Genomic DNA, 115,343 nt, shown 5'->3' with positions numbered 1-115,343 from the left:
TTGCCTTGCTGGATATCGATGGGCAAACGACTGTAATTAGGAAAAAGATGGCTCATTGATTTCACTCCTTGTCTTGGATCATTCGAAATTATGTATTAATATACATTTTTATCTAGATAATTGCAATGAATATTTAAAATAAAGCCATATAAATTCATAAAAAAAAGAAAGCAGTGACAATCACTGCTTTCTTTCAGTCAACCTTTGGCGGTCTGTTTATCATCATTTGGGGAAGAATTTCTTTCATTACAAACAGTGGATCACGCCACTTCTTCTGAAAATTGACTGTTATAAAGGTCTGCATAGAAACCGTTTTGCGCCATCAATTCCTCATGGTTTCCAGTTTCAACAATAGATCCGTGATTCATCACGATGATATTGTCAGCATCACGAATCGTAGAGAGACGGTGAGCAACCACAAAGCTGGTCCGATTTTCTAACAAACGCCCCATTGCTTTCTGGATCAAGATCTCAGTCCGCGTATCGACACTAGAAGTTGCTTCATCCAAAATCAAGACGTCCGGATCCGCTAAGAAGGCGCGGGCGATCGTGATCAGCTGACGTTGACCTTGGGAGATGTTGCTGGCTTCTTCATTCAAGACCGTATCATAGCCTTCTGGCAATTTGCGAACAAAATCATCCACATGGGCAGCCTTCGCCGCAGCAATCACTTGTTCTTTGGTCGCTTTTTCATTTCCATAATGAATGTTGTCATAGATGGAGCCGGTAAACAACCACGTATCTTGCAGCACCATCGAGATATTACTACGCAATTCATCACGAGTCAAGTCTCGGGTATCTCTGCCATCATAACGAATGCTACCGCCAGAAACATCATAAAAACGTTCCAAGAGATTGATCAGCGTGGTTTTCCCAGCGCCGGTTGGTCCTACGATAGCCACCATCTCACCAGCTTTGACATCCAAATTAAAATCGGTCATCAATAATTTGTCTGGGGCATAACCAAATTGAACATGATCGAAACGAACTTTGTATTCACTGTCTTCCACTGGTAAACCAGAAGGCTCATCATTCATTTCTTCTTCATCCAAGACTTCAAAGACCCGTTCGGCAGATGCAACGGTTGATTGGATGGTGTTTAGCAAGCTAGCGATTTGAGTGATCGGTTGAGAGAATTGATTGGTGTATTGCAAGAATGCTTGCACATCCCCTAACGTCATGTTCCCATTGGCCACCTTGATCCCACCAAGGACAGCCACGAAGACATAGCCTAAGTTTTTAATGAAGTTCATCAAGGGCATAATGATCGCTGAAATAAATTGGGCTTTCCAACCAGCAGAATACAGACGGTCATTTTCTTCTTCAAAAACGACTTGATCGGCAGCTTCATGGTTGAAGGTTTTGACTACTGTATGACCGCCGTAAGTTTCTTCGACTTGGTCATTGAGCAATCCTAAACTTTTTTGTTGGGCCGCAAAGAATTTTTGCGATTTTGGTGCGACGATCATCACGACGATCAAGCTTAAAGGAACCGTTGCTAAAGCAATCAAAGTCAGTTGCCAACTGATCGTCAGCATCATCCACAAAACCCCGATAAAGGTCACGACACTCGTAATAAATTGGGTCAAGTTTTGTTGCAGGGTACTTGCGATATTATCCATATCATTGATTGCCCGTGACATGATATCCCCATTTGAGTGAGTATCATAGTAAGAGATCGGCAAGCGGTTCATTTTTTCATCTAAGTCTCGACGCAGCTCATAAACCGTTCGTTGAGAGACACGGGTCATAATAAACTGTTGTAGAAAGTTGAAGACGGCTGAAATCACATACATGCCGATCGCGATCAAAATGATTTGACCAACTTTCTCAAAATCGATAGGAAATTCTGTCACCTGTTGGCCGGCTTGCATCTGCTGCGTACCGATCATGACCCCTTTAAAAATTTCAGTGGTCGCTTCCCCTAAAATTTTCGGTGTTTGGATTTGGAAGATCACGGCTGCGATCGCTAAAACGAAGACGGCAATGATAGCGAGGGAGCGTTTCGACATGTACCCGAAAAGCCGTTTGACCGTCCCCCAAAAGTTTTTTGGTTTTGGTCCTTTGGCACCGATGTTACGGCCCGGGCCGCCACCCATTGGTCCGCCACGGTGTTGTGTTGTTGTTTTCTTTTCACTCATGCAAGATCCTCCTCTCTCAATTGTGAAGAAACGATTTCTTGATAGGTTTCATTGTCTGCCATTAATGATTCATGGGTCCCTTTCCCTACGAGTTGTCCTTCATCTAATACTAAGATCGTATCGGCATCCATGACTGTGCTGACCCGTTGGGCAACCACGACCATGATGCTGTCTTGCATGTCGCGTTTCAGCGCTGCTCGTAAGTTTGCATCGGTTTTGAAGTCCAATGCGGAGAAGGAATCATCAAAGACATAGACATCTGCTTGTTTCACTAACGCACGAGCAATCGCTAAACGTTGACGTTGTCCACCAGAGAAGTTGCCGCCGCCTTGTTCTACACGGCTATCTAAGCCATCTGCCAGTTCGGAGACAAAATCTTTGGCTTGGGCGATCTCTAATGCTTGCCAGATTTCTTCGTCTGTCGCATCAGGTTTTCCGTATTTCATATTTTCACGAATGGTACCGGAAAACAGTACCGCTTTTTGCGGAACAAAGCCCACGACTTCTCGTAGATTGTGCTGGGTGATTTCTGCAATATTGACCCCATTGATTTTGATTGCACCAGACTCCACATCGTACAAACGAGGCAAGAGATTGACTAGTGTCGTTTTCCCTGAGCCCGTCCCACCGATGATGGCAACAAAATCACCAGATTTTGCTTGGAAGTCGATATCTTCCAACGCCAATTTCTCAGCGCCTTGGTAGCGATACGCCACATGGTCAAAAGTCAAGGTTGCTTGATCCCCTTGTAAGCTCAATGTCGCTGGTGTTTTTGGATCGAGAATTTCATCTTCTTCATTTAAGACTTCGTTGATCCGGTCAGCTGATGCTTGGGCTCTTGGCACCATCACGAAGATCATGGACAGCATCATAAAGCTGATCAAAATTTGCATCGCATAAGTCATAAACGCAATCAGGTTCCCGACTTCTAAGGTCATTTCGGCAATATAATGACCACCAAACCATGTGATGGCAATGTTCGTTCCACTCATGATCAACGTCATCAAAGGCATCATCAAGGCCACGATGGTATTTACTTTGATCGCGGTGTGGGTGTAATCTTTGTTGGCTTGATCAAAGCGATTCGCTTCATAATCCGTCTTGTCAAATGCCCGAATAACGCGGACCCCCGTCAAGCCTTCACGAAAGACTAAGTTCAAACGGTCAGTTTTCTTTTGCATACTTTTGAATAAAGGAACGGCAAAATACATAATACCGCCAACTAATACTAGCATGATAGGAATAACGACTAAAAAGATTCGTGTTAATTGGGCATCTTTTTGATAGGCCAAGAAGCTCGCCCCAATCAGTGTGATCGGTGCATTGATCATCATACGTAAAAACATTTGCGTCACCATTTGAATTTGGTTGACGTCGTTAGTGGTTCGTGTGATCAATGATGCGGTCCCAAATTTATCGAAAGAACGAGAAGAAAAATTCTCAACTTTTTGGTAAATGTCCGAACGTAGTTTTTGTCCTAATTTTTGTGATTCTCTTGTTGCGAAATACGTATTTCCTAAAGCGGCGATGATACTGATCAATGAAAAGCCGATCATGTAAAAGCCGGTTTTCCAAATGTAATCAATGTCCCCTGTCGCCACCCCATTGTTGATAATATTGGAAGTCAATGTCGGTAGATACAAATCAGAAACGACTTGGATCACCATAAACACCACTGCCATGATTATGGAAATGAGGGATACGCGTTTTATCAGCTTAATCATAGGTTTCCCCTCTTTCTTTTTTTGCGCCCTCTCTTAACCAGCGGACTTTACTGTTGAAATCAGCGATCGCTTCGGCAGGATCATAGTCTGGATCAAATGCTGATTGGCGATAGGCTTCGGCAATCGTCGAAAAGACGGTATGCATCAGCAGCTGGATCAGCATTTTCAACTCATGGTCGTCTTTGACTTTCAATAAATCTTTGTCGACCTCTGACAAAAAGATGGCTTGCTGCTTCTGCCGATCGGCTTTGTGTTCTTGATGCATCTTGTGCTGCATCTCTGGCACGACTTTATGGAAGGAACGATAATCCATACTCATAAATAAATTGCGGTAAAAGTTTGCGTTTTTGCCTTTGAAAACCTCGGCGATCATCCGTGAAAAGTACCATTCGAACCCCGCAAACAGATCCCCGTTTTCATGTTGGATCGATTTCAGCAGATCTCGCTGACTATTTTTTTTCAACGTATGGAAATAATAGTAATAAAGATCTTCTTTGTTTTCGAAGTATTGGTAAAAACTCCCGCGAGGAATCTCGGCATCTTTGATGATGTTGGCGATCGAGGCGTCTTTCAGCGGCAGTCTTGAGAATTCTTTTTTCGCCGCATTTAAGATGCGCTTTTGTTTTTCTGGCGGCAAGTGAAAAAATGTATCGGTCGGCATCACAAGCAACTCCTTTCTAATTTAAAATAAATCACAGCTCTCGATATGACACGATGTCATATGACACTGTGTCATTATACACCCCTCACCAGAGAATGCAAGAATTTAAATTTGACTTTTTTATGAAGGAATCAATTCTGGTCTTTTTATAAAAGGCGTTATTTGAAAAGAAATCACGAGTGAAATTTCTGAAAATAAAAAACCTTCGTTTCCCTGATGGAAAACGAAGGTTGCTATTTTTTCATTCTGCCGATTATAAATAACGATCATTTTTTCTTTCGGCGCCATAAAATCAAGAAAACGATCAGCAGCAGGATAACACCGGCGATCAGTAAGGTATAGCTTGGCGCTTCATTGGTTTTAGGTAATGTTTTTTCACCATCGGCAGTAGCGTTGGCCTCTTTCGAAGAAGTCGTTGTCGCTGTTTCTTGAGCAGTCGTCGATGTTGCCGTCGCTTCTTCAGTCGTACTCGTTTGCGTGCCTGTAGGCAGATACATGGAATCATTTGCCGCTTGAATGATATAAGAGATCCTTCCTGGGACAAAGGCACCTGGATCAACTTGCATCTCTTGTTCCATCTGATTCAAATTGGTCAAAATTGAAATCATCCATTCGTTGGAAACGGCTTGATTCAAATGTAAAAAGACTCCGTCTGCTGGATAGACGACCCTTAAATATTCCTGCAACTGATCCACGACAGGAATCAAGTCAGCAAAACTGGCGTAGCTATTCGCATCAAAAGCCAGTTGCGGCTCAATGGCTTCCCAGGATAACGTCTGATCGACAAACAAGGCACCGATGATTTTTGCCAAGTAAGCAATATCAAAGCCCATCGCATCACTAGAATAACGTAACGCTAGGCGATTGCCATTGGTCAATTCTTCATCTGTCAACTGGTCCAACTGTTCTTGGGTAAATGCGGTCACACTGCCTTCAGTGATCCCTTGGGTTAAGGCGCTACGAAGCGAACTAGGTTCATCGGCTAACGTGTTGATCTCATTGACGTTTTGCGTCCCTGTCTCTGCTTGGATCGAGGCAATAACGGCTTCGGAATCGACTGGCTCTTGATTCTCGTCAGCTGTAGTTTCTGAAGTAGCGGATTGATCCGTTTCTTGGTTTTCATCTGTACTTTCTTGGGCAGAATTTTGAATCTGCTCACTGTCTGTTTGCCCTTCTGATGAAAGCGTCTCGCTAACGGCAACCGGATTGTCACTTCCACTCGTAGCCGTTTCATCTGCATGAACCATCATTGGTGAAAATGCCAGCGTCATTAGTCCGAACCAAATTATTTTTTTCATCGTCATTGCCTCCTCGAATGGGATTTCTCCCTTTGTAACGAAACTGTAACATAAAGGCCTCGTTTCCGCAATCAATTTAGTAACTTCTTAAAAAAAACCTCCATCTTTATCAGATAGAGGTTTTACCATTATTTTATCGTTGCCACATGCATGACTGCTTGACCTGCGTTTGTTTCCGCGATCGGTAACAGTTCAACGTTGGCAGCTTGGTCCATATTGGTGATAATGACAAGCATCTCAGAAGCTTTGCCTTTAGCTGTCAACTGCGCCAAATCGACTTGGGCAACTTGGGTGGCTGGTGTCACGGCTTGGCCTTCCTCCACCAGGATTTCAAAAGGTGCTCCTTGCAATTCCACGGTGTCGACACCCATGTGTAGCAGAATCTCTAGCCCGCTGGCAGTCTTGATCCCCAATGCATGTTTCGTTGGGAAAATCGTCGTGATCGTTCCTGCTGCTGGTGCAAAGATCGCTCCATTGTCTGGCAAGACAAAATACCCGTCGCCCATCATTTTTTGCGAAAATACCGGATCACTTGACGCGCTGATCGATTTTGTCGTACCTGTTGCTACTGCGTATAAGGGTGTATCGATCGTTGTTGCTGATGAATTTGCTGCCGTTTCCTTTGCAGCCGTTTCACTCGTTTCTTTTGGTTGCGGTTGCACAGTGACGGTTGCAGCTGGTTTTGCCTCCTCTGCCTCAATCCCTTTGACTGCTTCTAAGCGATCTTTAGGAATCCCAAAGAAGTAGGTGGCAACGAAGCCGCCAGCATAGCCTGCTAACAAGCCGAAAATATAGCCCATCCAACGGCCGTTGGCAATCAATGGAATCAAAGCTAGCCCTGATGGTCCAATCGCCGTTGCGCCGATATTTGTCAAAGCGCCAATGACCGCACCACCGATCCCACCACCAATACAAGCAGTGATAAATGGTCGACCTAATGGCAATGTCACTCCGTAGATCAATGGTTCGCCGATACCTAAGATCCCAACTGGCAATGCACCTTTGATCATTTCAGAAAGCTCTTTGTCTTTACGTAGTCGTACCCATAAGGCGAAAGCTGCTCCGACTTGACCGGCACCAGCCATGGCTAAAATCGGTAATAATTGCGTGCTGCCTGTTGCTTCGATCATTTGGATGTGGATCGGGGTTAAAATTTGATGCAAACCAAACATGACCATTGGTAGGAAGGCCGCCCCTAAGACAAACCCAGAAAACGCACCGCCCACATTCAAGACCCAAGTGATTGAACCGACTAAGCTGTCAGAGATCAGACCTGCCAATGGCATGATCAAGAAAATCTCCGTCAAACCGATGATCAACAAACACAACGTCGGAGTCACGATAATATCGATCGCTTCAGGAATCACTCGATGCAGCACTGCCTCTAATTTCGCCAAAAGCCATACAGCGAAGATCACACCGATGATCCCTCCTTGGTTGGCAGCTAAAGCTTCGCCGGTGAACAAGTTTTGGATCGGGGCTTCTGGGTTCATACCGGTCAGCAAGATGATCGAACCGATCACTCCACCAAGGGTTGGATTGGCTTTAAAGACCTGCGCAGCATTGACCCCAGTAAAGATTGCTAAATAGGTGAACATCCCATTTCTTAGGACGTTTAAAATCATGACATAATAATTCCAAGTGTCTCCATCTAAATTTCCAGCAGTGATCATGTTGGTCAGAACGGAGGCGATCCCTGCAACGAGTCCTGCACCAACGAAGGCTGGAATCATTGGAACAAAGATATTTGAAATGTCTTTCAGCAGCGACTTCAATGGTGATGATTTTTGTTTGGCTTTTTGGGCTGCTTTCATCTCTGCCGTTTTTTCTGATAACGCCTCTTTGCCTGATTTTTGCTGCGGGATCTCTTGCCCTAAATCAACACCGGCTTTTGCCACCATTGCGTTGGCTACTTTGTTGACTTTCCCTGGTCCGATAATGACTTGCAGCTGCTCGTCATTGACGACACCCATCACGCCGGGAATCTCTTTTAACCCTTGTTGATCGACCTTGTCGTGGTCGCGGACGGTCATTCGTACGCGAGTCATACAGTGATTGACTGTTTCTACGTTGTCCATTCCGCCGGCTTCTTGAAAAATCTTCTCCGCTAACTCTTCTACCGTCAGTGTTTCTTTTGCCATTACTTTTCTCCTCCTAACGCCGTTTTGACAAACCCTTGTGCCGTGGCAAGTTTTGCTTGTGCTTCGTCTTTCGTGCTATCCGTCAACAGCATCACGATCGCCAATTTGACATTCTGATCTGCTTCTTCAAATGCTACAGCGGCTGTTTCATAATCAGCTTCAGTTGCCTGCATGATGATCCGTTTTGAGCGTTCCACCAATTTTTCGTTGGTCGCTTTCACGTCGACCATCAAATTATTGTAGACTTTACCGATCCCTACCATCGATAACGTCGAGATCATATTCAAAATCAATTTTTGGGCAGTTCCTGATTTCAAACGAGTCGAACCCGTCAGAAACTCTGGGCCACAATCGACTTCAATTGGAAAGCTGGCATGTTGAGAGATCTCCGCATCTTTGTTACAAGCGATCGTAGCCGTTGTGGCACCAAGCTCATTGGCGTAATCAAGAGCCCCAATCACGTAAGGCGTTCTACCACTGGCAGCGATCCCGATCACCATGTCATTTGGGTTCAACTTCAGATCGACAAGGTCTTGTTTCCCTAGCGTTAAGGAGTCTTCTGCTCCTTCGACAGCGACCGTCATCGCTTCTTCACCACCGGCGATCAGACCAACCACCATCTCAGGTGATACCCCAAAGGTTGGGACACATTCGGCCGCATCCAAGACGCCTAATCGACCACTTGTCCCAGCGCCAAGATAAATCAAGCGTCCGCCTTTTTTAAAAGCAGCGATAGTTTGTTCAATCACTTTTTCAATACTAGGAATTTCTTTTTCCACTGCATAGGCAACTTTTTGATCTTCTTGGTTCATTTTTTGGCACGCTTCTAAAATCGTCATTTCATCTAAATTGCTCGTTTCGCTATTGCGTCGTTCAGTCGTTAATTTGTCTAAATTGATTTTATTCATTGGAATCATCTCTTTCTAATTTAAATCGCATCCCTGCTTTGATTTGTTGGATCAAAGGCAGATCGGCTGGTATCACCTGAGCGGCGAGGTTGACTTTGGGGTCTGCAGGCAATGGTCGTTTGCACACTTGAATCTCTCCCATATAACGCAAGTACTCTTGGTTATCGATCGTCACAGCACCCATTGGCCGCTCTTGACTAAGTTCAGGTTTGACTTCTGGAATGGCATTGAAACGGGCATCGGTGCTACGCAAGACATCTCGAGCTTCATCGTAACGATTCTGGTGATCCCCTAGTACGTGTTCAAAGTAAGTAGAACCAAGATCTTTGACCCGCAAAACGATCCGCGCTTCTTGCAGATACGTCGCAAACTGCTGCGCACTTTTTGCAGAAACCATGCCATCGCCAATGTAAACAGCATCAACTGAGCCAGTAGCCAACAAGTCGATTGCTGCGGCAAAAGGCGACCAGTTGCGGTGTCTTTCCAGTGTGGGTAATCCTTGAAATAACGGTCCGCGTTTCTTGGCATCTCCTGGAACAAAGGCTTGGACGAAAAAGCCTTGTGCTTTCAACCAGCGGTTCTTCTCCTGAAACCAGTCAGCATCTAGTCCTGTTTCTGGCCGGGGGTAATAATTGTGCCAAGCTTCCAAACGAGTAAAATCGGCTCCATACGCCTGCAGCTCTCGAATGTCTTTTTCCGTTAATGTACTGGCATTCAAACTGATGGTCATTTCTTTTGAAAAAGCAGCGATTTGTTGATTGTCGATGGCATAGTCCATTCGTAAACCAGTGACACCGATCTCCCTTAGTTCCCCCAGATTGTCGATGGAAAAGCCCGCTTCTGCTAAGGCGTTTCCAGAAATATCTACCATTAAAGACAGCTGATGGTCTTTTGCGAAACCTCCCAAGTCCGTCAGACGCTGCCGATAGGTACTGCGATCGTCTTCTGGTATGTGCATGGAGGTGAAAATCCCTTTAAAGCCTGATGCCATCGCAGTCATCTGCTCAAGTTCTGCTGCCGTCAAGTCTTCGTTCATAAATACAGAAAAGCCGAACATCTCTTTGCCTCCTTGGTGAGTCACTATCGTGATACCGTTTTCTATAAAAGCATTATAACTGATTCTCTTCCTGTTCGCAACTATATTTCATAATTAAACCATCAATATAGAAATATCGTTTCATTTAATAAGAAAGCTTTACCGTTTAAACTTTCTTATGCCCTTCTTTCTGCACTTGTGGTACACTTTATTAGGAACGAAACTTGCTTTCGTCATTTTTACATAGTAGGAGGAATCACATCATCAATGATTACAATGGATGATATTATTCGCGAAGGCAATCCAACCTTGCGTGAAGTAGCAAAAGAAGTACCATTTCCTTTGAGCGAAGAAGATATCGCACTAGGAAAAGAAATGATGACCTTTTTAGAAAACAGCCAAGACCCAGTCAAGGCAGAAGAACTCGAATTAAGAGGTGGTGTTGGTCTAGCAGCTCCTCAATTAGATATTTCAAAACGAATCACAGCGGTCCTCGTCCCTAGCAGCGACCCAGAAAAAGCAGAACCTGATTTTAAAGATGTTCTTTACAATCCTAAAATTCTAAGTCATTCCGTGCAAGAAGCTTGTTTGGGTGAAGGCGAGGGCTGCCTGTCCGTGGACCGTGAAGTCCCTGGCTACGTGGTACGCCATGCCCGGATCACGATCAGCTATTACGACATCAACGGCAAAAAGAAAAAAGTTCGTTTAAAGAACTATCCTGCGATCGTCGTTCAGCATGAGATCGATCATTTGAACGGGGTCATGTTCTACGATCATATCAATCAACAAAATCCTTTTTCATTGAAAGAAGGCATTTTAGTCATCGACTAACTAAAAAGTCTCTACCGACATTTTGCGGCAGAGACTTTTTTTTCTTCTATATTATTGAGTATCCTCTGGATATCTTCCTTCACGGTTTTGGCGTTAATTGCCTTTTGCTAGGCTTTCTTGATGATCGGCTTTGATTTTTTCTAATAACGCCGGTTGTTCAAAAAGATCTAACGCGGTCAGCGCTAAAAGTTCAGCCGCGATAGCGATCGACTGCAAGCCTTTTTCACTCTTGGCAGCGGCTTTGAATTCTTTCGAATGACCCGCAATGTAGTCATCTGAAATCGAAACGGTGGGTTGGATCGTCGGGATCACTTGACTGACATTGCCGACATCAGAAGAACCAAGACTTGTTTTGGCTTCCGTATCGATCTCATCGGCAGGTACGCCCGCTTCTTGGGCATGGGCAAAGAAGATCTCATCAAAACTTGGTGTCACGATCACATCGTCGACGGAGTTTTGGAACAAACCGAATTCATAGGTCGCTCCCGTGGCTAAAGCGGCTCCTTTGATGATGTTTTCGACTTTCTCGTAGACATCGTTCAAGGTCGCTCGATTGGCTGCTCGTAAATAAAAACGACCGGCTGCATATTCTGGCACGACATTGGCTGCCACGCCACCATCGGTGATCACACCATGAATATTGACGTCTTTTGGTAAGTGCAGACGCAATCCATTGATCCCGTTAAAGACTTGCAGCAATGCTTCTAACGCGTTGATGCCTTTTTCTGGTGCAGCTGCCGCATGGGAAGCTCGACCATAGAACTTGATATCCACTGGATCATTGGCTAATGACGCTGTCGTTTTGCCATAGCGATGGGCTGGATGGACACAAAGAGCGGCATCGACATCATTGAAGAACCCTTCACGGACAAAACTGCCTTTAGCGGAACCATTTTCCCCACCTTCTTCTCCTGGTGTCCCATAGACTCGAATCTCCCCGCCTAGCTCATCGATGAAAGGTTGCAGGGCACTGGCTGCTAAGACGGAATAAGTCCCGAAGAGATTGTGCCCACAAGCATGACCGATCCCTGGTAACGCATCGTACTCAGCTAAAAAGGCAATCGTTGGGCCCGGTTTTCCACTGACATAGCGGGCATCAAAGCCGGTGCGATGTCCTGCGACATCCTTTTTAACAGCAAAGCCTTCTTTTTCTAATTGGGCGATCAGGGCATCGGCTGAGTAAAACTCATAGTTGCTGACTTCTGGGTGATTATGGATATCTAATGCCAAGGCTTGATAAGCGGCTAAACGCTCTTGGATAAATGGTTTAATCGTTGCTTTTGTAATAGTTGCTGTTGTCATAATCAAATCTCTCCTTTTTTATACATGTTTTTTCAATTTTATATCAAATTACGTGGTACTTATTTTGCCCCAAAGGTTTCCCAAGCAGGAACACTTGATCCTTTTGACGTTTCCTCGATGACTTTTTTCGTATCCTCTGTTTGGTAAGCAGCAACCACTTTTTGGTAAACTTCATTGTCTTCATCTTCTTTACGGGCGGCAATGATGTTGACGTAAGGACGGGCCGTTTCATCAACAGGCTCTAAAAAGATTGCATCTTCGGTAGGCACAAATCCTGCATCTACCGCCATGCCGCTATTGATAACAGAAACATCGACATCGGAAAGTGCCCGGGCTGTTTGCGCTGCATCAAGTTCCGAAATTTCTAAATTCAAACGGTTTTCAGTAATATCCGCGACCGTTGGTGTTTGTCCGGCTGCTTCATCCACTTTGATCAATCCAGCTGATTGTAACAAGAGCAATGCCCGACCACCATTGGTCACATCATTCGGGATCGCAACTTTAGCTCCTTCAGCCAAGTCGTTGACATCCGTCACTTTGTCGGAATAAATGCCTAATGGCGCGTTGACTGTATTGCCGATCGATACGAGATCGGTACCAAATTCTTTATTATAATTGTCCAAGAAAAATTGGTGTTGGAATGAATTGAGGTCAATGGAACCATCAGCTAATGCTGCGTTGGGTTGATTGTAATCAGAGAATTGGACATATTCTAAATTGATGCCTTCGTCTTTTAAACGATCTTTGACATCATCCCAGACATCGGTGTCCGCGCCAATCACCCCTAATTTCACAGTGACTTCTTCTTGATCAGTGGCTGCGGCACTGCCATTGTTTCCGCATCCGGTAATAAATAATAATGCTGCCCCTAAGACGATTGATTGTACGATTTTTTTCATTTTTTCTTCCTCCATAGACTTGCTTGTTTTTTTATTTGTACGTAAGTGGTGGTCAGTGTGATACTCGTTTAATGAGTAGGTTGCTGACAAATTGACTGATAAAAACGAATACTAAGATGATCAAGGTCGCCATGATCGTGACATCGGTCTGGAATCGGTTGTACCCGCGGGTGATGGCTAAGTTACCTAAACCGCCAGCGCCAACTGCTCCTGCCATGGCGGTCAATCCGATCACATTGATCACGGTCAATGCAGAGACCCGAATGATTCCCGCCACGCCTTCTGGCAAATAGACCCGAAAAATGATGCCGAAAGGACTGGTGCCCATCGCTTCGGCTGCTTCCACGACACCGGGGTCAACTTCTAGCAAGGCAATCTCGATCTGCCGAGCAAAGAAAGGAATGATCCCAGCAATCAGAGGAACCAATGCTGCTGTTTCGCCGATCGTCGTTCCCACAAGAAATCGGGTAAAGGTTCCTAGCAACGTCAATAAGATAATAAAAGGGATCGAGCGGACCACATTGATGACCTTATCGAGAAATTCAAAGAGTGGTCGATTTTCTAAAATTCCACTCGGTCGAGTCACTACCAGGACGATCCCTAACAAGATGCCTAAGATGCCCGCGATCAAGGAGGTCCAAAAAACCATATACAAGGTTTGGATCGTTGCTGCGACAAATTCATCTTGGATCGCAACAACATTGGGAAAATATCTTTCTAATAAGGCAGCCATCTAAAATCCTCCTTTAATCACATTGTTTAATGGTTCTGCATGATTTTCTTTTAAAATATTGGTGTACACTCCTTGAGACTTCAAATATTCTAAGGCATGTTTGCGCTGTTGGTACTCTCCGGATAAGCTAACGACCAAGCTGCCGATCGGCACTTCTTGCAAGATCTCCACGTTACCGTAAAGAATATTGGTGGTCACTTTGTAGCGACTGTACAATTGGGCGATCAGTGGTTCATTGGTTTGATCCCCCACGTAGGACAGCTCCACCAGCCATTCATTCGGTGCCAAGGAAGAAAACTTCGAACTGCCGAGGATCGTTTCTAAGGCTTGGTCGATGTGCGTCGCCGTTCGGATGAAATCTTTGGTCAATGGTTTTTCTGGTTGGCTAAAAATCTGAACGCTCGAACCTTGCTCAATAACTTCACCGTCTTCCATCACTGCCACTTTGTTGCAGATTTCTTTGACAACTTGCATTTCATGGGTAATGATCACGATGGTCAAACCGAGAGTCCGATTTAATTTTTTCAACAAAGCCAATATCTGTAAGGTCGTTTTCGGATCAAGGGCGCTAGTTGCCTCATCGCACAGCAAGATCTCTGGATCATTTGCCAAAGCTCTGGCAATGGCGACCCGCTGCTTTTGCCCTCCAGATAGTTGGCTAGGAAACGCTTGGGCTTTTTCTTCCAATCCAACAAGCGTCAGCAGCTCGGTTACTTTTTGATGACGTTCCTGTTTGGACCGTCCCCCATATTTCAAGGAAAAATCCACGTTATCAAAAACATTGCGGCTGTCCATCAAGTTGAAGTGCTGAAAGATCATTCCGATCGTTTTCCGTTTTTCTCGCAGGTCTTTCGCAGAAAGTGTGGTCAGCTCCGTGCCGTTGACGACGACGCTGCCGCTGCTTGGGCGCTGCAATAAGTTGATCACACGGACGAGTGTACTTTTCCCGGCGCCTGAGTAACCCACGATGCCGTACACGTCCCCTTTGTCGATCTCGATCGATACGTTTTTGACCGCTTGGATCGCGGGTTTCTTTGATTGATTGAATGTTACTGATATATCTTTTAATGAAATCATCGTCTTCCCCCTAGTTCTTGTCTTTTTCAATAAAAAAAGGCATCCTCAAACAAGTCACCTGTGACTTGTTTGAGGACGCCTTTTTGCGTGTTACCACCTCAGTTTAAGCTGTACTCGCATACAGCTCCTTTTCGAGTACGATCATACTCTAGCCAGATAACGGTCGCTACCGTCGTCGCCTTGCAAACTACTGCTCGGAACGAATCACTCCTTGGCCATTTTCTAAAAGTCGTTTGATGCTTCTTTTCAGCTACCGAAGCTCTCTGTTGAAAAAACGTGCTTTTGTACTTACCAATTCTTCGTGTGTGGTGCTATTTGATTTTTGTGTATAAAAAAAGTCCTTTTACCAGCGTTTGCTAGTAAAAGGACGAATACTCGTGTTACCACCTTTTGTTTAGAAGGTTTCCCTTCCCTCAACCCAACGTCTAGCCGTGCTAGAGATTGGTGCACTTTGTAACGGTAGTGCGCATCCGTGATTGCCTACTTATCGACAATCAATCCTCCAAGGCCATTTTTCATCGCTTCTGACTTGACTCTTTCCACCAACCAGAGTCTCTCTTTAAAGTATCCGCGGTTACTTTCCTTCTCAACAGATTCATTATTCTTGTTGAGTTGTACTTTACTGGAAAATGAACGTCTTGTCAACAAAAAATCACAATTTTTTCATCTAAGTGTTCCCCAAGACTGCCGATAGCGTCCTTGCCAGAATGGTTTACGCCTCAATTTTGATAGAGCATGCCTTTTTCTGCTAACTGTTGTTTGGCTTTTTCCAGAGCCGCAGGATCGGTATAACGCAGCGTATGCAAGTGCACCCCGTTGGTTAAATCAGAGAGCAAGCGGGCTTCTGCATGTTGGGTTTTGTTGATGAAATCAGTCACGTCTTGGTCTGTTTGAATCTGCAAATTGCCAGTGATCTCTCCATAGATTTCATGTTCAACGATGACATCGACCACTTCCACGCCACAAGCGACAAAAATCCGCAATTCTTCTTCGGTTTGTTCAGGCCGATGCTGCACCGCTAGCTTGCTGACATACCCCGCCTCATTCAACAGTGCTTGCAGTCGATAGCCGCGAGCAGTGGCCGCGATCGCTTCACCGGCTGCTCGCAGCAAGGCAATGTCCCCAACGATGATTTGGCGACTGACTCCTAGTGATTCTGCCAGTTTGCTGGCACTGATCGCTTTGTCCGCTTGCTTCAATGCCGCTAAAATCGTTTCTCGACGTGTTGCTCCATCCATACTCATTCCTCCAATTGATTCTCTTGATAGGTTTTTGAGTGTTTCATAATTGATTGAAACATGGCTAAAATCGTTTCCTCATAGGCTTGATTTGAAATCGCCTGCCGAATATTTTCCAGCACTTTCTCTTCACGATTTTCATCTAAAACCGGCAACTGACTACTTTTCTTCAATTGCACGATTTCATTAACTGTACTCATGCGTTTTTCTAAAAGATGCGTGAGCTGCCAATCAAGGTCATCGATTGCCGCTCGCTGAACAGCCAAAGGATCTTGCTGGTTGTTTTCTTCTTCCAAGTCGATCGTCTTGATGACCCGTGCCGGATTTCCCGCCAGCACAACATTGTCTGGGAATGATTTTGTGACCACACTGCCAGCCCCCACCACGACATTGTTACCTAAGCGCACCCCCGGCAAAATCGTGGCCGCGCCACCGATCCACGCGTTATCGCCAATCACGATCGGTGCCCCTAATTCTAAGCCGCTATTTCGTTTGACCGGATGCAATGGATGAGTCGCCGTAAACAACCGAACATTGGGTGCCAGCATACAGTTGTCACCAAAGGTAATTGGACAAACATCTAATAGCACACAGTCGTAGTTAGCATAGAAGTTTTTGCCGACAGAAATATTGTAGCCATAATCAAAGCGGACATTCGGTTCGATATAGATTCGACCAGTCACAGAGCCGAAAGTTTCTTTTAGTAACTGCTCTTTGATTTTTGTATCAGTTTCTTGGTTGATCAGGTTCATTTGTTCACGGGCATATTTCCGGTCTGCCACCAATTCTGGATCTGGGGAAAAGTACAATTCGCCAGCAATCATTTTCTCTTTTTCGGTACGTTGTGTCATATCATAAACTCCTTCATTCAATTTTCTGGAAAAACGTTTCGGCTGCTGCGGTCAACATGCCATATTCATTCGGGATCGCCAATGGTTCCTTATTGATGACCAACACCTGCTGGCTGTAATCGACTAGCCCTGCAAAAGGATAGACTTGCAGCGAAGTCCCCACGACCACCGTCAGGTCGGCTTGAGCAACGGCTTGAATGGCTCCCTCAATGGTTTCATCCGTAAATCCTTCCCCATAAAGCACGATCGCCGGCCGAATCTGACCGTCACATCCTGCATGGTGCCAATCCTGCAAATACGCTTGCCAAGGTACCGGATTACCGCATTTTCGGCAATAACAGTTGTACAAGGAGCCGTGAAAATCGATTCTTTGGTGACTCCCCGCTTTTTCATGCAGTCCATCGATGTTTTGTGAAACGACCCAAACTGTTTTTTTCGTTTGCAGCGCAGCCATTTTTTGATGAATGATGTTCGGCTGGGCCTGAGGATGGTAGAGGTGCTTGACGAACTGATAAAATGTTTCCGGTTCGTTTTCTAAACAGTCATGGCTTAACAAATACTCTGGCTGGGCCAGTCCTTGATAGACCCCTTTTAAGGAACGGTAATCAGGAATGCCCGATGGGGTTGAAACACCGGCACCCGTCAAAAAGGTCACGGATGATGCGGCGGTGACCGTTGCGATTGCTTGCTCAATAGATACCTTCATCGTTCTAACTTCCTTTATGGCTTTTCTCTTATTCTAACCGAAAAAGAACCGTTTTTGCGAAAAATCAGCCATTTTCTTTTTTAAAAGCAACTAATGCTTTTTCTTGCGGAATTGCTTATAATAAATGCAATAAATACAAGAAGAATGGGAAAACCAAATGAAAATTTTGATTATCGAAGACAACAATGAGATCAGCGAAATGTTGGCTACTATTTTAGCAGCTGACTATACCGTCCAGCAAGCCTATTCAGGCACGGAAGGTCTGCTGCTTTTTCAGCAAGATGCTTTCGACTTGATTTTGCTAGATCGAATGCTCCCCGGTAAAGATGGGACACAAGTCTTGCAAGAGATTCGCCAAACCTCCACGGTCCCCGTCATTATCTTGACTGCCTTAGATGAACCAGCCGATGTTTCCACCCTTTTGCTGGCGGGGGCCAATGATTACTTGACCAAACCCTTCAATGTCGAAGAATTAAAGGCACGTATCATTGTTCAATTGCGAACAAATAAACAACCCCCTCCAGTTGCCAGCAGCCACTCGTATAAAAACATTCAACTGTTGCCTCTCCTCGTTTCAGCTGCAACGAGGAGAGGCAACGGTTCAGTTAAAGAAAAAGGAGTTTGAGATTTTTTCCCTGCTCTTAGCGAACCCCAAAAAAGTTTATACCAAAGAAATGCTCTATGAAGCTGTTTGGCAAGAACCTTACTACGGTGAAGAAAACACGATCAATGTCCATATCAGCCATTTACGCAGCAAAATCAAAACACTCGATCCAGATGAAGCGTATATCGATACTGTCTGGGGCATCGGCGTCAAGCTAGCTTAAAAAGGAGGAACCTCATGCATATACTTCAGTTTTTCGCCGCTCTGATCGTTGTGTTATTGTTTGGCTATTGGTTTTTCTTACTATATGATCTAAAAAAGTACCACCAGCAATTAACAAGAATCAGCGAAATCGAAACAAATCAAGAGATCCATTTACAGACCCGCGTCCCCGCTTTAAAAGCGATCGCCTTGTTAAACAATCAGATACTTAGAAAAAATAAGCAGCAACACTATCAAATGCTGCAAGAAAACCAGCAGTTGGAACAAGCCATTCAAAATATCTCTCACGACTTACGCACACCTTTGACGGTCGCCAGCGGCTACACACAACTGCTGCAAGCCGATGCGACCCTCACCCCGCAACAACTACAGCTGCTGGATAAAGTCAGCAGCAACCTAGAAAAAGTCGAAAATCATCTGGAACAGTTGTTGACCTATCAGCGTCTCAAAGACAATCAGCTCGCTTTGACTTTGGAAGAATTCAATCTTTCTCGTTTATTGGAAGAAGAACTGCTCCAGCTTTATCCTTCTTTTGAGGAAAACCATTTATCACTGACGGTTGCGATCCAACCCAACATCATGATCATTTCAGATAAAAAAAGCTGGCAACGAATTTTCCAAAATGTCCTTGGTAACCTGCTGGAACATGGCAGTGAAACGGGGACGATCCGCTTGAATCAGCAAGGAGATCGCATCGTTTTCCAACAGGAAAATCAGCTGAGATCACCGATCCAGCACCCAGAAAAATTGACCCACCGCTTTTATACCGAAGACCTTTCACGGCATAAACAGCAAGCCGGACTTGGTCTGTATATCATCGCGGCATTGACTAATGCATTAGACGGCAAGATCCAATTGGATACAACCGAAGAGACGTTTCGTTTGACCCTTTTTTGGCAGCAGTCCGTTGAATCCCACTAACTCATGGCTATACACAAAAAACACCCAATCGCTCGACCTTCACTAGTCGATACGGTTGGGCGTTTTTCTGCTCTTACAATTCTTGTCTCTTAAACACCAGATGCGCAGCCAAGAGGCAAAGCAATAAACTGATCAGGCTCCCAAGAAAAATGGGTTGGACTGTTTCCCATGTTTGGAAAGTAGTCATGGTCACCATCTCTAAACCGCCTTGAAAGTCCAAGTATTCTAAAAACTTCCAGTTGGGTAAAGAGATTCGGGCAATCGCAAAGGCCATCGGAATAAAAATCGTCGCCAACACGCTGACCGCTGTATTTTTGGTCAAATACAAAACTAGCACTGCAAAAGAGGAAGTCGCTAATAAAATCAGTACAAAACTAACGAAATAATACAACAAGTTTTCTATCTGTGAAAGGTCATTATAACCAATCCCCCCAATAACCGTTCCCGCTACAAAGCTCACCAAACAAATCGCGACGATCTGTAAGACCAGCACCAATGTATAAACCAAGAATTTCCCAAAAAGATAAGCGGGTTTGGAGACACCAACGGTAATGATATTCTTCATGGTCCCTTTCGTGTACTCACTGCCTAAGACCTGCATCACCAATGGCAAGGAGTAATACAGCAACATGGAAGACAAACTGGTCTGGATCGCCAGAAAGCCAGTCATTTCCGTAAGGCTGCCTGCTGTTTGCGTACTATCCCCAAGAGTGACCCCTACACTACCATTGGAAACAACGGATAAAATCACCAACAATAAAATAATTCCTTCTGTGATCCAAAAACTTTTACTTCTTGATAAACGATACAAATCGGCTCGAATAAAATTCAACATCTTAATTTCCCCCTTTACTTGTTACTAACTCTTTGAAATACGACTCTAGATTTTCCCCTTCAAAAGAAATCCGGTCGATAGCGATCCCTTCATAAACCAGCTGACGGACCAGGTCACGAATCAACACATTCTCTTGATAAATATGAATTTTGTGGTCACTGACGACTTTATATTCGGAAATCAGCTGACTCTCTAGCAAGCGGCTAGCTGTGGCTACATCATCCACTTCTAATTGAATAAACCGTTTCGCCATCAGATCGAATTCGTGTTTGGTCATCTCTTTGATCAGACGCCCCTCACTAATGACCCCAAAACGTGTAGCCACTAGGTACAGCTCTTCTAAAATATGGCTGGAGATCAAAATCGTCATGCCACGTTCTTGATTCAATCGTAAAAGCAGCTCCCGAAATTCAACGATCGCTACAGGATCCAAGCCATTGATCGGCTCATCTAAAATTAGAAAATCCGGCTGATTCAATAAAGCAATCGCTAAGCCCAGTTTTTGTTTCATCCCTAAAGAAAAATCACGGTATTTCTTGTGGCCAACATTGGTCAATCCGACAAACGCCAATGCTTTACTGACCGCCTCAGGTTCCACCACCCCGCTGATTTTGCAATAATAGTTCAAATTTTGTTCAGCGGTCAATTGGTCGTAAGCGACTGGGGTCTCAATCACATTACCGACCCGTTTCAGCATCTGAGTGTACGCTTTGCCGCCTTCAACATCAAACAACTGCAGACTGCCACTAGTTGGTTGGATCAACTGAACGATCGCTTTTAATAGGGTCGTCTTCCCAGCACCATTTCTCCCCACCAATCCATAAATATCTCCCTTAGCGATCGTTAGATCGACATCATGTAGCGCCTGCTGTTTGCCGTAACGTTTGTTTAATCCTTTGATTTTAAGAACATTTTCCATTTTTACTTCCTCCTTGCTTGCTTCTGTGCTCATTCTAGCAAGCAGATCTAAATCAGCTATTAACTAATTATTAATTGATTCTTAACTCGTAGTTTTCTGCAAAAAACAGTTTATTTCTATTATACACAGCTGAAAATGAACCGATCTAGAAAAATCGTCTCTTTTCAGTAAACCCACCAATAGCAAATGTAGTAGATGATCTTTTCATTACTGCTCTTGCTCTTTGTTTTTTGCCTCACAAAGAAAGAGATTCCTTCATGACAAGGAACAAAAAACGTGGTAAACTAGTCACGAATCAAAGTGAGGTGAAATACATTGGTAGCAGCTATTATTTATTGGGCAATGATCATTATCAGTTTCGGTTGGTTGGCAGTCAGCTTATATTTCTCTATCTTCTATTTAGCACGTAAAGAAAATGGCAATTTATGGGCATTCGGCTTTTTAAATGTCATCACAGCAATCATTCAAGCCATCGTCCTTGTGGTTTACCGTACCTTCGGACAAGATTGGGGCGTTACACAATACTCAAGCCTCATCTATCTAGCACTTGGCTTATTGCTTGCTTTGACAGTCATCCAAGCTGTTTTAGGCCGTGAACCAAAAGCGAAAGTCGCTTAAGGGTTCCAATAGACACTCGTAAAAACGATCCGCTTTCTCTTTGATAAAAATAGGGAAATGGTCGTTTTTTTGTTAAAAAGAATTGACATTTGGGTGCTTTTCTTCTAAACTCTGAGAAGAATCAAATTAAATACGAGTACCCTTTAACATTTAGGTAGAGGTCGCGAGGTTCATTAATCCTGCTGAGTGAAGCAACACGTTTACAGCAGAGCTAGGGAACATCGCCGAAACAAGGTCGGTTTTGCTTGCATCGATTTTGTTGGGCCGCAAATGAACAATTTGCGGACTGTCTTAGCTTGTCTAAGTTGCGCTATGTTTTGTGAAAGGTTTGTCGACGATGACCTGTCAACAGCCGTTTTCCAATCATGGAGTACGGCTGTTTTTTTGCTTTTTCATCCTTACCTGCTTGTCCAACTCGTGAAAGGAAAGAGAAAAAATGAAAAAAAATAATTGGATCTGGGCAGTCTTCGCCCTCTGTCTAACCCTCATTCAGCTGCCCCTAACCGTGCAAGCGGATGACCAAACGCCTGCGGAACAATTCCGTGTCGGTATGGAGGCAGGCTATGCCCCATTTAACTGGACGCAAACGACGGACGCCAATGGTGCCGTGCCGATTTCTGGGGAAGAAGGCTCGGCGTTTGCCGGTGGTTACGATGTCCAGATCGCCAAACGAATCGCTGAAGGCTTAGGCAAAGAATTAGTGATCGTCAAAACCCAATGGGACGGTCTGCCGCCAGCTTTACAAGCGGGGACTATCGATGCTGTGATCGCTGGTATGTCACCAACTGCCGAACGTCGCGAGCAAATTGATTTTACCGATCCTTACTATGAATCAGATTTGGTGGTAGTGGTTCGTAAAGATGGCGAGTTCGCCGATGCCAAAAGCCTCGCTGATCTTTCGGGGGCAAAAATCACTGCCCAGCTGAATACTTTCCATTATACGGTCATAGATCAAATCCCTGAGGTCCAAAAAGAACAAGCCATGCGGGACTTCTCCTCCATGCGCGTTGCTTTAGCTTCGGGTATCATTGACGGCTACGTCAGCGAACGTCCAGAAGGCGTCACTGCCGTCGGGGCAAATCCTGATTTGAAGATGGTCGAGTTCGATGAAGGCGCCGGTTTTGAAACCAATCCAGAAGACGTCCAAGTAGCAGTCGGAATGCGCAAAGGCGATCCCGATGTTGAAAAAGTCAATGAGATTCTTGCAGGAATTTCTGAAGAAGAACGGGTTTCCCTGATGGATCAAGCAGTCTTAGATCAACCTGCAGATGCCAGCGGAGAAACGGCAGATCAAGGTCTGATCGCTGATTTTAAAAAAATCATTGATGATTACGGCATGCTCTTTTTACGAGGCGCTGGCTTGACCTTATTCATCGCGATCCTTTCAACGATCATCGGATTGATTATCGGTCTTTTAGTCGGTATCTTCCGGACATTGCCGCTTTCAGAAAATCCAGTAGGACGTTTCTTCCAACGCATCGTCAATGGTTTACTGACCATCTATATAGAAGTTTTCCGCGGCACCCCAATGATGGTTCAAGCAATGGTTATTTTCTACGGAACTGCTCTAGCCTTTGGTGTCTCCATGAATCGCACGCTGGCAGCCGTGCTGATCGTTTCTATCAATACGGGTGCCTACATGTCTGAAATCGTTCGTGGGGGGATTTTTGCTGTAGATGACGGCCAATTTGAAGCAGCTCAAGCCATCGGAATGACTCATTGGCAAACCATGATCAAAGTCGTGTTGCCGCAAGTAATGCGCAATATTTTACCAGCTACCGGAAATGAGATCATTATCAATATCAAAGATACTGCCGTCTTAAGTGTTATCAGTGTTGCAGACCTCTTCTTCCAAGGTACATCAGCCGCTGGAACGAACTTCCAATACTTCCAAACATTTGCGATCATCGGTGTGATCTACTTAGTCTTGACCATCAGTGCCACCCAGATCTTACGCTTTGTTGAACGCAAAATGGATGGTCCCAGTGCGTATGTCAAATTAGAAGACATCAACCCGAACGAATAAGGAGGAAGAACATGTCAGCAATCATTGAAATTGACCATTTAAAAAAGAGTTTTGGCGACAACGAAGTCTTAAAAGACATCAGTTTGTCTGTTAATAAAGGAGAAGTTGTCACGATCATCGGTTCTTCTGGTTCAGGAAAATCTACACTTCTTCGCTGCATCAACTTATTAGAAAAACCAACCAGTGGGCAAATCATCTACTTAGGTGAAAATGTGCTGGAAAAAGGCTATGACTTGCCGAAATACCGTACGCATCTAGGAATGGTTTTCCAATCCTTTAACCTATTCAACAATATGAATGTATTAGAAAACTGCGTGACGGGCCAAGTCACTGTTTTGAAACGTGATCGCAAAGAAGCAGAAGCGACTGCCAAAGAAAATCTGGAGCAAGTCGGTATGGCTCAATATGCCAATGCCAAGCCTTCCCAGCTTTCAGGTGGACAAAAACAACGGGTAGCCATTGCCCGTGCCTTATCGATGAATCCAGATGTCATGTTGTTTGATGAGCCGACTTCTGCGCTAGATCCAGAAATGGTCGGTGAAGTGTTGAAGACCATGAATACGTTAGCTCATACTGGCTTGACGATGGTGATCGTTACCCACGAAATGGGCTTTGCCAAAGAAGTGTCTGATCGGGTCATCTTTATGGATCAAGGTGTCATTGCCGAACAAGGGACGCCTGAAGATATCTTTATTCATCCAAAAGAGCAACGCACCAAAGAATTCCTTTCCCGTGTGTTGAATTAATTTTCTGTCTTGAAACACTTAGCGGTCTTCTTCCGAGCTTTTTCGTCCTTTTTCAGTAAGCTTGGAAGAATTCAATGCTAAGTGTTTTTTTATTGCAGGAGGAGTAATTGTCAGAATTTATCAAAAAATCACAAAAAACCATTGCTATTTGTTAGAAACTTTGTTATTTTTTTTAAAACTAAGGAATTATAGGAGCTTTCATTTATGGAAAAAAAGTTACAGTTTAAGGATTACATGTATGTTGGATCAATGCTTTTCGGTCTTTTCTTTGGTGCCGGAAATCTGATTTTCCCCGTTCACATGGGACAAGAAGCTGGCGCGAATGTCGGCTTAGCCAACCTTGGCTTTTTAGTTACAGGGATCGGCTTGCCATTTTTAGGGGTCATTGCTATTGGCGTTTCCCAAAGCAGCGGTGTTTTTGAATTAGCTTCTCGGATCAATCGCCGCTATGCAATGATATTTACGATTTTGCTTTATTTAGTGATTGGGCCATTCTTTGCTCTCCCTCGTTTGGCTACTACTTCTTATGAGATCGGGATCGCTCCCCATGTTTCATCAGACATGCAAACTTGGTTATTGGCGTTGTTCTCTGCCCTATTTTTTGGAGCTGCCTGGTGGTTTTCACGCAAACCTAGCAAAATCTTAGATTATGTAGGGAAGTTTCTAAATCCCTTGTTTTTGGTCTTACTAGGAGTTTTGCTCTTTTTTGCCTTTTGGCAACCACTAGGAACCATCAGCGATGCGCCGATCTATCCTAGCTATCAAAGCGATGCTTTCTTTACTGGTTTCACAAACGGCTACAATACTCTCGATGCGCTGGCATCTTTAGCCTTCGGGATCATCATCGTCTCAACGATTCGCAATATGGGGGTTGAGAAACCTGCGACGGTCGCAAAAGACACGATCCTTTCCGGCTCTGTCAGCATCGTGTTGATGGGGATCATCTATACCTTACTTTCTTATATGGGAACCAAAAGTTTAGGCCAGTTTCCCATCAGCGAAAACGGTGGGATCGCTTTGGCACAAATCGCCAACCATTACCTTGGCACTGTCGGCAGTCTGCTATTGGCATTGATCGTCATCTCTGCCTGCTTAAAAACCGCCATTGGTTTGATCACGGCCTTTTCCGAAACCTTTGCTGGATTGTTTCCAAAGCAAAGCTACGGATTCTTTATCGCTTTGACAAGTATCTTACCAGCGATCTTCGCTAATGTCGGCTTGACCAATATCATCGAGTTTTCTATTCCAGTCTTGATGTTTATCTATCCACTGGCGATCACTTTGATTTTGTTGGCGATCATCAGTCCATTATTTAACCATCGTGCCAGTGTCTATCGAATGACGACATACTTCACGTTGATCGCTGCAATCATCGACGGCTTAAATGCGAGTCCTGCAGTGATTACCAACAACGCTTTCGTGCAAGGAATCTTGTCTTTTGCGTCAGATTATCTGCCCTTTTTCCAAATCGGGATGGGGTGGGTCGTACCAGCTGCGATCGGATTTTTGATCGGTTTGCTATGGTCGTGGTTCAAAAAAGACCCTGTTTCAGCCTAAATTAGTTAAAAAGATGAAAATAACCTACCTTTTTTTAAAGGGTAGGCTATTTTTTTGATTAAAAAGACTGACAGTTTCGTAAAAAAAAGATACAATAGAGCCACAAAGGAGGATACCTATGTTTTATGAAGAACTTATGATGGACCCGCAAACATTAATTAAATTTAAAATATTCCGGCGTATGCTGACTCTGCAAAACCCTAGCCACCCAATCGCACAATTGGCAAAGGAAATGGAGTTAAGCTACCAACAAGCTTTTATAGAGTTGACTGAGATCGACCAAGATCTAACTGAGTTAACTCCGGATCATATGTCGATACTCGGTCGTGGCGGTAAATTACAGCCTCAGAATATCGCGGTAACGATCGATGAATACCGCTTCTATTTATTGAATAAAAGCGTTCCGTTCTTATATGTTCTTTACATGCTGAATGAAGACAATCCTACGATCACGGATTTTTGTGCAAAATACGATGTCAGTCGTTCAACGGTGTCTCGCAAATTTGAACATCTAAAAAAACATTTGAAGCAATTTCAGCTTCGCTTTACGTACACTGAATCAAACTTAGTGGGCGATGAGCGTCTTGTGCGGCTCTCCCTATTCAATATCATTTGGTTAGGTACTCGTGGAATAGAATGGCCATTTGCGATCGCTGAGAGTGAGACAGAAAAAATGGTGGATCGATTCACGGAGTATTTCCCAATGACTCATTCTTATCTTGGCCGATTAGAGTTGAAGTATTTCGCCGCCTTGATTCTTTTACGAATCAAAAAAGGGAATTTTGCCAAATACGACAAGCGGTACAATTTCCTGATGAAAAATAATCCATATTTCGATTTTGAGCGTTTGACACAAGTCGTTGATCCTGAAGTTTCAATGACAGACAAACAATTAAAAGGCGAATCAGGGTTTATTTATTTGATGGCGCAAATCTTCCCATTCTACTTGAGTCCTGAAGAAGAAGCTTTGCAACAAACCTTGCAATTCTTTTCAAGCAAACAAAACCCAGTTTATCCGTTAGTCGCAGACTTGTTAGCAGAGATGAAAGCAACCTTCTTTGCTTCACAACCTGGCCTGTTAGACGAGCCATTGGTCGTGGGTAATTTAATCAATGTGACTTTCGGCAACTACGTTTTCCGTCAGCCGTTTCCAAATATCTATCGCTTGCTGACACCCTCGATCAATCGCGGGTCTGCTGAAGAGCAGCTGCAGCAAAAAATCGATGAATTCTTAACGAACTATCGCGAAGAATCAGCGGTGGACTATATCAATGATGAAAACCAAGATCAGATGGCAACGATGTATACCCACGCCCTGCTGCCGTTTTATGATCAAATCCGTTATTCGAATCGTTTACGGGTAGGGGTTGCGTTAGAAGATAATTTCTTAGTCGTTCAAGGATTGAATCAATTCCTACATGACTTGACCTTCGTAGCAGCAGAACCTTATGATCTAAACCAGCAAGAAAATTATGATGTCATCGTTAGTTCCAATCAGTTGATGAAAAAACTCAAACCAGAAAAAATGAGTTATATTTGGGATTATGCGGCAGACGATCGGCAATACATTGATTTGTATCGTACGTTGAAAAACCGTTTTGATGAAAAGAACCTTTCTCTGTAACCAAACCGTTACGGTTTCTTAAGAACTTCCGAAAAGATTTGTCACAGAATATTCATATTTATCTCGTATACTCTATGTATACCAACAAACAACCCTAACTAACACTTTTTCATTTTTAACTCCTTCCCGTCGGCCACCCACCGACGGGTCTTTTTTTACTTATTTTCGCAGCCAGCAAACTTAAACACTTTCCAATCTTTTCTCCACAAAAAATTCATATTTGGACAGTATAGTATACATAACCCAACAAACAACCCTAACTAACACTTTTCATTTTTACTCCTTGCCTGTCAGCTACCCACTGACAGGCTCCTTTTTTTCTTACGGGGTTTGCCGTATACTAAAGGCAGGAGGTGGCCTATGACAACAGCCATTACGACAGTTGACCAATACATTGCAGCAGCTCCAGCAGAACGACAAGCGATTTTAAGAAAGGTCCGTCAAACCATCAAAGCCGTTTTACCTGAAGCGGTTGAAAAGATCAGTTATCAAATGCCTACTTATCATCAGGGAGAAAATATCGTACATTTTGCCTGCGCCAAACAGCATCTAGGCTTTTATCCCACGCCTTCTGCGATCACGGCCTTCCAAGAGGACTTACAACCATACAAGACCAGTAAAGGGGCGGTCCAGTTTTCTTTTGCACAGCCGATCCCTTACGAACTGATCGCTGTGATGACCGCTTGGCGACTCGCAGAAGTCAAAAACAAGCACGCGTAACTAGCAATTAAAAAACCGCTATGTCTAATGACGCAGCGGTTTTTTTGCTATGCACAGGCTTGTTTACAAGCCGGGTTTTGTATTCAAGGTGCTAACTTTCAGCACATGATGCAGGGGAATAATCCGCAGCTGCTGACGGTCGCTTTGTAATTTCAAGACAACTTGTTCTTTTGCTACCGTTTTGCCGACGATCCAGCCGGTAACGGTTTCAAAACCACCCAACTTCTCTGTTTTTACTTGCAGCACGACCAGATGCTTGGCAGCGGCTGCCTCTTGCAGCGTTCGCCGGATTTCTTTGACTTTCTCAGACTGATTCTTCTTGTCAGCATCATCACTGAAAAAGGTATCCAGCAACGTTGTGGATGTCATCACAATGAGTTTGCCCAATTGTTTGATGGGCGATGGTTTCTTTTCCATTGGACATTCCTTTCTGCGCGTTGCAGCAGTTTCTAAAACCACACATACGTTCGCATTTCCATGGTTCTATTTTAGCAAATTTTTGATAAAATACAAGCGAACACGCCTTATTTTTCAGAAGAAATAACCTCTAGCCAATAAGGAATCCCCTCTTGCAGCAGTTGATAGGTCTCTTCGAAATCTCCTGTATAATAAGGATCTGGTACTTCCTCAGCCTCTTTGCCAGGAACAACACTCAAATACGAACGGATCTTTGCGGTCGTATCGGCAGGTGCTAGCGCTTGAAGTGTTTCAACATTGTTCGCATCCATGCCGATGATCCAATCAAATGTGGCAAAATCCGCTTCAGTGATCTGCCTTGAAATAAGACCGTCACTAGAGATCCCTGCTTGACGCAGTCTTTTTTTGGTTCCGGGATGAGCAGAATGTCCGACTTCCCATGAGCTGGTCGCTGCCGAATCGATCTGCCAATCCAACTTGTGTTTTGCTATTTCTGCTTTATAAATAGCTTCTGCCATGGGGGAACGGCAAATATTACCTAAACAAACAAATAAAACTTTCGTCATCGCTTACTGCTCCTCTTTTTCATAGATTTGGTGGCCAAAAAATTCCACATCCTTCGCCAAACGAAACAATTGCGTCGCAATCTCTAATGGGGTCTCTGGAAAGTCGTTGTGAATCCAATTTTCCAAAATGCCTCCGCAGCCGTAGGAAAAGAATCGGCTATAAAATAGAATGTCTTGTTTCGTCAATTGCTGCTCTTGATCGACCTCCAAGAACAAGCGCTGAAAAAGCGGTTCTGTGATCTGTAAAAAACCGTTCATTAAGATCTCGCGGTCATAAGCCAGTGATTTGCGGTAAAAGGCCGGCGCTTGTTTCATTGCTTTCAGCATGCGCAAGGCGGCTTCTTCCCAGTTATCAAGGGAGACATCTTCTGTCGTCAAAAAAATCAGGGCATCTTGCCGATAGATCCATTGGATCAAAGCTTTTTTATCAGGAAAATGGTAGTAAAACGTCTGCCGATTGACTTGCGCCTTTTCGGCGATCTCCTGTACGCTGATTTTATTCACTTCTTTGGTCTCACAAAGGGTGATCAATGTCTGGCCAATCACAGCCTTCGTTTGTTTCCCATCCATCATAGGGCACCTCTTTTTCTTCTCTTTCTATCATACCAAATTTTCTAGCAAAAAAAAATCCTATCAAATGGTCCTTTTTCACAGACCTTATCCGAACACTTCGTCAGGGCAATAGATCCCTGTGTGCTTTTTGCATATGGCTGATTTCTGCAAAAAACGCCTGCCTTCATTTGAGGCAGACGCTGCTTTCGATAGTTAAACGGCAAGATGCTCACTGTGCCATTTTGGTTTGAAATTGTTCTCTGCGAATCACGCTGATTTTTTCAGTAAAATTGGCCCAATCGATGGGTCTAGGTGGTGCTAGCCATAAAATATGGTCGATCCCCAACGCACCATAAAATGGCAGGTTTGAAAGAATCAGGTGCGTATGATCATCTGGGTAACTCTGGAATTGTACATTCAAATCGAGAATTTTTTCAATATTCTTTTTGATCATCTGGTTGTAGGAATCACCAAATGAAAAATCAACACAGACATATAAAGGAACCAAAATCTCTTTTAAGGGAATCGTAGAAACTAATAAAATAAGGTATCTAAAAAACAAAAACTCTTTATTGTTCCATAAGATCGGTCGATTACGACTTTCTTCCAGATAGTTGCGGCAAAAGGCAGCATATTCAGGATACGTCTCAAGAAAATACGTGACATCCATGTATTGGTACTCATAGCGAGAACTAAAAGAAAACGACAGGAGCTGGTAATGAATCGTAGTCGTTTCGGCATGAAGCAGTGCCAACGTGTCCGTGGCTAGCGAAAACTGCTGTTGGACCGCCTGAATAAACTGCTCGTTTAATTGTTGGATATAGGTTTGTTCTTGGTCGATGTAGCTATTATTGTCGATCAGCCAACCCTCAACGATCAAAAAGCGCAAAATATCTCGTGCTTCACGTTCTAGGACTTCTTGATCGTTGATCGTCAAGATCTCCTGCAACCAACGCTTCAAATCTTCAATGATCACTAAATGTTTTGGCAAGACTAAATCGTTTTCCACACTGTTTTGTATGAAATGTCCTTTAGACATCCGCGCCAAAACAATACCTAGATAATGTTTCTTGCGAATCCGCATGCGGGCAGACTGTTCTGGATTCAGCCAAGTACTTTCATTGAATCGATCAAAGGTTTTTTCTTTGTCCAAGATACATTTTGGGAAAGGGGAATGGTTCAAATAATATTCCTTCATAAAAAAGAGAAAAATAAACTCCCGAATCTCACTTTCTTCACCCACCAGCTGAAACTCTTTCGTCACTTCAATGTCGTATTCTTTCAAGATCAGTTTAAACTGTTTAAATTCTTTATAGACGGGATTATGACTTAGATAGTGATTGGTAGCAAATTCGTATAAAGAAGACAATTGCTCAAAAAAGCATTCTTTCAACATAGAAAATTTTAACGCTTGATCTAGATAATAGGTCAGTAGTGTGTCTGAAGTTGCCAGCCCGGAGGCATTCAGTTTAATGACCGTCCCATCGGTCACGATCTCAAATTCCTCATTCAATCCTAGTTCATAAAAATCAAGATTCAATTCTTGAACGGTTTTATTGATCAGAAATTCCGACATGGTCAATTGGTCCATCAATGTTTCCTTCGTTTCAGAAAGAGCGACTGCGTTTTCCAAATATTGCAGCATCATCAATTTTCGTTTGTCCGCCTTATTCAAAAATGTCACAAACATGCGTTTTCAAGCCTCCGTTATTTTTTTGGCCATAAAGAACGTTTCCTGAAAATAGATAGCATAAGCTGGCAAGATACGAAGGTTTGTCATCCCCGTCACCATCCGTATTATTTCCCGGCAGTGCTAAATCGACAGCCAAACGATCCGACGCAAAAACATCTTCTAACATGACTCGTTGTGCTAAGTGCTTCTGTTTTTCCAAAAAACTGCTCTCTGGAAATGCGGATTGTTCCTGTTCTTTTTTCGGAACAGGCTCCGGTTCAGGAGCCGGTGATTCTTTGGATTCTTCCTTTTCTGCAGGCGGTTCATCTGCTTTCTCCGTAATTTCTTCTGGCGGATCCTTTGGGACGATTTCTTCTGAGGGGTCTAGCGGATTATAGATAGTCGCAAAAACAACTTGTTCTGTGACAAGATCGATCATTCCAATAATCATGCAGGCACCAATGACAAAACCAAATCTGCGTTTCATTTCTTCACCCTCCTTATCAACAGAGCTTCTTTTTGATGCTCTTTCTACGGCGCTGAACGTTTCAACAGTTTGTGAACGCCAAGCAGACATCCACTAATTATAAATAAAATAACAAATAAAAGAAACCAATTTTTTTTAGATTGTTGTCTCCATAACATTTCTTGTTTTTTAGCCATCACTCTCGCGCCTTGTGACGTACTGCCCATGGTCGCTGTGTTTTGCGACTGTCCGGCAGTTGCTTGCTCAACAGGAATCGCTGTCAGCACGTAGCGTTCTTCTGTTCGAGTAGGTGTGGGACAAGTAATCAATGTCAACTTTGGTGTCTGGTCATCTGTTAGAACCGACAAGTCGGATTCATCTACGACTTTTTTATCGATAATAATATACTGCTGGCGTTCCTCGAGGTAGGTTACGGACACTTCCATCCCCACCTGTGCTTCTAGCAATTGACCAAATAACAAACTTTGTCTACCGAGATGATGCCCTAAAACGACAAAATTGTTATTTTTTAACAAACGTTCCGGAAACATCACGACACCGCCTTTCAGCAGCTGCTGATTGGTTATCCCCACCAATAGTGGCTGCTGGAACTCGATCGCTTCAATTGCAACAAAGCCGTACCCGGTGATCGTTGCCGACTGCGGAGCCAATACATCCCCTAGAGCCGGCATTTGAATCGTTTCTTCTTCTGAAATCGTTGTCGGCAGCTGGGTCGCTATCGTCAATTCGCTTGTGCGTAATTGCCAACTGACGATGCTTTCTTTTAAAAAAGGAAGTGCCAACAAGAGGATACCTGCGATGATCAAGCCATCGATCAAGTATTTCTCAAGGTGCTCACGCTTCATCCGTTTCATTTTTTTTCTTTCGTCGGTACCATAAAAGCAGCAGTAAGGCGAGCAGCAGCAACAGACCGCCGATCAAGAAGTAAAGCCACGTGTAATCTGTTTCGATCGTCACATCTTTCTTATTAAGATCACGAGCGACATCTCCCGTCACTGTGAATTCTTTTTCGAAGCTCCATTTATAGAGATAGCTTTCTTCCTCGCCTTCTTCATTCTCCACTTTGTATTGTCCTTCATCGCTTTTCCCACCGTAGGCCACGGAAGTCAACACATAGGTCCCTGCTTCTAAACGTTGTCCTTCCAAGGAAATTGGGTACGAAAAGTTTGAATTAGGTGCCATTTGCATTCGTGAGGTATCTGAAGCATACAAGACGTCACTATCACCTTTCTTCCTCACTTCATTGATCAACCGCAAGGAATTTAAGTAAGCTGCTTCAGGATTTTGCAACGTAACATTGATGGTATTGCGGGCGTTGACTTGTCCCGGTCCAACATCCAGCAGTTTTAGATCCGGCGTGACTTCTGTTGTATTTTGACGGAGTAAAATCGCAACGACATAGGCATACTCATTCTTGATGGCTAACCCTTGGTCTTCTTCACTGTCAGCAGTATCGGTTTCCGCTGTCGTTTCTTTCAAGGTCAAACCACCGGCAATAACCCCTTCAAACGGTTCTGAGGGCATACTGATCTTTAATGGCAAGGTGATTTGGGATTGTTTCGGGATCGTGATCTCTTCCTCCACTTCAATCAAATCAGCCATATCATAAGGCAAGGTTTCGTCCGCTTCGATGTCGTTTTCGCCATATTCCACGACCCCGTTTAGATTCGTGGTAGCTGAAGCGATCACTGGCGCGATGACGACCTCTTGATCGGTGTCATTGCGCAATTGGACTTCTACAGTTTGAACCGCTCCCGGCTCCATTTTCAAGTCAAAATAAGTCTTTTCTTTATCGATTTGATTCTCTGGAATCACTGGATTGACGGCAAAGTTAAATTCAGAAGCGGTTCCTATGGTTGGTACAAAAAAGAAAATACTTGCGAATAGGAGCGCCAAAAGCTGTTTGATTTTTTTCATGATGGATGTCCCTTCTTTCTATGTATTCTCCTTGAACCTCGAAAGGGTTCAAGGAGAAAGCTGGTACTTATGGGTTGGTTGGTGTGTCTGTTAGTAACCAAGTAAACGTGGTGTTGTATTGGCTGGCATATTTCGTCGTTGAGCCTGGAACTTCCAACTCAATGCTATCCATGGCTGCAGCTAAACTATCGCCCCAGCTCATTAAATAGGTCCCTGCCCCTTCGCCATCTTGGGCACTCATCACTAAGGATTGGGCACCGTTTGGATTCAATGTGATCGTTGCGCTCACATTTGATGGTTTTGGTGACAATGAAGGAGTTACTACAGTTCCCTTCGTCAAACGAATTTGCGCAGCAGTCAATTCTTGATTTTCCGCTGTTTTGAACTGACCATTTTGACGAACATTCAATGTCCAACCGCTCTCTGTTCCCCGATTGTCTGTCACTTGGACAAAATTCGGTCCTTCTTGATTATCACCAACTGAATCCACATATTTTTGAGTTTCCGCATGGTAGATCTCTGTTTTTGAGGTGATTTTTTGTGTGCCAAAGTAAAGGCTTGAAGCAAAATCAATCGATAGCGGTCCGTTCGTTCCTGGATTTGGTCCATCTGGGTCCGTTGGATCCACTGGTTTGATCGGATTTTCTGGATCTGGATCTGTTGGGCTGATTGGATTGGTTGGATCCGTATTTGGTTCAAAGGTGATTTGTCCATTTGAGTTGTAATCTGCACTGTCCGCTGCTTGTGCCAGCACTGGTGCGGCTAGGCTTAAGCCTAACACTGAGAGAAATGCTAATGTTTTTTTCATGTCTATACTCCTTATCCTTCCGCTCCTGGTGTATCTGATAATACCCAAGTCAATGTGGTTGTGTAGCTAACGGCATCTTTTGGGGTGCTGCCTGGTACAGAAAGTGCGACTGCTTTGGTAATATCGGCTTGTACTTCTTGATCATCTTTGTCTATTTCAGTGATCGACTCAACGCTTCCCCAAGCATTGACCCATGTCCCAGCACCTGTTTGATTTGCTGCAGTCATCACCAATGATTCAGCACCTGCTGCATCCAACGTGATTGTCGCTTCTGCCACTGGAGCAGTGACGCCAATCGCATTTGATTTAACGGCAGGGCTTGTTAGAGTGATGACAGAACCAGTCAATTCTTGATTCAACGTCGATTCATTTTTAAATTGTCCATTTTGCTTCACAGACAACCGCCAACCGGCATTACTACCACGATTATCAGTTACTTGGACATAATTGGCAGTTTTTAATGCAGAAGCTGTGCCATCGTCATTCAAGTACCCTTGTGCTCGTGCATAATAAACTTCGTTTTTATTGGAGATTTTATTGACACCAAAATCTAAGCTAGAGGCATAATCGATCGATAACGGGCCATTTGTTCCAGGGTTTGGTCCATCGGGATCGGTTGGATCCACAGGATTGACCGGGTTTTCTGGATCTGGATTTTCTGGATTGACTGGGTTCGTCGGATCGGTATTTGGAATAAAATCAACCGCCCCATTTGATGTGTAAGAAGCCGCTTCGGCTGCTGAAAACTCGGTTGCTGCACTCGCTGCTGCCAATACGGCAAGACTTAAAAAGACCCATGCTGTTTTTTTCATTTCTATTTGACACTCCTTTATCTTTTTTACTGAAAATCAGTGATTCTAATTGCTGTCAGGGACATTCTTTAAATTCCAAGTCAATGTCGTCCGATACTCTTTGGCTAATTTTACGGAACTGCCTGGCACGTTTAATTTTACTGCTGTTGACCCTTCCGTTGCATCGTTCCCAAACTTGTAGATCCAAGTGCCCATTCCTTTTCCGACAGGTGCGTTGACCAAGGTGATTTCACTATCGGGTACAAAGGTATGACTTGCAGTAACTGTTGGTGCATACTGCATATCGGTGACTGAAGTTGCTGCGCCAGAGGCGATCGACAATGAAGCGCCAACTAGCTCTTCGTCATCAGCCGTTTTGAATTGTCCGTTTTGCACAACACTCAATGACCAACCTTCTTGCGTTCCTCGTTTATCTGTTACTTGCACATAGTTTGGTCCAGCAGCGCCAGCTGTGAACTCTTGCAGCTGTGCGTAATAATCTTTTGTTTCAGAAGTGATCAGTTGGTTGCCAAATTGAAAACTTGAAGCAAAATCGATCGATAATGGTCCAGCTGTTCCAGGGTTTGGTCCATCTGGATCGGTTGGATCGACGGGATCCACTGGTTTTTCTGGATCGGTCGGATCAACTGGATTGGTTGGATTCGGGTCCGCTTCAAAAGTGATTGCTCCATTTGAGGTGTATTCAGCGGCATTAACGGTTGTTGGTAACAGAGCAGTGCTCATCAATAGAATGCCTGCCGTCAAGAAAAGTTTTTTCATTTTTTGTTCTCCTTTTGATTAAAATGATTCCTGCTGCCAACAAAACGACGAGACCACTGCTTTGATAGCTATTAAAGTGATCCGACCCTGTTGCAGGCAGAATGTTGTTGCCTGTTTGATTTACTTGTTTATTCCCTGGCTGTTCTTTTACGGGCTCTTCTGGCTCCTCAACTGGTTCTTCATAGACACCGAAAAAGGAAGTAATGCCATTGCTGTCATAGGCACCTGCTTCGGCTGCTGAAACGAGCTGAGGAAACATTAATAGACAGCCCGCAATAATACCGATCATGATTTTTTTCATTTATTTTCCTGCCTTTATGGGTTGCCAGGTGCCGAAACCAGCTGCCAGCTCAAGGTTCCTTGATAGTCCCCGACTTTTTGCTGTTCGACTGGAACGGTAAGCTTGATTCCTTCATTCTGACTTTCGCCCCAGTGCTGATTCACGACGTATGTGCCATTTTCTGTCAATTCCGTTTCCTCGATGATCATTTCCCCACTGGTTATGATCTGTTCTTGACCGTTTGTCACAAAGCGGAAGACATCGGTTAATTGATCTGTCCCATCCGTTAATGGCTGTTGCTCTTTGACCGTCAAGCGCCATGGACTCCGTTCGGACCCTCTCGTATCTTTCACCGCTAGCTCGCCTGTGATCGTTGGCCAATAATCTTGTGTTTCTGTGGCAACTTTCTGCTGCCCAAAATCAAAGTCTGTTGGCACACTGCTTAAAATAAGCTCGCCGGCAACTGCGACATTGACGACTTTTTCTGCCCGTTGACTGCCTGTTTCATAATGGTAAGCCGTTGATACATTTTTCAACAGCTCATCTTCCGTTGCTTGCTGGATCGCGGCAAAAGCTTGCGGATCGACAGTCGGTGGTACATTTGCCCGATTATCTGCAAAAATCGTGGTTGCTTGGGTATAGTCTGCCAAAGCGGCTTCATCTGTCAGCGCCGTTGCTTCTGGTAAGGTCAAACGGACATCTTTTGCATAGACGGCAAATTGCCGATCAGCAGAAATGACACTTTCATTTTTGACCACCACCAGATTCACGGTAGTTTCTGCCTGATTCTGATCGTTTTCCCCTACTGAAAAAGTGATCGCTTGTTTGCGGTAGACCGCTGTTTCTAACGGTTCTTGAATCGCAGCTAAGACCTCATCTGTCAGCGTATCCTTAAAGAAAGGACGCCCGCTGGCTTCGAGATAAGTCACGGCTTGTTCTTTGCTCAGCGATTGTGCCTCTTGTTCTGTAATGATCACATTGCGGGCTTGGACTTCCGCCTTATTTGAGTAGCGGACACTGATATCGTAACTATACTCCCCATCAGGACTCGTCCAATCAACTGGTTCTGAATCTGGTTGTTCTGTCAACTGCTGATCCGTGCTATCCAGCTTGCTGGATTTGATTTGACCGGCATAGACCCATGAACCGGACGTTTGGGTTTCTGGTGTAAACGTCAATGTTGGCAATTCCGTTACCGTGTAGGGAATCAATAAACGCCCTTTTTGCACCTGTGTCCCCGCCTGCTCAGTTCCCCATGCTTGCAAGGTCAGCGGCGTATTGTTCTCTTTGACTGCCGTTACATTGTGACTAATGGCGCCAATCCCGTTAGCGACTCCCGGTGTTTCGACTTCGTAGTTAATGATCGAACCTGGTATCGCAATACCGTACCCGTTGGCTGCATTGGTCACATCGTTGTCCCCGATGAAGGTTTTCCCAGTCGCTTTTTCGATCCCGCTGAAGTTGATTGGCGTGATCGCTGCAGCATTAGCAGCAGTTGGATTTATAGTCAGTACTTGATAGGCACTAACCGCTCCAAACCACGTCCCTTGACTGTTGACTCGAGAACCTGCATCATTGGTCGTCGTTTTCAGCCACGTTAAATGATCTTTGTCCGTATCTGGTGTTGCGAAATCTGAAAGATTGATTCGCCCCGTTCCCGGCGGTGACTCAATCGTCCCTTTGTCTTCCACCGTTAACTTCGCGCCTGAAATCAAATTCGTTGCAGAAGAAATACCGATACCGGCATCCTTGGAAAGATGGATGTCACCGAACTGATGATAGGTCGTTGCGTGATTCGCAGCAGTGGCTGAACGGCCATTTTTGATGTCTCCCCCATTGGCCATTAGCTTGATGCCGTTTGTCACATTCAATTCGGTAAAGTTGACGATTCCCAGACCCGTCACAGCGATTGGATCAGTTTGATAAGAAGCTGTCCCATCGACATTTTCACCAAAGCTCATCTTCACTTGATTGCTGCTGTTGGCTACGATCGTGTTCGTAAAGTTGTCTGACGCATTTCCGCCTGAAATCCCATTGATACTTTTGGCTCCTTGAACCCGCATCTCGACATCTCTTAAAATTCGATTTGAAGAAATGTTTGAATAATTTGTTGTATACAAGTTACCGATACTTGATCCTTCAGCTTGTATATTAATATTGATTTTACCGCTTCTTGTGTTGGCGGCCGTTGAACCACCATCGCCATAGATCGTTGCACCATTCAGTGCATCTGACCCCGGCTTTGTGTATATGTTCAATGTAATCGTATTGGTACTATCAGTCCCAACGATGTTGGTACTGTTAAACGGATTTCCACCTGAGATATTCGTTCCTGAAGGAAGCTTAAATTCCCCTTCATAATCCCTTAGGTCGATTGTTAATTGTGCATCCCCTAGCAGCGAACCTGCATTCGTGATTCCCCCAGAAAAAGCACTTGGACCTGTCCGAGGTGTTCCAGAAAAATCTCCGCCGTAAATTCGATTATCAGAATTTCCATTGATCGTGTGTCCCGAAAAATATCCATATGATGCACCCATTGAGGCATTGATGATACCATCATGAACAGTGACTGAAACGTCCCCTGTAATTTTGGCATCCCCCCAACCGCCGCCACTAAGAAACCAGTCGACTTGACCGTAATTTACTTCAGCATGTGAATTACCGAATACACGTTTACCGGTATATCCTGCACCTTCCAAAGTATCAACGATCCCGCCATTCAAGATGTTTGCCGTGTTTCCCTCGATGATTCCTGAAAAACCACCACCATAGGTCCAACGAGCGACTACATTGTTTAAGACTGTTTTTGTATCCCCATAAATATAAAGGTTGGTTGCTTGCACACCATTGGTACCGCCTCCGCCTACGATATCAAACGTTCCGACACCATTTGCTCGTGAATTCAAGCTATTTGAATAGGCGATACCATCTTTATAAGATCGTCCCCCATAACTGTAGACGAATCCAGGTCCGCCGACCGTGCGAGAATCATTTAATACGCCGACTTCGACAGTTGTGCTGCCGTCAATAAAGCCACCATACCCAGCTGCCCGCGTATACGATAAGTTGTCTCCTCCATAGCTGACACAGCCTTCTAGGATTTTCGTCGTAATATCACCGTATACTTTAAAGCGAGCAGTGGTTTCAGCGTAAGCCCGGCGATCAGTTGGTGTCATCGCGTCATACACACTATCGGATCCAGTTTGCAGACTGGTAACACTTACGTCCATTCCTGCTCCGCCATCGACACGATTGAACGACCCTTGATTGTAGTCACCTGCTTTAATCGTATTTTCAATACTCCCAGTAATCGTTCCATTGGTTCGATTGGCACCAATAAAATAGGCTGCTCCTGTAGAATAGGCGCTAGTGTCTACTTGGTTCGTAATCGCTGTTTGCTCTCGTGTCTGTCCAATATTTCCTTCTCTGGAACCACCATAATAATTCAATCCTGTACCGGTCCAACCACCCACTCCTGTGAGAGTATTGTGGACTGTTCCACCAATGTTCCCGTATTGAACACCGCCATAATAGGTTCCTAAACGGAAATTGGTGTTCGTTGTTTGAAAGACTGTTGCGACATTACCGGTAACATTGGCTGTATTTGAAGTAGTGGTTCCGACACCGCCCCCATAATAATTGGTCAGTGTGCCATTTAGTCGATTGATCGTGACACTGGTATTCCCATCAATCGTACCGATATTGGCACCTCCTGCAATCGTACTGATGCCGCCCACCGTATTATTTACGACAACCGCTGTATTCCCAGTCAATGTACCACCGCTTTGATTCCCACCATAGATGTTCCAAGTTCCAGAGCCTGTCGCATTTACAGTGATCGTCGGATTTCCAGTAAGGTCGCCATTGTTGCTTCCTCCATAAATAGAAAGGCCATTGCCGGTGGAACCACCGTTCAAGGAAAGACTATGCCCATTCATGTACATTCTCGTCCCCGTATAGTTGAGGTTTCGAATCACTACATCAGAACCGAAGTAGATGTCCGTACCAAAAGGAACGGTTCGACTACCCGAAGTCAACGTTGTTGCATCTGCGATGGGATCATCACTATGCCCTGTGATGATTAAGCGGCTTATTTTTCCTTGTAGTGCATAAAAAGTCATATTTGTATTATCCACTGTATCTGAAATCGTTTTTGAAGTCAGATTTGTTGGCAAAGACGGTAAAGCTGAGCCAGAGCCAACATACAAAGCAAATTCTTGGCCATTGCCGTTTTGATACATATCGAACAACGCTTGACGAATCCCTTCAGCACTATTGGTGTATTCTGCATATGCTGAATCATCTCCAGCTGGACTTGGTACAGCGATCACTTTCGTTTTATCGGCTTCTGCAATGATCTCTTTAATCGATTGTTCTGCCAACGAGATGTCCGCCGCTCTTGCCTTAACAGTCGGTTTAAAAACAGCAGTCAAGGTTTGATTCTCCGTGAGAATCAATTCGGTCAGCGCTTGACTTGTATAGACCGTACCGTCTAACGCCCATCCTTCAAAATTCCTATCATCTTCAAAAGCCGGCAGTTCACTTTCTTTTAATGCTTCCCCTTTATTTTTGCTGATCTGGATGCGAGTTTTTCCGGTAGCAAATACATGCTCCTTGTCTGTCAGAAAGGTCACCTGTACTTCTTCTACAGCTTCCGATGAAACTTCTGTTTCAGCTGAAGCTGTGTCAGTGGCTCCTGTAGACGAATCTGTCGAAGCAGGTTCGCTAGATGCTTGCACGTCAGTTTCGTTCGTCTCTTCCAGACTGTCGATCGATGAAACGACAGGGTCAGAAGAAGACATACTTTGTTCTTCACTTGTTTTTGTAACACTTTCGGCTTGTGCCACTACCATTGCATATGAAAAACACGGACCTGATGTTAGTAGAAAAACAAGTAAAGTTGTTAAAAACCGTTTCACTTTATCCCTCCTATCTTAAAAAAATAAACGTATCGCGCAGTGCACGCCCTGTGTTACAACTCTTAGTTTAGCGAGTTGACGAAAGAGAATTATAATTCTTTTTTTCTTCCATTCAAAATTATGATTATAATTGTTTTTTCATAATTCCAATTTTTGTAACTTCCACATCTTACAGCTATTAACTACTCATCAATTAAAAAAAAGCTCAAATTATCAAGATGAATTACCGACTCTTTTCAAAAAAATGCTTTTCTCTTTCATAAATCATACAAAAAACGAGGGATAAATCAACACCATAAATTAAATTAAGATGAGAAAAATAAATAGAAAGTTAAAATATTTGACAAAAACTAATGTTCCAAAGGTCTTTTATATAAGCCAAAAATAGTAAGTTAAAAGAACGCTTCCCGTCTTCTCTCCGTAGTTAATGATAATGTTATAATCAAAAAATGAATAAAAAACGTTATTTAAAAATTTCAGCACACATAAAATAACAAAATAAAAAATATTATTTTTTTTATAAATCACTGATTTCGATAAAAAAAGGAGTGTTATCGTTTGAAATAACGCAAAAAAAGCCTCAAACAGCGTACCTTGTTTGAGGCTTTTTCAACTATTTTTCCTTTAATGGATCAATTAAATAAATGATCCACCATCCACAAAAGTGGTATAAATATGCTCGTCCGCCACTGGTTCCCCTTGGATCGATTGTACGATTTTCTCAGCTGCAACCATCCCCCATCGATGTTTCGAATAGGAGATCGTCGCTAAGCGCGGCTGCACAAAAGCGCCTAATTCCGTGTTATCAAACCCGATGATGCGGATCTCTTTTCCGATGCGATAGTCGGTCTCGCGGACATATTTGTAGACACCGATCGCCATTTCATCATTGAAGGCAAAGATATCAATGGGAAACTGGGGATCATTTGCTAAGAGCTGTTTTGCCGCTCGATAACCAGAAGGTTCCGTGAAGTCACCAGGAATGACTTCATAAGGAATACCAAAGCGCGTCAATTCTTTCGTACTGGCTTCCAAGCGCTCCCGACTGTCGTAGCCTTTTTCTGGCCCTGCTAAGAGGAAGACTTTTTGGCTTTGTCCAGCGATCAAGCGATCGATCGCCAGCGCCGCCCCTCCTTTATTGTCTAACAAGACTTGATGGATATTTTCATGAGACAAGACACGGTCTAACACGACGATTTGATGTCCTCGTTGGGCGTATTGCTCGATTTCCTTTGCTGGAAACGTCCAATCCAAAATGATGGCACCGTCCACCATCCGCTCAGGAATAAACAAGTGTGATTTCTTGCCGCTGCAGACGATCATTTCATAGCCGAAAAGTTCCAACCCTTTCTTGATGCCATCTAGCAATTCCCCATAAAAACTTCCGGCATAATCGGCGAGATAAACACCGATGATGTTGGTTTGTCTGCGTTTCAGTGTGCGAGCAGCCATGTTCGGAACATAGTTCAATTCGTTTGCGATCGCTTGAATCCGCGCACGGGTTTCCTCGGTCACTTTTGGACTGCCATTCAATGCATACGAAACGGTGGATATGGAGACACCCGCTTTTTGGGCAATATCTTTGATTCCTACCATGGCTTCTCCTTTCTTAACGATAAATATCGATCGTATTGGTTTGGTTTTCGCTTAATTTGGCGCAAAGCGCTGCTTTCTTCAGGACAAACGCACCTTGGCGGTAGCGATTTTCCGCAAACTCAGTGGACATTTCTTCGCCGTTGATCAATATTTTCGGCGTACTTGACGAATGATAGACGATTTCGACCGGCCGATCATAGAGTCGATACGTCAGTGTCAATCCTGCTAATTCCGCTGGCAAGACGGGATCAAGTTCAACGTGATCAACAAAGGTCCGAATGCCTAACACATTGCTGATCAACTGATTCATATAGATCCCCGGTCCACTAGAATAGATGCGCCAGCCGCCTTTGACGCCGACTGTTGCCTCCTTAAGTTTACCAAAATTTTCTTGGGCTTCAACCCTTGTTTTGAAATCGCCATCAGAACTACTGAAATACGCATTTGCTTGACGGATTTCCGCATTTTCGACCCGTTGAGCGATTTGGATCGGATTAATGACCCCAAGTGCTTGCCAAGTCTCTTCTTCTCGACCTAATTTCGCCATGGCCTCTGTAAAGCGGATGTGGGCGTGAACGTACTGTAAACCGATTTCTCGTCCAAAATTGGCTGCTTGTTCTGCCCGCTTGAAGTTGGTGCTGACACCACCCGCATAAGTCGCTGGACGATTCATCAAGCGCACCCCATCTGGAAATTGCAAATGCTCCTTGATGATCGCCACATGATGATCGGCTTGTTCGGGAGATAACAGCTCGCCGATCATGCTTTGCTGCATCGGCAGCAAGCGGTATTGGATACCGGTTTTCTTGTCAGTCGGATGGACCATCAGTTCCACGTGCTCGCTATCTTCCATATAGACAAATCCTGGCAAAGTCCCATCAGCTAACATGTATTTTTCAAAGTCATGTTTGATTCCCGCAGACAGTTCCGTTAAATGTTTGGCATACTCTGGGTCAACTGACTGCAACTGGTTGGCTAATTTTTTCAATACTTCATAGGTCAAGGCAACGGTCCAGCTGCTGGCCATTTGTTTCTTCAACTTACTGTTATTTGGCTGCAAGGTGTCATCCCAATCGCCATCACCATAACAAGACAGGTACGTTCCTTCCAAAAAGTTCGCTTCGATATACGCCACTTCTTTTTTCAAATGATCAAACAAAGAAGCATTGGTTCTGGTTTTCAAGAAGGTTGTGCGATCCGTATAAGGCAGTTCTTTTTCCAAAATCGCAAAATCTTTGGTTTTTTCGAGATAGTCACTAACGACTTTCATTGGCCAAACGATCACATCTCCGTGGCTCTCATCGGCTTTTTGTTTCTCATAGCGATCAAACATAAACCATTGTGGCCAGTTGCCGTCATCTGCAAATTGATTTTCAAACAAATGCTCGATGATGGACGCCACCATCTCAGGACGATTGAGGGCTAAGAAATACTCAGTCGGTCCTTGGGAAACGTCTCGAGTCCCCCAAGCAGCACCACCGTACTGTTCAAGGCCATGAGGAGACAAGTAATGAACAAGCATATTGTGGGTGTACCAACGTGCCAAGTGATTGAAGGATGCGACATCTGCCTGCGAATGTTTCAATTCAAACTGATTCAACAAATCATCGACAAAGGCCGTATAGGCAGTGTCTTCTTGCTGGCGATCTAACGTTTCGGAAACAAAGGGTTCACCAGTCAGTGTGCCTTGGATCACGAAGGAAACCGTCGCCTGTTCTGCAAAGGTCAATACGGTCGTGCTATCGTCGGCTGCCACATTGAAAATCGTTTCATCGGTTAGTTCAAAAGGTTGTGCTGCATGGAGATAATACGTCAATTCTGGATAAGTTTCCGCAATCGGTGAATCCGCTGTTCCTTTGATGGTGAGCAATTGCTGGTCTTGCGTAATGGTAACAGTCGGTACCGCTTCATTGATCCCCATCACAAATTGATTAGTGATGGCCCAGGTGTAAGCACGACCTTGTTCACTAGTGATGGTGGTTGCAATCGTGCGTCCATTTGCTTTCGTGAAGGTCGTTACTTGAATGACATCATCCGCTGTTTTGTAGTACCACGTCGCCGAATTTAAGCCCATTTCAAAGGCAGATGGCATCGTTAAAATCCGCCATTGATCGCCGTCTTTCAGATAGATCCGCTGACCGGAACGTTTGAAAAGATTCAATGAGTTGCGGCTATTACTCAACAATTTGTTCATGTTCGTATTGCCTAATACGATTTGGGAGTTAAACATCCCCGTCATGTAAACAGTCGTGCTCAAAATGGGTTGATCGACGATCAACTCTTGTCCGCTCATCAAAATATGCCCATGGGAGCGTTCCATCTGCCCTTCCTTTTCCTTCAACACGACATGGTGATAATCAGGGGTAAAAAAGGAATAAAGCTGTTGGTCAACGATTTCCACTGCTTCTTGCTGAGGAAATCGCTCGTTGATTTCTTCTGTGGTAAATGTCAGCCCTGTGAGCGGTCGACCGAAGTTTTTTCGAGCCTGCGCCGTTGCCTGCAACGAGTCAAAGGACAAGGCTTGATACGTTTCTTTCAACGTTTCAAGTGCAAACTGCGGTTCATTGACTGCCGTCGCTTGATTGGCTTTGACCGCTGCGTAAAAAACGATTTCCGTAGGTGTCTCACTTATTGTCAACCATTGCGTTTGCAGTGCCGTATAGGCAAATTCGTATTGATACACTTCATTGGCTAATGTCTCTTGGCTGAGTGCAGCTGGTTGATTCGTTTCTTTGTAGCTGCGACCGAAAAATTGATAGCCATCCGTCGAGAAGCCTTTTAAGGCTTGGAAGCTGCCCTGTTCCACCAATGGAAATTGACCATTTTGTGGTTGATTTTGGCGAGAAGATAGCACGATTCGATCCTTATCATGGCTAACATGATGGTCGATATATTGCGAAACATAGGCTTCATTGGATTGAACAGCCCCTTTGGCTGCGTTACCAAGATCTTGTCCGTAAACCAATTCCGCTTCCCCAGAACCACTCAATTGAACTCGCCAGAACCAGCAATCTTGTGCCAATTGGAAATCTACTTGGTAACTGATAGACTGGTACGTTCCAGTCCAAGTCAGCTGTTTGTCTGAGTAAGCAAAGGCACTGTCAGCATTTGAGCCGATCAAGGGAATGAAGTGCCATTCCCCCGCTTCACGCAGTCGTAGATAGATTTGATTCAAACTGCCATCTAGCGCATTCCCATTCAATTGATTGATCATCACATCGTGACTTTGGATCTCATATAAATCACCGTTTGGTAAAAACGTCACGGTCGTATTTGCATTATTCATCACTATTTTTTTCGTCATAGAAACCTTCCTATCTTACCTAACTAATTGCAGGGTTGTTTGTTGGGTGTCTCGGCTGTTCCCACCAATCATGATGTGGAATTTCCCAGGATCACTGCTTGCTTGTTGGTTGCTGTGGACATAGCGCAGCAGTTCTTCCGTGATCTCAAATTGAACGGTTGTTGATTCGCCAGCTTCTAGCCAAATTTTCTTAAAGCCTTTCAGTTCTTTCACTGGGCGAACCACTTCACCGACTAAATCGCGAATGTAGCATTGGACCGTTTCCCAGACCGCTGCTGTTCCTTGGTTCGTAACAGTGATGGATGCCGTGACTGTTTGATCTTTGGTCATGGTCGGCTGATCCAACGTCACCGTAGAATACGCAACTGGGCTATAGCTCAAGCCGAAGCCAAATGGATATTTGGCATAATTGGAGACATCCAAATATTTTGAGACATATTTTTCATCCGGTGCACTTTCATATGGACGACCGGTATTGTCAACGTTGTAATACACAGGGACTTGTCCAACGGTTTCCGGGAATGACATACTCAAGCGGCCGCTTGGATTGTATTCTCCCCACAAGATTTGAGCAAGTGCGTTTCCGCCTTCGGTTCCAGGGAACCAAGCCTCGACGATCGCTTTGGCTGCATCAACCCCTTGCAAGTCAAGAGGACGACCGTTATAAAGGGTTACGATCAATTGCTCGTTGTATTCTTTCAAGGTTTCAACCAAGGACAATTGGGCTTGCGGCAATCGAATGTCGCTGCGACTGGCAGCTTCACCGCTCATCCATTCTTGCTCTCCTAGCGCTAAGACAACTTTATCCGCTTCTTTCACTAATTCGATCGCTTCTTGGATCGCTGCTTCAGACGGTGCAAAATAATCAAAGGGCTCTTGACCGATCAACAGATCCGCACCCAAGGATTGAGCCCCCGCCACTAATGTCACCACTTCTTCTTGTTTCCCTTGCCAAGACCAAGCACCTAATAGATCACGGGAGTGAGCACCCGGGCCCACGATCGCCACTTTTTCGGTTTTCTGCAACGGCAGGACACCTTCATTTTTCAACAACACCATTGATTTCTTTGCGATATCGCTGGCGATCTCTCGGTGTTCTTGAGACAGAACAGTGGCTGCTTCAGCGGCTTCATCAGCACCGCGGTATGGATTTTCAAATAGACCTAGTTCATTTTTCAAGGTCAAGATTCTTAGCACGGCTTCATCGACTAAGGCTTCCTCAACGGTGCCTTCTGCGATCAGCTCTTTCAAGTTATCAGTGTAGCAAGTCGTCATCATCTCGATATCGACCCCAGCTTTGATGGCTAGTTCAGCGGCATGTTTTTCATCCTCCGCTGCGCCATGAGCGATCACTTCTTTGATTGCAGCCCAGTCAGAGATCACAACGCCTTCAAACCCGAATTCTTCTCGCAAAACATCACGGAAAAGCCAGCGATTGGCCGTTGCTGGAATGCCGTCTACCGTATTAAAGGAGGTCATCACCAGCTTGGCACCGGCATCAAGGGCTGCTTTATAGCCTGGTAAATAACTTTCTCGCAGTTGGCGTTCTGACATATTGACCGTGTTGTAATCGCGACCGCCGATAGCCGCACCGTAAGCCGCAAAATGTTTGACACACGCAGCCACGCGGTTGAAATCCGTTCGCAAATCATCCCCTTGATAGCCTTTGACAAAGGCTTCAGCAAAGCGACTGTTCAAGTAAGGATCTTCCCCCGTCGATTCCATGACACGGCCCCAGCGCGGGTCTCTTACTAAGTCCACCATCGGTGAAAAGGTCACATGCAAGCCAGAAACAGCTGCTTCTTTGGCAGATACTTCCGCCATTTTCTCCGCTGCTGCCAAATCCCATGAACTACCTAATCCTAATGGAATCGGAAAAATCGTCCGAAAGCCGTGAATGATGTCCGCCATCAATATCGTTGGGATATTCAAGCGGTTATTTTCGATATACTCTTTTTGGACGCGGATCGCTTCTTTTGCACCAGAAACACCTAGCGTTGTTCCCGCATTGTTGATGTTCTCTTGTGTCAGTCCTAAGTCGCCCATTGGGCCGGTTTTCTCTTCTGCTTTATCTGAATAAAAAGCCGCTGCCAGTTGCAGCAACTGATCGATTTTTTCATCTAAGGTCATTTCTGAAAGTAGTTCGGTTAATTTCTGCTGTTCCATTTTTATTCATCCTTTGCTTTCTTCAAATTGGACTTCTGCTTCTAAAGGGAAATGATCGGAGGGAAAACGACGATCACAAGAATCCGTTAGACAGGCGGTTTTGACCACCGTGAAGCCTTTCGTATAGATATAATCAATTTCTTCTAGTTCTTGCCATGGTAACGTATAAATAAAATTTTGATAGGAGCCTTTGGGTCCGTGATGAGGCTTTTGCCCATGTTCTTTGGCATTTTGAAAATGCTGCTCTAAGTACCGATGCACCCGCTCCGTTGGCTCCGCATTCAAGTCGCCCATTAGTAATACAGGGTAGCGTTCGATCTGATCTGCCAGCTGCTCAAAGATCACTTTCATCCCTTCAAAACGAGCCATTTCTGAAATATTATCTAAATGGGTCGTGATGACAAGAAACGGCGGATTCTTTTTTTCCTGTAAGACTGCCCAAACACATAAGCGTGAATAGGCAGCTTCTGGATGAATACTGGGTTCAGTCGGTGTCAATGACAACCAAAACGAACCTGAAGCTAATAACTCGAAAGTCTCTTTTTGATAATACAGTCCGATGCCTTCGCCCAAGCCATCACCGTCACGTTCAGCCGTGACGGAAGCATACTGCGCTAGCTTTGCTAAATCTGCAAATTGACTAGGTCGGGCTTCTTGGATCGCCAGAACATCCCAGTCGTAGTAATCGATCAAGGAACAGACCGCCTCCGATCGATAGTGCCATTGCCATTCTTGGTCATAGTCGGTATCGACTCGTAGATTGTAGGTTGCTACTTTCATCTTCATTCATTTCCTTTGAGTAATTTTTTGATTTGCTGCATTTCACGACGGATTTGTTTCGCTTCGCCGCCGCCATGCCCTTTATTTAAGTAAATACGCAATTCTTTCGGTCCAGGAATCTTTTTATAGGAAACGAAGAAATCTTCCATGGGACAGATCGGATCAGCACTGCCGACCGATGTATAAACAGGACCAGTTATCTGATGAGCAAAATACTTCAAATCAAAATAACTCATGACTTGATAGATCGTTTCCCGCATTTCTGGAAATTGTTCGATATACTCTTGAATCACATGGTAACTTCCTGTTTTTTGTTCGATCCGATGGACAAGATTGGAGTGGCTTGGCACATCGGCAAACGTCGCAAAAATCGGGACGTTCGTTAATGCGTTGACCAATAAGGCGATGCCGCCTCCTTGCGAGCCGCCTCTTAAAATAATCCGCTGCGGATCGATTTCCGGTATCTGTTGAAGGACTTCTAGTGTGCGCAAACTATCTGCGACCAATCGCTTCATATAAAAATCTTCTTTTTTCAAGATGCCGCGTCCAAAAGGTGCTTCATGCTGCGTGGTTTCATAGGGAACCTGATCTTGCGTGCGTCCCCCTTGTCCGCGATTGTCGATGACAAGACAGCCGCAGCCGATCAGTAACCAATGAGCGAATTGGAACGGTTCTTGCACATGATTCATATAGCCTAAAAAATCAATCACGATTGGACAATCTGCCGCTTGTTCTGGCAGCAGCAGATGCCCATAGATCGTTTCATTACCAAGACTTTGAAAAGAAATCGTAAAACAATCGATCCCTTTTAGCAAAGGTGTTTGTTTGGTTCTTTCAAAGGCTAGCGGAAGGGCGTCAAGTTCTTGTTGGACCGAAGCCCAAAAACAGGATCGATCAGTTGCGGTCGATTCAGTCATTTGTCTCTTCTCCCTTCGCTAATACTTTATTGAAAAACAACACTTGTACAAAGGCTGATCCTGAAATGCCTAAACAAACAAATAAGAATAGGTTTACTTTGCTGCACAATACAAAAACAATGATTGGGATCACCAGTAAAATGATCGCATTCGCCGTACTGCTAAGAACCGCATATGCCGTTTCTTTCGCTGTTTCTTGCAATGATTGCGCAAACAAACTGTACAAGAGAACGAACACGACGAGATACAGCGCAGCCAAGCTGACGAGGATCACGGCTAAAACGCCAAAGTAAGGTGTAAGCATCATCAAGGAATAGATCAAACCGGCAAAGACTGCGACATACGCAATAACAAGACCTTCTAAGAAGAGACCACGTTTGAGGTTGCTTAAGAATGCTTGCTTGTATCGTTGCCAAATCGGGACATCTCGTTCCTTGTACAATTGATCGATCGTCCGATACAGCGCGATCAATGCTGGCCCTGCGAGAATCAGCGTCATTGCTGGAATCATAAAGAGAAAACTAACAATGATCATATCTGCTAGAAAAGCAAAGACCCGATAGTACCATCCTTCATAAGAAAATAGTCGATTCATTATGATCCTCCAATCAAAACTTGCTGATTTGTGCTGCGGGTGCTGCGTAAACCTGTTTCTTGCCTTCTTGTGATTTTGGGTCGTTTCTCAACGTACGGTTTTCTGGGTTGCAGGTCTCACTGCGTGAGCCAGTCGCAGTGATTCTTTGTACGGACACTACGCTCCCTGCAGTCGCCTAGTACTTTTCATCATCTGCTCGTCTCCGCTTTCGCTTCGCCTACAGTTGCACTAAGTAAAACACACTAAGTGCAGCTTGCATGTCTCACTACGCGAGCCAATCGCAGTGCTTCTTTGTATGGTCACTACGCTCCCTGCGGTCGCCTAGTACTTTGAAACATCAGATTTTGCGCAAAGTGCGCGCAAAACCTGTGTTTCAAAGCAAAGGAGAGGAAAGGTCTTTTTTTTGGCTTCCTTTCCTCTCCTATGGGGGTTATTCTAGTCGTTCGCGGTTTTCGGCCATTTTTTCAGTTTTAATGTCTTTGATTGCGTCCCAGTTGTTTGAATCTAAGAAGCTTTCAAAGTCGGTTAGTGTGCTGTCAAATGTTCCTTCATCTTTTGAACGAATCAATGAGATGATCGTGCTGTTGATTTTGGTTTTGATGGCTGTGTTTGAACGTGCTTCTGCAGTTCCGGCATCTGGATCCGTATTTTCGATCACAAAGTGTGGATACAATTTGCCTTCGCCCCATTCTTGCATTTGAGTCAACGCATTTTCAGTTTTGACTTTCAGTGCATTGACACGGTCATTGTTAAAGTAGTTGAAGCGGCTGATACCATATTTTTTGTTGTAGCCTTCGTTGTCGGTTTGTTCCATTTCTTTGATTTCTGGCAAGTAATCGATTTTGCCTTCATCGTTGTATTCATACGTCACGCCTTCAACACCGAATTTTGTCAAAATTTGTCCTGGTTCATCGATCAAGTACGTGAAGAGTTGGGTTACTTTTGCTGGATCCGCCGCATCTTTTGTGATGTAGTTGATCAACCAGCCAGAGATTCCTGTTTGGTTCAAGGTTGCTTCACGACCAGAAGTGCTGGCAGGTCCGTCGATTGCGATGTACCGCGTGTCAGAGTTTTTCATGAATCCAGTGAAGTTCCCACCTTGTCCGCTCGTTCCTGCGACTAAGATCGTTGCATAGTCCCCTTGTTTTACTTTTTCATCATAGGTTGGACCGTCATCGGTAAAGCTGTCATCACTGATGTTGCCGTCACGATACACTTGATTAAAGGTTTTCAACCATGAGATATATTCTTCATCTAAGTTACGATCGTAGAAAGCACCATCTTCATCTTCTAACGGAACACCTAAGAAGTCTTGCAATTTATCTAAGAATGGTCCTGCTGTTTCGCCGATCGTTGTGAAGCCCATTGGTGTCAAATCAGGGAATTTCTCGCTGATTTCTTTCATGACTTTCACATAGTTTTCTGGAGTCGAAACATCTGGTTTGCCCAATGCTTCATAGACATCTTCACGGATCACAAAGTTATCGTTGACGGGAATATTGCCGCTTTCGTAGTCCGCTGCTGTGTTGGAATAGTTTGGATAGCCATAAGTTTTGCCATCATCTAAAGCAAACCATTTGAAGGTATCTTCGGTCACGACATTCATCAAATACGGATCGTATTGTTCCGCTAAATCGTTTAATGAGTATGCCCAGCTATCAGCTTTTGTGGCTGCTTGACTGGTTTTATCCATCAACGTCACGATATCAGGCATATCACCACTTGAAATCAAAGCATTTAATTTCGAATCATCACCTGAAATAAATTCAATATCAATGTTCAAATCTTTTTTGATTTGGGCTGTCGTCACATCTTCACCAAATGGCAAAGCTGTCCAGTCTGAATTGATGTACCATGTGATCTTGGTTGGTTCTTCTTTGGTATCGAGTTTCCATGCTGGTGTCTTTTCATCTAACTCATACCGATCTTTGATAGAAAAATCCGAACTGCTGGCATTGTCTGAGCTGCCGCCACATGCTGCTAAGCTAAGTAATGCTGATGCTGCCAATAAACCGCCTACTACTTTTTTCATGTCTATCCCTCTTTCTATTCTTTTACTGCACCGGCCATCATACCGCCGATAAAGTGTTTTTGAAGCAATGGATATATAATTAAAATTGGCACTGTCGTGATGACGATCGTAGCCAACTGAACCCCACGGGTCGTTGCTTGGACGATAAAGTCGGTACTACCGCTTTCAGTCATCGTACTCAAGTTGGATTGGACGATGATTTCATAAATCTTCATTTGCAGCGGATAAAGATACTCTTTTGTGATATACAGTTTTGTTGTCATAAAATCGTTCCATTGGCCAACCCCGTTGAACAAGATGATGGTTGCCAATGCCGGTTTCGTTAATGGTAAGAAGATTTTATAAAAGATTTGGAATTCACTTGCACCGTCGATCTTCGCCGATTCTTCGAGTGAAGGCGGAATCTCACGGAAAAAGTTCATTAAAATCACGACATCATAATAGCTGAACAAAGCTGGAATAATGTAGACCCAGAAAGAATCCAGTAATCCTAGCGAGCGAATCAGCAAGTACGTTGGAATCATCCCACCACTGAAGTACATGGTGATGACCCCCATCGTTGTATAAATGTTGCGGCCAACCAAGCGTGATTTACTCAATCCGTAAGCCACGATCGCACAAAACAAGGTATGGGTTGCAGCCCCAAGAACCGTTTTTAACACTGAGATCAAGAAGGCACGGGGGATACTTGCGTCGGAAAAAACTTTCCGATAGTTTTCCCAGGTAAAGCCTTTGGGCCATAACACGAGGCCGTTGCCCGCTAATCCAGAACTAGAAGACACGGAGGAAACCAAGATATTCCAAATCGGTACAATGATCATTAACGAGAATAAAATCAAGATCACGGTATTGAAGAAGTAAAACCACGTGTTTTCTTTTGCTTTTCTTTTGATCATGTTTTTTCCTCCTATAAGATAACTGAATTGCCGTTGTTCAACTTGCGGGTCACTCGATCCGTGATCACCAATAAGATGACGGAAATGACCGCGATCCCCAAGCCGACAGCAGTTGCATAAGAGAAATCACCTTGCGTCAACCCCATTTTATAAACAAAGGAGTTGATAACTTCTGAACGGTTTTGGTTCTGTGAATTCATCAAAACTAATGTTTGATCTAGGTTTGACCCTAAGATACCGCTCACATTCAGAATCAAGTTTAAGGAGATGATCGGTGTCAGTAATGGCAATGTGATCGAACGAATCTGTCTTAGCTTGCTGGCACCATCGATTCGTGCGGCTTCATAAAACGTTGGATCGATCCGCGACATACCTGCCAAGTAAAGAATCGTTCCCCAGCCGACTTCTTTCCATAGATCAGAAAGGACCGCGATCCACCAATATTTGCTTGGATCCAATAGATGATTGACCCCTTTGTCCATCAATCCTACGGACATCAACACTTGGTTGATAAAGCCGTTCGTTGACAGCCAAGAGATCATCATCCCACCTAGCACGATCCATGAGAAAAAATGGGGAATGTATGAAACCGTTTGAATAAATTTCTTCAAGCGGCCATCTTGCATTTCAAAAATCATAATGGCTAACACAATCGGGATCGCAAAACCTAATCCTAATTTCAATAAGCTGATGGCTAACGTATTTCTAACTGCTTCCCAGAAAAAACTGTCATTCATAATGATACGGAAATTCTCTAACCCAACCCATGGTGCTGATGAAATCGTGTCAATCACCGTATAGTTTTTGAAAGCGATTATAATTCCGTAGATCGGAATATAATTAAATACGATCATAAATGCCACGCCGGGAAAAACCATCCAGTGAAGCTGCCGTTGACTATAAAACTTTTGCAGTTTACTCATACACAAAATCTCCTTCTTTCTATCCTCGCAACACTACGTATATCTCCACACTTCGGTGAAACGTTTCTACAAAAAGATTATATCCGCTGCCATTCGAAAATGCAAGCCTTTCCAATTATTTTTTTCAGGTTTTCTTTTTTCACAAATTTCGTTGAGTTCCTCACAAACATAAAAGCTATTATATCAACATTTTTATAAGAAATAATTTCTCCAAACACTTCCGTTTAATCAAATTTCACAAATAATGTATTTTTCAACATCTATTGATTCTCAGAAATTATTAAAAAATAAAAAGAAACGTTTCACCAAAAGCACAAAAAAGCAGCAATCATCGTTGATTGCTGCTTCGTTCTATTCACTTCTTTGGGGATAGCCAAAATGGTCATACGCTAACGGTGTTGCGATCCGCCCACGCGAGGTGCGTTTCAAAAATCCTTTTTGGATCAAAAACGGTTCGTACATATCTTCCACTGTTTCGGTTTCTTCCCCGATATTGACAGCGATCGTACTTAATCCCACCGGGCCGCCTTGATACAATTCGATCATCGTGCGGATCAATTTCTGATCGATATAATCCAAGCCAGCATGATCGACTGCCAAAAGCGCCAATGCCTGGTCAGCAACGGTGCGATCGATCAATCCATCTGCTTGCACTTGCGCATAATCGCGAACTCGTTTAAGCAAACGGTTGGCGATCCGTGGAGTGCCTCGAGATCGGCGGGCGATTTCGATCGCCCCTTCTTCCACGATATCCGTTTCAAAAATCGACGCAGTCCGCTGCACGATCTCTTTTAAATCATGGTCTTCATAATATTGCATATGAGAAATGATTCCGAAGCGATCCCGTAGTGGCGCCGAGAGCATCCCCGCCCGCGTCGTTGCGCCGACTAAGGTAAATGGCGGAAGCGGAAAATGAACCGGATGAGCCGTTGTTCCTTGCCCCACCATGATATCCACATAAAAATCTTCCATTGCCGAATAAAGCATTTCTTCGGCGACACGAGGCAAGCGATGGATCTCATCGATAAACAGAACATCCCCCGGCTGCAGCTCATTCAAGATTGCAATCAAGTCCCCCGGTTTTTCGACCGCAGGACCGCTGGTCGTCTTGATTTGCACCTGCATCTCGTTGGCGATCACCATTGCCATCGTCGTTTTCCCTAAGCCTGGCGGACCATATAAGAGGACATGATCCAACGCTTCTTCTCGATTTTTCGCCGCTTGGATATAAATCGAAAGCTCCTGCTTGACTTTGTCTTGTCCGATATATTGGGCAAGGGTTTGCGGACGCAAGGATTTTTCGATGATCTCTTCTTGTTCAGTACTTTCTGGCGAAACAATTCGTTCATCCATCGTCTACTTGCTCCTTACTTTTTCATCATCAATCGGAGAGCTTCCCGCAAGTACTCATCCGTCGATTTTGTCGTATTCGCCGCTAATTGTTTTTCGGCTTTCTTGACTTCTTTTTCGCTATAACCCAATGCTTTCAAGGCTTCCATCGCTTCATCTAAAGCAGTCGTTGCCACGCTTAGAGGAACGATCGCTTCTTCTCCAACCAGTTCAGCCACTTTGCCTTTCAAGTCTAGGATCATTTGCTGCGCCGTCTTTTTACCGACACCTGGGAACTTAGTCAAATAGTTGACGTCCCCATTTTCGACTGCCGTGATCAACCCTGTATGGTCTTCATTGGCCATGATTGCTAACGCACTCTTTGGTCCAATACCTGAGACACTGATCAATTTTAAAAACAACTGCTTGCCTTCGATCGTGGCAAAGCCGTAGAGACTATGAGCATCTTCACGAATCACTTGGTGCAGATAGATTTTTACTTCTTGGTTTAACTTGCCGCTAAATGAATACGGATTGCCAAAAGCGATCTGATAGCCGATGCCATGGGTCTCAACGACGATATACGCCGGAAAGATATCCGTTACTTTCCCTATGATATATTCGTACATGTGCTTTCCTTTCTGTACATATGTTCCCTTTATTGTAGCACAGACGAGAGGGCAAAAAAAGGACTGTGAACGAAGGAAAAGGTTTAGCAGGAAACAAACGGAGGAAAAACCGTTGTTTCAGTCGCATTTTTTCAAACGAGACATGCTGCTGCGTCTTTTTTTTCGCACACAGTTCCTAATACTTACTCAACGAGTGATTTGAATTCGCCATAGCCTTTTTCATCCATTTCTGCTAAAGGGATGAACTTCAATGCTGCCGAGTTGATACAATAGCGCAAACCGCCTTTGTCTTGAGGACCGTCTGAAAAAACATGTCCTAAATGAGAGTCAGCTTCTTTGCTGCGGACTTCTACCCGATGCATACCGTGAGAAAAATCGGCTTTTTCTTGAATATCTTGGCGACTGATCGGCTTCGAAAAGGAAGGCCAGCCACAACCGGCGTCATATTTATCAGTAGAAGCAAACAATGGTTCTCCGTTGACGATATCAACATAGATCCCTTTTTCATAAAAATCATCATACTCGCCAGTAAAGGGGCGTTCGGTTGCATTTTCTTGGGTCACCGCATATTCGATCGATGACAATTTTTCTTTTAATTCTTTTTTATCTGTCATTTTTTCACCTGCTTTTCCTCTAGACTCATCCTGTATGCTCTATCATGCCTTTTTTCTTAGCGAATGTAAAATGACTTGCTCAAATTGTTTAAGGGTTTTGCAGCTTTTGCCAACGAGTCGTTGGTTCCGCAAAATGGTAAAACTGCGGTTGGTCTTTTGTATAGATTTCTTCGGTTAAGACAGCTTCTGGCATGTTACCAAATAATCCAGCCGCAAAAAAATAGGTGTGTGCTTCTTTGAGGTAAAAGAACAGACTCGAGCCACATTGACTGCAAAATCCTCGTTGTGCCCACTTAGAAGAATCATAACGTCGCAGCCACTTCGCTCCTTGAAGAGCCATCTGGTTCTCAGAACATGGTGCAAGAGCAAACATCGGTCCGCCGTGAAATTTCTGGCAGAGACTACAATGACAAACCGTGATTTCTTTCGAAACTCCAGTCAAGTCAATCGTGACTTTGCCGCAAAGACAACTACCAGAAACATCCATCCTTATTCCTCCTCCATAAACTCTTGCAACAACTGATAGACCGTAGTGACAGGAAACCCTACAATTGTATAAAAATCGCCGTTTATCGATGAGACAAATACTTTGGCCGCCCCTTGGATCCCATAGGCGCCCGCTTTGTCTTGGTACTCATCTAAGGCAAGATACTTGTCGATCTCTTGATCGGTCAAGGAACGAAACACAACTTCCGCCGAAACCACTGCTTGGCGCAGCTGTTCGCCTTTTTGCAAAACGACGGCGGTATGCACCCAATGGGCACGTCCGCTCATTTTTCGCAACATCGAACGAGCATCTTCACGGTCGGCTGGCTTTCCTAAGATTTCTTCATCCACCACGACCGTGGTATCGCTCGCGATCACCAGATCTTCAGGATATGCTTGCGTAATAGCCGCCGCTTTTTCTGCTGCCATCCGTTGGACATAAGGGATCGCCGCTTCGTTTGGTCGGACCGACTCGTCGATATCCGCTGGTATGACCGCAAATTCCGGGACTAACTCCGCTAATAATTCTTTGCGTCGCGGCGACTGTGAAGCCAAAATAATCATTCCATGCCACTCCTTGCTCGATGAGGATCTTGAATCCGTTTGAACATCCGCTCCATGTCGCTGTTGGTGAAATGGATCAGCACCGGGCGACCATGGGGACAGTTGAAGGGATTCTCGCATTTCGCTAAATCTTGCAACAAGATCCGGGCTTGTGCTTCATTCAAATAATGATTGGCTTTGATGGATCGTTTGCAGCTCATCATGATCGCGGTTGCTTCACGAAACTTTTTGACACTGACACTTCCTGTCGTCAATAACATATCGATCATTTCGCGGATGATGGCTTCTTCTTCACCGCTAGGGTACCACGTCGGGTGCGCTCGGACGATGAAACTATTGGTCCCAAAAGATTCCAGATGGATCCCGACTTCTGCCAGCTTTTCACTTTGTTCCTGCAATTGCAGCGCATCGCTGTTGGGATAATCCAAAACGATCGGCACTAACAATTCTTGCAGGTCATTGGTCACTTCGCCGATTTTTTCGCGGTAATACTCATATTTGATTCGTTCCTGTGCCGCATGCTGGTCGACGATATATAGCCCCGCCTCACTTTGGGCAAACAAATAGGTCCCATGCATCTGCCCAAAATAATCCAATTGGGGAAAACGCTCCTTCGCTGGTTCTTCTTCCAGTAACCGTTCGACCGTTTTCAGGTAGTTGCGGTCATCCCCATGCATTTCAGGGTGCAGAGTCGCTTGATTTTGCAGATCTTGCGCCGTAAGCTCTGGCGTCTCTTCCGAGAGAAAGGCTGGCGCTTCTGGCAGCGGCGCTTTTGTTTCCGTCTGGTCTTCCACAAATGGTTTTCGGACAGGCTTATTTGGCAGCGTCTCTTCCAAACTGCGAAAGGTTTCCTCGGTTTCTTCCAACAGGTTTTCGCTAGATTCCTGTGGCATTTCTGGAAGTTTTCCACCTTCCTCCACAGGTTTTTCCACAGAGTTATCCACAGTCTGTTGATAAGTACTGCCCTGAACCTCAAATTTCCCGGTTTCGCGATTATAAGACAACTCAGAAGTCGAATTTCCTGCTGACTCCAGTTCCAAGCCAAGCTGCTGGGCTTTTGGCTGATCGGCAACTTTTTTCTTAAACCGCAGATTGTCAGCCGCGTTAGGAATCAAATTGATTTCCCGCAGCGCCTCATTGATGGCTTTACTGATTAGCTTGGTCAGTTCTTCTTCTTTTGACAAGCGAACTTCTTGCTTAGTCGGATGAACGTTGACATCGACTAATAAGGGGTCCATTTTGATTTCAAGGACAGCTAATGGAAAACGACCGACCATCAATTTTGATCCGTAACCAGCAACGATCGCTTTATTCAAAGCGAAGTTGCGAATATAACGACCATTGATGATCGTGGATAAATAGTTGCGGCTGGCTCGGGTAACTTCTGGCAGTGACACAAAGCCAGTGACTTTAAAGTCGAGATCCTCAGTATCGATTGCAATCATTTTTTTGGCCGTTTCCACTCCGTAGATCCCGGCGATGGTTTGTTTTAACTGCCCACTTCCAGTGGTGCTCAGCATCTTATTGCCTTCATGAACGAGGCGAAAAGCCACTTCTGGATGGCTCAGGGCGATCCGATTGACGATATCGCCGATGTTCGCAAGTTCCGTTTGCAGCGTCTTGACATATTTCAAACGTGCCGGTGTATTGTAAAAGAGGTTTTCGACAGTGATCTTGGTTCCTTGTCGCAAGTTGGCAGGCAGATGCTCTTCAACAGCGCCGCCTTTTAAGCGCACAAAGGAGCCTTGTTGGGCACCTTTGACTGCCGTTTCAATCGAGAGGATCGAAACCGAAGCGATACTAGGCAAAGCTTCCCCGCGAAACCCGAGGGTACGTATTCGAAACAAGTCATCTCGATTGTGGATTTTACTGGTGGCGTGGCGTTTAAAGGCAGTCAAGACATCCTCTTCTGCAATTCCTTCGCCATTATCGATGACTTGGATTTTACGCAAGCCTGCTTCTTCAATAAAAATATCGATTTGGGTACTGCCGGCATCCACGGCATTTTCAACTAATTCTTTGACGACAGAAGCCGGTCGCTCAACAACTTCTCCTGCCGCGATTTGGTTCGCCAGACGTTCGGATAGCTCTTGGATCTTTCCCATCTGCTGACCTTCTTTCTAAATTCGTTTTTGCAGCTCGTACAATGTATTCAGAGCATCCATCGGGGTCATTTCCAACAGATTCAATTTCTTCAATTGATCGATGACGCCGATTTCTTCCGTAGATACTTCACTAAACAACGACAACTGCTGACTTTCTTCGACGACTGGTTTTGGCTGTACCGTCGGTTCATGTTCTTCCAGCGCTTTCAGGATCGTCGCTGCGCGCTGTAAGAGTGCACTTGGCAGTCCAGCGATTTTGGCTACATGGATCCCATAGCTTTTATCTGCGGGTCCTTCCATCATCTTATGCAAAAAGACAACTTCGCCTTCTTTTTCAACGGCACCGACATGGACATTGCGTAAGTGTGCCAATTCCTCATCTAAAACCGTCAGCTCATGATAATGGGTGGAGAAAAGTGTTTTGGCATGAACTTCTTTGTGGATATATTCAATGATGGCTTGTGCCAATGCCATCCCATCATAGGTCGCAGTCCCACGCCCTAACTCATCAAACAAAATCAAGCTGTTAGGCGTTGCATGACGCAGCGCTTGGTTGGCTTCCATCATCTCCACCATAAACGTGCTTTGACCGGCGATCAGGTCATCGCTGGCACCGATGCGAGTAAAGATCCGATCAAAAATCGGCATCTCTGCAGATTGTGCGGGTACGAAACAGCCGATCTGCGCCATAATGACTAGCAAGGCAAACTGCCGCATGTACGTACTTTTCCCAGACATATTTGGGCCTGTGATCAACAGGATCTCTGTTTCTTCATCCATCACGATACTATTTGGAATGTACTCTTGGTGACCAAGGACTTTTTCCACTACAGGATGACGGCCATCGATGATCGATACCGCTCGTTTTTTCGCTACTGTCGGCCGCACGTATTGGTAGCGTTCCGAAACCGTGGCGAAACTTTGTAAGACATCGACCGCACTGACAGCTTTGGCTAACTTTTGTAGACGTGTGATACTCTTTTTCACTTCTTCACGAACATCAAGAAAGAGGCGATATTCCAAATCCACCGATTTTTCTTCGGCTTCTAAAATCAAAGTCTCCAGTTTTTTCAACTCGGGTGAAATAAAGCGTTCCGCATTGGCTAAGGTTTGCTTGCGCTCGTAGCGAGAGGTATCTAAATTCACTAGATTGGCTTTCGTGATCTCAATGTAATAGCCAAAGACGCGGTTGAACCCAACTTTCAGGTTTTTGACCCCCGTCGCTTGACGTTCGTTGGCTTCTAATTCCGCCAACCATTGCTTGCCGTTACGCATCGCCGTACGGTATTCATCTAATTGTTGATGGAACCCGTCTTTGATGATGTTGCCTTCTGTGATCTGCAACGGGGCATCTTCATCGATCGCCGCTTCGATCAGTGCAACCAAATCATCTAAGGGCGTTAATTCCAGCAGCAAGTCATTCCACTCGCCACGGTTGATTCCCTGCAGCAATTGCGCGATCAAAGGCACTTGCTCCAAAGAAGATTTCAACTGCAGCAAATCGCGGCCATTGACATTTCCGAAGGCGACCCGTCCGACTAGGCGTTCCATGTCATAGACTTTCGTCAACGCTTCTTGCAGATCTGCTCGCTCAAAGAAACTGTCCAGTAACGATTGGACCATTTCTTGGCGGGCAGTGATTTTCTTTGGCTGGATCAAGGGACGATCCAACCATTGCTTTAACAAACGTCCCCCCATTGCGGTCTTTGTCTCGTCCAGCAACCACAAAAGAGTCCCTTGTTTTTTTCCGGTTCGAATCGACTGCGTCAATTCTAAGTTGAATTTGGAATAATGATCCATTTTCAAGGCATGATCCGGCTGATATTCCACGGCTTGCTGAATGTGGGCTAAACTGCGTTTTTGGGTAATCGCCAAATAACTTAGCAATTTCCCTGTGACTACTTTTTCTAACCCTTGGGAGAGAGGTTCCGTTAAAAATTGAAATTCGGCATTTTCTTCCAACGTTTCTTGCTTAGAAAACACGACATTCAAGCGATTGGTCAGCATCGTTTGCAATGATTCAGGAATCTCGCTGCACAAAACGACTTCTTTCGTTTGCAGAGCGGCGGCCTCATTGACGACGGCTTCTTCATCTTCCAATTGCGCTGCTTTTAATTCACCGGTACTTAGATCGACATAGGCAAAGCCAAAACGCTCCCCTTGCTGCAAAACAGCTGTTAAAAAGTTGTTTTCTTTGGCGGATAGGCCTTTACTGTCCATCACCGTTCCCGGCGTGATCAGTTGAACGACTTCGCGTTTGACCATTCCTTTGGTGGTTTTTGGGTCTTCCACTTGCTCACAAATCGCTACTTTGTAGCCTTGCTCGATCAAGGTGTCGATGTAATTGCTGGCGGCGTGGTAAGGCACCCCACACATAGGGATCGGTTCCTCCGCATTTTTGTTGCGGCTGGTTAACGTCAGTTCTAAAATTTGTGCTGCCTTGACAGCATCCTCATTAAATAATTCATAGAAATCCCCTAAACGATAGAATAAAAAAGCATCTTGGTACTGAGCCTTGATGCTTAAATACTGTTCCATCATCGGGGTATTTTTAGTTTTTTGAGGCATTGGTTTCATCCTCCTCGATGGCTTTATTCATTTTCTTTTGGATCTCCGTCGTGACATATTGCAGCAATTCATCTGCTTGCAGTAACGCTTGGCGATAAGCAACCACTAAGGGGTGCTGCTCGTATTCGTTTGTCAATGACGCATAACGCTGCTCCGCAGCTTTTTTTGCTTCGGGTTTCTCATAATGCTCAAATTGAACGATTTCTTTTTGCGCTTGCTTCAGCGCTTCTTCCAACTCCAGTAGCCCTTGGTTTTGCAAGGCTCGTACTTGAATTTCTTGAAATTCTTGAACGATCGGATGATTAGACAAAAGCTTTTGCAAAGCAGCCAACTCTTGGGCAACGTTTGATTCTTTGGTTAATTGCTCTTCCATGCTTCTCCTATTCTGTAAACGGGCGATCTTCACTGATTTGGATCGGACGGATCGATTTTGCTTTACCAGTGGCTTCATCAATCTCAAGCAAGCAAGCCGACAAAATACTGCGGCCTTTTTCAATCACTTCAAACCGTTGCGGCAACGCCGTCAAAAATTTTTCAATGACTGGTTCGCGTTTCATTCCCAAAATCCCATCATAAGGACCAGTCATGCCGACATCTGACAAATAAGCCGTTCCTTGGGGCAAAATCCGCGCATCGTTGGTCTGTACGTGGGTATGCGTGCCGACGACTGCCGAAACTCGGCCATCCAAATACCAGCCCATCGCTTGTTTTTCGCTAGTAGTCTCCCCATGAAAATCCACAAAGATAAACGGTGTACGTTTGCGGGCAATCGCAACCAATTCATCCATTTTGCGAAACGGATCATCAAGGTCTACCATGAACGAGCGAGCTTGCATGTTGATCACCGCCAACTCAATGGTGTTGACTTTCACAAACACCATGCCGACCCCCGGTGTTCCCTCTGGAAAATTGGCTGGACGAATCATTTTCTTCGCATCGCCAATAAATTCAAAAATGTCACGGTTGTCCCATGTATGATTGCCTAATGTCACGACATCGACACCATCTTGCAAAAATTTCTTATAAATTTTACCCGTGATCCCACGACCCGCCGCCGCATTCTCGCCGTTCGCGATCGTCACCTGTGGTCGATACGCCTTCTTTAATTTGGGAAGGTACTCCGTGATTGTTTCTCTTCCTAATGAACCAACTACATCTCCAATGAATAATACCCGCACACATTTTTCCTCTTCTCTTTTAGCTTCTTTTCTATTATAAGGGTTTTGGTCCAGAAAAAAAAGGTTCTTTCACTTGCTGTTCTTCCTTGCAGCAAAACAAAAAAACACGCTAGACTTTTTCGCTTTAGTCTAGCGTGTTGCCGCGTTCTCTAGGAAACGGTAGTGTCTTCTTTCCCGACATGTTCCACGATCGCCACGATCAAATCACGGGCTTTTTCCATCGCTTCCACGGTAATAAATTCATACTGGCCATGGAAGTTTTCACCGCCGACAAATAAGTTCGGTGTTGGAATGCCTTTATAGGTGATTTTCGAGCCATCGGTCCCGCCACGAAACGGCGCTTCGATCGGTGTCACACCAATCGCTTGCATCCCTGCTCGGGCAGCTTCGATACTGCGGGGATCTTTCTTGATCAAATCCCCCATATTGTAATATTGGTCATACAGCGTATAGGTGATGCGTTCTTGCCCATAGGCTGTGTTCAATTCGTCAATGATCCCCACGATGTTAGCTTTTCGCTGTTCAAAAAGCATATGATCGTGATCACGAATGATATAAGAAACTTCTGCTCGACCAATATGTCCCGTCAAATTGTGCAGTAGGTAAAAACCTTCATACCCGCGGGTGCGTTCAGGAACTTCCTCTGCTGGTAAGGCATCGTCGATTTGATGCGCGATTTTCAAGGCGTTGACCAAACGACCGTAAGCAGTTCCAGGATGCACACTCGTACCATCAATCGTTATATCAATACGAGCAGCATTAAAGGTTTCATATTCCATATGCCCCACACGACCACTGTCCATCGTGTAAGCAAATGCCACTGGAAAATCCGCCGCATCAAAGCGATCAGCGCCAGTCCCGATCTCTTCGTCAGGCCCAAAAGCGACCCAGACATCGCCACGTTTATGCGCATCCATCGTTTGTAAGATCCGCAGCGCGTCAATGATCTCTGCGATACCAGCTTTATCATCTGCACCCAGCAGGGTCGTTCCATCCGTTGTGATCAGCGTTTCGCCGACATAGTCTTTGAGATTAGGAAATTCAGCAGTTGTCATATAAATGGCTTTTTCTTTATTTAAACAAACATCCTTGCCATCGTAATTTTCATGGATCTGCGGCTGAATATTTTCAGCTTCGAAATCTGCCGTGTCTACATGGGCAATAAAGCCAATCGCCGTTTTTTCAGGATTACCAGGTAGACGTCCGATCACAAAACTATTCTTTTCATAGTAAGCAACATCCGCTACCCCCATCTCGATCAACTGATCTTTCAATAAAAGAGCCAACTCAACTTGTCCCGGTGTCGTTGGGATGGTCTGACTCGTCGCATCTGAGCGAGTATTCATTTTTGCATAGGTCAAAAAATCCTTTAAGATTGCTTTCAATTCTGCACGTCCTTTTTCTTCAATTCTTCTACTATCTTTATAACGACAAGGGACGATTGTCCGTTTCGTGGATCACTTGTCGAAAATCAGCAAAGCCAGCTGCTAACCCCCGCAACAAGATTTCTGCCGTTCCCATATTGGTAGCTAAAGGAATCTCGTACACGTCTGACAAGCGAATCAATGCCGTTACATCTGGTTCATGGGGTTGTGCGGCTAAAGGATCGCGCAAAAAGATCACCATGTCCAAGTCATCTTGCGAAATCATGGCGCCAATTTGCTGATCTCCTCCCAGCGGCCCTGATTTGTAGCGGTGGACAGGCAACTGGGTTGCTTCTTCGATCCTCTTCCCCGTAGTTCCTGTTGCGAAAAGTTCATGCTGCGCTAAAATTTCTCGATAGGCAGTCACTAATTTTACCATTACATCTTTTTTTCGATCATGAGCAATCAATGCGATTTTCATTTGCTGCATTCCCCCTTTTTTCTATTGTACCAATTTATTTTCTTTGCGACCGAGAAAAAACAAAAAAACATAGCACAGATGCCGTAAACCGACTGTGCTATGTCTAAAGGATTCCTTTTTAAATCAGTTGTAATTCTTTCAAGGCTAACCAGATGCCATCTTCATCATTGCTAGCGGTCACCATATCTGCGACTTGTTGGATCTCAGGGACCGCATTGCCCATTGCCACACCGACACCTGCGGCAGTCAGCATTTCACGATCATTTTGGCCATCACCAAAACAGATCACATCTTCTTGCGCTATCCCTAATTGTTCCGCGACGCACAGGATCGTTGCTGCTTTGGAGCCTTCTTTTGGAACGACATCCACACTGTTTTCATGCCAACGCACAAAACGCAGTTTGCTGTATTTCTCGTCAAAGAAATGCTCATACTCTTTTCCGTAAAAAGCCAATGCTTGATAGACTTCTTTTTCTTCGGGAAAATCCATGTCCAACTCAGGAAGTTGGGCACCAAAAGAATGCATCGCTGCTTCCATTTTAGCAATATCCAAAGAAGACGCTCGTTTCGCTGTATCCATCCCGACAAATGCCGTGTCGATCCCAAGCTCTTGGGCTTCTGCCACGAAAGCAGCCAATTGCGTTTCATCGAGTAAGTTTTTATACACCTGCTGATGCGAAAGAAAAGCAGCTGCGCCATTACATAAAATGTAATTATCAAAGGACAACGAACGAATAATATCTTGAGCGTGGAAACGACTGCGTCCAGTGGCAACGGTCACGAAATGGCCAGCATCTCGTAAAAGATCAAGGGCTTTTAGCGTACTGTCTAGTGGCTGTTTGTTCGAGTCAAGCAAGGTTCCATCAATATCAAAGGCAAAGAATTTCCGATTCATAAAAGGTTAAGGCTCGCTTTCTATTAAGAAGTAACTAAGATTTTGGTCTTGGTTGCGGTCATTTTTACAAAAAACAGCAAGAAAAACCGTACATACTTATTCTTAACATAAATAGGCGCTGATTTCAACGCTCCGTTAAGGGATGATGGCTTCTTCCTGGAGAAATGTTAGAGAAAAGAAAAAAAAAGAAGCATCGCTGCTTCTTTTGGTAGGTTTTAATTAGTCGACATAGGTCGATTTTGAGTTGTTCAACCATGCATAGCCCAGCCCCATGACCAAGCCACCGCCGATATAGTTACCGATAAAGGCAAAAACTAAATTATGGATCACACTGCCGACAGTCATACCTGCCAAGTGTCCGCCTGAAGCCCAGAAAGCTAAGGTAAACGCTGGGAAGTTAGCAATAACGTGTTCGAATCCTAAGAAAGCAAAGATGAAGATGATGAAAATGATTGCTGCAACTTTTCCGGCATCGTCTTTCATCCGCATGCTTACTAGCACAGCTGTGTTTACAACGATATTGGCGAACATCGCTTCTACTAAAATTTGGATGGTCGATTTTTCTAATTTCGCAGTGATCGAGGTCAGCATAAAGTTGTCTGCGGTCAGCCCTTGAAAAGGACCTGTCAGTGCAACGATTGAGCCGAAAATCACCCCGCCGATCAAGTTGAACAAGACACACGTAAGCAAAATTTTCAATGCCAAAGGAATACTTAGACGTTTACGGTAAACCCCAACAGTCATATACAACATATTTGATGTTCCTAATTCTGCGTTCATATAAAGAATCATGACTAAAGACCAGCTAAACATAAATGCATATAGAATTTTCCCTAACCCGTGAACCATCGATTCACCTTTCATAGCGATCGCAAAAGCAATAGCTGTTCCGAGGGTCAAGAATAAACAAGCCATCATCGCACGTACAGCGTAACGCAAATAACTACTCTTGATCAGATCGATTTTCTTTTCTATGGAAGAATCGATCTTCTCAAATAATGGGGATACTGGATTCATTTTTTCTACTCCTTTTATGAATAATTTCACTTCGTTATCATTTGCACAATACTTTCATATTCTAATGACGAAAAGCTGTTTTGTAAAGAGATATTTGAAAATATAAGTAATTAATGAAAAATTTCAAGATTTGTTTTCATCAAATCCAAAGCCAGCTCCATCTTGACTTTTGCCCCTAGTTTGTCGTATACTATTCCTTGTGTAAAATAATGCAGCAGGAAAATAACAGCTCGTCACCAGTTCGTTGCCCCTCGGGTGCAATTGCGTAACCGCGGCTGCAAAGGTGAAGATTGAAGAACGAACTGCACGAATGTGAGTTTTTCAACGGATTATTTTACTCCAAACTATTTTATTGGAGGAACTAAATTATGTCTCGTTATACAGGACCATCATGGAAAATTTCTCGTCGTTTAGGAATTTCTTTATCAGAAACTGGAAAAGAATTGGCACGTCGCCCTTACGCTCCAGGACAACACGGACCAAACAGCCGTGGCAAAAAATCAGAATACGGCATGCAATTAACTGAAAAACAAAAATTGCGTCATATGTATGGCATGAACGAACGTCAATTCCGTACATTGTTTATCAAAGCAAGCAAAATCAAAGAAGGTAAACACGGTGTTAACTTCATGATCTTGCTAGAACAACGTTTAGATAACGTTGTTTACCGTCTAGGTTTAGCAACTACTCGTCGTCAAGCACGTCAATTAGTAAACCACGGTCACGTTTTAGTTGATGGCAAACGCGTTGATATCCCTTCATACCACGTTGAAGTTGGACAAGTCATCAGCGTTCGTGAAAAATCACAAAACATCTCAACAATCAAAGAAGCAGTTGAAGCAACAGCTGGCCGCGCGTCATTTGTAAGCTTTGATAGCGAAAAATTAGAAGGTTCATTAACTCGTTTACCTGAGCGTGATGAATTGTCTGCAGAAGTTGACGAAGCACTAGTCGTTGAATTCTACAACCAAAAACTTTAAGATTTCAACCGACACGATTCCTTTTTGGAATCGTGTTTTTTTGTGGAATCAACGGATTTACTGATTCTCTTAAGAAGACCCTTGAAAAAATACCAAAAAAACCGACAATGATACATCGCTGTATTCATTTGCCGGTTTTGTTCCTATTATTAGATAAAGTTCGCAACAGATTCGCCTTCTTCTTGCTTTTGGCGATAATTAAACATGAGTAGCTCTGTTTGGCGTCGTTTGAAAATGATCTTTCGTAAGTTTCGTGGCACGAATTTACGAATGTCTTCTTCATTGTACCCCACTTGGAGCTTGTTCTCATCTAAGATAATTGGCCGTTTCAATAAGTTCGGGTATTGTTCGATCAATGAAAGCAGCTCTTCTAGCTTCAACTCTTCTAAATCGATGTCTAACTTTTGGTACACTTTCGAACGAGTAGATATAATGTCTTCCGTTCCATTTTTTGTTAAAGAAAGAATCTCCATTAGTTCATCACTATTTAATGGATCGCTAAAAATGTTTCTCTCTTTAAATGGCAGTTCATTTTCGGTCAACCATGCACGGGCTTTACGACATGACGTACAGCTGGGTGTTGTATATAGTGATATCATTTGTTTATTCTTCCTTTCTCTTTGATGTACTTCGATTTTTTGCGTGGTGCTCAACCTTCGATTTGATCGATCGTTTCCTGTTTGACGATATCGGCGATTCGAATATTGATCTCTTTGACTTTCAAAGAAGTCAAGCGGCTAATTTCTTCTAAGACCACTTCTTGGACTTGCGCAAAGAGTTTGGGGATATCTTTGCCGTAAGCCACGATTACTTCCAAATCAACTGCAACCTCTTCTTTGCCAACTTCCACATCGATGCCAGAAGCGACTTGCGGCTGTTCTTCAAGGTTTTCGGTCATATCTGAAAGAAATCTGCCATTTACACTAATCAAGCCATCAATTGACTGCAAAGCGACACCAACAATTGTTTCAATGACTTTCTCTTCAAAGGACAGTGGACTTGCTTGCGCTGCTTCATTAGACACATTCGTTGTTTGCTGATCGTCAGTCATTTTTCACACTCCTTGGTTAAATAAGAAAGGATACTAGAGACATCGCAAAGTCGCATACACGACCTTGTCTAAAGTGGATATTCCTCTTGGGATTTTTTTTCCCTACCTTTCTAGCATAAATTCTTTTTGTTTTTTTTACAAAGAAAAACACTTGTTTTCGGAATAAATTTATCGTGCAAGATAAAATGAATGCGCTAAAAAAATCTCAAAGCATAATTTTCCTGAAATGATTCGTTTTTCTTGACAAAAAAAAGAAAGCAGCTACACTGCTCTCTTTTATTCTTTGTTATTTTGACAAGGCATCTAATGGATCAATCAGTTGATGCCGGGCTAAACTAGGTGAAAGACTAACTTCAAAATGCAAGTGAGGACCTGTACTGTTCCCCGTACTTCCCATGGAAGCAATCACTTCGCCTTGTTCGACCGTTTGACCGACTTCCACTAAATTGCGATGATTGTGCGCATACAATGTCGTCAGCCCATCTTTGTGCTCGATAGCAACATAATTCCCCCATGAAGAATGATACTCTGAGCGGATCACCGTTCCTGAAAGACTAGCCATGATCGGCGTTCCTTGCGGGGCGGCGAAGTCCACTCCACGATGAAACCCATTGCCTCGTGGACCAAAGACAGAAGAGACAACTGGATTGCTGACAGGATAGATCATCTGTTCGCTGCCTGTCGGTAATTCTGGTTTCTCTTTGTCATAACTCGTCAGAGCATATGCTTCGATCAGCGCATTTAGCTTCTCATTGTATTGTGTATCTGATGCATAACGCCCGGTCAGATATTCCGTGGCATCTTCATAAGACTCCGTTTCTGATTTCCAAACACCTTTATAAAAATTCGGATTGTGGTCCAATCCTTCTTTCAACAATTTCGCATAATCTTTCAAAGAAGATTCGATACTGTCATATTGGCGAAACGTGGCATGAACTGTGTATAAATTACCGGAACCATCGTCTTCTTGCGTTTGGAAGGAAATCCCATTCCCTTCATAAAGTCCCTTAATACCAAATAGGTTATAAAAAGGCTCCTGGCTCAGACGACTTCTTCCGCTACCAGACTCTAAAATCGCTTGTGCAATCATGACCGATGCGTAAAGATCTTCTTCTTGTCCAACTTTACGAGCATCTTCTCCAATCTCCATAATAAAGTCCCACGTTTCTTTGACTGGCGTGACTTCAAATTTTGCTGGCTCATCTTCTTGCGGCGGCGTTACCGTCAACTCTGGTACGTTCGGTACTTCTTTGATGTCAGGCGAAGGCTGGCTTGGTGTTGATTCTGGCTCTGGATTTGGTGTTGTCTCTGGTTCTGGGTTTGGTGCTGGTTCTTCTGGTTCTGGCGCCGGCTCAGGTGTTGGTTCTGGCTCTGGATTCGGCTCTGGATCAGGATTTGGTGCCGGTTCTTCTGGTGTTGGTTCTGGCGTCGGGGTTGGTTCCGGTTCTGGCAATGGTTCTGGTGTTGGCTGTTCAGGAACAGGTGTTGACTCTCCTGGAACTACTTCGCCGTTTTCTCCTGGTACCGTTGCGGCATCTTCAGGGACCAAGCCCATTGTTGGCCCGTTCACTCCCGGAACCGTTGACTCAGCTGTATTTTGACCAGCAGTAGACTCGCTCGTTAAAACAGCCGCAGCCGCTGATACTGGCAGCAATGTTGAAAATTGACTGGTAATAATGGCAATTGCCATCCATTTCTTTATTTTCATTCGTGAACTTTCCTCCTTTATTCCTCCCTCTATCATACAAAAAATGCAAGAAACTTTGTAATCAATTTTTGCATTCCTATATGAAAAAGGAGAAATACTTGATTTTTCTAACGAATGAATGATCCAAGCCATTCATTTGCTCTCTAGTAAAAATACGCAAAAACAGCTCAATACCATCTTTTCAAATGTCCAAAACAAAAACAGCAGCGAGCGTCCTCCCTGCTGTTTTGATCTATCTTGACTCTATATCGATATATTCCCGATCATTTGACACTTCTTTGTAGGCGGGACGCATGATTTTTTGTGCGTTGACCAGCTCTTCGATCCGATGGGCGGACCAGCCGACGATCCGCGCGATAGCAAACATTGGTGTATACAGTTCTTCTGGCAGATCCAACATGTTATAAACAAACCCGCTGAAAAAGTCGATATTGGCACTGACTCCTTTGTAGATTTTGCGCTTTTCATTGATGACTTGAGGAGCAATACGTTCGACCATCGTATACAATTGATATTCTTGCCAAGCTTCTGATCCTTTTTCTTGGGCCAATTTTGCCACATAATTTTTAAAAATCGCCGCACGGGGATCGTTGTCGCTGTATACCGCGTGGCCCATGCCATAAATCAATCCTTTACGGTCAAACGCTTCTTTATCTAAGACTGCTTCCAAATAGCTGCGGATCGCCTGTTCATCGGTAATATCAGCAACGTTGCGCTTCAAATCTCCCATCATTTCTGTCACTTTGATATTAGCACCACCGTGTTTAGGCCCTTTCAAAGAACCTAGCGCTGCAGCAATCGTTGAATAGGTATCCGTCCCACTGGAGGTAACGACTCGTGTCGTAAAGGTCGAATTATTCCCGCCGCCATGTTCCATATGCAAAACCAGTGCCATATCCAATGTTTGGGCTTCTTGGAAGCTATATTCTTTCGTTGGACGCAGCATAGTCAAAATCGTTTCAGCTGTACTCAACTCTTCGGTCGGGCGGTGGATATACATACTCTCCCCTTGATTGTAATGATTGTAGGCATGATAGCCGTAGATTGCCAAGAGCGGAAAGACACTGATCAGCATCAGACTTTGTTCCAATACATTTTCAATGCTGATGTCATCTGCTTGTGGATCGTAACTTGCCAGTGTCAAGATACTGCGAGATAAACTATTCATGATATCAGAAGAAGGTGCTTTCATAATGACGTCACGAACAAAATTGGTCGGCAAAGTACGTTTTTCTGCTAATAGGTAATGAAATGCCGCAAGTTCTGTTTTGTTTGGCAGTTCGCCGAAAAGTAATAAATATGCAATTTCTTCAAAGCCAAAACGTTTTTCATTGACGAACCCTGCTACTAACTCATTGATGTCAATTCCGCGATAACGCAGCTCGCCACAAGCTTCAACTGGCTTGCCGGCAATGATTTTTTCTGGATAAATGGTGGAGATCGTCGTAAGACCTGCTAAGACCCCCGTGCCATTTAAATCCCTCAGTCCACGCTTTACATCATATTCTGAATAAAGATTCATATCTATCAAATTGTATTTCTGACATTGCGATGCAAGATAGGACAATTTCTCTTTCTTTTCTAATCTTTCCACGGTGATGTTACCTCCAATCTTTCTACAAACTATCGACTAAAATGTTATTTAACCGTATACAAACATCGTTAAAATAGTCATCCTATAAAATCGTTGCTTTTTAACAAACTTTCACACATTATAGCACGATGTTTAGAAAATGAAATATTTTTCATAAATTTAATTGATTTTTTAAATTATCAACGTATAATTATTCCTAATAAGTACGATTATCTTCGTAAAAAGGAGGATTCTTATGAAGTGGCAAACTCAACTCACCGTCAATGACACGCAATACACGTATATTGACTTAGCGAAAATCACCCAAGACTTAGGGGCTGATTTATCTCGCTTGCCCTACTCCATTCGAGTTTTATTGGAAAGTGTTGCTCGTCATCAGGACGAGGAAATTACAGAGGATTATTTACCATTTTTAGCGAATTGGCAGGCAGAAAGCCCTACCGGTGTCGTGCCATTCAAACCAGAGCGGGTCGTCTTGCAAGACTTTACTGGGGTGCCTGCAGTTGTTGATCTGGCTGCCATGCGGGATGCGATGGTCGCTTTAGGCGGTGCCGCAGAAGACATCAATCCTGAGATCCCCGTCACACTCGTCGTCGACCACTCTGTGCAAGTCGATCAAGCCGGTACGCCTGGGGCGATCGCTTTTAATACGGAGCGGGAATTTGAACGCAACGCAGAACGCTATCAATTCTTGAAATGGGCACAAGGTTCTTTCGACAATTTCGAAGTCGTTCCGCCTGAAACAGGGATCATTCATCAAGTCAACATCGAATCATTGTCTGATGTGATCTTGCAAAAAACACACGAAGACCAACGTCTGCTGTTTCCTGATACATTGCAAGGAACCGATTCTCACACCACGATGATCAACGGTTTGGGGGTCCTCGGTTGGGGGGTTGGCGGTATTGAAGCGGAAGCTGCGATTCTTGGCGAACCTTCTTTCTTTCCTACACCTGAAGTCATCGGGGTGAAATTTATCAACGAGATGCCTGCAGGTACCACAGCAACCGATTTAGCACTAAAAGTAACCGAAGTGCTGCGGATCGAAAAAGTGGTTGGAAAATTTGTCGAATACTTTGGCCCGGGCTATGGTCATTTGAGCTTAGCCGATCGGGCGACATTAGCGAACATGGCCCCTGAATATGGTGCCACTTGCGGTTTTTGTCCGATCGATCAAGAGACCTTGAACTACTTGGCAACGACCGGGCGCTCCAGCGAGCTGATCGAACTCGTTACCGCTTACGCCAAAGCCAACCATTTCTTTTATGATGAAACGACCGTGCCGACCTATACTAAGGCGATCACCATTGATCTAGCAGAAGTTCAGCCGGCATTAGCGGGCCCCAAACGCCCGCAAGATCGGATTTTGCTTCCAGCAGTCCGTCAGGATTTTGAACAATCAGTCACAGCAGCCGTTGGTCCCAAGGGCTTTGGACTTTCGGAGGATGAATGGCAAAAAGAAACCAGCGTTACTTGGCCAGATGCTGCAGCAGACAAATTAGAGACCGGCGATATCGTTTTGGCGGCGATCACTAGCTGTACGAATACTAGCAATCCTTTCGTCATGCTCTCTGCAGGCTTATTGGCCAAAAAAGCCATTGAAAAAGGTTTGACCGTCCCTCGTACGGTCAAAACCTCCCTTGCACCTGGCTCCCAGATCGTGACCACCTATTTGCAAAACAGTGGTTTGCTGCCGTATTTAGAGCAACTCGGCTTTTATTTAGTGGGCTACGGTTGTACCACCTGTATCGGAAATTCCGGTCCTTTAGAAGCGCCGGTCGCTGAAGCAATTGAGGCGGAAAATCTACTGGTGGCGTCGGTTCTGTCAGGCAATCGGAATTTTGAAGGAAGAATCCATCCGCAGATCAAAGCCAATTATTTGGCTTCGCCGCCGTTAGTTGTTGCCTATGCGATCGCTGGCAGCACTCGCAAAGATCTTACAAAAGAACCATTAGCTATCGTCAATGACGAGCCGGTGTATTTGTCTGATATTTGGCCTAGCAATGAAGAAGTCAATACTTACGTTCAAGAATACGTCGGACCAGAAGCATTTCGCGCTGCCTATGAGCATCTTTTTGATGCCAATGAACGCTGGAATGCGATCGAAACCACCACGAGCGCATGTTATGAATGGGAGGAACAATCTACTTACATTGCTCATCCACCCTACTTTGAAACATTGACCAAAGAATTGCCTAAACCAGATGTCTTAGCCGATCTGAAAGTCTTGGCAAAATTGGGTGATTCCGTCACCACTGACCATATTTCTCCTGCCGGCAGCATCAGTATGGATTCAGCAGCTGGAAAATTTTTACAAGAAAAAGAAGTTCCATATCGTGAATTCAATTCCTTTGGTTCGCGGCGCGGCAATCATCAGATTATGATGCGGGGGACTTTCGGCAACATCCGTCTGCAAAACCAGCTGGTTCCTGGCAGTACTGGCAGTGTCACGCATTATTTTCCAACTGGGGAAACCTTGTCGATATTTGACGCCGCTATGAATTACCAAAAAGCCGGCCAAAGCTGTATCATTTTAGCTGGTAAAGATTATGGCATGGGTTCTTCTCGCGACTGGGCCGCCAAAGGGACACAATTGTTAGGCGTTAAAGTCGTCTTAGCAGAAAGCTTCGAACGGATCCATCGCAGCAACTTGGTCATGATGGGGATCATTCCTCTTGAATATCTGGCTGGTGAAAGTGCCACCTCTTTTTCTTTAGATGGCAGCGAAACATTCTCGATCGCTTTGCCAGAAGAGCCAGCGGTCAAGCAGCTGGTCGAAGTCACTGCGCAACGGACCGACGGAGGGACTGTCTCCTTTATGACCCGTCTACGCTTTGATGCCCCGGCAGATATTCGCTATTGGAAGCATCAAGGAATTTTGCCAATGGTCATTCGAAAAAAAGCGGAATTAGGAGGAGCTGCCCATGTCTAACCAAACAACCCATGAAGCAACGACGATCACCATTCCTTACATTGCAGGAGATGGCATCGGTGCCGAGATTTGGCAGGCTGCGCAACCTGTGATTGATGCAGCTGTGAATAAAGCTTATGACAATCAGCGCCACATCGAGTGGCTGGAAGTTTTCGCTGGAGAAGCCGCCTTTGAACAGACAGGGGAATGGCTGCCGCAAGCAACCATCGATACGATCAAGGCCCAGCAATACGCCTTGAAAGGACCGTTGACTACCCCGATTGGCGAGGGCTTTCGCTCCTTGAATGTCACCTTACGGCAGACGCTGGATCTTTATGCCTGTGTCAGACCTGTTCGCTATTTTACAGGGGTCCCTTCGCCTTTAAAACAGCCAGAAAAAACCGATATGGTGATCTTTCGCGAAAATACTGAAGATGTTTATGCTGGCATCGAATTTGCCAAAGACGACGACGCAACACAGCGTTTGATCCAGACACTGCAAGCAGACTTTGCCGTCAAGGCGATTCGTTTTCCTAAAACTTCCGCTATTGGCATCAAGCCGATCTCTTTAGAAGGCAGTCAGCGCTTGATCGCTGCTGCCATTGAGTATGCGATTACTCAAAAGCGGCCCACGGTGACACTGGTGCATAAAGGCAATATCATGAAATTTACAGAAGGCGGCTTTAAAAACTGGGGCTATCAGCTTGCAGAAACCACGTACGCCGACCAGTGTTTTACAATGAATCAATACAACAAAATCAAAGCAGAAAATGGTTCAAAGGCAGCCGAAGCCGCCCTTGCCTCGGCCAAAGCGGCTGGAAAGATCGTTGTTAACGATGTGATCGCCGACAACTTTTTACAGCAGATCCTTTTGTATCCAGAAAAATTCGATGTCATTGCCACTTGTAATTTGAACGGCGACTACATTTCTGATGCACTCGCTGCACAAGTTGGCGGCATCGGGATCGCCCCCGGCGCCAATATCAACTACGATACTGGGGCAGCCATCTTTGAAGCTACCCACGGAACGGCACCGGATATCGCAGGACTTGGCAAAGCCAATCCCTGTTCACTGCTGCTATCGGCGTGCATGCTATTAGAACATTTGAACTGGCCGGAAGCTGCTGCAATACTGACGCAAGCCATTGAACAAGCCTTGCAAAATCAACACGTCACTGCCGACTTCGCACAGTTGATGCCCGAAGCGGTCTGTTTAACGACACAAGCGTTTGGTGAACACCTCCTTCAGCTGATCCATTCGTAAACTCAAGCTGTGATTGAGTCGGCATTTGCCTGCTCAACCGCAGCTTGATTGCGTTTCCACCTTCTGAGAAACTATACTTAGAGCATGAAAGGGGGAATTCATTTATGAGTGAATTCAACATGAGAAAAATTGGTCAGCAGATCGCTACCAAACGCAAAGAAAAAAATCTGACCCAAAGCAACTTGGCAGACCAATTACTTGTCAGCTATCAGGCGGTCAGTAATTGGGAGCGGGGCAACTCACTGCCGGACATAGAAAAATTGCCGCAGCTAGCGGCGATTTTAGGCCTATCGATCGATGAGCTGTTAGGGAAGCCAGCAGCTGCGATTCAACATTATCAAGCAGGAACCGCGCAGCCAAAAGAAATCGCCGAACTAGCTCCGCTGATCAAACCGCAAGAACTATCGGCACTGATTCAAGAAGAACCGTTTCAAGAATCTTCTTTAGACCTAGACTTATTGCCTAGACTAGCTCCTCATTTGAATAGTGCTGACTTGCAGCACTTGCTTAATGGCGCCGAAAATATCCCAGAAGATGTCATGGAAGAACTCTTGCCGTTTTTGAAAAAGCCCCAAATAGAAGAGCTCCTTAAAGGCAACCACTATTCCATGGCTTTTTGGGAAGAGGCGGCGCCCTTTTTAACCCCCAACTTTTTGGCGGGAGAAATCAAAGGTTGGCTTGAAACCCCTGACTTTCGCTTTTCTGAGATTGAAGAACTGCTTCCCTTTTTACCTGCACCGTATCTGGATGAACTCCTGCAGACGGCCCTGGAACAGCCAAACGTTACCGCATCAGAACGCTTGTCTTATGATGAAATCGAAGAACTGCTGCCGTTTCTGACAGAAGCAACGATCTGCCGTCTCGTTCAAGCACTGCCCTTCTCAACAGATGAATTGGAAGAAATCGCCCCTTTCCTCTCCTCAAAGAACTTACTTGTCCTATTAAAAAAAGGACACTAAAAAAACAAGATTCTTCTTTACTTTTGGTAAACCACCGTTTATAATTTCGTTAACCAAATAAATCTTTTTTAGGTTAACGAAATTATTACTAGAGAGAAGGATTCGATGAAATTATCATTACGTGAACAAATCCATGCCGCATTATTTGCGATCATTATTGCTGGTCTTTCCCAATTGACGATTCCGTTAGGTTTGATCCCATTGACAGGACAAACCTTTGCGATTGGACTGGCGGTGACTTTCCTCGGCACGCGAACAGGAACGATGGCGATCATCATCTACTTGCTGTTAGGATTGATCGGTCTGCCCGTTTTCGCTGGTTTTTCCAGCGGTATCGGTGTTTTGTTAGGACCAACCGGAGGCTATTTAGTCGGCTTCCTCTTTAACGGATTGCTTACTGGATTGGTCGTAGAAAAAACGGCGTTTCGCTACACAGGAGCAGTGATAGGCAATATTGTCGGTGCGCTGGCAACTTTGTTGTTTGGTACATTATGGCTGAAATGGAGCACTGGCATGGCATGGCCGGCGGCTTTTAACGGTGGTTTTGTTTTGTTTATTATCCCCGGGATCATCAAAGCCGTTGCCGCAGCTTATCTAGGCATCTTTTTAAGAAACCGCTTGGCGCAACGACTGGCTTTGCGTTAATAAAAAACACTCGCGTCATATGCAGCGATTCCCATCAGTTAGCTTTTTCGTCTAACTTTTGGAAATCGCCACATCACGCGAGTGTTCTTTTTTAGTTGTCGATCTCTTCAATCAACAACTGCGGCCAAACTTTCTGCCACTGCTTCACCGCTTGGCGTTGTCGGTAAACCGCAAGGTACTGGTCATTTTGGGCGAAATGCGGTGTTGGACGCACCCGAAAACTGCAAACATCCTGCCAACCGAAAGGCGCCATCAATTCAATCTCGCCTTGTTTCATTCGTGCCGCCACCGCTGTACAACGCTCTGGAAACTTCGTTAAAGCATCGAAGGTACTTGTATAAGTGGGTTCCTCGGCAAAGTTGTGCTGGTGCATCAATGCTTGATTTCGAACCTCCCAAGGAAATTCGGGAAACGAACGGCGCAGTTGCGCTTCGATCGCTGCTGTTTCTTCTACGCTTACAGTCGGATCATAAAACACGACATCAATATCGGTTATCGGCACCTCCGCTATTTTTCCGCTAAGAAAACCCCATAAATAATTCCGCAGGTACCCGGCACACAGCCAGCAATCCGGCAGCTGTAACGCTTCAATGATCGTAAGCAGTTGTCGACATTCACGATTTTTTGCAAACAAGTTCTGGATCGCTTGTTCCTTCATTGGCGTCCTCCTCTAATGGGCTCAGGCTAGTTATTTCAAGGTCCAACCACCGTCGATGGGCACGATCGCCCCCTGCAAGTAACTAGCTTGCGGGCTGGCAAGAAAAAGGGTCAGCGCTGCAACTTCTTCTGGTTGCGCCCAACGCTTGACCGGCGTCTCCTCTGCCACCCATTGCGCCATTTTTCCGTCACCAGCAAAATCAGCCGCATTCATCGGCGTTTGAATCGCACCTGGCGCGATGCCCTTCACCGAGATCCCTTGATCTGCAACATCCAATGCCAACTGTTTGGTAAACCCGACGATCGCGTGTTTTGCGGTTGTATAAGCGATCCCACCTCCACCTGCGACCATTCCAGCGATCGACGCCATATTAATGATCGTTCCGCCACCATTGGCTTGCATCAGCGGCAAAATTTCTTTCGTTAAATAAAACATGCTGGAGACATTGGTTTGAAATATCTCCTCCCACTCCATTGATGTCGTCTCAGCGATCGTATGATAGCCATCTAGTTTCCCGGCTGTATTCAACAAGATCGTCATGCCACCAAAGTGTGTAACACAAGCTTGGACCGCTGCAAGACAATTTTCTTCCACCGCTAAATCGCAACACGTGCCGAAAAAGCGGGGCTGGGCTAAAAGCGTATCAGGAAACGATTGGCAGTCAACCCCAAATACTTGAGCGCCTTCTGCAAGAAACGCCTCTGCTTGCGCTCTGCCGATGCCTGAAGCAGCTCCTGTGACAAACACAATCGTTTTGTCATCGATCCACGATGCTGTCATTCCACGATTTTCCAATCTTCCGCAAGAATGTCGCAAACAGTCGGTGCGAAACTCGAGAATCCCTCATCTGCTGTTTTGATCAAAAAGTAAGGGGTGACTGGGGCATTGTCGTACACTTCGCCTTCAACGAATGTCACATAAAGTTCAAAACCGCCCCAACCTTCACGGATGATTTTTTTGCCGGCTTTTAATTCTGGTAAGATTTCTTCAAATGTCATAATTTTTCTCCTTTGTGTTTTTCTTCTAATGGTTTAAATTGCTTGGAAATTCAATTACGAAAACAAGCAGGACTCGGTTGCTGCGCTAATACGGCAGTAGTGTGATCGCTTGCGCCAATTCTTCTAAAAGATGCGTCGTTTTATAGTCCTCAAATGCCTCATGATGGTTTCGCAGCAGCGTCCGAACTTTCGTTGGCGAATATGCTTCTGCTAAGTGATTTTCCATAACGAACCGGCGGGTCAACTGCCATTCATAATAGTAGCCGAAGGGGCGGCAATAGTAGCTGGTTCCCGCAAGTTCTTTTTTCTCAAAGCGTCGATGGGTATGCCCAAAGACAACTGCCCGAACATTGGCGTAGCGGTCGATCACTGCGCCAAAATCGGGCGACCCTAAAAACGCATTTAGGTGGTTCCAGCGGGCATACTTGCCGGTCTGACGAACAATAAACGCTTCTTGGGGCACAAAATGGGTAGAAAGAAGAATTTCTTGGTCTTGCGGCAAACGGGCCAATGTTTCCGCTAAACGCTCATTGATGGCTTGGCTGATTTCCTTATCCGATCCCTTTCGCTGAATCATGCGGTCATACCAAAACAAATTTTTCAGCCGCAAGATCTCAGATTCACTGGTCAGATCAGAATATTGGTAGTCATACCAGCCATTGATTCCCAACAGCAGTGTTTTTTCTGATAAGCGATACGTCTGAAAATTAAGAAAGGCGGGATCATCGAAAGCCTCGATCTCTTGTTCCGTCAAGTCCACCATTTCATGATTGCCCCAGTGAAAGGTCGTTGGCACCTGTCGACTTTGAAAAAATGCGACCACGTCTAATAGCCGTTGCTTTTTATTCGCCACATCTCCTGCCAGATGCAGATGGGTCACCTGATTTTGCTGCAAATAATCAGCGATCAGCTGCAGATGGGGGTCGAATAATTGGTTGATATCGACGTGCAAGTCGCTAATAACCGCCAGCGTGCCCATATCAGTGGCCTGCCGTCTGCTGTTCGATCCGTAACAATTGGACATCATTAGCTAAGATCCCGCTATTTCCCACCAATTGCAACCGTTGATAGGTCGGTTCCACCTGCATCCGAGTCTGTTCTTCTAAATACACCTGAGCCCCTTGCTTCAACCAAATCGTGCCTAAGGGTGTCGTTAAAGGGGTGTCGTAGATCGCCAATCCTTCTTCTGGATAGCTCTGTGGCACGATGATCAGGCGAAAATGGATGTCCAAACGGCAGGTGATCTCCGTTGCAGGAAACGGACCGACGCCGTCTTCAAAATCCAAATAGAGACGATCATCTGGCTGTACATAAGAGGTTATTTTTTCAATTGCTGCTGGCTCAATGTTCAGTTCCATGACGAGAGCCCTCCTTTACATAATACGTTTTTTCCATTCCTCCAGCGTGATGCCGCGCGTGACTTCATCGATGATTTCTTCACCCGATTTGCGGGCAGCTGGGATCGTTGCTTCCAATTTCATCCCAATTTTCTCCATGACCCGTCCAGACTTGGGATTTCGAGCATCATGTCGAGCAAAAATCCGAATCAATTCGAGTGTTTCAAAACCAAAATGCAGCAGTGTCATTGCCGCTTCTGGCATGATCCCTTGCCCCCAGTAATCGCGACTTAATGTATAACCAAGCTCAGCGATCTCTTTTTCAGATTCCACCCGTAAATCGATGGTCCCGATCATTTTGCCTGAGTCTTTTTCTTCGATCGCATATTTCCCTAAAGGTGCAGCAACAAAATACTCGGCAATGCGCAGTTTTGTTTCGTCAACCGACCCATGTCTAGCAAAGACGAAGGTCGTCGTTTCTTCATCATTTGCATAGGCAAACATGTCTGCTGCATCCGCCAAGGAAACGGGGCGCAAGAGCAGCCTCGGTGTCTCCAACCGCTGATTTTCTGCTAATAATAGCAAATGTCGTTCTTTTGTTGTCATAGGATCCCTACTTTCTATCAGAACTCTCTCACGATCGCACCCCTCTTTTGCTATTTGTTGGATATGCTATAATAAGCATAAGTAAACGCTTTGAGGAGGATACTTCAATGTCAGACGAATTAGAAAAACGCCTTGATACAGGAATGTATGGGACGCCTCGCGTCAACCCAGATGAACAGCGCAAGTATTTAGGCACGTTTCGTGAACGGTGTTATCTTAGTATGACAGTAACAGAAATGAAGAAGAAGGACAACCAGAAAACGCTCTTGAACGCCTTACCAGATTATCAAGGTGCGCTCGTGCTGCTCAACGGAAAATTGCCAGAATCGATCCAGACCGATTACATCACTTTACTGACCAAACAACAGATGGAATTTCGGATCGTCTCCGATGCCCAAGATGCCGGTCCAGACAGTATCGGCTTGCTGATTGCCGGGAAAGAAGCCGTCAATCAAGACGTCATCGATATCGAAAAAAAATACCCTGCAGCTGCCGCTCCATCAGATAAAGAGCACGAACAACCAGAGAAAACGTCATTTTGGAAACGTCTTTTCCATTAAAAGGAGGAACTATCATGGAACAATCAACACCGCCCTACCTTTCATTAAAGAAAGAACTGCTTGATGCTTTGGATTTGCATATCGATTTGTTGAAAACGGCCCCTACGATCGAATCGAGCCATCTGGATGGCGTATTGTTCATGATGCGCAGCTTGGGTTTTATGCTGGATCGCGCTCCGAAAGTACTCCTACTGGAGGATCAGAATGAAATGAACTTTATGATGTTTCAATATTATAGCCTCCTGTCGGAACTGAAGTACAATCTCGTTTTAAACTTTCCCTATGCCTCGATTCAAGGTGTACCGTTATTGACCTTGATCCAACGTTTTCCTACCACGTATGAAAAAGAAATGAAACAATGGTGGGAAGCCCGAACGGGTCTCAAGGTGGAAGAAACAAAACAAACGATTGAGATCGCTGCTTTTGAATCCTAATAAAAAAGACTGCACACTTTCGAAGGGAATCACCTTCCAGAGTGTGCAGTTCTTTGCTCTCTAAGCTTCCATCAGCTTTCGAAGACTTCAGGGAACAACAGGCGTAAAACAGACATAGTTAAGCGTCGGCCTTTCCCGCTGTATGGATAAACGTGCATATGCATCGCTGGGTTGAAATTGGCTTCAATGATTCCATAAGCCCCCGGTTCATTGGCTGGCTTGGTTTTATCTGGAATAATCAGATCGATTCCACTGATAGACGCTTGTAATGCGGCGACCGCATCGACTGCTACTTGTTTGTAGTCATCGTTGAAGTCATCCGTTACATCGATAGAATCACCGCCAGTACTGATATTCGAGTTTTCTCGCAGATAAACGATCTGCCCCTCTTCGGGTACTGAATCCACTTGATACCCTTGCTCTTTTAACATCAGTTGTTCCAGTTCCCCTAATTGAATCAACTCTAACGGAGTCCGATGATGGGTGCCGCGCAATGGATCGAGATTTTTCTCTGCGACGAGTTCCGTGATCGTACGCTTGCCGTCACCCACGACATTGGCTGGGATACGTAATAAAATCGCATCGACTCGCCCATCGATCACGAAGAACCGATATTCCGTCCCTGATAAAAAGGTCTCAACGAGGATCGAATCATCTTCCGCAAAGGCAATGGCGACCGCCGCTTGATAATCCTCTAAAGAGGCGCCTTCTTTGAAAATCGAGATACCGATCCCATAGTTGGTGGTTTTCGGTTTTACCACAAACCCGCTGTGGGCGATTTGCGGATAAAACGCGATTGCTTCTTCTGCCGAAGCGAATTCAGCGCCACCTGGTACATGAAAGCCATTTTCGGCTAAGATTTTTTTGGTGACCGTTTTATTCGCCATGATCAATGGGACGATGTACTGATCCTTACTGGTCATATTGGCATTTTTAATATATTCGATGTGGTCTTTCACGGCTAATTTCAAGAACTGATCCGTTTCATCCAGTACCGTCACTTCGATACCTTTTTGGATCGCATCGAACAAGAGAATCTGGGTCGACAATTCCATTGCTCGAAAACCAGCCAATTGATACGGTTTTTCCCAAGCAGCTTGATGATACGATTGTCCCAGCAATGTTGCTGTCTGCGCTTGGCTGGTTGCTTGACTCGCTGAGAAAAGACGTCCAGCGAAGGTTCTTTCTGGTTCAGCCAGCATCTCAGAAAGCTGATCCAAAAATGGCGGATGCGGCAGCTCAAGGGCTTGGGCAAAGTCCATCATTTCAGCAATCAGTGCTTGCGCTTCTTGCTGATAAGTCAATGGTGCAAGTGGGTGTTCTAATGCGACCTGATCATTTTTCTGATTGCCCTCTTCGATCCACGCATCCGCATCGCTGCCTTCTTCTTTTGTACTTAAAAACAATAAGAAGAAATGCAAGAACGCGACTTGCTCTTTGGAAATGCCATAGCGGGCAAAGGGATCGATATCGATATTTCTTAACTCAATATAACGGATACCAGCTGAGGCTAGATCTGCGACCCGTTTTCCCCCACGTAAACGCACTGGCGCATAAAATTCTTTTTCTTCTGAAAGCTTTCCTGTCTCCACTAAGTTGGCAATATCTGCAAGATAGGTCTCTAACGAAGCATAAGATACCTTGACGTCTTCGTGATTCGTGTAGCCATAACGGCTATTGCGAATACTGCGGACTGGTTCTTGCGGTCCGTTTTCTATCGTAAAATAATTGGCTTCTGAAGCAGGGGTCGCCCCAAAGAAATACGTCAAAAACCAGCGATAATGCAAATAATTGCGAGTTACTTTCAAATAAAGCGCCGTTTTAAAGGCTTGATAGCTTTCATTCGTTTCAGACAAAGCATACAGCTGCTGTAAAAAGTCTTCCGCAAATTCGAAATTGAAATGAATCCCACTGACCATTTGCTTGCGGCGACCATAAGTTTTGGCTAAATAGCGGCGGTAGAGCACATCTTCAAATTGGTCTAATTTAGCAATGACGATGTCTTCTTCTTTTTCTGGTAAAGCCGGTGGCATACTCAATGGCCAGAGCATTTCTTCTGCTGACATCGAACGATACGCCACATCATGAATAGCCCCTAAAAAACGGAACAATTCATCCACTGAATCCGCGACCGGCGTGATCAGTTCCAGTTGATTTTCCGCAAAATCTGTTTGGATATACGGATGGAAGCGCCGATTGCCCAGCGCTTTAGGATGATCGGTTCCCGCGAACGTCCCATCGAGCCGCACCCGTTGCGCTTCACGCTCAATCCCATAGCGTCCTTTCAATAAATAGGGAAAAAGCTCTTTATGTGATAACAATGTTTTTATTTTCATTCGACTGCCCTCTATGTTCTTCTACTATTTTTTTCTTATATTCTGTTTCTTTCCATCTATTATAGTGAAAAATGGTGAAAAATGCAGAAATTTGCTCTTCACTTGTAATATCTCTTACTAAAATTACCAAGAATTTATAAAATACTTGAATAAATTTGATATTTACCTTCAAAATAAAGTATACTGCTTATAGAACAGTAAATTATTATGTCCATATTACTCTTTTTGAAAGGAAGAATAGTGAATGAAGCCACTTAATCTTACCAAACGCGAACGTCAAATCATGAATATCTTCTGGAATTCAGACAAACCTCTTTCTGCAAATGACATTGCTGTCCAACAGCAAGATCTAAGCAAGAATACCATTCAAGCAGTCGTACGTAAACTAAAAAACCACGACTTATTGAAAGTAGCAGATATCGGCTACAGCGGTACTGTTTTGACTCGGTTATATTCTCCGAATGTGACCCAAGAAGACTTCTTAGCAGCAGAATTGTCTGATCAATCTTTATTGAATTTGATTACGAACTTTATCGAAACCAATAAAGATATCGATACGTTGAACAACTTGGAAAAAATGATCACTGAGCGCCAAGGGGAACTTAAGAAATAATCTTTCCCCCTCGTTCAACTCGTTGTATTCTGCCTGATACTTCCCAAAGTTTTTAGACAGTGCAGAAGAAAACGAATCGTTCAAACTGCTTTTCCTGATTTTTGGCAAAGTCGTGCATCGCTGTACCCACATTTGCCACGCCAAGTGTTCTCAGCTTTCCGTCACAAGTCAAGCTCATGGAAAGAGACGACGACCCGTTTTCTCTTCCCTTTGATCTCACAAAAGCAACAATAAAGGAGAGCCATGTGCAGGTATTTGACCTGACACAGGGCTCTTCTTTTTTTATTCTTTGATCAAGCCTTTGAATAAGCCGACGACAAATTCATTTGGATCAAATGGTTCTAAATCGTTGATGCCTTCTCCAAGTCCCACTAATTTGACTGGCAGCCGCAGCTCGTTACGGATCGCCAAGACGATCCCTCCTTTAGCTGTACCATCAAGTTTGGTTAAGACGAGGCCAGAAACATCCGTCGTCTCTTTAAACTGTTTTGCTTGATTCATGGCATTTTGCCCCGTTGTTGCATCCAACACGAGCAAGACTTCATGAGGGGCCGTTGGGTCCACTCGCTGAATGATCCGTTTGATTTTTTCTAATTCGTTCATCAAATTGACTTTGTTTTGCAAACGGCCAGCTGTATCTACTAATAAAACGTCAGCATTTTCTCGTTTTGCGCGCTCCATCGCATCAAACACAACCGCTGCTGGATCGCCTCCTGCATTGCCACGAACGACTTCAACCCCAGCCCGTTCACCCCAGACCACTAATTGATCGATGGCACCGGCACGGAAAGTATCCGCTGCAGCCAATAAGACTTTCTTGCCTTCGGCTTTGAATTGATGGGCTAATTTCCCGATGCTGGTGGTTTTTCCAACACCGTTCACGCCAACAAATAAAATGACAGTCAACCCCGGTTGCATGTTCAACTCGTTGACTTCACCGACACCCGCTTCCCCATATAGGTCAACCAGTTTTTCGATGATGACATTTTGGACATCTGCCGTTTTCTTCACATTACGCAATTTGACTTCTTGTCTCAATGAATCCGCGATCTTCATCGCCGCATCAAAGCCGACGTCTGCGCCGATCAGCGTTTCTTCCACTTCTTCGAAGAAGTCTTCGTCCACCGTACGGAAGTTGGCAAACAATTCGTTCATCCGTTGCCCAAAGGTTTTCCGTGATTTCGTCAATCCTTTGGTGTATTTGTCCTGCACACTTTCCGTCTCTGGCGCTGCTTGAAGGATTGGTTCAGAAGCTGGTACTTCCTCTGATGGTGTATCCTTAGCCACTTCTTCTGGAATACTTGGTGCCTCTTCTCCTTTATTCGCTGTCGTTGCTTCTTGCTGTGGGGACACTTCCGCAGTTTCTTGCTCTGCCTCCAAATCACTGGAGTCGGCGGCTTCTGCAGGTGCCACTGGTTCTGAAGCGCCTTGTTCAGCAGGAGTTTGTGCTGGCTGGCTTTCTTCTGAACGCTGTGCCTCTGGTGAGTCAGCATCGACTATCGGTTTGTCGATTTCTTGCTCTGCTTCTTTGGTTTCTCCAATCAGCGCTTTTTTGATTTTGTCAAAAAATCCCATCTTACGCACCTCCTTTTAAGACATATTCTTCAATCACTGCTGCCACACCGTCTTCTTGGTTTGAAAGGGTGACAACGTCAGCCGCTTCTTTAATGATTGGCACGGCATTGGCCATCGCTACGCCAATCCCTGCATAGCGAATCATCGGCAAGTCATTTTCTTCATCACCGATCGCCATCACTTCTTCTTGCTTGATCCCTAAATCTTGCGCCAATAGGCTGATACCATAGGCTTTGGTGATTCCTTTAGGCATAAATTCCAACAGGTTATTCCGGCTTTTGATGATTTCATATTTCTCGCGGATCTCTGAGGAAATCTCAGGGATCTTAGGATCCAAAACTTCCTGATGGTAGGCGATCACCGCTTTATTATAGAGCATCGATTCATCCAGATCAGCTACGGCAAAAGGACGACAATCCAATAAAGGATTCAAGGAGCCATAAATCGATGGATGCGCTGCTGAAGTCGGCAAACTCAAGACGATCTCTTCTGATACCACGTCTAGAGGCAAATTTAAGTCTTCCGCCACTGAAACCAATTCATGGATATCTGCCAGCTGCATCGCTGCTTTTTCAATGATCTCGCCAGTCTCATTTTTTTGAACCAAACCGCCGTTAAAGGTGATGCTATAGTCGCCGGGTTCTTTCAGCGATAATTCTTCTAAATAGGGACGGATCGCCCGTAATGGACGTCCCGTACAAATGACGATTTTTACGCCTTGTGCTTTGGCACGAGCAAGTACCTCTTTGTTGCGAGGAGTCACTTCTTTTTTGTCATTCAATAACGTTCCGTCTAAATCGATCGCAATCAGTTTAATCATACCATTCCTCCTCTATGCTTGATCTGCTGCAAAACTACCGCCTTCACGCACTTCTTCTAAGCGCACGGACACGGTCTTCGACACTCCAGATTCTTGCATGGTCACACCATACAACACATCTGCTGCCTCCATCGTTCCTTTACGGTGAGTTACGACGATAAACTGTGTATCATTTTGGAAAGCACTCAAGTAATGACCGAAACGAGAGACATTGGCTTCATCCAATGCTGCTTCCACTTCGTCAAGCACACAAAACGGTACTGGACGAACTTGAATAATGGAAAACAATAACGCAATCGCAGTCAGTGCCCGTTCGCCCCCTGATAGCAAGCTGAGGTTTTGCAATTTCTTGCCCGGTGGTTGGGCTTCGATCTCAATCCCAGTGTTCAATAAATCTTTCGGATCTGTTAAGACTAATTCCGCATGACCGCCGCCAAACATATTAGGAAATACTTGTTTGAATTGCAGACGAATCGCATCGAAGACTTCGCCGAAACGGGTTTTGACTTCTTCATCCATTTCAGACATCGTATCAAACAGCTGTGCTTTAGCCGACAGCAGATCGTCTCGCTGACTCGTCAAGAACAAATGCCGTTGATTGACTTGCTCATATTGTTCGATCGCATTTAAATTGACTGGACCAATTTGTTCGATCGCTTGTTTTAGTTCCTGAATGTCGACTTTGGCTTGATCTGCATCCTCGATTTCAGAAAAATCTTGCGCTGCCTTTTCAAAGGTAAGATTGTATTCTTCTTGTAAATACAACAAGCGATTGTCCATCACCAATTCTGCGCGATTTTTTTCGATCTCAACTTCAGTTTTTTCTGACAGCTTTTCTTTTTGCGTTAAGTTTTCAGCACTCAGGGCTTCGTCTAATGCGCCGATTTCTTGTTGAACCACTTGCCGTTGTTCACGAATCACCGTCAATTCCGCTGTTACCTGCTGCTTGGTTTTTGTGAATGCTTCAATTCGCTGAAGAATGTTTTCTTCTGAGAACTCATGATCGCTGACGTTACTTGTCAAGGCAGCTAACTGCCGTTCTAAGGAGTGCTGACGCGCTTCGTTTTCTTCCAATGCTTGATTCGTAGCGGCAATTTTTTGCTGCAAATGCGCCACTTGTTCTTTTTGAACGGCGAAAGCTGCCTGCAAGCGCGCACTTTCTTGTGCTAAGGTTTGGCGTTTTTCCTCGATCAAGTCTTCTTCGGCATTCATTTGATGAATATCTTGATCGATTTTCGCCAATTGCGCCGCAATATTCTTTTGCTGTTCTTCCAAACTCGTCTTCTTCTCATCATATTCTTCAAAGAAGGCTTGCACTTCGCGATGTTCAAAATCAAACACTTGCTGCTCTTGCTTCAAGCGGCTCAGGTCATTCTCAAGATTTTGTAAGCGGCTTTGCAGCTCATGCTCCGTCATACGAGCCTGTTCCCCTTGCGTCCGCAATTCTTCTAGTGCTGCTTGTGCTTCTTTGGTCGCTGCTTCAAAATGCTGGACTTGCTTTTCCGTTTTTAAAAGCCGCTCATCTAGTTGCGCCGCTTGTGCCGTCAATTGTTGCAGCTCATTGCTTTGGCTAAACAAACTACCGGCATTTTTCTTCGTTGCGCCACCCGTCATGGAACCGCCAGCATTCATGACATCCCCTTCTAAAGAAACGACCCGATAGCTATAGTTCAATGCCCGTGCTAACGCATTGGCACTTTGCAAGTCTTCGGCAATCAAGATACTGCCTAACAAGTTATCCGTAATGGTTTGGATGTGTTCAGGCGACTGGACCAATTCGCTGGCAACACCGATAAAGCCAGACACTTGCTTAGCTTGATTGCGGGCATAATCTGGCAAATGACGGGCTTTGATGGTCGTCAACGGTAAGAAAGTGGCACGACCGCCGCGATTTTCTTTCAAATACGTGATGGCTGCCCGTGCATCTCGTTCATTTTCAACGACGACATGCTGTGCAGCGGCGCCTAGTGCGGTCTCGATCGCCACGGTATAGTCTTGTGGCACATCGATCAACTCCGCTACTGCGCCAACGATGCCGCTGATCTGTTGTTTGTTTTTCAAAATCAAGCGAACGCCTTGATAAAAACCGCTATAATTTTCTTGAATATCTTGCAGACTGCGCTGTTTCGCACGTACTTGCTGCACTTGACTCATTAACTGATACATTTTCTTTTGTTCTTCATCAAAGCGTTTTTTGTTGGTTTGAGCTTTTTCTTGAAGATGGATATATTGCTTGCGTTGTTCTTCTAAAATCGCCTTAGCCTGCGTTAGCTGTTCTTCCACGATTTGTGCTTCCGTCGTCTTTTCTTTCAACGACGTATTCATTTGCGTCTGCTTGCTCAACGCCGTTTGATTTTTCGCGGCTTCTTGCTGGTATTGACGCTCCAAGTATTTCAATTCGTTTCCGATCGTTGCCTGCTCTTGCATGGCTTCGACATATTGGCTACGCAATTCTTCAATGATTTCTTTTGCTGAACGTTGGTACTTTTCCTGCTCTTGCTGACACGCCAGCATCGCTGCTTCAACTTCCTGCACACTCCGATTCTTTTGTGAAAGCAAGCCGATCAGTTCCGCTTTTTCTTCATTTAAAAGCGTGACCCGTTCCGTAACTTCCTCTAGGGTTTCTTGGTATTCCGCGGAGCTTTTTTGCGTATGCTTTGAACGTTCATCCAAGACTTCTTTTTGCCCTTCGGCTTGCTTCAGTCCTTCGGTGACCTCTAAAAGCTGCTGATTCAAACGCTCCAACGTTTCATCAAAAGCAGTACGTTGTTGCCGCAAAGAATGTAACGACAGTTCCCCTTGGTTGATCTTTTCGGAAATCTGCGCCAGTTCTTGGTTAAAGGTACTCAGTTGAGCTTTGGCTGTCTCCCACGCTTCTTTTGCTTTCGTGATCTCTAAGACCGCATAGGCCACATCAACCGTCGTCAATTTTTCTTTTAACGCTAAAAAACGGTTGGCTGCGTCACTTTGGGCTGCCAAAGGCACCAACTGATCTTCTAGTTCATAAATGATATCTTGTAGACGGCTTAAATTGTCTTCCGTTTCAAACAACTTTTGCTCGGCTTTCTTTTTCCGCTGTTTGTACTTCAATACCCCCGCCGCTTCTTCAAAAATCCCACGACGGTCTTCTGGTTTGCTGCTGAAAATTGCTTCTACCTTGCCTTGGGAAATGATCGAAAATGATTCTTTCCCCAGCCCAGAGTCCATAAATAACTCTTGGATGTCCTTTAAGCGGCAAGCTTGTTTATTTAAGAAAAAGTCGCTTTCGCCGGTTCTTCTCAAGCGGCGAGTCACGCTGATCTCACTGTAATCCATCGGCAAGTAATGATCGCTATTGTCTAAAACGATCGTCACTTCCGCTATATTTAGCGCTCTGCGGGTGTCAGAACCTGCAAAAATAACATCAGGCATTTTGCCACCACGTAGATTTTTGGCAGATTGTTCTCCTAAAACCCAACGAATCGCTTCGGTAATATTGCTCTTGCCGCTGCCATTTGGTCCGACGACTGCAGTCACACGATGTTCGAAATCAATGACTGTGCGGTCGGCAAAGGATTTAAAGCCGGCAATCTCTATTCGTTTTAAATACACTCCGCCAGTCCTCTCTTACTGTTCAAGATCCGCCAAGGCATTCGCCGCGGCGTCCTGTTCTGATAATTTCTTCGATTTTCCTTGTCCTTTTCCGATCAAGGTATCATCGCAATAGACTTCCGTCCAAAAAATCCGTTCATGGGCGGGGCCTGCTTCTTTGATCAAACGATAGTTGATGGAAACATCGCCGCCACGTTGCAAGACTTCTTGCAAGCGGGTCTTGTGATCCATCTCATGGGAAAAAGCACCTGCTTTTACTTTTGGAAAAACAACTTTCGTCAAAAAGCCGCTGACACTTTCCAGTCCTTGGTCCAAGTATAACGCACCTAAAAAGGCTTCAAATAGATCACAAAGCAAAGAAGGTCGTTTACGACCGCCAGAGTTTTCTTCCCCTTTGCCTAGACGAATGTATTCATCGAATCGGCAATCTTTGGCAAACATGGATAAACTGTCTTCGCGAACGATTGCCGCCCGTAGCTTCGTCAGCTTACCTTCGGGCAGATCTGGCAATTCACGATACAAATACCGTGAAACGATCAACTCTAAGACAGCATCGCCCAAAAACTCTAAACGTTCGTTATCTGACAAGTGCAAGTTGCGGTGCTCATTCACATAAGATGAATGCGTAAACGCTTGTTCAAGCAGATCTACATCATGGAACACAATATCAAACTTTTCTTTTAGTTCTTTCGTTAATTGTGTATTCATTTGTCACATTCCTTCATTAGTTTATCGACACTTCCCTATTATACTGGTTTTTGCCGAATTATGAAATGTTTCCTCCAAATTCTTGGAAAGACCGTAATAAAATTTTATCTACTTATTCTTCTCCTGTATAAAAAAGCCTGTTTTCCTCAGATACCTGCAAAAAAACAAGAAAAAAGACGTCCCAGAAAGGACGCCTTTTCAACAATCATTGATTAACGAGATTCAGCTGTAACTGAAACTGTTGCCCATGTGTTATGGTCTGCATCATATGCCCATGTAAAGTCTTTCACGCGATTTGAAATTGGTAAAACTTCATTACGATAAAGTGTTGGGATTACGAATGCTTCATCTGCAGCATATTCTTGCCATGCATCAAATGCTTCTTTACGTTTTGTTTCGTCAAATGAATCTTTTGAATCGATTGCTTCTAATAGCTTCGTGTTTTCTTCAGATTCAAAACGAGTGTAGTTGAATGCTGAGTTTGGTCCATAAAGGCCAGTTGGAGAAGGATCTGATCCAGTTCCCCATGCACCTTGGTAAACATCAACTTCAGGATCATCATTTTTCAGCTTGTCATAGAATGCTTGGAAGTCAATCAAACGACCAGTTGTGTACTGTACATCAAGGCCGATTTCATTCCATTGTTGAATGTAGTAATCTGCTAATGGTTGTGCTGTTTCGCCACCTGACATTGAAGCAAAGTTGATGGTTAATTTCTCACCATTTTTGTCTTCACGCATGCCATCACCATCGACATCTTTATAACCAGCATCATCAAGTAATTGATTTGCTTTGTCGATGTTTAATGTGTAGCCTTCTACTTCGGTGTTGTGCAATGTACCGAATACTGGTGGGATCAATGTCGTTGCATTTGTACGCAAGCCATTATAGAAACGACTTCCGACAGCATCATTATCTAATGCATAGCCCATTGCTTGACGCAATGATTTATCCGCCATTTTTGAATCAGGATCGTAATTAACTTTTCCTTCTTCATCATTCCAAGTCCCCAATTTAAAGCCGATATAAGTATAGGCTTGTTCAGGACGACCTAAGATTTGGTAGCCATCTGTATCTTTGTAGGTTGGGTACGTATCTGTTGGCATTGACAATGCAATATCATATTGTTTTGCATTCAAAGCTTCTACGATTGAAGAAGTTGGAACAGCTTTAAATGATAATTTATCCATTTTAGGAGCGCCGCCGTAGTAGTACTCATTTGGTACATACTCAACAGATTCTCCCGCAACGATGTTTGACATCACATAAGGACCAAAGACGATTGGATTTTTACGAACAGGATCGCTTGATTCCATATCTTTGACTTCAATTCCTTCAAAGGCGTGTTTTGGTAATGCTGAAGACCAAATACCGCCACCGGCTTGCATCATACCAGGGTGAACTTCTTTGTATTGAATTTTAACGACTTTGTCACTTTCTTTGGTGATACCAGAAATTGTATCAGATTTGCCATCATGGTAATCTTCCATACCAACAATGTTAGTAAAGTTATTATCGTAACGGATACCTGTATAATCTTTATGACCGATTACTTCATAAGAGAAGATCACGTCATCTGCCGTTACATCTTCACCGTCAGACCATTTCAAGTTGTCACGCAATGTGATTGTTGCTGTGTTGTTCTCTTCGTCTAATTCAAGATTAGCCGCACCACCATCAACGATTCGGAAATCGGCGTCTGTTAAGAACAAACTTTCATTACTTGGTTGCATAAATTGGAAATCATAGTTATCTTGATAAAATTCTGTTTGGAACAACCCTTGGAACTGCGTATCCATCACTACTGCAACGTCCAATGTTCCGCCTTCGATTGCATCCTCGTCATTGTTGACTTCTGTTGGCATTGAGCTGATATCTTCTGTTTCTGTCGCTGCATTGCCGCCACCAGAAGAATCGGTTCCGCCGCCGTTGCTGCCACAAGCTGCCAATGCTAACACTGACAAAAGAGTGACCATACCAAAAATATTTTTCTTCATCCTGTATCCTCCTTGTTTATCCTAGTCGTTGACGCGCATCCGCTGAACGCTTAAATGCTTGACCAACGTAATTGATACTCAACATCAAGACTAAAATTAGAATTGATGCGGGTAACCAGATCCACTGTCTGTTGACCAGCACATCACCGCTGCTGGCATATCCGATCAGTGTTCCCAAACTTGGAACATTGGTCGGCAGACCAAAACCTAAGAATGTTAGTGTCGTTTCAATACCGATATTCGCTGCAAAGTTCATTGTTAAGTTGGTGATGATCAATGAGCTAAGGTTCGGCATGATTTCGCGGAACATGATGACAAAGTCATTGGTTCCGAGGGTTTTCGATGCACTAACATAGTCGCGACGGCCTTCTGAAAGGGTCTTACTTCGGAAGAGCCTTGCTTTTCCGACCCAGTAAAAGGCACTCATGACCCATATAAAGGTCCAAACGTTATAACGAGGTACGATCGATACGATAACGATAATGATCAACATGATCGGCAAAATCATAACGAAGTCAACGATACGCATCAAAATGTTATCAATGATGCCGCCGTAGTAACCTGAGATGATCCCTAATCCGACCCCAACGATCGACGTAATGATCGTGATTGAAAAACCAATCAAGATTGAGTTACGCGCACCGATGATCAATTGTCCCCAAACATCACGGCCACCTTCATCCGCCCCTAAAAGGTAGGTGCCGCCGTTTGGCGAAATCGCGCCAGGTACAGCGTATTTATCAAGGATGCTGACACGCATCACTTGTGATTGATCGATAACTGCCGAGCCGATAAACACGAATAATAAAACTGCGACTAACAAAACTAATGAAAAAATCGCCATTTTATCTTTTAAGAATTCGCGAAAAATCATTTTCAATCCCATAGGCGGGATGCTCTCTTGTTTTAGTACTTTTTCTTTCTTTTCAGACACATTTATCCCCTCCTATTACTGGATTCTGATTCTTGGATCGACAATACTCATGATGATATCTGACAGCAGCGTACCGATCAAGGTCGCTAGTCCTAAGATCAATGTCAGTGAAGTGATCACGGCATAGTCCCGTTGGACGATACTATCGATAAACAGTTTTCCGACACCTGGGTAGGCGAAGATTTTCTCAATGACCACAGAACCTGCGATCAATGACGTGATCTCGTAGCCCATTTGTGATGCGATCGGCAACGATGCATTCCGGAAAACGTGACGTGAGAAGACTTTGTTCGTTGGTACCCCTTTTGAACGAGCGGTACGAACGAAATCCAATGATTTCGAATCAATGACTTCACTTCGCAAGTATTGGATCGTCACTGCTGTTCCTAATAATGCAGAAGTGATTGCCGGTAATAGTAGGTGATACAAGCGACTCCAAAACTCAGCCATGCCGCTGACCCCCGGTGCAACGGAACCACCCGTTGGGAACCAAGCCAATCGGTAACCGAAGATGAACAATGCGATCAACGCAAAGATAAACAACGGTACGGCGAAACTGAAGAAGTTGTAAACAACGACGACTTTATCAAGCAATGAATTTTGGTAACGTCCTGCCCACATCCCTAAAGGAATGGCAATCACGTAAGTCAAAATGACCGTCAATAAAGATAACCACAATGTATTGCTGATACGTCCTGCTAATAATGTTGAAACAGGCAATTTAAAGATGAAGCTTTGTCCAAAGTCCCCTTTTAAGGCATTTCCGATCCAACGGAAATACTGGGTATACCATGGGTCATTCAAACCAGCGGCTTCACGCATCCGCTCAATAACAGCTGGATCTTGGTTTGGATTGATCAAACCAGTAAATGGATCCCCAGGCATTGCTTGTGCGATCAAGAAAATCAAGATACTCAAAATAATGACTTGTGGGATCATCAACAACAAACGACGTAGAATTGTTTTCCACATTATTCAGCACCCCCGTTTTTCAATGCGACTTGGTGCGACTCGGTGATTTTACGCAAGTCATACACTCTGCCAGATTCGTCGTAGTAATCTTTTTGATGGGTCACATATTCCAACTCGACCTTGCGGCGGTTTTCTTTGTGAGCATCGCGATTTTTTACGTCGATTTGAGGAATCGCTGATAATAAACGTTTTGTATAGATGTGACGCGGGTCTTGGTAGATATCTTCCCGAGTCCCGATCTCAACGAAGCGGCCTTTGTACATGATGGCGATATTGTCGCACATATGTTTTACGACCCCTAAGTCATGAGAGATAAATAAGAAACTTAAGCCGAATTCTTGCTGGATCCGTTTCATAAAGTTCAGTACCTGTGCTTGCACGGATAAGTCAAGAGCTGAAACCGGCTCATCGGCGACGATCAGTTTTGGATTGGAAGCTACCGCACGGGCAACCCCTAACCGTTGACGTTGTCCGCCAGAGAATTCATGAGGATATTTGTATAGGGCATCTTCTGGCATCCCAACGATATCCAACAAACTTTTCACACGTGTTTTCTCTTCTTGATCGCTTAAGCGTTCAAAGTTGCGCAATGGTTCTGCGATAATGTCCACCACACGTTTTTTAGGATTCAAGCTAGACATTGAATCTTGGAAAATCATTTGGACATCTTTGTTGTAGTTCATTTTCTTGCGGACAGAACGTTTAGTCACGTCTTGCCCATCATAAATGATTTCGCCGCTAGTGATTTTTTCTAACCCAACGATAGCTTTCCCAGTTGTGGATTTACCAGAACCAGACTCACCAACCAATCCGTAGGTTTTTCCTTTTTCAATGACGAAGTCCACACCATCAACGGCGTACACGTGATCCGTGACGCGGTTGAAGAATCCGCTGCGAATAGGATAGTGGACTTTCAGATCTTTGATTGTAATTAATTCTGTCATCTACACTTCTCCTTCTTCGTCTCTAAAATGAAAATGCTTGTAGCATGTGCAACGGACCAAATGATCAGGTGCTACTTCATGCAAGACTGGGTTTGCTTCGTGGTCGCTTTCAGGGATCCAAGGAATCCGTGCAGCAAACCGACAACCAGTCCGAGGCATATTTTTCAAGGAAGGAACCACCCCTTCGATCACATGCAGTTCACTGTCTTGAGAATTTTCTTGAGGGATCGAGTTAAGCAATGAGCGGGTGTATGGATGTTTCGGATTGGCAAACAACTCTTCGGCTGATGCGACTTCCACAAACTGTCCCCCATACATTACGGCTACTCGGTCGGCCATCTCTGCTACGACACCTAAATCGTGGGTGATCAAAATGATCCCCGTTTGCGTTTCTTCTTGCAAATCTTTTAGTAGATCAAGGATCTGTGCTTGGATCGTCACGTCCAACGCTGTCGTTGGCTCATCCGCAATGATGATTGGCGGTTTACAAGCAATCGCGATCGCGATGATGACCCGCTGACGCATCCCACCAGACAATTCATGAGGGTATTGACGTCCTACACGTGGCGGATTTGGAATCCCAACTTGTTCTAATAATTCTAATGCTCGTGCTTGGCGCTGTTCGGCATTCATATCTGTATGATAAGACAAACCTTCTTTGATTTGGTCTTCGATCCGCATCAACGGATTCAGTGCAGACAACGGATCTTGGAAAATCATCCCAATATCATTTCCGCGAATTTTGTTGTATAACGTTTCATTTAAGTTTGACAAGTTTAAATCTTTATATAAGATTTCCCCAGTGATTTTCGTGTTGTTTGGGTCATGTAGCCCCATGATCGTTGTAGCCAACGTACTTTTTCCGCAACCAGATTCTCCTACGATTGCTAAGATCTCATTACGATCCAGTGTAAAAGAAATACCATCTACTGCGTCATAGTAATCGTCTTTGATACGAAAACCTGTGTGAAGGTTTTGAACATCTAGTAATTGATTATCTCTGGACAATCGAATACCCCTCTCTACTTTCTAAGATGTCTTGCGTTTTAATGTAAAAAAGAAGGAACGTGCATTTCATTTCCAAAAGCTTTCTTAACATTGTATAATATATTCTTAATAATTATATAGAAATGCTAACAATAATGCAAGTCCCAGAAAACTTAATACACTGAATTTTCAGAAAATTTACATTACGCTTCCAACGCCGTCATGTCAGGTTTAACGATCGTTTTTTTGATTTCGATTCTAAAGAAAAGCCGCCCAAATCACAGCGGATCAATTATGAGAAAGAAAGAGCTAAGTCATCTAGGACTTAGCTCTTATGTCTGTCTTAAGCAAGATGGCTTGAAATATAATCAACCGCTCCACCGACTGTTTCGATCTGCTCGGCATCTTCATCAGAAATCTCGGTACCAAATTCATCTTCTAGTTCAAGGACGAATTCCATCACACTGATCGAATCAGCGTTCAAGTCGTCTTTAATGCTCATCGTATCCGTTACGTTCTCTGCGTCAATTTCAAAATGATTGGCGATCACGACCGCAACTTTCTTGAATACTTCATCTCGTGTCAACTGGCTTCACCTCCACGCGTTTGCACAAAACATAGAATGGCTAACAAACATTGTACTGCTTTCTATGCTTTTTGTCTAGATTTTTTTGCAATTTCATTACAATGATTGCATTATGATTGCGTTTCGTCTTTTGCAGCCGGCATTTCTTCAAAGTGGGCGACCAATTGTGCCACGACATCTGTTGCTAGCATCGTATGGATCTGCTTGATGGTGTACGCTACCGCTTCTGGTCCTGTCGCACCATGGGTTTTGATGACTGGAGCTTTCAAACCAAACAATACGGCCCCGCCATGTTTCGCATAATCCATTTCATTTTTCACTTTCCGCAATGCATCTTTCAGTAACAATGCGCCTAATTTTCCTTTGGTACCTGAATCAAGAATCGATTGTTTCAACAACGCCATCAAGTTCAAGGCGGTTCCTTCGATCGATTTCAAAACAGCGTTCCCAGTAAAGCCATCTGTCACGACGACGTCAGCTGCACCATCCAGTAATTCCCGGGCTTCGACATTGCCGATAAAGTGGATCGTAGGATCCGCTGACAGCAGTTCAAAGGCTTTTTTCGTTAATTCACTACCTTTGGTTTCTTCCGTTCCGTTATTTAACAAGCCGACCCGTGGTCGATTGATCCCACGAACTTTTTGGGCGTAAAAGGATCCTAAGACGGCATAGTTTGCCAAATGTTCTGGTTTATTGTCGGCATTGGCACCTAGATCCAGCATATCAAAGCCAGCATCTTTGCCGATCACTGGCATTGTGGACATTAATCCTGGACGATCGATTCCTTTGATCCGACCGACGATAAACAAACCAGCCGCTAACAAGGCACCGGTATTTCCAGCTGAAAAAATCGCATCTGCTTCGCCATTTTTCACTGCTTGTGCCGCTAAGACCATTGAAGCGGTTTTTTTCCGTCTGATTGCTTTGACGGGTTCGTCATCACTATTGATTTTTTCATCTGTGTGGATGATAGTGACATTTTTATCATCCGTCATGTATTTTTTGATTTCATTTTCTTTTCCGTAAAGGAGGAATTCAATCTCTGGAAAGTCTTTTTTCGCCAGCATGACTCCTTCTACGATCGCTTTTGGGGCGTTGTCTCCGCCCATTGCATCAACAGCAATCCGCATCTCGCTGCCACTCCCTTCATTTTCCCAATCAGTATAGCATATTCTTTAATCAAAAAATTGTTTGTCTGCTTTTTTTGCTGCCAAATAGTTCGCCAATGCCGAAAATTCTGGCAACAGCTGCCAGCTGTTTTTTTGCCAAAGCTGGGTAGCTTCGACTTGTGCCACTTCTAGAATATGGGCATCCGCGACCAAATCGGCAGCCGCAAACTCTGGCAAGCCCGATTGTCGATTGCCGAAGACTTCTCCTGGCCCCCGCAACTGCAGGTCTTTTTCGCTGACTACAAAGCCGTTGGTGGTTTCTGTCATGATTTTCATTCGTTCGACCCCCGTCTCATTTTTCGGGTTCGCGATCAAAATACAGTAAGAAGCATCGGCGCCGCGTCCTACCCGTCCACGTAATTGGTGGAGCTGGGCTAATCCGAAACGATCAGCATCGATGATCAGCATCACTGTCGCATTGGGAACATTGACCCCTACTTCGATGACCGTCGTGGAAACCAAGATCTGCAGTTGATTTTCTTTGAATGCTTCCATAATAGTGTCTTTTTCTTGATTCTTCATTTTCCCGTGCAACATCCCTACTTGATAGGTTGGGGAAAAATAACTTTGCAGCTGCTCATAAATCTCCGTGGCATTCTTGACATCCAGCATTTCGGATTCTTCGATCAAAGGACAGATGACATACATCTGATGCCCTTGTGCCAATTCTTTTTGCGCCCACTCTAAGATCGATTCAAACTGCGGTGGCCGGACCCAGCGAGTCTCTACAGGAATCCGTCCTGCCGGCATCTCATCGATCACCGAAACATCCATTTCGCCATAAGCCGTGATCGCTAGCGTACGAGGGATCGGCGTGGCGGTCATAAAGAGTACATCAGGCAGATAGCCTTTTTCCCTTAAGACTTTTCGCTGATTGACCCCGAAACGGTGTTGTTCATCGGTGATGACTAAGCCAAGATGTGCAAAGTCTACCCCTTCTTGGATCAGCGCATGGGTCCCAACGATGATGTCGATCTCCCCAGCTGCTAATTGTTCTAAGATGACCCGCCGTTCTTTTGGTTTGGTCGAGCCTGTTAAAAGAGCGGTGGTCACTTCTAAGGGGTCAAAGAGTTGATTCAAGCTCTCTAGGTGCTGTTGGGCCAAAATCTCAGTCGGCACCATCAGTGCGCCCTGAAAGCCAGCCGTCATCGTAGCATAGAGGGCGATCGCCGCAACGACTGTTTTCCCGCTCCCTACATCTCCTTGCAAGAGCCGCTGCATGTGCTGCGGACTTTTCAGGTCATGGCAGATTTCATTGGTCACGCGCTTTTGCGCATTCGTCAATTCAAAGGGCAGTTTACGAGTAAATTCTTTCAAGCGTTGCACATCATAATCGATCGCCAAGCCGTTTTTCTCGGCTTTTTCGCTTTTCTTCAGTCCTTGGATCTGCATTTGGAACAAAAAGAACTCTTCAAAAATCACCCGACGCTTCGCTTGATGGCTCTCTTGGGGATCTTTGGGAAAATGCATTGCAAACATCGCGGATTTTCGATCCAACAACCGATATTTTTCGATCAATGACAAAGGCAAGATCTCCGTGATCTGATCACCAAAATCAAGGAATGCCTGTTTGATCAGTTCGATCAACACACTTTGACGCACGGCTTTATTGACATGATAAATTGGGGCAAAGTCTTCTGCGCTCTTGCTGCCGAGAATTTTCATTCCCGTCAGTCCTTTGCGTTTGGCGTCCCATTTGCCATAGACGGCGATCTCTTCTGAGACCTCTACTTTATCCTTCAAATAAGGCTGATTGAAAAAGGAGACATTAAAGACATCGTGGTCTTGCATCATGCGAAATTGCAACCGACTTTTCTTGTAACCAAAGCGATTGACGACCGGTGGGGAAACGACGATCCCCTTGATCGTTACTTTTTCTTGGTCTTGAATCTCCGCTAATTGCCGTTCTTGAATGTCTTCATAACGAAACGGGTAATACTTTAGCAGGTCTTCGATGGTTTCGATTCCTAAACTCGCCAAGTCTTGGGCGCGTTTTTCTCCGACACCCTTTAATACCGTAAGTGGCTGATTCAGCATAGGTACCCTCCTTTTCCAAAAGTGATTTTGATTCATTGCAGGGGTTCCTGCATTCATAGAAAAAGACGGAGCCAAAAATCATCTACGATTTTTGCCCCCGCCGCCTAATTTGTTTATTCTGCTGAGAAAAGATATGGATAAACCGGCTGATCTCCTTGATGGATCTCTACTTCGATCTCAGGATGCAGTTCAACGATCGCTTCTTCGATTTTCGCTGCTTCTTTGGCTTTGCCTTCTTCACCGATAATGATGGTGACGATCTCAGTATCTTCTGTGATCATTTTTTCTAAGGTAGTCATCGAAGCAGAGAAACGATCGGGAACAGAAACAACGATTTTGCCGTCCACCATTCCTAAGAAGTCGCCTTCTGTGATTTCGATGCCATCAATTGATGTATTACGGATCGCATGGGTCACTGAGCCACTGACAACACTTGCTAAGACATCAGTCATCGCTTGCTGGTTTTCAGCTAGTGTGGATTGCTCGTGGAAGGCTAGCATCGCCGTCATCCCTTGAGAGATCGTCCGTGTTTCAACAACCGCTACTGGAATCTCGGAAACTTCCGCTGCTTGCTGCGCAGCCATAAAGATATTTTTGTTGTTCGGTAATACGATCACTTGATCAGCATTGACTTCATTGATTGCCACCAAAATGTCTTCTGTACTTGGGTTCATCGTTTGGCCACCACTGATGACATAAGAAGCGCCTAGGCTAGTAAACAATTCTTTCAAGCCTTCGCCAGCCGCGATCGCGATGATCGCAAATGGTGTCCGCGGACGTTTTACTGGTGCAGTTTTTGCTTCTTGCTGATCGTGTTCCAAGATCGTTTCATGCTGAAGACGCATGTTATCGACTTTGATTTTCACCAACGAACCGAATTTTTGACCATAATTCATAACTTCGCCGGGATGTTCCGTATGGACATGGACTTTGATGATCTCATCGTCATTGACCACTAATAAGGAATCCCCTAACTCGTTTAAGTAATTACGGAATGTTTCATAATCAAATTCACTATCTACAGTCGGACCTTCACCGATCTTCACCATGATTTCTGTACAATAACCAAAGGTGATGTCTTCTGTCGCTAAGTGCCCTTGAACGCTGCGATGATGTTCGGCATTGACCATTTCGTCCATAGCCGCTGGGGAAGGTTCGAAGATTTCATCGGCTGGGTATTCCCCAGTCAATGCATTTAAGAAGCCTTCATAGATAAACAACAATCCTTGACCGCCGCTATCTACCACGCCGACTTCTTTTAAGACGGGCAATAGATCAGGGGTTTTCGCCAATGAACGTTTTGCGCCGTGAACCACGGCTTTCATCACTTCGATACAATCATCGGTAGTTTGTGCTTTTTTCTCGCCATATTCAGCTGAGATGCGTGCCACAGTCAAGATGGTTCCTTCCACAGGTTTCATGACTGCTTTATAGGCGGTTTCTACTCCATGAGTAAAGGCTTGAGCCAATTCTGGTGCAGTGAGTGTTTCTGCGGTCGGGATAGCTTTAGAAAAACCGCGGAATAATTGAGACAAAATGACGCCGGAATTCCCACGTGCGCCCATCAATAGTCCTTTTGAAAGTGTAGCGGCAAGATCGCCGACGTTTTCTGAAGTCGCATCTGCGACAGCTTTTGCTCCACTGGTCATGGATAGATTCATGTTTGTCCCGGTGTCTCCATCTGGAACAGGAAACACATTCAATGAGTTGACAAACTCTGCATTAACTTGTAGACGAGCCGCGCCTGCCTGCACCATTTCTTGAAACTGACTTGCGCTGATATTCGTTACCTTCACTTAGATAGTCCTCCTTAAAATCATCCGCCATGAACGGATCCCTTGCCTAATCTGGCAGTACACGTACGCCTTGAACAAATACATTTACCGAGTTCGCAGATACACCTAGCATCGTTTCTAAGTTGTATTTCACTTTTTCCTGCACGTTGCGGGAAACTTCGGAAATTTTTGTTCCATAGCTAACAATCGTGTATACATCCACTGCAATGCCGTTTTCTTCTTGGCGGACAACGACACCGCGAGAATAATTTTCTTTTCGTAAAATTTCATTGATGTTATCTTTGATTTGTTTCTTGCTAGCCATACCAACAATGCCGAACACATCTGTTGCTGCGCCTCCGACCACTGTTGCAATGACTTCATTGCTGATTTCAATAATACCTGATGAGGTTTGAATTTTTACAGCCATTTTATAGCCTCCTTCAATGGGCATGACCCATCTTTCTTCTTACATATTTTATCATAGCTGTACCGCAAATAAAAGGATGAGACATATGAAAAGGGGCTTTCTGACCAAACGTCTTGCATTTCGACCTTGTTTAATTTACAATGTTTACTGGGAAAAGTCAATGTTTCTTGAAAATTACTCTTGCTTTTTTCACCTTTCTGTGATAAATTCAGATGGTATGAGCTGAAATAGCGCTCCAACATCAAGGCAAAGGAGGAAATAACCACATGGCTAAAGTTTGTTACTTTACTGGACGTAAAACTGCAAGTGGAAACAATCGTTCTCACGCAATGAATGCGACAAAACGTACTGTGAAACCTAACTTGCAAAAAGTTCGCGTTATGATTGACGGAAAACCTAAAAAAGTTTGGGTGTCAACTCGTGCTTTGAAATCTGGAAAAGTTGAGCGCGTATAATTAGACCTTTTCGGCCGTTCGTTTTGAACGGCTTTTTTTGTACCCTTTTTTCTTTGGTGCGCTTTCACTTAGGTTTTCATTAAAGAAAATAGGTCTTTGTTTTTTTAATCGATTCACCTGTGGTAAACTAAGAAAAAATTGATAAAGAACAGGTGACTTCTTGTGACGAAAATAAAAACATTTGCCAAACAACATTGGCCTTATATGCTTGCTAGTTTCTTCTTGCCGTTTCTTATCATGGCAGTGATCTATTTGACCATCGGCATCTACCCCGGCAGCAGCCGCAGTGTCTTAGCCAGTGATGCCTTTTCGCAATTCTCAAACTTTCATGCCAGCTTTCGCAATATGCTCTTAGGCAAACAAAGTATCTTTTATACATGGAACGCCTCTTTAGGCTTAAATTATCTGGCATTGATCTCCTATTATTTAGGGGGAATCTTCACTCCCCTCGTCTTATTTTTCCCAAATCAGCTGATGCCAGATGCGCTGTATTTTTTAACCTTGATCAAAATCGGCAGTGCAGGATTGGCGTTTTGGTTCTATGCCAGCCAAACCTTTAAGATCCAACGTTGGCAGCATGTGACCTTAGCCGTCTGCTATGCCTTGATGTCCTTCATCACCGCCCATTCGGAACTGATCATGTGGCTTGATGCCATGATCTATCTACCGCTAGTGATTTTAGGTATTGACCGGTTAGTGAAAAAGAAAAAACCAGTCGTGTTATTTATCAGTTATCTGCTGTTATTTTTATCCAGTTTTTACATGGGCTTTATGATCGGTCTCTTTTCCGTGATGTATTTCTTGGTTCAATTGGGTCGCAACTGGAAGCAAGCTCGGGGGGCGATCATTCCTTACGGCATCACCTCTTTGTTAGCTGGCGGCGCCTCAATGGTGATCATCTTACCTGCCTTATTAGATTTGCGGTCGAACGGGGAAGAATTGACGACGATTTCTTCCTTTAAAACCGAAGCCACCGATGTCTTTGATCTCGTGATGAAAAACATGATCGGTGTTTACGATACGACAAAATACGGCTCCATTCCCTTCATCTATATCGGCTTATTGCCGTTGCTGTTGTGTATTTTATATTTTGTTTCGAAGAAAATCCGCTGGAAAGATAAATTCTTATACGCTGGCATGTTTGCTGTTTTGATCGCCAGTTTTTATATCGTGCCGATGAATCTTTTTTGGCACGGGATGCATGCCCCAAATATGTTTCTTTTCCGTTATGCCTATTTGTTCTCCTTCTTAGTGATCATGCTGGCGGGATACGGATGGGAGCAGCTGCAGCAAAAAGATCGCGGATTGTTTCTCATTATTGGTCTTTCTACGATCGTGGTATTTGCCCTCTCCTACGCATTGAAAGGGCCTGGAACCTATGAATATGTTTCCGCTACTTCTTTTGCGCTAACGATCGTATTCTTTGTTCTTTACTTGTTATGTATTGGGTTCGGGCAATTAGGTCTTTTAACACAAAAACGAGTGACGATCTTGATGCTGATCTTCGTCTGCGGAGAAATGGCCGTCAATACCAGCGGCATGGTTCGCGGAATTTTGATTGATTGGAACTATGCTTCTCGTAGTTTGTATACAGAACCTTATCCGGACATCAAAAAACTAGTCACTCAAGCCAACGAAGACAATGATACCTTTTTCCGATTAGAAAACCTTGATCCTGTTTCTTCCAACGACAGTATCAATTATGGCTACAGCGGGGTCAGCATGTTTTCTTCAATTCGTAACCGCAATTCCTCAAGCTACCTGGATAAGCTGGGCTTTCGGTCTCGCGGCACCAATTTAAATATCCGCTATCCGAATAATACCTTGCTGATGGATGCTTTTACAGGAATCAAATACAATATCTCCAAGCCAAATCTCACCAAATACGGCTTTCAACGAGTCGGAGAATCTGGTGAATACAAGCTCTATGAAAATCAAAATGCGTTACCTCTAGGTTTCTTGGCTGAACCGACCATCGAATCGATTGAACAGCCGCAAAACGACAACTTGACGAGCCAGAAAAATCTTTTCAATGGCTTGGCCGATTTAAATTTAGAGTATTTTGCCTTTCAGCCGATCACGGTGATCCATAGTAAAAATACAGATATCACCAATGACGGCATGTATATGAAATTTACTGAGCAAGAAAGCAATGTCGCAAAAGAAGTGACTTGGCAAGTGGAGGTTCCGGCGAACTCGCAAGCGTACTTGAGTCTCTTCCCTGCCAACTTCGGAGAATTGGAAAGCTCATCTGCCACCGTGACAGTCAACGGTCAGCAGCGAGAAACGCAAATCAGTATCAACGGTCAATACTACGACTTAGGACATTATGAGACCGATACGACGGTTCAATTCACCGTCAGCTTCTACGGAACGCCTGAAATCTCATTCCAAAACCCGCAAGTCGTGACCTTGGATACCAACGCCTACCAACAAGCAATTGATGCGATCCAAGAACGAGGGGTCGCTATGACTGTCGGCAAACGCAGTGCCAAAGCCGACATCACGACTGAAAAAGAGCAGCAGCTTGTAACAACCATCCCTTATGACAAGGGCTGGACTGCTACGCTTGACGGCAAAGAAGTCCCAATCACGGCCTTTCAAGATGGCTTTATCAGTGTGACGATCCCAAGTGGCACCCATCACTTGGAACTCTCCTTCTTACCGCAAGGCTTTGTTATCGGTGTTTGCTTGTTCTTTGGCTGCATCGCATTGTTTATCTTGTTTGCTTGGTTTTACCAGAAACAAGTAGCCAAAAAGCAAGTCTTGGACAACCAACGCCAACTCATGGATCAACCACCAGAAACCTAATCGAAAAAGAACCAACTCGTCCCTTTGAGGCGATCCACTTAAGTTAGAGCAAAAGCTGACTTATGGGTGTCTCTCAATGATCGGTGAGTTTGGTTCTTTTTTGTGCTCAGGTTCCGCAGTTGTTCGCTCTAGTGGTCTTAGCATCCATTACCCGCTAGATCCCCTTCGATTCGGGGAGCAATGCCTAGCCCGTTAGCCCTTAGAGCGTTTAGCGAAACATAAGATAACTGTTGGGTTCTTCCGCATTTTTCTTGATGGAGTGCAACGATCGCTCCCATAATTTAACCATTTTGGTTTGTTTTAAGACGCGAAAGATCGAAAGCCCTTGATCGATTTTCAACAGTCCTTTTTCTTGATCGCCATAAATATACCAGTACCATCCTTGATAGCAAAGAAGATGCGTACTGTTTAGCATGTCTCCGCGATCTGCCAATAATTCCTCTGCAATGGTCAACACCTCTTTTGCCCACTCCAGGCGGCGAAAATTGACAAACGTCGTAAAACAACTAAAAATCAAATCCATTTGAATTTCTCGCATCAAGGACAAACCTTGTTCTTTTTTTGTGCGAGAGATAGCGATCTGCAGTAAGTGATAGGAGGTTTCGACAGGAAACAAGAATTGAAAATAACGAAAAAGCAAAATCTCATAAACGCCCCAGTTGTCTACTTTCGTAAGGTAGGAAATGACGGGGCGGGTTTTGGTGCGTAGCTTTTCCATATAGTCACCAGAAGAGTGATCGGGTTTAGGACCTGAGAGATTGATTTCATGTATCTCCTTTGTGATCTCAAGGTACAGAAAAACAAAAGAATGCTGTTTGGAAGCGGCGATCAGTTCGCTACGCATTTCCTCCAGCCCTTCTTTGCTTCTCTGGGCGTGGGCGTTACTCAAATAAGCTTCTTTGTTGATCCCTAAAATTCGATCCAGTAAATCCATAAATTCGCTCGTCATATAGCTGGGAAAGCTCATCAGGTTGTCGTGCCCTTTTACGCCCTTTTGCTGCGCACGCAAATAATAAAACTCCTCCACTGTGACATGGATATTTTCTAATAAGCGTTCCAATCGATGAATACTGATACTTGAAGCACCTTGCTCAAATTTACTGATGAACGAGCGACTGTTTTGTTCATCCGCCACTTGAGCGATCGTATAGCCACGCTCTTTGCGCAATTGTCGGTACAGTTTTCCTTCTTCCATAACCATCCTCCTCACAACGATCGGTCTACAAACGCCAAACCAATCCCACTTCACGAATGAAGCTCCGCAATTAAATTTTCCTGTTCTAGATTCAAGTTTAGATTCAAACCTATAAAATGTTGAGGAACAAAATCTGCGGCACCTTATTTACATGCCACTCTTTTAACTGCTAATCACTCGTGACAGTAACCTCTGGTATGCTCCTGGTACATTTAAATTCCACTATAGTGGATTATTTTCTTCTCTTAGTATAAAGCATCCTATACTGATTTTACAACGTAGAACGTGAAAGGATGATTTCGATGAAAGAATATCAACAAAACAACGGCTATCGTGCCTTAGTCAACGCCGCCTTACTCAGCGGTATCGGCATGAGTTTATTTAATATCGTCTTTGTAGTTTATGCCAGTACTTTACCCTTTAATGCCCTTGCTGTTTCCTTAGCCTCCATGGCACTGCTGATCCCTGATCTCTTACGGATCCTGACCGGCTATCTAGCCGATCGTACCAAAAACAAAGTGCAATGGATGATCAGAAGTCGACTATTACAAGGAGTCCTTTTTGTGGCACTCGCTTTTTTGATCCAACTGCCGCCTAGTTTATGGTCTTTCTTCCTTTTGCTAGGCATCAACATTGTATCTGATTGTTTGGGCGCTTATTGTTCTGGGTTACAGCTGCCCTATGTTCGCCGTCTTGTGCCTGCTGATACCTTAGACAGTGCCATGGGCTTTCAAATGGCGTGTCAAACCACCGTTCAAATCGTCTTTCAAGGCATCGGTGCTTGGGGGATCATTTTACTGAATAATAACTTTGCGGCTTTTGGTTTGATCAATGCCGTGACGTTTTTCTTAGCCGCGATCGTGATCTTCCTGAACCGCTCGCTCTTCTATGCGGTGCCAGGGAAAATCAATCAAGCAGCAACACCACTCTTTCAGAATTTCTCGGATACTTTTAAATTATTGACTGGTACGGCTTTTCTTAAAAAGATGATCCTCTTTGCCTTACTGATCAATACCTTAGCTGCTAGTACGAGCGGTCTACTAAATCTCCAGCTGTTGGATGACCTTGCGCTTTGGTTTGCCACTTATGGCAACACCGTTGCGATGGCAGGCATCGCTACTTCGATCGGTATGGTCGCTGGCGCCTTGTTTGCTGCCGACTGGTTCAAGAATACCGGTCTGGTTCGCTTGATTGCGTATACCTCTTTCGTTTTATGTCTGTTGACCTTGAATTTTCTCTTCCTGCATAACCGTTGGCTCATGATTGCGCTGCTCTTTGCTGAAGGCTATCTGATTGGAAAAATCAATCCTCGTTTTTCGGCACATCTGATTCGTGAGATTGATGAAGAACATCTCGCCATCAGCAGCGGGATCTTTTCCACCATTGTGATGCTAGGGGGACCTGTCGGACAAATGGTCTTTTTAGGCATCGGCAATCGCTATCACGTTGCTTGGAGCTGGCTGCTTTACTTGCTTTTCGCATTTTTGGTAGCCATCGCCGCCTTAGTCGCTGCCGGTACCTTGGAAAAAACACCCACCACTGCTGCGCCTAAAAACGCGACGGCAAGGACTGAAGATTGGCAAGAAACCACCTCTGTTTTGCCTGAGAAAAAATAAAAACACAAGCTTTCGCTATCTCTTGTTGTGTAAGAGCAGCGAAGCTTGTGTTTTTCCTTATTCATAAGCAACATGAACCAAATACAATCCTTCTGGATGAGCCGTGGGACCTGCCGCATTTCGGTCTTTTTGCGCAATGATTGCAGGAATGCTGTCAGGTGCGATCCGTCCATTGCCGATTTTCAGCAATGTGCCCACCATGATCCGGATCATCTTGTACAAAAATCCATCGCCGCGAAAGGTAAAAATTAACTCATCTCCAGCGTCATTGACCGCCATGGACGCCTCATGGATCGTCCGCGTCTTGTCATCGACTGAACTGCCCGTCGCACAAAAACTGGTAAAGTCATGGGTGCCTAAAAAATCTGGCAACGCCCGTTGGATTTTTTCCAAATCTAGCGGATACGGATAATAACTTGCATAATGACGGCGGAAAGGACTGCGGGGCTTCCCAATGTCTACCCGAAACTGGTAGGTTTTTTCAATGACTAAGTAGCGGGCATGGAAGGTATCGTCAACGATCTCCACCGATTTTACCGCAACATCTTCTGGCGTTTGGGTATCTAAACCAAAGCGCATTTTTTCCAGTGGGCGCTTTTGAGGGAAATCGAAGTGGATCACTTGCCCTTGCGCATGGACACCCGCATCGGTGCGGCCAGAGCCATGAATCTGAATCGGCTGACCATTGTTCATCTTCGTTAATGTCTTTTCAATCTCTTCTTGAACCGTTCGTCCATTGGGTTGACGTTGAAATCCTTGAAAATTCGTGCCATCATAAGCGATTGTCGCTTTATAGCGGACCATTGAATCACCTGTTTCTTTCTATTTTTTTCAAAAAAAGGCCTATGAGAAAAGTCTGATCGGTCGACAGGTCTTTTCGAACCAGCCGCTGGGATTGCCAGCAGCCTCGTTGCTTCGTTAAGAACCTTTCGTGGGTTGACTTCAATCATAGGTCTTCGTTTATCCTCTTAAGAACACTAATGCTACTGTAAAGAGCGCAAAAACGATGACAACCAATGTGTCCCGTTGATGCCAGTGCAAAATACGATACTTGGTACGCCCTTCGCCGCCTTGATAGCCTCTGGCTTCCATAGCGGTAGCTAGATCTTCCGCACGGTTAAAGCTGCTGACAAATAAAGGAATCAATAAAGGAACGATCGCCTTCATCTTCTGCAACAGTCCCCCTTCGCCGAAATCGACCCCGCGGGCACGCTGAGCATTCATAATTTTTTCTGTTTCATCCATCAAGGTTGGTACAAAGCGCAACGCAATCGACAGCATCAGTGAGATTTCATGGACAGGGAAACGGATCGCTTTTAAAGGACGCAAAATGTATTCGATCGCATCTGAAAGCTCTAATGGGGGCGTCGTTAACGTCAACAGAGTCGACATGAAAATGATCAAAACAAAACGACAAAAAATAAAGATCCCATTTTGGACACCAAATTCTGTGATGTTAAAGATCCACCAAGACCAATAGACGTCACCGCCGGTAGTAAATAAAATCTGTAACGCCACGGTAAACAAAATCAGCCAAATCAAAGGACGTACGCCGCGAATAAAGAAGCCAAAATTAATTTTTGAAAAAGAGATACAAAAAAGCGTAAAAGCCCCCGCTAATAAATAGCTTTGCCAATTATTTGCCAAAAAGATAATCGCGATAAAATAAAAACTAGCAATCAATTTGACCCGTGGATCTAAACGGTGGATCAAGGAGTCCCCGGGAATAAAACGACCGAAAATCAGTTTATTCATCATGGGCAGTCGCCCCCTTTGCTACTAAAACATCTGCCAGTTCATCAGCCGTTAGCGGCAACTGCTCAAATGCCAATCCTCTGGCTTGTAGTTGCTCCGCAAATGCGGTTGCTGTCGGTACCCCCAACTGCTTTTCTTGCAGCCAAGCAGTGTCTTGAAACACAAAGGACGGCGTGCCGGCTTTGACGAGACGTCCCTTTTCTAACACATAGACATAATCAGCATAGTTCGCCACATCATCCATCAAGTGGGTCACTAAAATGATCGTCATGTTCTTTTCCCGATGCAGGCGATCAAACATTTCCATCATCTCTTTGCGTCCTTGTGGATCTAAGCCAGCTGTCGGCTCATCTAAGACCAAAACTTCTGGTTCCATAGCTAAGACTCCAGCAATCGCTACACGGCGCATTTGGCCCCCTGAAAGGTCAAATGGTGAACGTTCCAGAAAACTTTCATCTAAACCTACCAATTGAATGTATTCTTGGGCTAAACCTTTGGCTTCTTCTTCGGAGATGCCAAAGTTTTTCGGTCCAAAAGCGATATCTCTCGCAACGGTTTCTTCAAATAATTGGGATTCAGGAAATTGAAAAACGATCCCGACTTTTTTACGTAACGGTTTTAGATTTTTGTTGTCTGACTCGGGTTTGATGACTCGCTCACCGATCGTGACCGTTCCAGTCGTTGGTTTTAATAATGCATTCAAGTGCTGCAGCAACGTAGATTTTCCGCTACCCGTATGACCGACTAAGGCGGTATAAGAGCCTTCTTTGATCTCTAAATCGATATCGAACAAAACCCGTTGTTCAAACGGAGAATGCGGTTGGTAGGTGAATCCTACTTGTTCAAAACGGATGTCCATAGCCAATCCACCATCCCTTCTTCAGTTAAGTACGCTTGTGGTACCGTGACACCCCGGTGTTTTAGTGCCGCCTTTAATTTTTCAGGAAACGGCAGATCTAAGCCTAGCTCAATCAGTTCCGGACCTGCAGAAAAAATCTCTGCTGGTGTCCCTTCGCGGACGAGCTCTCCTTGACGCATCACCAGCACCCGATTGGCGTTGGCTGCTTCATCAATATCATGGGTGATCGATAGCACGGTCAAATTGTTTTTCTCTTTGATTTTTTTGATCGTTGCGATCACTTCTTCACGGCCTTCTGGATCTAGCATACTAGTGGCTTCATCAAGAATGATGATATCCGGGCGCAGTGCAACGACACCGGCAATGGCTACCCGTTGTTTTTGACCACCAGAAAGGCGCGCGGGTTCCCGCGTCGCAAACTCGCTCATCCGTACTTGTTCCAGAGCGTCTTTGACACGAACCAGCATTTCTTCTCGCGGGATTCCTTGATTTTCTAAACCGAAAGCCACATCATCTTCCACCGTCGAACCAACGAATTGATTGTCAGGGTTTTGAAAGACCATACCGACCATTTTTCGAATATTCCAGATATTTTCTTCATTCAAAGGCAATTCGCCGACAGAAACACTGCCTTCTTGCGGCAAGATCAAGCCATTGATGGTTTTTGCTAAAGTTGATTTTCCAGAGCCGTTATGGCCGATCAACGCCACCCATTCCCCTTTGTTGATGGAAAAGGATACGTTATTTAACGCGGCACGCTCTTCTTCGCTATAACGCACAGTAATAGCATTCAATTCAATGATTGGCTTCATGATAGACTCCTTCATTTGCGATTAATTCTTTCTAACACTACCAAAAAAGCGCACGTTTTTCAATGATTCGCGCACGATTTGTCTCCAGATCTTTTTTTCACTTGCCATCACCTGTCTTGACAGGTAATCGAAAGTAAAAAAAAAGCACTTTATGATGAGTGCGTACACCTCGAAATACATCGAGGTGTAGGCGCTGAGCTAGACTCGGAAAGTTTCTTCCAACATCATAACACTCTTAGTAAACATCTATAAAGTGATGATAAGTGTGATTTTAAACAAGTTCTAGGATAACCATTGGTGCAGCATCTCCGCGTCTTGGTTCTGTTTTCAAGATACGAGTATATCCACCTTGGCGATCTGTGTAACGAGGAGCGATATCATTGAATAATTTTTGTAATGCTGATTCAATAACTACTTCTTCGTTTTCTTCACGTACACTTGCAACTTCATTACGAACGAATGCTGCTGCTTGACGACGTGCATGCAAATCACCACGTTTACCTAAAGTGATCATTTTTTCTGCAGTTGAACGAACTTCTTTCGCACGAGCTTCAGTCGTAACGATACGTTCGTTAATGAATAAATCAGTTGTCAAATCACGCAACATCGCTTTACGTTGGCTAGATGTGCGTCCTAGTTTACGATAACTCACGTGGTTTCCCTCCTTCACTTTCGAATGTTGTATCGGTCAGACG

General features: G+C 44.5%; 102 protein-coding genes, 1 pseudogene, 1 riboswitch and 1 other annotated feature (1 of these 105 only partly in view). Of the genes and pseudogenes, 20 read left to right on the top strand and 83 right to left on the bottom strand.

Annotated elements, in window-relative coordinates:
• From IGJ26_RS01925 to IGJ26_RS01890, 8 genes are all read right to left on the bottom strand, one after another.
• Positions 1-56, bottom strand: the beginning of a protein-coding gene (locus tag IGJ26_RS01925) for an acetylornithine transaminase (protein WP_087664812.1). The gene continues 1,090 nt to the left of window position 1, outside the view; 56 of the gene's 1,146 nt are visible here — the first part of the coding sequence; it begins with the start codon at positions 54-56; its stop codon lies off the left edge, out of view.
• Positions 57-260: 204 nt separating this feature from the next.
• Positions 261-2,141, bottom strand: a complete 1,881-nt coding sequence (locus IGJ26_RS01920) for an ABC transporter ATP-binding protein (protein ID WP_005232291.1) — start codon at positions 2,139-2,141, stop codon at positions 261-263.
• Positions 2,138-3,865, bottom strand: coding sequence for an ABC transporter ATP-binding protein (locus tag IGJ26_RS01915; protein ID WP_087664811.1), 1,728 nt, complete (start codon positions 3,863-3,865; stop codon positions 2,138-2,140). Before IGJ26_RS01915 ends, IGJ26_RS01920 begins: the two co-directional genes overlap by 4 nt.
• On the bottom strand, positions 3,858-4,526 hold the full coding sequence (locus IGJ26_RS01910; protein WP_005232294.1) for a TetR/AcrR family transcriptional regulator: 669 nt from the start codon (positions 4,524-4,526) through the stop codon (positions 3,858-3,860). The genes IGJ26_RS01915 and IGJ26_RS01910 overlap by 8 nt, the downstream gene beginning before the upstream one ends.
• A 266-nt stretch (positions 4,527-4,792) precedes the next feature.
• Positions 4,793-5,824: an LPXTG cell wall anchor domain-containing protein gene (locus tag IGJ26_RS01905; RefSeq protein WP_034872070.1), complete on the bottom strand. Its 1,032-nt coding sequence runs from the start codon at positions 5,822-5,824 to the stop codon at positions 4,793-4,795.
• A gap of 128 nt (positions 5,825-5,952) precedes the next feature.
• Positions 5,953-7,965, bottom strand: coding sequence for a glucose PTS transporter subunit IIA (locus tag IGJ26_RS01900; RefSeq protein ID WP_194199310.1), 2,013 nt, complete (start codon positions 7,963-7,965; stop codon positions 5,953-5,955).
• The gene (gene murQ, locus IGJ26_RS01895; RefSeq protein WP_096742151.1) at positions 7,965-8,873 is read right to left on the bottom strand and encodes an N-acetylmuramic acid 6-phosphate etherase; all 909 of its coding nucleotides are present in this window, start codon (positions 8,871-8,873) and stop codon (positions 7,965-7,967) included. Before murQ ends, IGJ26_RS01900 begins: the two co-directional genes overlap by 1 nt.
• Positions 8,866-9,930 (bottom strand): DUF871 domain-containing protein, encoded by a 1,065-nt coding sequence (locus IGJ26_RS01890; RefSeq protein WP_429966945.1) that lies wholly within the window; start codon positions 9,928-9,930, stop codon positions 8,866-8,868. The genes murQ and IGJ26_RS01890 overlap by 8 nt, the downstream gene beginning before the upstream one ends.
• A 246-nt stretch (positions 9,931-10,176) precedes the next feature.
• Here IGJ26_RS01890 and def point away from each other — a divergent pair, with 246 nt between their 5' ends.
• Positions 10,177-10,740 (top strand): peptide deformylase, encoded by a 564-nt coding sequence (gene def / locus IGJ26_RS01885; RefSeq protein WP_008376209.1) that lies wholly within the window; start codon positions 10,177-10,179, stop codon positions 10,738-10,740.
• A 93-nt stretch (positions 10,741-10,833) separates the two neighbouring features.
• Here def and IGJ26_RS01880 read toward each other — a convergent pair whose 3' ends face one another.
• The 7 genes from IGJ26_RS01880 to IGJ26_RS01850 form a co-directional block, all read right to left on the bottom strand.
• On the bottom strand, positions 10,834-12,042 hold the full coding sequence (locus IGJ26_RS01880; protein ID WP_194199312.1) for a M20 family metallopeptidase: 1,209 nt from the start codon (positions 12,040-12,042) through the stop codon (positions 10,834-10,836).
• A gap of 59 nt (positions 12,043-12,101) precedes the next feature.
• A complete protein-coding gene (locus IGJ26_RS01875) occupies positions 12,102-12,941 on the bottom strand; it encodes a MetQ/NlpA family ABC transporter substrate-binding protein (RefSeq protein WP_008376213.1) in 840 nt (279 codons plus the stop codon).
• A 52-nt stretch (positions 12,942-12,993) separates the two neighbouring features.
• Positions 12,994-13,674, bottom strand: a complete 681-nt coding sequence (locus IGJ26_RS01870) for a methionine ABC transporter permease (protein ID WP_005232318.1) — start codon at positions 13,672-13,674, stop codon at positions 12,994-12,996.
• Positions 13,675-14,751, bottom strand: coding sequence for a methionine ABC transporter ATP-binding protein (locus IGJ26_RS01865; RefSeq protein ID WP_005232319.1), 1,077 nt, complete (start codon positions 14,749-14,751; stop codon positions 13,675-13,677).
• 360 nt (positions 14,752-15,111) lie between these two features.
• Positions 15,112-15,350, bottom strand: a binding site (T-box leader).
• A gap of 120 nt (positions 15,351-15,470) precedes the next feature.
• Positions 15,471-15,995 (bottom strand): transcription repressor NadR, encoded by a 525-nt coding sequence (locus IGJ26_RS01860; protein ID WP_005232321.1) that lies wholly within the window; start codon positions 15,993-15,995, stop codon positions 15,471-15,473.
• Positions 15,992-16,840: a chorismate mutase gene (locus tag IGJ26_RS01855; RefSeq protein ID WP_034878116.1), complete on the bottom strand. Its 849-nt coding sequence runs from the start codon at positions 16,838-16,840 to the stop codon at positions 15,992-15,994. Before IGJ26_RS01855 ends, IGJ26_RS01860 begins: the two co-directional genes overlap by 4 nt.
• A 13-nt stretch (positions 16,841-16,853) precedes the next feature.
• Positions 16,854-17,546 carry an NAD-dependent protein deacylase gene (locus IGJ26_RS01850; RefSeq protein WP_005232325.1) on the bottom strand — a complete coding sequence of 231 codons (693 nt, stop codon included), beginning with the start codon at positions 17,544-17,546 and terminating at the stop codon, positions 16,854-16,856.
• 157 nt (positions 17,547-17,703) lie between these two features.
• Between IGJ26_RS01850 and IGJ26_RS01845 the strand changes: the two are divergent.
• Together IGJ26_RS01845 and IGJ26_RS01840 are read left to right on the top strand one after the other, a co-directional pair.
• A pseudogene (locus IGJ26_RS01845) lies at positions 17,704-18,373 on the top strand (response regulator transcription factor).
• 14 nt (positions 18,374-18,387) lie between these two features.
• Complete coding sequence (locus tag IGJ26_RS01840; RefSeq protein WP_005232328.1) at positions 18,388-19,293, top strand: sensor histidine kinase; 906 nt, start codon at positions 18,388-18,390, stop codon at positions 19,291-19,293.
• A gap of 73 nt (positions 19,294-19,366) precedes the next feature.
• Here IGJ26_RS01840 and IGJ26_RS01835 read toward each other — a convergent pair whose 3' ends face one another.
• Complete coding sequence (locus tag IGJ26_RS01835) at positions 19,367-20,128, bottom strand: ABC transporter permease (RefSeq protein WP_080555166.1); 762 nt, start codon at positions 20,126-20,128, stop codon at positions 19,367-19,369.
• Between the two features lies 1 nt (position 20,129).
• Positions 20,130-21,047, bottom strand: coding sequence for an ABC transporter ATP-binding protein (locus tag IGJ26_RS01830; protein WP_430599812.1), 918 nt, complete (start codon positions 21,045-21,047; stop codon positions 20,130-20,132).
• Positions 21,048-21,362: 315 nt separating this feature from the next.
• On the opposite strand from IGJ26_RS01830, the gene IGJ26_RS01825 reads away from it, so the two are divergent.
• The 6 genes from IGJ26_RS01825 to IGJ26_RS01800 all read left to right on the top strand — a co-directional run bounded on the left by IGJ26_RS01825 (position 21,363) and on the right by IGJ26_RS01800 (position 28,338).
• Positions 21,363-21,665, top strand: coding sequence for a hypothetical protein (locus tag IGJ26_RS01825; RefSeq protein ID WP_005232333.1), 303 nt, complete (start codon positions 21,363-21,365; stop codon positions 21,663-21,665).
• 147 nt (positions 21,666-21,812) lie between these two features.
• A riboswitch (Lysine riboswitch) is annotated at positions 21,813-21,986 on the top strand.
• A gap of 115 nt (positions 21,987-22,101) precedes the next feature.
• Positions 22,102-23,691 carry an ABC transporter permease subunit gene (locus IGJ26_RS01820; RefSeq protein WP_005232337.1) on the top strand — a complete coding sequence of 530 codons (1,590 nt, stop codon included), beginning with the start codon at positions 22,102-22,104 and terminating at the stop codon, positions 23,689-23,691.
• An 11-nt stretch (positions 23,692-23,702) separates the two neighbouring features.
• Positions 23,703-24,437, top strand: a complete 735-nt coding sequence (locus IGJ26_RS01815) for an amino acid ABC transporter ATP-binding protein (protein WP_005227196.1) — start codon at positions 23,703-23,705, stop codon at positions 24,435-24,437.
• Between the two features lie 204 nt (positions 24,438-24,641).
• Positions 24,642-25,994 carry a branched-chain amino acid transport system II carrier protein gene (gene brnQ, locus IGJ26_RS01810; protein WP_008376239.1) on the top strand — a complete coding sequence of 451 codons (1,353 nt, stop codon included), beginning with the start codon at positions 24,642-24,644 and terminating at the stop codon, positions 25,992-25,994.
• Between the two features lie 118 nt (positions 25,995-26,112).
• Positions 26,113-27,618, top strand: a complete 1,506-nt coding sequence (locus IGJ26_RS01805) for a helix-turn-helix domain-containing protein (protein WP_194199313.1) — start codon at positions 26,113-26,115, stop codon at positions 27,616-27,618.
• Between the two features lie 360 nt (positions 27,619-27,978).
• Positions 27,979-28,338, top strand: a complete 360-nt coding sequence (locus tag IGJ26_RS01800; protein ID WP_005232344.1) for an iron chaperone — start codon at positions 27,979-27,981, stop codon at positions 28,336-28,338.
• Between the two features lie 63 nt (positions 28,339-28,401).
• Here the strand turns inward: IGJ26_RS01800 and IGJ26_RS01795 are convergent, their stop codons facing one another.
• The 35 genes from IGJ26_RS01795 to IGJ26_RS01625 form a co-directional block, all read right to left on the bottom strand.
• The gene (locus IGJ26_RS01795) at positions 28,402-28,755 is read right to left on the bottom strand and encodes a hypothetical protein (protein ID WP_005232346.1); all 354 of its coding nucleotides are present in this window, start codon (positions 28,753-28,755) and stop codon (positions 28,402-28,404) included.
• 107 nt (positions 28,756-28,862) lie between these two features.
• On the bottom strand, positions 28,863-29,321 hold the full coding sequence (locus IGJ26_RS01790; protein WP_005232347.1) for a low molecular weight protein-tyrosine-phosphatase: 459 nt from the start codon (positions 29,319-29,321) through the stop codon (positions 28,863-28,865).
• Positions 29,322-29,324: 3 nt separating this feature from the next.
• A complete protein-coding gene (locus IGJ26_RS01785; protein ID WP_005227190.1) occupies positions 29,325-29,894 on the bottom strand; it encodes a TetR/AcrR family transcriptional regulator in 570 nt (189 codons plus the stop codon).
• Positions 29,895-30,102: 208 nt separating this feature from the next.
• Positions 30,103-31,563, bottom strand: coding sequence for a helix-turn-helix domain-containing protein (locus IGJ26_RS01780; RefSeq protein WP_194199314.1), 1,461 nt, complete (start codon positions 31,561-31,563; stop codon positions 30,103-30,105).
• A complete protein-coding gene (locus tag IGJ26_RS01775; protein ID WP_008376250.1) occupies positions 31,541-32,032 on the bottom strand; it encodes a hypothetical protein in 492 nt (163 codons plus the stop codon). Before IGJ26_RS01775 ends, IGJ26_RS01780 begins: the two co-directional genes overlap by 23 nt.
• A 44-nt stretch (positions 32,033-32,076) precedes the next feature.
• A complete protein-coding gene (locus IGJ26_RS01770) occupies positions 32,077-32,877 on the bottom strand; it encodes a class A sortase (protein ID WP_430600003.1) in 801 nt (266 codons plus the stop codon).
• Positions 32,867-33,949, bottom strand: a complete 1,083-nt coding sequence (locus tag IGJ26_RS01765) for a DUF916 and DUF3324 domain-containing protein (protein ID WP_008376254.1) — start codon at positions 33,947-33,949, stop codon at positions 32,867-32,869. Before IGJ26_RS01765 ends, IGJ26_RS01770 begins: the two co-directional genes overlap by 11 nt.
• A 67-nt stretch (positions 33,950-34,016) precedes the next feature.
• Complete coding sequence (locus tag IGJ26_RS01760; protein WP_061053664.1) at positions 34,017-34,757, bottom strand: WxL domain-containing protein; 741 nt, start codon at positions 34,755-34,757, stop codon at positions 34,017-34,019.
• 11 nt (positions 34,758-34,768) lie between these two features.
• Positions 34,769-35,569, bottom strand: a complete 801-nt coding sequence (locus IGJ26_RS01755) for a WxL domain-containing protein (protein ID WP_194199315.1) — start codon at positions 35,567-35,569, stop codon at positions 34,769-34,771.
• A gap of 45 nt (positions 35,570-35,614) precedes the next feature.
• The gene (locus IGJ26_RS01750; RefSeq protein ID WP_194199316.1) at positions 35,615-36,328 is read right to left on the bottom strand and encodes a WxL domain-containing protein; all 714 of its coding nucleotides are present in this window, start codon (positions 36,326-36,328) and stop codon (positions 35,615-35,617) included.
• Positions 36,261-36,629 carry an LPXTG cell wall anchor domain-containing protein gene (locus IGJ26_RS01745; protein WP_194199317.1) on the bottom strand — a complete coding sequence of 123 codons (369 nt, stop codon included), beginning with the start codon at positions 36,627-36,629 and terminating at the stop codon, positions 36,261-36,263. The genes IGJ26_RS01750 and IGJ26_RS01745 overlap by 68 nt, the downstream gene beginning before the upstream one ends.
• Before the next feature lie 14 nt (positions 36,630-36,643).
• The gene (locus IGJ26_RS01740) at positions 36,644-41,527 is read right to left on the bottom strand and encodes a hypothetical protein (RefSeq protein WP_429976548.1); all 4,884 of its coding nucleotides are present in this window, start codon (positions 41,525-41,527) and stop codon (positions 36,644-36,646) included.
• 636 nt (positions 41,528-42,163) lie between these two features.
• A complete protein-coding gene (locus IGJ26_RS01735; protein WP_005227180.1) occupies positions 42,164-43,123 on the bottom strand; it encodes a LacI family DNA-binding transcriptional regulator in 960 nt (319 codons plus the stop codon).
• 13 nt (positions 43,124-43,136) lie between these two features.
• Positions 43,137-46,427, bottom strand: coding sequence for a GH36-type glycosyl hydrolase domain-containing protein (locus IGJ26_RS01730; RefSeq protein WP_430599811.1), 3,291 nt, complete (start codon positions 46,425-46,427; stop codon positions 43,137-43,139).
• A gap of 15 nt (positions 46,428-46,442) precedes the next feature.
• Positions 46,443-48,593 carry a glycoside hydrolase family 3 N-terminal domain-containing protein gene (locus IGJ26_RS01725; RefSeq protein ID WP_194199318.1) on the bottom strand — a complete coding sequence of 717 codons (2,151 nt, stop codon included), beginning with the start codon at positions 48,591-48,593 and terminating at the stop codon, positions 46,443-46,445.
• 6 nt (positions 48,594-48,599) lie between these two features.
• The gene (locus tag IGJ26_RS01720) at positions 48,600-49,379 is read right to left on the bottom strand and encodes an endonuclease/exonuclease/phosphatase family protein (RefSeq protein WP_016611458.1); all 780 of its coding nucleotides are present in this window, start codon (positions 49,377-49,379) and stop codon (positions 48,600-48,602) included.
• Complete coding sequence (locus tag IGJ26_RS01715; protein ID WP_008376278.1) at positions 49,376-50,290, bottom strand: acetylxylan esterase; 915 nt, start codon at positions 50,288-50,290, stop codon at positions 49,376-49,378. Before IGJ26_RS01715 ends, IGJ26_RS01720 begins: the two co-directional genes overlap by 4 nt.
• Positions 50,283-50,885 (bottom strand): DUF624 domain-containing protein, encoded by a 603-nt coding sequence (locus tag IGJ26_RS01710; protein WP_016611459.1) that lies wholly within the window; start codon positions 50,883-50,885, stop codon positions 50,283-50,285. Before IGJ26_RS01710 ends, IGJ26_RS01715 begins: the two co-directional genes overlap by 8 nt.
• Before the next feature lie 13 nt (positions 50,886-50,898).
• Positions 50,899-51,042, bottom strand: a complete 144-nt coding sequence (locus tag IGJ26_RS01705; RefSeq protein ID WP_194199319.1) for a hypothetical protein — start codon at positions 51,040-51,042, stop codon at positions 50,899-50,901.
• A gap of 273 nt (positions 51,043-51,315) precedes the next feature.
• The gene (locus tag IGJ26_RS01700) at positions 51,316-52,917 is read right to left on the bottom strand and encodes a sugar ABC transporter substrate-binding protein (RefSeq protein WP_430599810.1); all 1,602 of its coding nucleotides are present in this window, start codon (positions 52,915-52,917) and stop codon (positions 51,316-51,318) included.
• A gap of 14 nt (positions 52,918-52,931) precedes the next feature.
• Positions 52,932-53,813, bottom strand: a complete 882-nt coding sequence (locus IGJ26_RS01695; RefSeq protein WP_005227173.1) for a carbohydrate ABC transporter permease — start codon at positions 53,811-53,813, stop codon at positions 52,932-52,934.
• Between the two features lie 11 nt (positions 53,814-53,824).
• Complete coding sequence (locus IGJ26_RS01690; RefSeq protein ID WP_005232388.1) at positions 53,825-54,736, bottom strand: ABC transporter permease; 912 nt, start codon at positions 54,734-54,736, stop codon at positions 53,825-53,827.
• A gap of 351 nt (positions 54,737-55,087) precedes the next feature.
• Entirely contained in the window at positions 55,088-56,089 is a 1,002-nt protein-coding gene (gene ruvB / locus IGJ26_RS01685) for a Holliday junction branch migration DNA helicase RuvB (protein WP_005232402.1), read from the bottom strand.
• A 14-nt stretch (positions 56,090-56,103) separates the two neighbouring features.
• A complete protein-coding gene (gene ruvA, locus IGJ26_RS01680; protein ID WP_005232405.1) occupies positions 56,104-56,694 on the bottom strand; it encodes a Holliday junction branch migration protein RuvA in 591 nt (196 codons plus the stop codon).
• 182 nt (positions 56,695-56,876) lie between these two features.
• Positions 56,877-57,308, bottom strand: coding sequence for a peptide-methionine (R)-S-oxide reductase MsrB (msrB, locus tag IGJ26_RS01675; RefSeq protein ID WP_061053658.1), 432 nt, complete (start codon positions 57,306-57,308; stop codon positions 56,877-56,879).
• A gap of 88 nt (positions 57,309-57,396) precedes the next feature.
• Entirely contained in the window at positions 57,397-57,795 is a 399-nt protein-coding gene (locus tag IGJ26_RS01670) for a GFA family protein (RefSeq protein WP_005232409.1), read from the bottom strand.
• Between the two features lie 2 nt (positions 57,796-57,797).
• Complete coding sequence (locus IGJ26_RS01665) at positions 57,798-58,358, bottom strand: Maf family protein (protein WP_429946982.1); 561 nt, start codon at positions 58,356-58,358, stop codon at positions 57,798-57,800.
• Positions 58,355-60,463, bottom strand: coding sequence for a DNA mismatch repair endonuclease MutL (mutL, locus tag IGJ26_RS01660; RefSeq protein WP_430599808.1), 2,109 nt, complete (start codon positions 60,461-60,463; stop codon positions 58,355-58,357). Before mutL ends, IGJ26_RS01665 begins: the two co-directional genes overlap by 4 nt.
• 15 nt (positions 60,464-60,478) lie before the next feature.
• Complete coding sequence (gene mutS, locus IGJ26_RS01655; protein WP_008376296.1) at positions 60,479-63,031, bottom strand: DNA mismatch repair protein MutS; 2,553 nt, start codon at positions 63,029-63,031, stop codon at positions 60,479-60,481.
• Positions 63,015-63,404 carry a YlbF family regulator gene (locus tag IGJ26_RS01650; protein WP_008376299.1) on the bottom strand — a complete coding sequence of 130 codons (390 nt, stop codon included), beginning with the start codon at positions 63,402-63,404 and terminating at the stop codon, positions 63,015-63,017. Before IGJ26_RS01650 ends, mutS begins: the two co-directional genes overlap by 17 nt.
• 7 nt (positions 63,405-63,411) lie before the next feature.
• A complete protein-coding gene (locus IGJ26_RS01645) occupies positions 63,412-64,209 on the bottom strand; it encodes a TIGR00282 family metallophosphoesterase (protein WP_010748642.1) in 798 nt (265 codons plus the stop codon).
• 149 nt (positions 64,210-64,358) lie between these two features.
• A complete protein-coding gene (gene pepT / locus IGJ26_RS01640) occupies positions 64,359-65,594 on the bottom strand; it encodes a peptidase T (RefSeq protein ID WP_008376304.1) in 1,236 nt (411 codons plus the stop codon).
• Positions 65,595-65,631: 37 nt separating this feature from the next.
• On the bottom strand, positions 65,632-66,054 hold the full coding sequence (locus IGJ26_RS01635) for a methylglyoxal synthase (RefSeq protein ID WP_008376307.1): 423 nt from the start codon (positions 66,052-66,054) through the stop codon (positions 65,632-65,634).
• 118 nt (positions 66,055-66,172) lie between these two features.
• The gene (locus IGJ26_RS01630) at positions 66,173-66,949 is read right to left on the bottom strand and encodes a Cof-type HAD-IIB family hydrolase (RefSeq protein ID WP_005227160.1); all 777 of its coding nucleotides are present in this window, start codon (positions 66,947-66,949) and stop codon (positions 66,173-66,175) included.
• A 219-nt stretch (positions 66,950-67,168) separates the two neighbouring features.
• Positions 67,169-67,966 (bottom strand): formate/nitrite transporter family protein, encoded by a 798-nt coding sequence (locus IGJ26_RS01625; RefSeq protein WP_005227159.1) that lies wholly within the window; start codon positions 67,964-67,966, stop codon positions 67,169-67,171.
• Positions 67,967-68,334: 368 nt separating this feature from the next.
• On the opposite strand from IGJ26_RS01625, the gene rpsD reads away from it, so the two are divergent.
• Complete coding sequence (gene rpsD, locus IGJ26_RS01620) at positions 68,335-68,946, top strand: 30S ribosomal protein S4 (protein ID WP_005227158.1); 612 nt, start codon at positions 68,335-68,337, stop codon at positions 68,944-68,946.
• A gap of 149 nt (positions 68,947-69,095) precedes the next feature.
• On the opposite strand, the gene spx is transcribed toward rpsD, so the two are convergent.
• From spx to IGJ26_RS01600, 4 genes are all read right to left on the bottom strand, one after another.
• Positions 69,096-69,545, bottom strand: a complete 450-nt coding sequence (gene spx / locus IGJ26_RS01615; protein ID WP_008376310.1) for a transcriptional regulator Spx — start codon at positions 69,543-69,545, stop codon at positions 69,096-69,098.
• Positions 69,546-69,595: 50 nt separating this feature from the next.
• Complete coding sequence (locus tag IGJ26_RS01610) at positions 69,596-69,997, bottom strand: Asp23/Gls24 family envelope stress response protein (protein WP_005227156.1); 402 nt, start codon at positions 69,995-69,997, stop codon at positions 69,596-69,598.
• A gap of 286 nt (positions 69,998-70,283) precedes the next feature.
• On the bottom strand, positions 70,284-71,705 hold the full coding sequence (locus IGJ26_RS01605; protein ID WP_278251772.1) for a peptidoglycan DD-metalloendopeptidase family protein: 1,422 nt from the start codon (positions 71,703-71,705) through the stop codon (positions 70,284-70,286).
• 232 nt (positions 71,706-71,937) lie between these two features.
• Positions 71,938-73,299: a citrate/2-methylcitrate synthase gene (locus IGJ26_RS01600; RefSeq protein WP_194199323.1), complete on the bottom strand. Its 1,362-nt coding sequence runs from the start codon at positions 73,297-73,299 to the stop codon at positions 71,938-71,940.
• A gap of 235 nt (positions 73,300-73,534) precedes the next feature.
• On the opposite strand from IGJ26_RS01600, the gene acnA reads away from it, so the two are divergent.
• From acnA to IGJ26_RS01580, 4 genes are all read left to right on the top strand, one after another.
• Positions 73,535-76,231, top strand: a complete 2,697-nt coding sequence (acnA, locus tag IGJ26_RS01595) for an aconitate hydratase AcnA (protein WP_194199324.1) — start codon at positions 73,535-73,537, stop codon at positions 76,229-76,231.
• Positions 76,224-77,474 carry an NADP-dependent isocitrate dehydrogenase gene (gene icd / locus IGJ26_RS01590; RefSeq protein WP_086332916.1) on the top strand — a complete coding sequence of 417 codons (1,251 nt, stop codon included), beginning with the start codon at positions 76,224-76,226 and terminating at the stop codon, positions 77,472-77,474. The genes acnA and icd overlap by 8 nt, the downstream gene beginning before the upstream one ends.
• A 104-nt stretch (positions 77,475-77,578) precedes the next feature.
• On the top strand, positions 77,579-78,433 hold the full coding sequence (locus tag IGJ26_RS01585) for a helix-turn-helix domain-containing protein (RefSeq protein WP_086332915.1): 855 nt from the start codon (positions 77,579-77,581) through the stop codon (positions 78,431-78,433).
• Between the two features lie 105 nt (positions 78,434-78,538).
• Positions 78,539-79,078 (top strand): biotin transporter BioY, encoded by a 540-nt coding sequence (locus IGJ26_RS01580; RefSeq protein WP_008376323.1) that lies wholly within the window; start codon positions 78,539-78,541, stop codon positions 79,076-79,078.
• A gap of 91 nt (positions 79,079-79,169) precedes the next feature.
• On the opposite strand, the gene IGJ26_RS01575 is transcribed toward IGJ26_RS01580, so the two are convergent.
• The 6 genes from IGJ26_RS01575 to IGJ26_RS01550 all read right to left on the bottom strand — a co-directional run bounded on the left by IGJ26_RS01575 (position 79,170) and on the right by IGJ26_RS01550 (position 82,677).
• Positions 79,170-79,736: a nucleotidyltransferase family protein gene (locus tag IGJ26_RS01575; RefSeq protein WP_086332914.1), complete on the bottom strand. Its 567-nt coding sequence runs from the start codon at positions 79,734-79,736 to the stop codon at positions 79,170-79,172.
• 30 nt (positions 79,737-79,766) lie between these two features.
• On the bottom strand, positions 79,767-80,516 hold the full coding sequence (locus IGJ26_RS01570) for a 3-oxoacyl-ACP reductase (protein ID WP_005232459.1): 750 nt from the start codon (positions 80,514-80,516) through the stop codon (positions 79,767-79,769).
• Positions 80,513-80,734: a DUF2829 domain-containing protein gene (locus tag IGJ26_RS01565; RefSeq protein ID WP_005227147.1), complete on the bottom strand. Its 222-nt coding sequence runs from the start codon at positions 80,732-80,734 to the stop codon at positions 80,513-80,515. Before IGJ26_RS01565 ends, IGJ26_RS01570 begins: the two co-directional genes overlap by 4 nt.
• Before the next feature lie 85 nt (positions 80,735-80,819).
• The gene (locus IGJ26_RS01560; RefSeq protein ID WP_005232461.1) at positions 80,820-81,713 is read right to left on the bottom strand and encodes a metallophosphoesterase; all 894 of its coding nucleotides are present in this window, start codon (positions 81,711-81,713) and stop codon (positions 80,820-80,822) included.
• 1 nt (position 81,714) lies between these two features.
• Complete coding sequence (locus IGJ26_RS01555) at positions 81,715-82,092, bottom strand: iron-sulfur cluster biosynthesis family protein (protein ID WP_086332913.1); 378 nt, start codon at positions 82,090-82,092, stop codon at positions 81,715-81,717.
• Between the two features lie 15 nt (positions 82,093-82,107).
• Complete coding sequence (locus IGJ26_RS01550) at positions 82,108-82,677, bottom strand: GNAT family N-acetyltransferase (RefSeq protein WP_005232465.1); 570 nt, start codon at positions 82,675-82,677, stop codon at positions 82,108-82,110.
• 107 nt (positions 82,678-82,784) lie between these two features.
• On the opposite strand from IGJ26_RS01550, the gene IGJ26_RS01545 reads away from it, so the two are divergent.
• Complete coding sequence (locus IGJ26_RS01545) at positions 82,785-83,237, top strand: YueI family protein (protein WP_005232467.1); 453 nt, start codon at positions 82,785-82,787, stop codon at positions 83,235-83,237.
• Positions 83,238-83,251: 14 nt separating this feature from the next.
• On the top strand, positions 83,252-83,671 hold the full coding sequence (locus IGJ26_RS01540) for a hypothetical protein (protein WP_005232469.1): 420 nt from the start codon (positions 83,252-83,254) through the stop codon (positions 83,669-83,671).
• Between the two features lie 71 nt (positions 83,672-83,742).
• Here the strand turns inward: IGJ26_RS01540 and gshAB are convergent, their stop codons facing one another.
• Positions 83,743-86,007 carry a bifunctional glutamate--cysteine ligase GshA/glutathione synthetase GshB gene (gshAB, locus tag IGJ26_RS01535; RefSeq protein WP_086332912.1) on the bottom strand — a complete coding sequence of 755 codons (2,265 nt, stop codon included), beginning with the start codon at positions 86,005-86,007 and terminating at the stop codon, positions 83,743-83,745.
• Between the two features lie 244 nt (positions 86,008-86,251).
• Here gshAB and IGJ26_RS01530 point away from each other — a divergent pair, with 244 nt between their 5' ends.
• Positions 86,252-86,620 (top strand): BlaI/MecI/CopY family transcriptional regulator, encoded by a 369-nt coding sequence (locus tag IGJ26_RS01530; RefSeq protein ID WP_005227140.1) that lies wholly within the window; start codon positions 86,252-86,254, stop codon positions 86,618-86,620.
• A 282-nt stretch (positions 86,621-86,902) separates the two neighbouring features.
• Here IGJ26_RS01530 and ftsY read toward each other — a convergent pair whose 3' ends face one another.
• The 14 genes from ftsY to IGJ26_RS01460 all read right to left on the bottom strand — a co-directional run bounded on the left by ftsY (position 86,903) and on the right by IGJ26_RS01460 (position 105,145).
• Positions 86,903-88,195, bottom strand: coding sequence for a signal recognition particle-docking protein FtsY (gene ftsY, locus IGJ26_RS01525; protein ID WP_086372538.1), 1,293 nt, complete (start codon positions 88,193-88,195; stop codon positions 86,903-86,905).
• A gap of 1 nt (position 88,196) precedes the next feature.
• Entirely contained in the window at positions 88,197-89,015 is an 819-nt protein-coding gene (locus IGJ26_RS01520; protein WP_016619609.1) for a Cof-type HAD-IIB family hydrolase, read from the bottom strand.
• A 12-nt stretch (positions 89,016-89,027) separates the two neighbouring features.
• A complete protein-coding gene (gene smc, locus IGJ26_RS01515) occupies positions 89,028-92,606 on the bottom strand; it encodes a chromosome segregation protein SMC (RefSeq protein ID WP_061053637.1) in 3,579 nt (1,192 codons plus the stop codon).
• A 15-nt stretch (positions 92,607-92,621) separates the two neighbouring features.
• The gene (gene rnc / locus IGJ26_RS01510; RefSeq protein WP_005227136.1) at positions 92,622-93,314 is read right to left on the bottom strand and encodes a ribonuclease III; all 693 of its coding nucleotides are present in this window, start codon (positions 93,312-93,314) and stop codon (positions 92,622-92,624) included.
• 212 nt (positions 93,315-93,526) lie between these two features.
• Positions 93,527-95,311 carry an oligopeptide ABC transporter substrate-binding protein gene (locus IGJ26_RS01505; RefSeq protein WP_016619606.1) on the bottom strand — a complete coding sequence of 595 codons (1,785 nt, stop codon included), beginning with the start codon at positions 95,309-95,311 and terminating at the stop codon, positions 93,527-93,529.
• Between the two features lie 16 nt (positions 95,312-95,327).
• Positions 95,328-96,197 (bottom strand): ABC transporter permease, encoded by an 870-nt coding sequence (locus IGJ26_RS01500; RefSeq protein WP_153883525.1) that lies wholly within the window; start codon positions 96,195-96,197, stop codon positions 95,328-95,330.
• A 63-nt stretch (positions 96,198-96,260) separates the two neighbouring features.
• Entirely contained in the window at positions 96,261-97,217 is a 957-nt protein-coding gene (opp4B, locus tag IGJ26_RS01495) for an oligopeptide ABC transporter permease (protein WP_005227132.1), read from the bottom strand.
• Positions 97,217-98,161 carry an ABC transporter ATP-binding protein gene (locus tag IGJ26_RS01490; RefSeq protein WP_005232492.1) on the bottom strand — a complete coding sequence of 315 codons (945 nt, stop codon included), beginning with the start codon at positions 98,159-98,161 and terminating at the stop codon, positions 97,217-97,219. The genes opp4B and IGJ26_RS01490 overlap by 1 nt, the downstream gene beginning before the upstream one ends.
• Positions 98,162-99,169: an ABC transporter ATP-binding protein gene (locus IGJ26_RS01485; protein WP_005232494.1), complete on the bottom strand. Its 1,008-nt coding sequence runs from the start codon at positions 99,167-99,169 to the stop codon at positions 98,162-98,164. It abuts the gene before it with no gap.
• A 322-nt stretch (positions 99,170-99,491) separates the two neighbouring features.
• Entirely contained in the window at positions 99,492-99,734 is a 243-nt protein-coding gene (gene acpP / locus IGJ26_RS01480) for an acyl carrier protein (RefSeq protein ID WP_005227129.1), read from the bottom strand.
• A gap of 110 nt (positions 99,735-99,844) precedes the next feature.
• Positions 99,845-100,864, bottom strand: coding sequence for a phosphate acyltransferase PlsX (plsX, locus tag IGJ26_RS01475; RefSeq protein WP_005232496.1), 1,020 nt, complete (start codon positions 100,862-100,864; stop codon positions 99,845-99,847).
• Between the two features lie 45 nt (positions 100,865-100,909).
• Positions 100,910-102,976 (bottom strand): ATP-dependent DNA helicase RecG, encoded by a 2,067-nt coding sequence (recG, locus tag IGJ26_RS01470; protein WP_254904959.1) that lies wholly within the window; start codon positions 102,974-102,976, stop codon positions 100,910-100,912.
• A gap of 77 nt (positions 102,977-103,053) precedes the next feature.
• A complete protein-coding gene (locus IGJ26_RS01465; protein WP_005232500.1) occupies positions 103,054-104,736 on the bottom strand; it encodes a DAK2 domain-containing protein in 1,683 nt (560 codons plus the stop codon).
• A 46-nt stretch (positions 104,737-104,782) separates the two neighbouring features.
• A complete protein-coding gene (locus IGJ26_RS01460) occupies positions 104,783-105,145 on the bottom strand; it encodes an Asp23/Gls24 family envelope stress response protein (RefSeq protein WP_005227125.1) in 363 nt (120 codons plus the stop codon).
• A 266-nt stretch (positions 105,146-105,411) separates the two neighbouring features.
• Between IGJ26_RS01460 and rpmB the strand changes: the two genes are divergently transcribed.
• Together rpmB and IGJ26_RS01450 are read left to right on the top strand one after the other, a co-directional pair.
• The gene (gene rpmB / locus IGJ26_RS01455; protein WP_005232504.1) at positions 105,412-105,600 is read left to right on the top strand and encodes a 50S ribosomal protein L28; all 189 of its coding nucleotides are present in this window, start codon (positions 105,412-105,414) and stop codon (positions 105,598-105,600) included.
• A gap of 162 nt (positions 105,601-105,762) precedes the next feature.
• Entirely contained in the window at positions 105,763-108,411 is a 2,649-nt protein-coding gene (locus tag IGJ26_RS01450; RefSeq protein ID WP_430599807.1) for a YfhO family protein, read from the top strand.
• Between the two features lie 208 nt (positions 108,412-108,619).
• On the opposite strand, the gene IGJ26_RS01445 is transcribed toward IGJ26_RS01450, so the two are convergent.
• On the bottom strand, positions 108,620-109,606 hold the full coding sequence (locus IGJ26_RS01445; RefSeq protein ID WP_034872077.1) for an Rgg/GadR/MutR family transcriptional regulator: 987 nt from the start codon (positions 109,604-109,606) through the stop codon (positions 108,620-108,622).
• Positions 109,607-109,908: 302 nt separating this feature from the next.
• On the opposite strand from IGJ26_RS01445, the gene IGJ26_RS01440 reads away from it, so the two are divergent.
• Positions 109,909-111,222 (top strand): MFS transporter, encoded by a 1,314-nt coding sequence (locus IGJ26_RS01440; protein WP_034872078.1) that lies wholly within the window; start codon positions 109,909-109,911, stop codon positions 111,220-111,222.
• Between the two features lie 57 nt (positions 111,223-111,279).
• On the opposite strand, the gene truA is transcribed toward IGJ26_RS01440, so the two are convergent.
• The 5 genes from truA to rplQ all read right to left on the bottom strand — a co-directional run bounded on the left by truA (position 111,280) and on the right by rplQ (position 115,300).
• Positions 111,280-112,026 (bottom strand): tRNA pseudouridine(38-40) synthase TruA, encoded by a 747-nt coding sequence (truA, locus tag IGJ26_RS01435; RefSeq protein ID WP_008376361.1) that lies wholly within the window; start codon positions 112,024-112,026, stop codon positions 111,280-111,282.
• A gap of 156 nt (positions 112,027-112,182) precedes the next feature.
• A complete protein-coding gene (locus tag IGJ26_RS01430; RefSeq protein WP_194199333.1) occupies positions 112,183-112,980 on the bottom strand; it encodes an energy-coupling factor transporter transmembrane component T in 798 nt (265 codons plus the stop codon).
• Positions 112,970-113,836, bottom strand: coding sequence for an energy-coupling factor ABC transporter ATP-binding protein (locus IGJ26_RS01425; protein ID WP_430599806.1), 867 nt, complete (start codon positions 113,834-113,836; stop codon positions 112,970-112,972). Before IGJ26_RS01425 ends, IGJ26_RS01430 begins: the two co-directional genes overlap by 11 nt.
• On the bottom strand, positions 113,812-114,648 hold the full coding sequence (locus IGJ26_RS01420; RefSeq protein WP_194199334.1) for an energy-coupling factor ABC transporter ATP-binding protein: 837 nt from the start codon (positions 114,646-114,648) through the stop codon (positions 113,812-113,814). Before IGJ26_RS01420 ends, IGJ26_RS01425 begins: the two co-directional genes overlap by 25 nt.
• A 271-nt stretch (positions 114,649-114,919) precedes the next feature.
• Positions 114,920-115,300 (bottom strand): 50S ribosomal protein L17, encoded by a 381-nt coding sequence (gene rplQ, locus IGJ26_RS01415; RefSeq protein WP_003128038.1) that lies wholly within the window; start codon positions 115,298-115,300, stop codon positions 114,920-114,922.
• Between the last annotated feature and the right edge of the window lie 43 nt (positions 115,301-115,343).

It is taken from the genome of Enterococcus sp. AZ095a, assembly GCF_050546735.1.
In the GTDB taxonomy this organism is placed as follows: Bacteria; Bacillota; Bacilli; order Lactobacillales; family Enterococcaceae; genus Enterococcus_D; species Enterococcus_D entomosocium.
This window is presented reverse-complemented; position numbering and strand designations above follow the sequence as displayed.

What these genes read in the sequence shown, in the direction of transcription:
- IGJ26_RS01575 (WP_086332914.1), bottom strand. Translation starts at nt 79,736, where the DNA reads ATGAAGGAACAAGCGATCCAGAACTTGTTTGCAAAAAATCGTGAATGT.
- IGJ26_RS01550 (WP_005232465.1), bottom strand. Translation starts at nt 82,677, where the DNA reads ATGACAACAAAAGAACGACATTTGCTATTATTAGCAGAAAATCAGCGG.
- acnA (WP_194199324.1), top strand. Translation starts at nt 73,535, where the DNA reads ATGAAGTGGCAAACTCAACTCACCGTCAATGACACGCAATACACGTAT.
- IGJ26_RS01875 (WP_008376213.1), bottom strand. Translation starts at nt 12,941, where the DNA reads ATGAAAAAAATCGTACAATCAATCGTCTTAGGGGCAGCATTATTATTT.
- brnQ (WP_008376239.1), top strand. Translation starts at nt 24,642, where the DNA reads ATGGAAAAAAAGTTACAGTTTAAGGATTACATGTATGTTGGATCAATG.
- IGJ26_RS01865 (WP_005232319.1), bottom strand. Translation starts at nt 14,751, where the DNA reads ATGATTTCATTAAAAGATATATCAGTAACATTCAATCAATCAAAGAAA.
- IGJ26_RS01460 (WP_005227125.1), bottom strand. Translation starts at nt 105,145, where the DNA reads ATGGCTGTAAAAATTCAAACCTCATCAGGTATTATTGAAATCAGCAAT.
- IGJ26_RS01580 (WP_008376323.1), top strand. Translation starts at nt 78,539, where the DNA reads ATGAAATTATCATTACGTGAACAAATCCATGCCGCATTATTTGCGATC.
- IGJ26_RS01565 (WP_005227147.1), bottom strand. Translation starts at nt 80,734, where the DNA reads ATGACATTTGAAGAAATCTTACCAGAATTAAAAGCCGGCAAAAAAATC.
- IGJ26_RS01430 (WP_194199333.1), bottom strand. Translation starts at nt 112,980, where the DNA reads ATGATGAATAAACTGATTTTCGGTCGTTTTATTCCCGGGGACTCCTTG.
- plsX (WP_005232496.1), bottom strand. Translation starts at nt 100,864, where the DNA reads ATGCGGATTGCTGTTGATGCAATGGGCGGAGACAACGCCCCAAAAGCG.
- IGJ26_RS01625 (WP_005227159.1), bottom strand. Translation starts at nt 67,966, where the DNA reads ATGAATCCAGTATCCCCATTATTTGAGAAGATCGATTCTTCCATAGAA.
- IGJ26_RS01905 (WP_034872070.1), bottom strand. Translation starts at nt 5,824, where the DNA reads ATGAAAAAAATAATTTGGTTCGGACTAATGACGCTGGCATTTTCACCA.
- IGJ26_RS01710 (WP_016611459.1), bottom strand. Translation starts at nt 50,885, where the DNA reads ATGAATCGACTATTTTCTTATGAAGGATGGTACTATCGGGTCTTTGCT.
- IGJ26_RS01815 (WP_005227196.1), top strand. Translation starts at nt 23,703, where the DNA reads ATGTCAGCAATCATTGAAATTGACCATTTAAAAAAGAGTTTTGGCGAC.
- IGJ26_RS01775 (WP_008376250.1), bottom strand. Translation starts at nt 32,032, where the DNA reads ATGAAACGCAGATTTGGTTTTGTCATTGGTGCCTGCATGATTATTGGA.
- IGJ26_RS01635 (WP_008376307.1), bottom strand. Translation starts at nt 66,054, where the DNA reads ATGAAAATCGCATTGATTGCTCATGATCGAAAAAAAGATGTAATGGTA.
- IGJ26_RS01835 (WP_080555166.1), bottom strand. Translation starts at nt 20,128, where the DNA reads ATGTTGAATTTTATTCGAGCCGATTTGTATCGTTTATCAAGAAGTAAA.
- IGJ26_RS01750 (WP_194199316.1), bottom strand. Translation starts at nt 36,328, where the DNA reads ATGAAAAAACTTTTCTTGACGGCAGGCATTCTATTGATGAGCACTGCT.
- gshAB (WP_086332912.1), bottom strand. Translation starts at nt 86,007, where the DNA reads ATGAAAATAAAAACATTGTTATCACATAAAGAGCTTTTTCCCTATTTA.
- IGJ26_RS01555 (WP_086332913.1), bottom strand. Translation starts at nt 82,092, where the DNA reads ATGGAACTGAACATTGAGCCAGCAGCAATTGAAAAAATAACCTCTTAT.
- IGJ26_RS01585 (WP_086332915.1), top strand. Translation starts at nt 77,579, where the DNA reads ATGAGTGAATTCAACATGAGAAAAATTGGTCAGCAGATCGCTACCAAA.
- def (WP_008376209.1), top strand. Translation starts at nt 10,177, where the DNA reads ATGATTACAATGGATGATATTATTCGCGAAGGCAATCCAACCTTGCGT.
- IGJ26_RS01670 (WP_005232409.1), bottom strand. Translation starts at nt 57,795, where the DNA reads ATGGATGTTTCTGGTAGTTGTCTTTGCGGCAAAGTCACGATTGACTTG.
- ruvB (WP_005232402.1), bottom strand. Translation starts at nt 56,089, where the DNA reads ATGGATGAACGAATTGTTTCGCCAGAAAGTACTGAACAAGAAGAGATC.
- IGJ26_RS01855 (WP_034878116.1), bottom strand. Translation starts at nt 16,840, where the DNA reads ATGACACAACGTACCGAAAAAGAGAAAATGATTGCTGGCGAATTGTAC.
- IGJ26_RS01880 (WP_194199312.1), bottom strand. Translation starts at nt 12,042, where the DNA reads ATGACAACAGCAACTATTACAAAAGCAACGATTAAACCATTTATCCAA.
- IGJ26_RS01770 (WP_430600003.1), bottom strand. Translation starts at nt 32,877, where the DNA reads ATGAAGCGTGAGCACCTTGAGAAATACTTGATCGATGGCTTGATCATC.
- IGJ26_RS01690 (WP_005232388.1), bottom strand. Translation starts at nt 54,736, where the DNA reads ATGAGTAAACTGCAAAAGTTTTATAGTCAACGGCAGCTTCACTGGATG.
- IGJ26_RS01540 (WP_005232469.1), top strand. Translation starts at nt 83,252, where the DNA reads ATGGAACAATCAACACCGCCCTACCTTTCATTAAAGAAAGAACTGCTT.
- opp4B (WP_005227132.1), bottom strand. Translation starts at nt 97,217, where the DNA reads ATGTGGAAAACAATTCTACGTCGTTTGTTGTTGATGATCCCACAAGTC.
- IGJ26_RS01920 (WP_005232291.1), bottom strand. Translation starts at nt 2,141, where the DNA reads ATGAGTGAAAAGAAAACAACAACACAACACCGTGGCGGACCAATGGGT.
- IGJ26_RS01800 (WP_005232344.1), top strand. Translation starts at nt 27,979, where the DNA reads ATGACAACAGCCATTACGACAGTTGACCAATACATTGCAGCAGCTCCA.
- IGJ26_RS01790 (WP_005232347.1), bottom strand. Translation starts at nt 29,321, where the DNA reads ATGACGAAAGTTTTATTTGTTTGTTTAGGTAATATTTGCCGTTCCCCC.
- IGJ26_RS01445 (WP_034872077.1), bottom strand. Translation starts at nt 109,606, where the DNA reads ATGGAAGAAGGAAAACTGTACCGACAATTGCGCAAAGAGCGTGGCTAT.
- IGJ26_RS01720 (WP_016611458.1), bottom strand. Translation starts at nt 49,379, where the DNA reads ATGAAGATGAAAGTAGCAACCTACAATCTACGAGTCGATACCGACTAT.
- IGJ26_RS01695 (WP_005227173.1), bottom strand. Translation starts at nt 53,813, where the DNA reads ATGATCAAAAGAAAAGCAAAAGAAAACACGTGGTTTTACTTCTTCAAT.
- IGJ26_RS01760 (WP_061053664.1), bottom strand. Translation starts at nt 34,757, where the DNA reads ATGAAAAAAACATTAGCATTTCTCTCAGTGTTAGGCTTAAGCCTAGCC.
- IGJ26_RS01530 (WP_005227140.1), top strand. Translation starts at nt 86,252, where the DNA reads ATGAAGCCACTTAATCTTACCAAACGCGAACGTCAAATCATGAATATC.
- rpmB (WP_005232504.1), top strand. Translation starts at nt 105,412, where the DNA reads ATGGCTAAAGTTTGTTACTTTACTGGACGTAAAACTGCAAGTGGAAAC.
- IGJ26_RS01915 (WP_087664811.1), bottom strand. Translation starts at nt 3,865, where the DNA reads ATGATTAAGCTGATAAAACGCGTATCCCTCATTTCCATAATCATGGCA.
- IGJ26_RS01560 (WP_005232461.1), bottom strand. Translation starts at nt 81,713, where the DNA reads ATGGGCACGCTGGCGGTTATTAGCGACTTGCACGTCGATATCAACCAA.
- IGJ26_RS01725 (WP_194199318.1), bottom strand. Translation starts at nt 48,593, where the DNA reads ATGGAACAGCAGAAATTAACCGAACTACTTTCAGAAATGACCTTAGAT.
- IGJ26_RS01440 (WP_034872078.1), top strand. Translation starts at nt 109,909, where the DNA reads ATGAAAGAATATCAACAAAACAACGGCTATCGTGCCTTAGTCAACGCC.
- ftsY (WP_086372538.1), bottom strand. Translation starts at nt 88,195, where the DNA reads ATGGGATTTTTTGACAAAATCAAAAAAGCGCTGATTGGAGAAACCAAA.
- ruvA (WP_005232405.1), bottom strand. Translation starts at nt 56,694, where the DNA reads ATGTACGAATATATCATAGGGAAAGTAACGGATATCTTTCCGGCGTAT.
- IGJ26_RS01545 (WP_005232467.1), top strand. Translation starts at nt 82,785, where the DNA reads ATGTCAGACGAATTAGAAAAACGCCTTGATACAGGAATGTATGGGACG.
- IGJ26_RS01850 (WP_005232325.1), bottom strand. Translation starts at nt 17,546, where the DNA reads ATGAAGGTATCTATTGAGCAAGCAATCGCAACGGTCACCGCCGCATCA.
- IGJ26_RS01780 (WP_194199314.1), bottom strand. Translation starts at nt 31,563, where the DNA reads ATGTTTGTGACATTTTTGAATAAGGCGGACAAACGAAAATTGATGATG.
- IGJ26_RS01755 (WP_194199315.1), bottom strand. Translation starts at nt 35,569, where the DNA reads ATGAAAAAAACAGCATGGGTCTTTTTAAGTCTTGCCGTATTGGCAGCA.
- IGJ26_RS01520 (WP_016619609.1), bottom strand. Translation starts at nt 89,015, where the DNA reads ATGATTAAACTGATTGCGATCGATTTAGACGGAACGTTATTGAATGAC.
- IGJ26_RS01650 (WP_008376299.1), bottom strand. Translation starts at nt 63,404, where the DNA reads ATGGAAGAGCAATTAACCAAAGAATCAAACGTTGCCCAAGAGTTGGCT.
- IGJ26_RS01830 (WP_430599812.1), bottom strand. Translation starts at nt 21,047, where the DNA reads ATGGAAAATGTTCTTAAAATCAAAGGATTAAACAAACGTTACGGCAAA.
- IGJ26_RS01820 (WP_005232337.1), top strand. Translation starts at nt 22,102, where the DNA reads ATGAAAAAAAATAATTGGATCTGGGCAGTCTTCGCCCTCTGTCTAACC.
- IGJ26_RS01425 (WP_430599806.1), bottom strand. Translation starts at nt 113,836, where the DNA reads ATGGACATCCGTTTTGAACAAGTAGGATTCACCTACCAACCGCATTCT.
- IGJ26_RS01900 (WP_194199310.1), bottom strand. Translation starts at nt 7,965, where the DNA reads ATGGCAAAAGAAACACTGACGGTAGAAGAGTTAGCGGAGAAGATTTTT.
- IGJ26_RS01735 (WP_005227180.1), bottom strand. Translation starts at nt 43,123, where the DNA reads ATGGTAGGAATCAAAGATATTGCCCAAAAAGCGGGTGTCTCCATATCC.
- IGJ26_RS01730 (WP_430599811.1), bottom strand. Translation starts at nt 46,427, where the DNA reads ATGACGAAAAAAATAGTGATGAATAATGCAAATACGACCGTGACGTTT.
- icd (WP_086332916.1), top strand. Translation starts at nt 76,224, where the DNA reads ATGTCTAACCAAACAACCCATGAAGCAACGACGATCACCATTCCTTAC.
- IGJ26_RS01500 (WP_153883525.1), bottom strand. Translation starts at nt 96,197, where the DNA reads ATGGGATTGAAAATGATTTTTCGCGAATTCTTAAAAGATAAAATGGCG.
- IGJ26_RS01765 (WP_008376254.1), bottom strand. Translation starts at nt 33,949, where the DNA reads ATGAAAAAAATCAAACAGCTTTTGGCGCTCCTATTCGCAAGTATTTTC.
- IGJ26_RS01910 (WP_005232294.1), bottom strand. Translation starts at nt 4,526, where the DNA reads ATGCCGACCGATACATTTTTTCACTTGCCGCCAGAAAAACAAAAGCGC.
- IGJ26_RS01860 (WP_005232321.1), bottom strand. Translation starts at nt 15,995, where the DNA reads ATGAGTATGGATGGAGCAACACGTCGAGAAACGATTTTAGCGGCATTG.
- IGJ26_RS01795 (WP_005232346.1), bottom strand. Translation starts at nt 28,755, where the DNA reads ATGGAAAAGAAACCATCGCCCATCAAACAATTGGGCAAACTCATTGTG.
- IGJ26_RS01805 (WP_194199313.1), top strand. Translation starts at nt 26,113, where the DNA reads ATGTTTTATGAAGAACTTATGATGGACCCGCAAACATTAATTAAATTT.
- IGJ26_RS01785 (WP_005227190.1), bottom strand. Translation starts at nt 29,894, where the DNA reads ATGATGGATGGGAAACAAACGAAGGCTGTGATTGGCCAGACATTGATC.
- IGJ26_RS01490 (WP_005232492.1), bottom strand. Translation starts at nt 98,161, where the DNA reads ATGACAGAATTAATTACAATCAAAGATCTGAAAGTCCACTATCCTATT.
- recG (WP_254904959.1), bottom strand. Translation starts at nt 102,976, where the DNA reads ATGAATCAAAATCACTTTTGGAAAAGGAGGGTACCTATGCTGAATCAG.
- truA (WP_008376361.1), bottom strand. Translation starts at nt 112,026, where the DNA reads ATGGTCCGCTATAAAGCGACAATCGCTTATGATGGCACGAATTTTCAA.
- IGJ26_RS01570 (WP_005232459.1), bottom strand. Translation starts at nt 80,516, where the DNA reads ATGACAGCATCGTGGATCGATGACAAAACGATTGTGTTTGTCACAGGA.
- IGJ26_RS01890 (WP_429966945.1), bottom strand. Translation starts at nt 9,930, where the DNA reads ATGTTCGGCTTTTCTGTATTTATGAACGAAGACTTGACGGCAGCAGAA.
- IGJ26_RS01610 (WP_005227156.1), bottom strand. Translation starts at nt 69,997, where the DNA reads ATGACTGACGATCAGCAAACAACGAATGTGTCTAATGAAGCAGCGCAA.
- IGJ26_RS01745 (WP_194199317.1), bottom strand. Translation starts at nt 36,629, where the DNA reads ATGAAAAAAATCATGATCGGTATTATTGCGGGCTGTCTATTAATGTTT.
- mutL (WP_430599808.1), bottom strand. Translation starts at nt 60,463, where the DNA reads ATGGGAAAGATCCAAGAGCTATCCGAACGTCTGGCGAACCAAATCGCG.
- spx (WP_008376310.1), bottom strand. Translation starts at nt 69,545, where the DNA reads ATGATATCACTATATACAACACCCAGCTGTACGTCATGTCGTAAAGCC.
- rpsD (WP_005227158.1), top strand. Translation starts at nt 68,335, where the DNA reads ATGTCTCGTTATACAGGACCATCATGGAAAATTTCTCGTCGTTTAGGA.
- rnc (WP_005227136.1), bottom strand. Translation starts at nt 93,314, where the DNA reads ATGAATACACAATTAACGAAAGAACTAAAAGAAAAGTTTGATATTGTG.
- IGJ26_RS01870 (WP_005232318.1), bottom strand. Translation starts at nt 13,674, where the DNA reads ATGGCTGCCTTATTAGAAAGATATTTTCCCAATGTTGTTGCGATCCAA.
- murQ (WP_096742151.1), bottom strand. Translation starts at nt 8,873, where the DNA reads ATGAATAAAATCAATTTAGACAAATTAACGACTGAACGACGCAATAGC.
- IGJ26_RS01605 (WP_278251772.1), bottom strand. Translation starts at nt 71,705, where the DNA reads ATGAAAATAAAGAAATGGATGGCAATTGCCATTATTACCAGTCAATTT.
- IGJ26_RS01420 (WP_194199334.1), bottom strand. Translation starts at nt 114,648, where the DNA reads ATGAAGCCAATCATTGAATTGAATGCTATTACTGTGCGTTATAGCGAA.
- msrB (WP_061053658.1), bottom strand. Translation starts at nt 57,308, where the DNA reads ATGACAGATAAAAAAGAATTAAAAGAAAAATTGTCATCGATCGAATAT.
- IGJ26_RS01715 (WP_008376278.1), bottom strand. Translation starts at nt 50,290, where the DNA reads ATGACTGAATCGACCGCAACTGATCGATCCTGTTTTTGGGCTTCGGTC.
- IGJ26_RS01505 (WP_016619606.1), bottom strand. Translation starts at nt 95,311, where the DNA reads ATGAAGAAAAATATTTTTGGTATGGTCACTCTTTTGTCAGTGTTAGCA.
- mutS (WP_008376296.1), bottom strand. Translation starts at nt 63,031, where the DNA reads ATGCCTCAAAAAACTAAAAATACCCCGATGATGGAACAGTATTTAAGC.
- IGJ26_RS01665 (WP_429946982.1), bottom strand. Translation starts at nt 58,358, where the DNA reads ATGATTATTTTGGCTTCACAGTCGCCGCGACGCAAAGAATTATTAGCG.
- IGJ26_RS01630 (WP_005227160.1), bottom strand. Translation starts at nt 66,949, where the DNA reads ATGAATCGGAAATTCTTTGCCTTTGATATTGATGGAACCTTGCTTGAC.
- IGJ26_RS01840 (WP_005232328.1), top strand. Translation starts at nt 18,388, where the DNA reads ATGCATATACTTCAGTTTTTCGCCGCTCTGATCGTTGTGTTATTGTTT.
- IGJ26_RS01700 (WP_430599810.1), bottom strand. Translation starts at nt 52,917, where the DNA reads ATGAAAAAAGTAGTAGGCGGTTTATTGGCAGCATCAGCATTACTTAGC.